Annotated in this window: 91 protein-coding genes, 3 tRNA genes, 1 other RNA gene and 1 riboswitch (1 of these 96 cut by a window edge); of the genes, 43 read left to right on the forward strand and 52 right to left on the reverse strand. The window is 35.1% G+C overall.

The window, feature by feature from the left end; genetic code table 11:
• Both ACFSRZ_RS08835 and ACFSRZ_RS08840 read right to left on the reverse strand, forming a co-directional pair.
• Positions 1-1,008 carry the 5' end (the start) of a TonB-dependent receptor family protein gene (locus ACFSRZ_RS08835; protein ID WP_379666188.1) on the reverse strand. It extends 1,227 nt beyond the left edge of the window, so 1,008 of the gene's 2,235 nt are visible here — the first part of the coding sequence; its start codon is at positions 1,006-1,008; its stop codon lies beyond the left edge, outside the window.
• A 139-nt stretch (positions 1,009-1,147) separates the two neighbouring features.
• Positions 1,148-2,413, reverse strand: a complete 1,266-nt coding sequence (locus tag ACFSRZ_RS08840) for a sterol desaturase family protein (RefSeq protein WP_379666189.1) — start codon at positions 2,411-2,413, stop codon at positions 1,148-1,150.
• Between the two features lie 75 nt (positions 2,414-2,488).
• Between ACFSRZ_RS08840 and guaB the strand changes: the two genes are divergently transcribed.
• Complete coding sequence (gene guaB / locus ACFSRZ_RS08845; RefSeq protein WP_379666190.1) at positions 2,489-3,964, forward strand: IMP dehydrogenase; 1,476 nt, start codon at positions 2,489-2,491, stop codon at positions 3,962-3,964.
• Between the two features lie 33 nt (positions 3,965-3,997).
• A complete protein-coding gene (locus tag ACFSRZ_RS08850; RefSeq protein WP_379666191.1) occupies positions 3,998-4,864 on the forward strand; it encodes a hypothetical protein in 867 nt (288 codons plus the stop codon).
• Here the strand turns inward: ACFSRZ_RS08850 and ACFSRZ_RS08855 are convergent.
• Genes ACFSRZ_RS08855 through ACFSRZ_RS08875 form a run of 5 tightly spaced genes read right to left on the reverse strand, consistent with a single transcriptional unit; the run spans position 4,861 to position 10,190 of the window.
• Positions 4,861-6,195, reverse strand: coding sequence for a DUF58 domain-containing protein (locus tag ACFSRZ_RS08855; protein WP_379666192.1), 1,335 nt, complete (start codon positions 6,193-6,195; stop codon positions 4,861-4,863). The genes ACFSRZ_RS08850 and ACFSRZ_RS08855 overlap by 4 nt on opposite strands.
• Positions 6,196-6,201: 6 nt before the next feature.
• Positions 6,202-7,236, reverse strand: coding sequence for an AAA family ATPase (locus tag ACFSRZ_RS08860; protein WP_379666193.1), 1,035 nt, complete (start codon positions 7,234-7,236; stop codon positions 6,202-6,204).
• 1 nt (position 7,237) lies between these two features.
• Positions 7,238-8,464 carry a hypothetical protein gene (locus ACFSRZ_RS08865; protein ID WP_379666194.1) on the reverse strand — a complete coding sequence of 409 codons (1,227 nt, stop codon included), beginning with the start codon at positions 8,462-8,464 and terminating at the stop codon, positions 7,238-7,240.
• Complete coding sequence (locus tag ACFSRZ_RS08870; protein WP_379666195.1) at positions 8,461-9,228, reverse strand: hypothetical protein; 768 nt, start codon at positions 9,226-9,228, stop codon at positions 8,461-8,463. Before ACFSRZ_RS08870 ends, ACFSRZ_RS08865 begins: the two co-directional genes overlap by 4 nt.
• Positions 9,225-10,190 carry a stage II sporulation protein M gene (locus ACFSRZ_RS08875; RefSeq protein ID WP_379666196.1) on the reverse strand — a complete coding sequence of 322 codons (966 nt, stop codon included), beginning with the start codon at positions 10,188-10,190 and terminating at the stop codon, positions 9,225-9,227. Before ACFSRZ_RS08875 ends, ACFSRZ_RS08870 begins: the two co-directional genes overlap by 4 nt.
• Before the next feature lie 21 nt (positions 10,191-10,211).
• Between ACFSRZ_RS08875 and ACFSRZ_RS08880 the strand changes: the two genes are divergently transcribed.
• Positions 10,212-11,021: an RDD family protein gene (locus tag ACFSRZ_RS08880; protein ID WP_379666197.1), complete on the forward strand. Its 810-nt coding sequence runs from the start codon at positions 10,212-10,214 to the stop codon at positions 11,019-11,021.
• 50 nt (positions 11,022-11,071) lie between these two features.
• Here the strand turns inward: ACFSRZ_RS08880 and ACFSRZ_RS08885 are convergent, their stop codons facing one another.
• From ACFSRZ_RS08885 to ACFSRZ_RS08945, 13 genes are all read right to left on the reverse strand, one after another.
• Complete coding sequence (locus ACFSRZ_RS08885) at positions 11,072-11,593, reverse strand: OmpH family outer membrane protein (RefSeq protein WP_379666198.1); 522 nt, start codon at positions 11,591-11,593, stop codon at positions 11,072-11,074.
• A 69-nt stretch (positions 11,594-11,662) separates the two neighbouring features.
• Positions 11,663-12,574, reverse strand: coding sequence for a tRNA (adenosine(37)-N6)-dimethylallyltransferase MiaA (gene miaA, locus ACFSRZ_RS08890; protein ID WP_379666199.1), 912 nt, complete (start codon positions 12,572-12,574; stop codon positions 11,663-11,665).
• Entirely contained in the window at positions 12,575-13,399 is an 825-nt protein-coding gene (locus ACFSRZ_RS08895) for an ion transporter (protein WP_379666200.1), read from the reverse strand.
• A gap of 32 nt (positions 13,400-13,431) precedes the next feature.
• Positions 13,432-17,478, reverse strand: coding sequence for a hypothetical protein (locus tag ACFSRZ_RS08900; protein ID WP_379666201.1), 4,047 nt, complete (start codon positions 17,476-17,478; stop codon positions 13,432-13,434).
• A gap of 7 nt (positions 17,479-17,485) precedes the next feature.
• A complete protein-coding gene (locus ACFSRZ_RS08905) occupies positions 17,486-18,979 on the reverse strand; it encodes a C1 family peptidase (protein ID WP_379666202.1) in 1,494 nt (497 codons plus the stop codon).
• A gap of 150 nt (positions 18,980-19,129) precedes the next feature.
• Positions 19,130-21,103 carry a hypothetical protein gene (locus ACFSRZ_RS08910; protein WP_379666203.1) on the reverse strand — a complete coding sequence of 658 codons (1,974 nt, stop codon included), beginning with the start codon at positions 21,101-21,103 and terminating at the stop codon, positions 19,130-19,132.
• Positions 21,104-21,120: 17 nt separating this feature from the next.
• Positions 21,121-22,935, reverse strand: a complete 1,815-nt coding sequence (locus ACFSRZ_RS08915; protein ID WP_379666204.1) for a DUF3857 domain-containing protein — start codon at positions 22,933-22,935, stop codon at positions 21,121-21,123.
• Between the two features lie 123 nt (positions 22,936-23,058).
• A complete protein-coding gene (locus ACFSRZ_RS08920) occupies positions 23,059-24,138 on the reverse strand; it encodes an exonuclease domain-containing protein (protein ID WP_379666205.1) in 1,080 nt (359 codons plus the stop codon).
• A gap of 11 nt (positions 24,139-24,149) precedes the next feature.
• Complete coding sequence (locus tag ACFSRZ_RS08925; protein ID WP_379666206.1) at positions 24,150-24,815, reverse strand: YggS family pyridoxal phosphate-dependent enzyme; 666 nt, start codon at positions 24,813-24,815, stop codon at positions 24,150-24,152.
• Between the two features lie 2 nt (positions 24,816-24,817).
• Complete coding sequence (locus ACFSRZ_RS08930; RefSeq protein WP_379666207.1) at positions 24,818-26,053, reverse strand: DUF1015 domain-containing protein; 1,236 nt, start codon at positions 26,051-26,053, stop codon at positions 24,818-24,820.
• Between the two features lie 3 nt (positions 26,054-26,056).
• Positions 26,057-27,007 carry a D-2-hydroxyacid dehydrogenase gene (locus ACFSRZ_RS08935; protein ID WP_379666208.1) on the reverse strand — a complete coding sequence of 317 codons (951 nt, stop codon included), beginning with the start codon at positions 27,005-27,007 and terminating at the stop codon, positions 26,057-26,059.
• A gap of 1 nt (position 27,008) precedes the next feature.
• Positions 27,009-28,073: a 3-phosphoserine/phosphohydroxythreonine transaminase gene (gene serC, locus ACFSRZ_RS08940; protein ID WP_379666209.1), complete on the reverse strand. Its 1,065-nt coding sequence runs from the start codon at positions 28,071-28,073 to the stop codon at positions 27,009-27,011.
• A 58-nt stretch (positions 28,074-28,131) separates the two neighbouring features.
• Entirely contained in the window at positions 28,132-29,193 is a 1,062-nt protein-coding gene (locus ACFSRZ_RS08945; protein ID WP_379666210.1) for an acyl-CoA reductase, read from the reverse strand.
• Between the two features lie 70 nt (positions 29,194-29,263).
• Between ACFSRZ_RS08945 and ACFSRZ_RS08950 the strand changes: the two genes are divergently transcribed.
• Positions 29,264-29,614, forward strand: coding sequence for a 4Fe-4S dicluster domain-containing protein (locus ACFSRZ_RS08950; RefSeq protein WP_379666211.1), 351 nt, complete (start codon positions 29,264-29,266; stop codon positions 29,612-29,614).
• Positions 29,615-29,707: 93 nt separating this feature from the next.
• On the opposite strand, the gene ACFSRZ_RS08955 is transcribed toward ACFSRZ_RS08950, so the two are convergent.
• Positions 29,708-32,851 carry a glycoside hydrolase family 2 TIM barrel-domain containing protein gene (locus ACFSRZ_RS08955; RefSeq protein ID WP_379666212.1) on the reverse strand — a complete coding sequence of 1,048 codons (3,144 nt, stop codon included), beginning with the start codon at positions 32,849-32,851 and terminating at the stop codon, positions 29,708-29,710.
• 162 nt (positions 32,852-33,013) lie between these two features.
• Between ACFSRZ_RS08955 and ychF the strand changes: the two genes are divergently transcribed.
• From ychF to ACFSRZ_RS08995, 8 genes are all read left to right on the forward strand, one after another.
• Positions 33,014-34,105, forward strand: coding sequence for a redox-regulated ATPase YchF (gene ychF, locus ACFSRZ_RS08960; protein ID WP_379666213.1), 1,092 nt, complete (start codon positions 33,014-33,016; stop codon positions 34,103-34,105).
• Positions 34,106-34,166: 61 nt separating this feature from the next.
• Complete coding sequence (locus ACFSRZ_RS08965) at positions 34,167-34,964, forward strand: DUF6597 domain-containing transcriptional factor (RefSeq protein WP_379666214.1); 798 nt, start codon at positions 34,167-34,169, stop codon at positions 34,962-34,964.
• 64 nt (positions 34,965-35,028) lie between these two features.
• Positions 35,029-35,481, forward strand: a complete 453-nt coding sequence (locus ACFSRZ_RS08970) for a DUF6265 family protein (RefSeq protein ID WP_379666215.1) — start codon at positions 35,029-35,031, stop codon at positions 35,479-35,481.
• Between the two features lie 54 nt (positions 35,482-35,535).
• Complete coding sequence (locus ACFSRZ_RS08975; RefSeq protein ID WP_379666216.1) at positions 35,536-35,994, forward strand: hypothetical protein; 459 nt, start codon at positions 35,536-35,538, stop codon at positions 35,992-35,994.
• Positions 35,995-36,758: 764 nt separating this feature from the next.
• A tRNA-Asn gene (locus tag ACFSRZ_RS08980) sits at positions 36,759-36,830 on the forward strand.
• 6 nt (positions 36,831-36,836) lie between these two features.
• A tRNA-Cys gene (locus tag ACFSRZ_RS08985) sits at positions 36,837-36,909 on the forward strand.
• A 412-nt stretch (positions 36,910-37,321) separates the two neighbouring features.
• A tRNA-Ser gene (locus tag ACFSRZ_RS08990) sits at positions 37,322-37,390 on the forward strand.
• A 476-nt stretch (positions 37,391-37,866) separates the two neighbouring features.
• A complete protein-coding gene (locus ACFSRZ_RS08995) occupies positions 37,867-38,967 on the forward strand; it encodes a slipin family protein (RefSeq protein ID WP_379666217.1) in 1,101 nt (366 codons plus the stop codon).
• Between the two features lie 36 nt (positions 38,968-39,003).
• On the opposite strand, the gene gcvT is transcribed toward ACFSRZ_RS08995, so the two are convergent.
• Positions 39,004-40,089 (reverse strand): glycine cleavage system aminomethyltransferase GcvT, encoded by a 1,086-nt coding sequence (gcvT, locus tag ACFSRZ_RS09000; protein ID WP_379666218.1) that lies wholly within the window; start codon positions 40,087-40,089, stop codon positions 39,004-39,006.
• Positions 40,090-40,231: 142 nt separating this feature from the next.
• On the opposite strand from gcvT, the gene ACFSRZ_RS09005 reads away from it, so the two are divergent.
• Positions 40,232-41,863 (forward strand): aminopeptidase P family protein, encoded by a 1,632-nt coding sequence (locus ACFSRZ_RS09005; RefSeq protein WP_379666219.1) that lies wholly within the window; start codon positions 40,232-40,234, stop codon positions 41,861-41,863.
• Here ACFSRZ_RS09005 and ACFSRZ_RS09010 read toward each other — a convergent pair.
• The 3 genes from ACFSRZ_RS09010 to lysA form a co-directional block, all read right to left on the reverse strand.
• Complete coding sequence (locus ACFSRZ_RS09010; RefSeq protein WP_379666220.1) at positions 41,860-44,169, reverse strand: type IA DNA topoisomerase; 2,310 nt, start codon at positions 44,167-44,169, stop codon at positions 41,860-41,862. The genes ACFSRZ_RS09005 and ACFSRZ_RS09010 overlap by 4 nt on opposite strands.
• Positions 44,170-44,264: 95 nt before the next feature.
• Positions 44,265-44,831, reverse strand: a complete 567-nt coding sequence (locus ACFSRZ_RS09015; RefSeq protein ID WP_379666221.1) for a PAS domain-containing protein — start codon at positions 44,829-44,831, stop codon at positions 44,265-44,267.
• Between the two features lie 170 nt (positions 44,832-45,001).
• On the reverse strand, positions 45,002-46,207 hold the full coding sequence (gene lysA, locus ACFSRZ_RS09020) for a diaminopimelate decarboxylase (protein ID WP_379666222.1): 1,206 nt from the start codon (positions 46,205-46,207) through the stop codon (positions 45,002-45,004).
• A gap of 201 nt (positions 46,208-46,408) precedes the next feature.
• Between lysA and ACFSRZ_RS09025 the strand changes: the two genes are divergently transcribed.
• Genes ACFSRZ_RS09025 through ACFSRZ_RS09035 form a run of 3 tightly spaced genes read left to right on the forward strand, consistent with a single transcriptional unit; the run spans position 46,409 to position 51,126 of the window.
• On the forward strand, positions 46,409-48,265 hold the full coding sequence (locus ACFSRZ_RS09025; protein WP_379666223.1) for a DNA topoisomerase IV subunit B: 1,857 nt from the start codon (positions 46,409-46,411) through the stop codon (positions 48,263-48,265).
• Positions 48,262-48,444: a hypothetical protein gene (locus ACFSRZ_RS09030; RefSeq protein WP_379666224.1), complete on the forward strand. Its 183-nt coding sequence runs from the start codon at positions 48,262-48,264 to the stop codon at positions 48,442-48,444. The genes ACFSRZ_RS09025 and ACFSRZ_RS09030 overlap by 4 nt, the downstream gene beginning before the upstream one ends.
• A 12-nt stretch (positions 48,445-48,456) precedes the next feature.
• Complete coding sequence (locus tag ACFSRZ_RS09035; RefSeq protein WP_379666225.1) at positions 48,457-51,126, forward strand: DNA gyrase/topoisomerase IV subunit A; 2,670 nt, start codon at positions 48,457-48,459, stop codon at positions 51,124-51,126.
• Between the two features lie 366 nt (positions 51,127-51,492).
• On the opposite strand, the gene ACFSRZ_RS09040 is transcribed toward ACFSRZ_RS09035, so the two are convergent.
• Together ACFSRZ_RS09040 and ACFSRZ_RS09045 are read right to left on the reverse strand one after the other, a co-directional pair.
• Positions 51,493-52,059: a hypothetical protein gene (locus tag ACFSRZ_RS09040; RefSeq protein WP_379666226.1), complete on the reverse strand. Its 567-nt coding sequence runs from the start codon at positions 52,057-52,059 to the stop codon at positions 51,493-51,495.
• Positions 52,056-53,174 (reverse strand): ABC transporter substrate-binding protein, encoded by a 1,119-nt coding sequence (locus tag ACFSRZ_RS09045; protein ID WP_379666227.1) that lies wholly within the window; start codon positions 53,172-53,174, stop codon positions 52,056-52,058. Before ACFSRZ_RS09045 ends, ACFSRZ_RS09040 begins: the two co-directional genes overlap by 4 nt.
• Before the next feature lie 196 nt (positions 53,175-53,370).
• Positions 53,371-53,564: riboswitch (cobalamin riboswitch) on the forward strand.
• 87 nt (positions 53,565-53,651) lie between these two features.
• On the opposite strand from ACFSRZ_RS09045, the gene ACFSRZ_RS09050 reads away from it, so the two are divergent.
• Positions 53,652-55,556, forward strand: coding sequence for a TonB-dependent receptor plug domain-containing protein (locus ACFSRZ_RS09050; RefSeq protein WP_379666228.1), 1,905 nt, complete (start codon positions 53,652-53,654; stop codon positions 55,554-55,556).
• 98 nt (positions 55,557-55,654) lie between these two features.
• On the opposite strand, the gene ACFSRZ_RS09055 is transcribed toward ACFSRZ_RS09050, so the two are convergent.
• A complete protein-coding gene (locus tag ACFSRZ_RS09055) occupies positions 55,655-56,167 on the reverse strand; it encodes a DUF7935 family protein (RefSeq protein WP_379666229.1) in 513 nt (170 codons plus the stop codon).
• 144 nt (positions 56,168-56,311) lie between these two features.
• Here ACFSRZ_RS09055 and ACFSRZ_RS09060 point away from each other — a divergent pair, with 144 nt between their 5' ends.
• Entirely contained in the window at positions 56,312-57,232 is a 921-nt protein-coding gene (locus ACFSRZ_RS09060) for an ABC transporter ATP-binding protein (protein WP_379666230.1), read from the forward strand.
• A 12-nt stretch (positions 57,233-57,244) separates the two neighbouring features.
• On the forward strand, positions 57,245-58,360 hold the full coding sequence (locus ACFSRZ_RS09065; protein WP_379666231.1) for an ABC transporter permease: 1,116 nt from the start codon (positions 57,245-57,247) through the stop codon (positions 58,358-58,360).
• Positions 58,361-58,397: 37 nt separating this feature from the next.
• Here ACFSRZ_RS09065 and ACFSRZ_RS09070 read toward each other — a convergent pair whose 3' ends face one another.
• Both ACFSRZ_RS09070 and ACFSRZ_RS09075 read right to left on the reverse strand, forming a co-directional pair.
• Complete coding sequence (locus ACFSRZ_RS09070; RefSeq protein ID WP_379666232.1) at positions 58,398-59,138, reverse strand: protein phosphatase 2C domain-containing protein; 741 nt, start codon at positions 59,136-59,138, stop codon at positions 58,398-58,400.
• A 62-nt stretch (positions 59,139-59,200) separates the two neighbouring features.
• Positions 59,201-59,611, reverse strand: a complete 411-nt coding sequence (locus ACFSRZ_RS09075) for a DUF1801 domain-containing protein (RefSeq protein ID WP_379666233.1) — start codon at positions 59,609-59,611, stop codon at positions 59,201-59,203.
• Between the two features lie 111 nt (positions 59,612-59,722).
• Between ACFSRZ_RS09075 and ACFSRZ_RS09080 the strand changes: the two genes are divergently transcribed.
• The gene (locus tag ACFSRZ_RS09080; protein WP_379666234.1) at positions 59,723-60,400 is read left to right on the forward strand and encodes a metal-dependent hydrolase; all 678 of its coding nucleotides are present in this window, start codon (positions 59,723-59,725) and stop codon (positions 60,398-60,400) included.
• 2 nt (positions 60,401-60,402) lie between these two features.
• Here the strand turns inward: ACFSRZ_RS09080 and ACFSRZ_RS09085 are convergent, their stop codons facing one another.
• The 3 genes from ACFSRZ_RS09085 to ACFSRZ_RS09095 form a co-directional block, all read right to left on the reverse strand.
• Positions 60,403-61,188, reverse strand: a complete 786-nt coding sequence (locus ACFSRZ_RS09085) for a biotin/lipoyl-containing protein (RefSeq protein ID WP_379666235.1) — start codon at positions 61,186-61,188, stop codon at positions 60,403-60,405.
• Between the two features lie 198 nt (positions 61,189-61,386).
• Positions 61,387-61,845 (reverse strand): hypothetical protein, encoded by a 459-nt coding sequence (locus ACFSRZ_RS09090; RefSeq protein ID WP_379666236.1) that lies wholly within the window; start codon positions 61,843-61,845, stop codon positions 61,387-61,389.
• Between the two features lie 337 nt (positions 61,846-62,182).
• Complete coding sequence (locus ACFSRZ_RS09095; RefSeq protein ID WP_379666237.1) at positions 62,183-62,728, reverse strand: hypothetical protein; 546 nt, start codon at positions 62,726-62,728, stop codon at positions 62,183-62,185.
• A 283-nt stretch (positions 62,729-63,011) separates the two neighbouring features.
• Between ACFSRZ_RS09095 and ACFSRZ_RS09100 the strand changes: the two genes are divergently transcribed.
• The 11 genes from ACFSRZ_RS09100 (at position 63,012) to ACFSRZ_RS09150 (ending at position 77,335) form a co-directional block, all read left to right on the forward strand.
• Positions 63,012-65,348: an ATP-dependent helicase gene (locus tag ACFSRZ_RS09100; protein WP_379666238.1), complete on the forward strand. Its 2,337-nt coding sequence runs from the start codon at positions 63,012-63,014 to the stop codon at positions 65,346-65,348.
• Between the two features lie 66 nt (positions 65,349-65,414).
• Positions 65,415-66,050: a DUF4290 domain-containing protein gene (locus ACFSRZ_RS09105; RefSeq protein WP_379666239.1), complete on the forward strand. Its 636-nt coding sequence runs from the start codon at positions 65,415-65,417 to the stop codon at positions 66,048-66,050.
• On the forward strand, positions 66,051-67,364 hold the full coding sequence (gene murA / locus ACFSRZ_RS09110; protein WP_379666240.1) for a UDP-N-acetylglucosamine 1-carboxyvinyltransferase: 1,314 nt from the start codon (positions 66,051-66,053) through the stop codon (positions 67,362-67,364).
• 102 nt (positions 67,365-67,466) lie between these two features.
• Positions 67,467-68,000: a nucleotide exchange factor GrpE gene (locus ACFSRZ_RS09115; RefSeq protein ID WP_379666241.1), complete on the forward strand. Its 534-nt coding sequence runs from the start codon at positions 67,467-67,469 to the stop codon at positions 67,998-68,000.
• A gap of 57 nt (positions 68,001-68,057) precedes the next feature.
• Positions 68,058-69,179, forward strand: coding sequence for a molecular chaperone DnaJ (dnaJ, locus tag ACFSRZ_RS09120; RefSeq protein WP_379666242.1), 1,122 nt, complete (start codon positions 68,058-68,060; stop codon positions 69,177-69,179).
• A 169-nt stretch (positions 69,180-69,348) separates the two neighbouring features.
• An RNA gene (rnpB, locus tag ACFSRZ_RS09125) (RNase P RNA component class A) lies at positions 69,349-69,650 on the forward strand.
• Positions 69,651-69,847: 197 nt separating this feature from the next.
• Entirely contained in the window at positions 69,848-72,625 is a 2,778-nt protein-coding gene (locus ACFSRZ_RS09130; RefSeq protein WP_379666243.1) for a bifunctional aconitate hydratase 2/2-methylisocitrate dehydratase, read from the forward strand.
• A 91-nt stretch (positions 72,626-72,716) separates the two neighbouring features.
• A complete protein-coding gene (locus tag ACFSRZ_RS09135; protein WP_379666244.1) occupies positions 72,717-74,984 on the forward strand; it encodes an aconitate hydratase in 2,268 nt (755 codons plus the stop codon).
• A 104-nt stretch (positions 74,985-75,088) separates the two neighbouring features.
• Entirely contained in the window at positions 75,089-75,775 is a 687-nt protein-coding gene (locus ACFSRZ_RS09140) for a Crp/Fnr family transcriptional regulator (protein WP_379666245.1), read from the forward strand.
• Between the two features lie 54 nt (positions 75,776-75,829).
• Positions 75,830-76,699 carry an anti-sigma factor gene (locus tag ACFSRZ_RS09145; RefSeq protein WP_379666246.1) on the forward strand — a complete coding sequence of 290 codons (870 nt, stop codon included), beginning with the start codon at positions 75,830-75,832 and terminating at the stop codon, positions 76,697-76,699.
• 72 nt (positions 76,700-76,771) lie between these two features.
• Positions 76,772-77,335: a TlpA family protein disulfide reductase gene (locus ACFSRZ_RS09150; RefSeq protein WP_379666247.1), complete on the forward strand. Its 564-nt coding sequence runs from the start codon at positions 76,772-76,774 to the stop codon at positions 77,333-77,335.
• A gap of 65 nt (positions 77,336-77,400) precedes the next feature.
• Here the strand turns inward: ACFSRZ_RS09150 and ACFSRZ_RS09155 are convergent, their stop codons facing one another.
• From ACFSRZ_RS09155 to ACFSRZ_RS09225, 15 genes are all read right to left on the reverse strand, one after another.
• On the reverse strand, positions 77,401-77,754 hold the full coding sequence (locus ACFSRZ_RS09155) for a hypothetical protein (protein WP_379666248.1): 354 nt from the start codon (positions 77,752-77,754) through the stop codon (positions 77,401-77,403).
• A gap of 113 nt (positions 77,755-77,867) precedes the next feature.
• Positions 77,868-78,443 (reverse strand): hypothetical protein, encoded by a 576-nt coding sequence (locus tag ACFSRZ_RS09160; RefSeq protein WP_379666249.1) that lies wholly within the window; start codon positions 78,441-78,443, stop codon positions 77,868-77,870.
• On the reverse strand, positions 78,440-79,618 hold the full coding sequence (locus ACFSRZ_RS09165) for an aspartate aminotransferase family protein (protein WP_379666250.1): 1,179 nt from the start codon (positions 79,616-79,618) through the stop codon (positions 78,440-78,442). Before ACFSRZ_RS09165 ends, ACFSRZ_RS09160 begins: the two co-directional genes overlap by 4 nt.
• An 11-nt stretch (positions 79,619-79,629) precedes the next feature.
• A complete protein-coding gene (locus ACFSRZ_RS09170; RefSeq protein ID WP_379666251.1) occupies positions 79,630-81,234 on the reverse strand; it encodes an OstA-like protein in 1,605 nt (534 codons plus the stop codon).
• A gap of 66 nt (positions 81,235-81,300) precedes the next feature.
• Positions 81,301-82,572 carry an adenylosuccinate synthase gene (locus ACFSRZ_RS09175; protein WP_379666252.1) on the reverse strand — a complete coding sequence of 424 codons (1,272 nt, stop codon included), beginning with the start codon at positions 82,570-82,572 and terminating at the stop codon, positions 81,301-81,303.
• 14 nt (positions 82,573-82,586) lie between these two features.
• Entirely contained in the window at positions 82,587-83,042 is a 456-nt protein-coding gene (locus ACFSRZ_RS09180) for a Fur family transcriptional regulator (protein WP_379666253.1), read from the reverse strand.
• A 74-nt stretch (positions 83,043-83,116) separates the two neighbouring features.
• Positions 83,117-85,333: a RelA/SpoT family protein gene (locus ACFSRZ_RS09185; RefSeq protein ID WP_379666254.1), complete on the reverse strand. Its 2,217-nt coding sequence runs from the start codon at positions 85,331-85,333 to the stop codon at positions 83,117-83,119.
• A gap of 108 nt (positions 85,334-85,441) precedes the next feature.
• Positions 85,442-86,674, reverse strand: a complete 1,233-nt coding sequence (locus tag ACFSRZ_RS09190) for a M48 family metallopeptidase (protein ID WP_379666255.1) — start codon at positions 86,672-86,674, stop codon at positions 85,442-85,444.
• Positions 86,674-87,666, reverse strand: a complete 993-nt coding sequence (locus ACFSRZ_RS09195) for a hypothetical protein (RefSeq protein WP_379666256.1) — start codon at positions 87,664-87,666, stop codon at positions 86,674-86,676. Before ACFSRZ_RS09195 ends, ACFSRZ_RS09190 begins: the two co-directional genes overlap by 1 nt.
• A 52-nt stretch (positions 87,667-87,718) precedes the next feature.
• On the reverse strand, positions 87,719-88,159 hold the full coding sequence (locus ACFSRZ_RS09200) for a nucleoside deaminase (protein ID WP_379666257.1): 441 nt from the start codon (positions 88,157-88,159) through the stop codon (positions 87,719-87,721).
• A gap of 3 nt (positions 88,160-88,162) precedes the next feature.
• Positions 88,163-88,948, reverse strand: a complete 786-nt coding sequence (locus ACFSRZ_RS09205) for a TrmH family RNA methyltransferase (protein WP_379666258.1) — start codon at positions 88,946-88,948, stop codon at positions 88,163-88,165.
• Between the two features lie 14 nt (positions 88,949-88,962).
• A complete protein-coding gene (locus tag ACFSRZ_RS09210) occupies positions 88,963-90,006 on the reverse strand; it encodes an acyltransferase family protein (protein WP_379666259.1) in 1,044 nt (347 codons plus the stop codon).
• A gap of 88 nt (positions 90,007-90,094) precedes the next feature.
• Positions 90,095-91,393 carry an amidohydrolase family protein gene (locus ACFSRZ_RS09215; RefSeq protein WP_379666260.1) on the reverse strand — a complete coding sequence of 433 codons (1,299 nt, stop codon included), beginning with the start codon at positions 91,391-91,393 and terminating at the stop codon, positions 90,095-90,097.
• A gap of 11 nt (positions 91,394-91,404) precedes the next feature.
• Entirely contained in the window at positions 91,405-94,353 is a 2,949-nt protein-coding gene (locus tag ACFSRZ_RS09220) for an amidohydrolase family protein (RefSeq protein WP_379666261.1), read from the reverse strand.
• A gap of 88 nt (positions 94,354-94,441) precedes the next feature.
• Positions 94,442-95,533 carry a DUF3810 domain-containing protein gene (locus ACFSRZ_RS09225; protein WP_379666262.1) on the reverse strand — a complete coding sequence of 364 codons (1,092 nt, stop codon included), beginning with the start codon at positions 95,531-95,533 and terminating at the stop codon, positions 94,442-94,444.
• Between the two features lie 140 nt (positions 95,534-95,673).
• Between ACFSRZ_RS09225 and dnaB the strand changes: the two genes are divergently transcribed.
• The gene (dnaB, locus tag ACFSRZ_RS09230) at positions 95,674-97,197 is read left to right on the forward strand and encodes a replicative DNA helicase (RefSeq protein WP_379666263.1); all 1,524 of its coding nucleotides are present in this window, start codon (positions 95,674-95,676) and stop codon (positions 97,195-97,197) included.
• A 170-nt stretch (positions 97,198-97,367) separates the two neighbouring features.
• Positions 97,368-98,627 (forward strand): asparagine synthetase B, encoded by a 1,260-nt coding sequence (locus ACFSRZ_RS09235; protein WP_379666264.1) that lies wholly within the window; start codon positions 97,368-97,370, stop codon positions 98,625-98,627.
• Between the two features lie 152 nt (positions 98,628-98,779).
• Here the strand turns inward: ACFSRZ_RS09235 and ACFSRZ_RS09240 are convergent, their stop codons facing one another.
• A complete protein-coding gene (locus ACFSRZ_RS09240) occupies positions 98,780-100,456 on the reverse strand; it encodes a helix-turn-helix domain-containing protein (RefSeq protein ID WP_379666265.1) in 1,677 nt (558 codons plus the stop codon).
• 414 nt (positions 100,457-100,870) lie between these two features.
• On the opposite strand from ACFSRZ_RS09240, the gene ACFSRZ_RS09245 reads away from it, so the two are divergent.
• The 3 genes from ACFSRZ_RS09245 (at position 100,871) to bshA (ending at position 103,431) form a co-directional block, all read left to right on the forward strand.
• Complete coding sequence (locus ACFSRZ_RS09245; protein WP_379666266.1) at positions 100,871-101,716, forward strand: transketolase; 846 nt, start codon at positions 100,871-100,873, stop codon at positions 101,714-101,716.
• 108 nt (positions 101,717-101,824) lie between these two features.
• Positions 101,825-102,133 carry a GIY-YIG nuclease family protein gene (locus tag ACFSRZ_RS09250; protein ID WP_379666267.1) on the forward strand — a complete coding sequence of 103 codons (309 nt, stop codon included), beginning with the start codon at positions 101,825-101,827 and terminating at the stop codon, positions 102,131-102,133.
• 164 nt (positions 102,134-102,297) lie between these two features.
• Entirely contained in the window at positions 102,298-103,431 is a 1,134-nt protein-coding gene (gene bshA, locus ACFSRZ_RS09255; protein ID WP_379666268.1) for an N-acetyl-alpha-D-glucosaminyl L-malate synthase BshA, read from the forward strand.
• Here the strand turns inward: bshA and aroB are convergent.
• Complete coding sequence (gene aroB / locus ACFSRZ_RS09260; protein ID WP_379666269.1) at positions 103,428-104,486, reverse strand: 3-dehydroquinate synthase; 1,059 nt, start codon at positions 104,484-104,486, stop codon at positions 103,428-103,430. The genes bshA and aroB overlap by 4 nt on opposite strands.
• Before the next feature lie 87 nt (positions 104,487-104,573).
• On the opposite strand from aroB, the gene ACFSRZ_RS09265 reads away from it, so the two are divergent.
• From ACFSRZ_RS09265 to typA, 3 genes are all read left to right on the forward strand, one after another.
• The gene (locus ACFSRZ_RS09265) at positions 104,574-105,737 is read left to right on the forward strand and encodes a proline dehydrogenase family protein (RefSeq protein ID WP_379666270.1); all 1,164 of its coding nucleotides are present in this window, start codon (positions 104,574-104,576) and stop codon (positions 105,735-105,737) included.
• Positions 105,734-106,027: an LETM1 domain-containing protein gene (locus ACFSRZ_RS09270; RefSeq protein WP_379666271.1), complete on the forward strand. Its 294-nt coding sequence runs from the start codon at positions 105,734-105,736 to the stop codon at positions 106,025-106,027. The genes ACFSRZ_RS09265 and ACFSRZ_RS09270 overlap by 4 nt, the downstream gene beginning before the upstream one ends.
• 178 nt (positions 106,028-106,205) lie before the next feature.
• Positions 106,206-107,975 carry a translational GTPase TypA gene (gene typA, locus ACFSRZ_RS09275; protein WP_379666272.1) on the forward strand — a complete coding sequence of 590 codons (1,770 nt, stop codon included), beginning with the start codon at positions 106,206-106,208 and terminating at the stop codon, positions 107,973-107,975.
• 52 nt (positions 107,976-108,027) lie between these two features.
• Here the strand turns inward: typA and ACFSRZ_RS09280 are convergent, their stop codons facing one another.
• Positions 108,028-108,552: a thioredoxin family protein gene (locus ACFSRZ_RS09280; protein ID WP_379666273.1), complete on the reverse strand. Its 525-nt coding sequence runs from the start codon at positions 108,550-108,552 to the stop codon at positions 108,028-108,030.
• Positions 108,553-108,611: 59 nt separating this feature from the next.
• Positions 108,612-110,477: an SUMF1/EgtB/PvdO family nonheme iron enzyme gene (locus tag ACFSRZ_RS09285; protein ID WP_379666274.1), complete on the reverse strand. Its 1,866-nt coding sequence runs from the start codon at positions 110,475-110,477 to the stop codon at positions 108,612-108,614.
• A gap of 380 nt (positions 110,478-110,857) precedes the next feature.
• Between ACFSRZ_RS09285 and hisG the strand changes: the two genes are divergently transcribed.
• The 4 genes from hisG (at position 110,858) to hisB (ending at position 115,267) form a co-directional block, all read left to right on the forward strand.
• Positions 110,858-111,715, forward strand: coding sequence for an ATP phosphoribosyltransferase (gene hisG / locus ACFSRZ_RS09290; protein WP_379666275.1), 858 nt, complete (start codon positions 110,858-110,860; stop codon positions 111,713-111,715).
• 1 nt (position 111,716) lies between these two features.
• Positions 111,717-113,003, forward strand: coding sequence for a histidinol dehydrogenase (gene hisD / locus ACFSRZ_RS09295; RefSeq protein ID WP_379666276.1), 1,287 nt, complete (start codon positions 111,717-111,719; stop codon positions 113,001-113,003).
• Positions 113,004-113,078: 75 nt separating this feature from the next.
• Positions 113,079-114,134 carry a histidinol-phosphate transaminase gene (gene hisC / locus ACFSRZ_RS09300; protein WP_379666277.1) on the forward strand — a complete coding sequence of 352 codons (1,056 nt, stop codon included), beginning with the start codon at positions 113,079-113,081 and terminating at the stop codon, positions 114,132-114,134.
• Positions 114,131-115,267 carry a bifunctional histidinol-phosphatase/imidazoleglycerol-phosphate dehydratase HisB gene (hisB, locus tag ACFSRZ_RS09305; RefSeq protein WP_379666278.1) on the forward strand — a complete coding sequence of 379 codons (1,137 nt, stop codon included), beginning with the start codon at positions 114,131-114,133 and terminating at the stop codon, positions 115,265-115,267. Before hisC ends, hisB begins: the two co-directional genes overlap by 4 nt.
• Positions 115,268-115,343: the final 76 nt, after the last annotated feature.

The raw sequence follows: 115,343 nt of genomic DNA on the forward strand, positions 1-115,343 counted from the left end.
AGATTCTCTAGTACCGTTAAAAGTAATATAATCTGCCTTGTACCAGTTTCTTGTAAAATAGTTGTTGTATAAATTCGTAGTGATTCTAAAATCTTTAGAAAAGTCTAATTGATGAGTTAGTACAATCTGTCTGTGAATATTTTTCATTAAGTCATTTGCAGAACCTGCATATCTACTAAATGGGTTTGCATCAAAATCTTGATCAGTCAAACCTAAATAAGTCTCGTTAGATTCTTCGTCAGAATACTGAAATTTAGCTTCTAAAGATTGCTTTACTCTTGCAGAAGGGAATAGGTTTACTCTAAATTTTGCAACAAAATCATTTTTGTCAAAACCAGTATCTTTTCCATTAAATAAATCCTTGAATCCGTCAGAGCCGTAGTTTAAGAACTCAATAGAATATCCAAAGTTGTTTTTGCTATCACCTAAGATTGCATGTAATTGAGAAGAATTGAAACTTCCGTAGCTGGCTCTTACATTACCGGAAAAGCTTTCTGGAATTTGATTAGAGATCATATTGATAGCACCTCCTGTTGTAAATGGACCATATTGTACTTGACTACTTCCTTTTAATACTTCTACTGCTTGCATTCTGGCGATAGTAGGAAAGTAATATGCTGATGAAGCACTATAAGGAGCAGGAGCAATTAAAATACCATCTTCCATTAAAGTGATCTTAGCACTTCTTTCAGGAGACGTTCCTCTTAAACTAATATTTGGTCTTAAACCAAAACCATCTTCTTCATAAATATTGACACCTGGTACTGATCTTAAAGCTCTATTGATGTCTGTAAAGTTGAATTTTTTCAATTCTTTCGGTGAAATATAGTAAGCAGAACCTGTTCTGTTTTGTGCTACATATTTGTTACCAAAAATTACATTTGTTTTAAGAATTACTTCATCTAATTTTTGAAGTGAATCAAGACTAGTATCCTCTTTCTTCTCATTATTTTGAGAAAACAGAGTCATTGTTATCATTAATGCTAGGAGTGTAAGACCTCTTCTCATTTTTATTTAGATTAATTTTAAATAGATTTTAATTTGACTGCAAAAGTACTAGCTAGAAATCAAATATCAAAGCTTATTTAGAATAAATAAAAATAAAAATTAACTATTCATTGATTATAAGGTTGTTAGGTAAATTAGTTTAAGCATAACTCTCTTTTATTTCTCGCTGTTCAAAGAACAAGAAGTAAAGAGTGCTGGCAAAGCTGATGATAAAATAAAGAGCAACCAAGTTACTTCCTTGGGAGAAGAATTCATTTACACCAAACCAATCTGAGGTGGTGTAGATAATATAAAGCCCCAAAAGTGTTCTGATGCTTTCAAAAACCCAACTGTATTTGGTTCCGTCCATCACAGAAGTATAAGAATAGATGCCTAAGAACATGATCAATCCGTAGATCAACAAGTTGTTAAAACCGATGTTCCCGTAATTGAAGAACATAAAAAGGATCAACAACAAAGTGATAACGAATTGAGCAATAGAAAAGCTTATCAATAGTTTGGATGGATTGGTATGATACTTTTCATAACCGTAAGGGTCTTCAATAATCTCTACAGGATATTTTTCTTTTACGTCCTGAGGTCTCCAACCTGTAGGCATAAACCAAATTCGGAATTTATCCCACCAATTGTTGGTACGCCATGCATCTACTATCAATCTCCATAAATGTTGAAAATTGATCAATACAGGGTTCCACGTTTTGGCAGGTTTCAATACACCATATACTGGAGGAACTTCATCCAGTTCTTCTTGAAAGGTTCCAAACATACGATCCCAAATACAAAAGATGGCAGCAAGATTCTTATCTAAATAAATATCGTTGATGGCGTGATGTACTCTATGCTGAGAAGGGGTAACAATAATGTATTCTAAGAAACCTAACTTACCAATATGCTTTGTATGATACCAAAACTGAGCAAACAGATGAATTGGTAATAAAAGGCCAATAACTTCCGAAGGAACACCTACCAATGCCGCAGGGATCAATAATAAGGCAACATAACCAAAGAAATTAGAAATTGATTGGCGCAAAGCGCAAGCTAAATTAAATTCTTCGCTACTGTGGTGTATTACATGTTGATTCCAAAAATAGTTGACGTGATGCGATAATCTGTGGTTCCAATAGCTGGCAAAATCAATGGCAATAAATGCAACGATATATACAACCCAAGTATTTTCGATGGTGAAAATGGAAATCTTACTTAATAAAAATGGGTAAGAAACAATCATAATTACAAGACCTAAAGAATCTTTGATGATGTTGGTAAGCCCAGAACTTAAGCTGGCTATGGTATCCAAAGCACGATAGGTTTGCTTCTTAACCAAGTGTCCGTACAAGATTTCAAAAAGCACTAGAAACGTAAAAAAAGGGATCGCATACAGCAGCGCATTTGCATAAGTTTCCATTGATAAAATTTTTCCTCAAAATACAAATAAATAATTGTAAATTTGCTTGCAATTAATTTTTAAGTTGATTGCACTATGATCGCTCACGATTCCAAATTTGTAGGAGAAGGTTTAACATACGACGATGTACTTTTAGTACCGGCCTTTTCTGAAGTCCTTCCAAGAGAAGTTAGTATTCAAACTAAGTTTACCAGAAACATTACTATCAACGTTCCTATTGTATCTGCTGCCATGGATACAGTAACCGAATCTGCTATGGCCATTGCCATTGCCAGAGAAGGAGGAATAGGTGTGTTGCATAAGAACATGACCATAGAGCAACAGGCTCAGGAAGTAAGAAAGGTAAAAAGAGCTGAAAGTGGAATGATCATAGATCCAATTACATTACCGCAAACAGCAATTGTTTTAGATGCTAAGAATGCAATGCGTGAGCATAAGATCGGAGGAATTCCAATTGTAGATACTAATGGAAAGTTGATTGGAATTGTAACCAACCGTGATCTTCGTTTCGAAAAGAACAACGAGCGTTCTATTACAGAAGTAATGACTTCTAAAAACTTGGTTACTGTATCAGAAGGAACTTCACTGGTTGATGCTGAAGTGATCTTGCAAGAAAATAAAATTGAAAAACTACCGGTGGTAAATTCAGATGATAAGTTGATTGGATTGATCACCTTTAGAGATATTACAAAATTAACACAGAAGCCTACCGCAAATAAAGACAGCTACGGACGTTTACGCGTTGCTGCTGCCTTAGGAGTTACTCACGATGCAGTAGAAAGAGCGGAAGCTCTAGTAAACGCCGGAGTAGATGCTGTGATTATTGATACGGCACACGGACATACCAAAGGAGTAGTAACTGTATTAAAAAATGTAAAGAAAGCCTTTCCTGAGTTGGAAGTTGTGGTTGGAAATATTGCTACACCTGAAGCTGCTAAATATTTGGTAGAAGCAGGAGCAGATGCTGTAAAAGTAGGAATAGGACCCGGATCTATTTGTACAACCAGAGTTGTAGCTGGAGTTGGATTTCCACAGTTCTCAGCAGTATTGGAAGTAGCAGCAGCGATCAAAGGATCGGGAGTTCCTGTAATTGCAGATGGAGGAATTCGATATACAGGAGATATTCCAAAAGCTATTGCAGCAGGAGCAGATTGCGTAATGTTAGGATCTTTACTGGCAGGAACCAAAGAATCTCCGGGAGAGACCATCATATACGAAGGAAGAAAGTTCAAATCGTATCGTGGAATGGGATCTGTAGAGGCGATGAAAAAAGGATCTAAAGATCGTTATTTCCAAGATGTAGAAGATGACATCAAAAAATTAGTTCCGGAAGGAATTGTAGGTAGAGTTCCTTACAAAGGAGAATTGGTAGAAAGCATTCACCAGTTTGTAGGAGGTTTACGTGCAGGTATGGGATATTGTGGAGCTAAGGATATTGAAACTTTAAAAGAAACAGGTAAATTTGTACGAATTACTGCATCAGGAATCAATGAGAGTCACCCACACGATGTAGCAATTACCAAAGAAGCACCAAACTATAGTAGAAGATAACTTCTAGAAGTATATATTTAAAAATTGCATTTTATGAACGAGAATTATATTGAATTTAGTAAAAAAAGAGATTTAGGAACCATAATTTCTGATACTTTAAAATTTTTACGAACAGAAGGGAGACCTTTCTTTACTTCTATTTTCAGAGCTTCTATAATCCCAATGATTGTATCTATTGCAGCAACACTGTATTATACCTATACAGCTACTGAATCTAGTTATTTAGGTTCTGTATTTGGAAGCGGAGAATACTTACTATCAATGCTAGCGTATTTTGGAACACTCATTGTCGTAAATGCAGCTATGTCAAATTCAGCATTGTCCTATATCAAATCCTATGCAAGCAATAGAGGCATAATAGATTATGAAGAGGTGCAAGAGACAACAAAAAGTAAGTTTAACTCAATTTTAGGCTTAAGTTTCCTTAATGCCATTGTTATGGCTGTTGGATTTATGTTATGTTTTCTGCCAGGGATTTATTTTGCTGTTGTTTTATCTGTTTCCGGATGTCTTATAATGTTTGACAATCTTGGAACTTTTGATGCTTTTGGAGACGCATTCAATTTTATTAAAGGTCATTGGTGGGATACTTTTGGAGTGCTGTTTGTAGTAGGATTGATTATTATCGTTTTAAGTATCATACTAAATCTTCCTGCAACGATTTATCAGTTTGGAAGTGATGGTTTCAGTTTATTCAATTTAGAAAATTCGGTAAGCGCTACGGAGTTATTTTCAGACCCAATATTCTTAATTCTTACAGTGATATCTTACTTGTTAAATTACTTCTTTCACATTGTGGGTGTAGTTGTAAGTGCTTTTATCTATTTTGATATCAAAGAACAGAAAGATCCATCAACACCACGAGATATTATAGATACAATAGGAACAGATGAAGCTTAAACAAGTCCTCTAGATTTTAACTCCAGGTATTTGTTAATGGTATCGTCCGTAAGATCTTGCGGACGTGTTAAAACAGATTGTATTCCGTATTTCTTAAGTTCACTTACAATTTGTTTTTTCTCGTACATGAATTTTTCGGCAATAATTCTGTCGTATACTTCTTGAATATTTCTTGGCGTTTCTTCCAATAGAGAGCTCAATTCCGTATTTTTAAAGAATACCACCAATAGCAAATGATTCTTTGCCAATGCTCGTAAATAGGGGAGTTGCCTGTTCAATCCGTCTATCGTATCAAAATTTGTGTACAAGATGATCAAACTTCGATTGGTAATCTTTCTTTTGATAGTATTGTATAGCTGACTGAAATCTGATTCAGAAAAATCTGTAGCAACATTATACAATGCCTCAGAAATCAAATTCATTTGAGTGTTTCGTTGTTCAGCAACAATTAAATCTTCTACCTTACCAGAAAAGGTGAGCATCCCGGCTCTGTCTTGTTTTTTCAATGCTGCATGACTAACAGCTAGAGTGGCATTTATTGAATAATCTAATAAAGACAAATCATCAAAATGCATTTGCATGGTTCTTCCTTTATCAATTACAGAATAGATAGGCTGAGATTTCTCTTCTACATATTGATTGACCATTAGTTGATTTCTCTTAGCTGTAGCTTTCCAATTCAATGTTCTTATGTCGTCTCCGGCAACATACTCTTTGATCTGCTCAAACTCTAATGAATGCCCAATTCTACGTACTTTTTTTGTTCCGTAAGTTTGAGAATCTGTGAATGCATTTACAGCAAAACTTTGCAGTTTTAAAAACGAAGGATAACATTTTAGTTCTTTTTCTTCGCCTAAAACATATTTTCTTGTTGCCAATCGTAGGGGAGAACTTACATATAAATTGATATGCCCAAAATGATAAACACCTCTAAGGGTTGGAGTGAGCTCGTATTCAATTCTATGTAGCTTTCTTTCTGGTTTGATGACAATTGGAAAGATGAAATCTCTTTTTTGAAACTGAAAAGGAAGTTCTTCAATCACAGAAATATGCGCTACAAACTTGTACTTGTTCTCAATAAGCAGTTGTACCTTGTTTTTATCTCCATTAGACAAACGTTCTGGTAAAGAACGCTCTACGGTTACACCTTTTTTTACAGAGTAAACAACGATAATATCTATAATAGTTAGTAGTGAAATAACCAACAAAGCAACCTTTGAAACCTCAAACATAAACGGTGCAAAAAAGCCTACTACAAAGGCACAAGCAATGATTCCGAGTACGAAAAATAAACGGTTGTTTAGGAATAAGGATTTGTATAGATTACTCATGAACAGTTATCTAGGAATTTCTACTGATTCAATAATTTGTTCGATGATCTGATGACTGGTCAAACCTTCCATCTCTCTTTCTGGAGTCACAATTACTCTGTGCTTTAAAACAGGAATTGCAGCATTTTTAATATCCTCAGGAGTTACAAAGTCTCTACCGGCAATAGCAGCAAATGCTTTGGAAGCATTTAAAATAGCGATACTGGCTCTAGGAGAAGCTCCTAAATACAAGAATGAATTGGTACGTGTATTCACTACGATGTCTGCAATATACTTTAATAAGTTAGCTTCAATCTGAATTTGATTTACCAAACTTCTATAGGTTTCAATATCTTCTCCGGAAATAACAGTTTCTATCTTTTGAATCTTCTGAGTATTCTCTAATTGTTGCTCTCTAGTAATAATTTCCAACTCTTCTTGAGCATCAGGATACTTTACATCAATTTTAAATAGAAAACGATCTAATTGTGCTTCCGGCAATCGATAAGTTCCTTCTTGTTCTATTGGGTTTTGAGTAGCCAATACAATAAAAGGTTTTCCCATCGGATAGGTAGTACCATCTATAGTTACTTGCTTTTCTTCCATTACCTCAAACAAAGCAGCCTGTGTTTTAGCTGGAGCTCTGTTGATCTCATCAATTAAGATCATATTAGAGAAAATAGGCCCTTTTTTAAATTCAAAATCAGAAGTTTTTACGTTAAAAACTGAGGTTCCTAATATATCTGAAGGCATTAAATCCGGTGTAAACTGAATTCTACTAAAACCTACTGATAGGGTCTTTGATAGAAGTTTTGCAGTAATTGTTTTTGCAACTCCCGGAACTCCTTCAATTAAAGCGTGACCATTTGCTAACATAGCTACCAAAAGCAGATCAACCATATCTTTTTGACCAACAATTACCTTACGTAACTGTTCTTTGATCTTAAAGACATTCTCCTGTAATTCGGTGAGGTCTATTCGATTCTGAAACTCAAGATTTTCATCTTTTTTGATCTCTTCTGATGTTTGCTCATTGGAGATGTTTTCTTGTTGTTCTTCCATTTTATTTTTGTTTCAAAAAATTGTCAATCATTTTATTTAAAGTCATTACATCTTCTTCTGTACACATTTCTTTTTTGTTTAATGCAATGATACTATTGATCAGGTATTTTGTTTTGCTTAATTCGTTACCTGATTTCATAGCTAATTTTTCTATGAATTCTTTATTTAAGTTGTGGGTGTCTATGAGATAGCGTGTTCTTACTTTCTCCAAGAAAAAAAGAATCTTTTTCTCAATAACATTTTTATGACTCTCATTCTTCAAATAAAGATTAGAGATGGTATGTGTAAACTCTAAAGTTGAATTCTTTGGTGGTTCTATTACAGGAATGGCTCTTTGTTTTCTTCGGGCATTAAATAGCATGAATAGGAGCAAACCAAAAAATCCTAAATAGAGAAACCATTTTAGTGATGGGTTGTTCCAGAAAAAGACAAATACAGATCCGGCATTACTGTCAGAATCAGAATTTTCAGAATCGTTGATCTTGCTCCAACGAATCTGAGGATCCCACAATACATCTTCGTCCGGTAAATAAGAGAGCACATTTTCTACATAAGTATGATTCTCATTAAGCATGTTATAGTTGGTAAAAACTATAGGTTGCGTATGTACGTATACAGCTCCTTTTCCGTGATAGATCTTTAAAAATGTAGGTTCTTCCTTTCCTTCTATATTTTGAGTACCTAAAACAATTGTATTGGTAGGGTTGTAGGATGAAAAATAGTTTCTACGTAGATTTCGATCGTATTGAAAGCTTTGTTGATGAAAATCAGGGTTGTTTAACTTTAGTTCTCCCTTTAAATTCTTCAAGTGAGAAGGGGAGTAAGAACGTGTATCCAGATTTGTAGTTTCTATTTGTAAAGCTTTTTCCAGTTTTGTACTGAAATCATTCAAGGAAAAGAAAGCATGACTTCCATCTTTTACATAATCAAGAATCAAATCAATACCATCTTGTGTAATTTTATTTGCGTTGTTTTTGATACAGATATAGTTGAACTTATAATCTTCTTCAAAATAGGTCCAGTTGAAGTAATCGTAGATGTTTTGCTCTAAATTCAAAACTTTAGCCGGTTCGAATAAATCGTTGGATTCTTCAAATATGATATATGCGCCAAAAGGACTCTTGGATTTCTCTCTGAAATTCTCACGCCAGTTGGTTCTATTACAACCTACCAATAATATGGACATGACCATCAAAAAAGATACTATGCTAAGGTTCTGTATTCTCATTTGATGGTTTTGATAAAAGATTGATATTTCTCTTCTATGGTAGCAAACTTTGCTTCATCAACAGTAAACTCGCCATACCAAACATAAGCATAGACATACGATAAGTAAGAGAAGGCTGATCTCATTTGCTTATCTTTTAACTCAAACATATATTCTGAGTTGGTCTTATCCTTGTGATATTCTATAAATTTTTTCTGAGATAGGTTTTTTAATAATGAAAGGTAGTAATAACGAGTAGCCAATCTGAAATCTCGGTTTCGTACGGCAAGCTGTAAAAGTTGCTCATAATCGTTTTCATCAATATTATCATCTTCACTAATGAGCTTTTTAACCTGTTCTTTCTTAACAATACTACTTTTCCAAAAACCGGGCTCAACATTAAAAAACACTTTCACAATAATTAGTACTACGGCAATTCCTAAAAGGATAGGGAAGATGGTAGACATAAAACTGGAGAAAGCAGCAGAGCCACCGGAACCTGAATTCACTGTAGTAGAACTCTTCCGTTCTTTTATGGGTTCTGGACTGGATTCTTTAATATTATCGTTATAATTAAAATCACTTCCAGAATACTTCTCATTCAATTCTTTATCAAATGAACGTTCTTTAGAATGTTCAAGTGTCTTTACATAATTTGTGTCTATAGTACTCATAGCGGCTTTTACTTCCGCAGATTCTTCTATAACATCAAACTCATAGCTAGTTTGAGCTTGAGCAAAGCCTATGATCAATAGACAGCATATGTAACAGATTTTTTTGATCATCGTAAGCCATGTTTTTGAGCTACCTTATAAGGTAACAAAAGATAATAATATGAAATTGTGATCAAACAGAATAAGATAATAGCGTAGCAAACAAATGTAGGCATGGTATTATAATATCTTGTTACATAACCTTCTAAGAACCCTGCTAAGAATGTAAAAGGAATGGTGCTAAGAAAAATGAAGAAAGCATGTCGCAAACCAACTTTAAAAGACTCGAAACGTTTTAATGTTCCCGGAAAGAGAATGCTTGCACCAATAATATAGCCGGCAGCAGATTCTATGATCATACCAAAGATCTCATAGGTTCCGTGAATCCAAATTCCTTTTACGCTATCCCAAAACGTGTTTTGCTGATAAAAGAAAGCTTGAAAAACAGCTACCATAATGGCATTGTATACAATATAAAGACCGGTTCCTATTCCAACAATCAAACCGGAAAGAAACATTCTAAGTCCTACCCAAAGGTTGTTTTGGAAAATTCCAATAAAACTTCCCCAGTTAGACCCACTTTTGTAAACAGCAAGCGTATCGCCACTTTCAATATTCTCTAAAGTCATATCAATATAGCGATCACCCAAAATTTGTCGGGCAAAGGCACCATCATTGAATGTAGAAAGTAATCCGATAAAGAAGAAAACAAAAAATACAGCGAACGCTAAGTAAATATATTTCCTGTATCGATAACACAACAAAGGAACTTCATCAAAGAAGAAGTACAAGATTGGATTCTTGTCTACTCTTTTGGTATGATATATTTTGGAATAACTGATTTTTGCCAACTTGTTTAAGTAAGGTACAACCTTGCTTTTGGGATAGAACGATTGAGCATAGGCCAAGTCGTTCATGATCTTTATATGTAAGTCAGCTAATTCGTCAGGATTTTTTTTCTCTTTATTTGAAATTACTCTCTCAAATTCTAGCCATTTTTCTTTATTTTGCTTAATAAAAGCGACCTCTCTCATTAAGGCTAAAATAATGAATGCATGAAAACACTCCAAATAAATACCACACAAAATGTAAATATCAATTTCACCTTAGCAAGTGAGGTACAGAGAGCTGGAGCGTTTTTAATAGATAATATTTTAAAATTTGCATATCTGTTCTTTATTTACTCTGTTTTTACAGAGGCAACCATAGAAGGATGGGCAGACGATACTTGGTCTGCAGTAGCCCTTAATGCTCTTATTACATTACCGGTTACATTCTATTCGCTGTATACAGAGATCTTAATGAACGGGCAAACTGTAGGGAAGAAGGCATTGAGTATTAAAGTGGTTAATATTGATGGATTTAAACCTTCAATTACAGATTATATTATCAGATGGTTTTTAAGAATCGTAGATTTTAATTTGTTCTTTATTTTGGTTGTATATGCCTATGCTCTAGGCTGGGATAGTTATGTAGGATTGATCCTGTTGCTTTTTTTGGTAGGAAAGTGTGTAGGTATTGTAAGTGTGGCTATTTCTAAAAAAAATCAAAGAATAGGGGATATGTCTGCAAATACTGTGGTGATCTATTTAAAAGATACTGCAAAATTTTCTCAAACTATTATGGAAGAGATCACAGACAATTATGTGCCAAAATATCCTAATGTGATCAAGTTGTCTGACAACGACGCAAGAATTATTAAAGATACCTTTACAGTAGCTTCTCGCACAAAAGATTATAAGACATTAATTAAGCTTAGAAAGAAGATAGAGGAAGTAGCTAATATCAAAGCAGAAGAGAAAAGCGATATAGAGTTTATAGACAAAGTTTTAAAAGATTATAATTACTACACTCAGAATATGTAATAAAAAAAGGGAAGCTGAAAAGCTTCCCTTTTTAATATCTTAAAATAGTTTTATTTCTTGTTTTCTTTAGGAATTTTTACTCCTAATTTATCCATTACCTTTTGGGTAAGGTCAAACTTCTCATCGATGTATGCAAATTCGTTTCCTGAAGTTGTTAATATTTGAGTGTATCCTTCAGCTTTAGCAATAACAGCAATAGCATCTGTTAATTTCTTATATAGAGGACGCATCAATTCATTTTTTTTCAGCTGTAGCAATTTACTACCATTTTGCTGTGTTAATTGTAGCTTTTTCTCCAAATCACCTAACTCATCAATCTTTATTTTCTTGAAGTTATCTGAGATCTCAGGTCCTAGTTTTTGAAAAGCATCAACTTTACCTTGGTATTCTTTTAGTTTTATTTGATAAGAAGAATCCAACCTTTTCGCATAGTCATTTAATAAAGACAATACCTTTTTAGCTTCGGGCATTAAACCAACGATATACTCTGAGTTGATAGATCCTACTTTTGTTTGCGCGGTTGCTAAAATTCCCATAAAGCAAAGCGCAAAAGTGATAATTCTTACTTTCATCTGCTTAAAATTTGCAGCAAAGATAAAAAAGGCAACGACTTACGAAAATTTAATGCTCTTTAAAAAGCGTTAAAGTTTTTCTTCTATAGTTTTAATGATCTCTTTGATATCTGATTGGAAATCAAACCAAATGGTTTCTTGGTCTCTACGGAACCAGGTAAGTTGCCGCTTTGCAAAACGACGTGTGTTCTTTTTGATTTCTTCAATAGCAAACTCTTTGGTAAAAGTACCATCGAAATAAGAGAAGAGTTCTCTATAACCTACAGTTTGTAAAGCATTTAGATTTCTGTGCTCATACAATTGTTTAGCTTCTTCTATAAGTCCGGCTTCAATCATAAGATCTACTCGTAAATTGATTCTGTCATAGATCTTTTCCCGATCTCCATTCAATCCCACTTTCAAAGAATGAAAGTTGCGTTTCTTTTTTGTTTTGTTCTTAAAGCTAGAGTAGGTTTTACCGGTTCCTATACAAACCTCTAAAGCTCTGGTAACTCTTTGAGGATTGTCTTTTGCAATACTTTTATAAGTATCCGGATCTAATTCTTTTAGTTTTTCTTGCAAATAGGGAAGACCTTTGGTGTGTAGTTCTTCTGTTAACTGAACTCTTATATTGGAATCTATCTTTGGAAAATCATCAAAACCTTTTAAAACAGCATCAACATACAAGCCACTACCTCCAACCATAATAACTACATCGTGTTTTTGAAAAAGTTTATCTAAGGTTTGTAAGGCATCTTTTTCATAATCACCTACGTTGTAATCTTCGAAAATACTTCTGTTTTGTATGAAGTGATGAGGGGCTGCACTAAGTTCATCAGGATCGGGAACTGCGGTTCCTATAGACATTTCCTTATAAAATTGTCTAGAGTCGCAAGAAATGATCTCAGTATTGAAATGATTGGCAAGTTTAATACTTAGTGATGTTTTCCCAATAGCAGTAGGGCCTACAACAGTAATTAAGGTCTTGTTTTGCGTGTTCATCTATTCGTTGAGTTCGTTACCGCAATGATAACAAAATTCAGCGCCATCTTTGTGGTCTTCTTTCAAACAATTTGGACAAGCTTGTGTATTTGTATGAACTTGAGTTTTTGTCATCTCAGCACTTACAATACCCGTAGGAATGGCAATGATGGAATAACCCAGAATCATAATAACACTAGCTATTAACTGACCTAAAGGTGTTCCGGGAGCAATATCTCCATATCCAACAGTAGTGAGGGTTACGATAGCCCAATAAACACTACGTGGAATACTGGTAAAACCATTTTCTGAACCTTCTATCATATACATAACGGTTCCTAAAATGATACAAAGAATCAAAACAAAGAATAAAAAGACAGCTACTTTGGCTCTACTGTTTCTTAGCGCTATTAATAAACGATTGGACTCACTAATGTAACGTGCAAGTTTTAAGATTCTGAATACTCTAAGAAGTCGTAAAGCTCTTAATGCAGCTAAGTTGTGCGTACCCACTAAGATTAATGAAAGATACTTTGGTATGGTAGATAAGAGGTCAATAATACCGTAGAAGCTAAAGACATAGTTCCAAGGTTTTTTTACCGAAACGATCCTTAAAATGTATTCGATCGAGAACAAAATAGTAATCACCCATTCAGCGACATTGAGAAACTCACCATACTTATCATTGATGCTTTGTACGCTTTCCAACATCACAAATAAGATACTGGCAAGAATAGCAATAAGCAATACTACATCAAAGAGTTTCCCTGATGGAGTATCGGCTTCATAAATAATTTCATGAAGCCGATGTCTAAAAGATGTATTTTTTTGTTTAGGTTCTTTCAAGTATTGTCAATTTGCACACAATATACTACAAATTAATTTTTTCTGATGAAGACAAAGTCACCTCCTTCGTCACCAACTTCTTGAATTGTTCCGTACTGAGGTACGTTTTTACTGTTGTTCATAACAGGTTCTTCAATACGATCAAAGATCTTTCTAGCTGTTAGATAAGCTTCTTGGTTATTTCTTAAACGATCTATCAGATATTTTAAGAATACACTCTTGTTAGGAACTGTTTTTAAAGTTCCACTGGTAATCGCTTTTCTACTAGGAAGCTCAAATTTACGTTTGATTGATTTTGGAGCTGCTTTGTAGGAACGTGTCTTAAAAATACTACCGCTAAAGCATGCATCTGAGATCAATAAAGTATGCTTTGAATTGATTCCTTTGATATAATCCTTGATTGTTGAATTACTGATCATATTTAAACCATATTCAGGATCGGCATCAGAAGGTAACCAGCTACCTGTTTCTGTAGCTTCATCATAAACTCCATGTCCGGCATAGAAGATCAATACATTGTCTTTGTTGGTTACTTTCTTTTTCAGTTTTACAAACTCTCTTAAAATTTGATTCTCAGTAGGGCTGTTGTTCAAAAGAACTACATGTTCTTCCTCAAAACTATATTGATTAACTAGAATATCTTTTAAGTCTTTTGCATCTTTGGTAGGAAGTCCTTCCAAGTCTGGCACATTGCTAGCATCGTTATAATCACTTACTCCAATTAACAAGGCATAGTATTTTCCAAATCCAACATCTATCTTATCAACAGGATCTACAACTACAACATCTGTTTTATCTACATCTGGTGATTTTCTTTTGATAGTGAATCTTTTTGTAGAAGAAGCTTGTTTGATGTCTGTGGCTTTTACCACCAACTCATTGCTTCCAATCTTTAAAGGAACACTTGCATAGAAAGTTCCATCTTCATTTACTGTAGCATCTACACCATTGATTAAAACTTCATAAATACCATCTTTATCTGTAGCTTTTCCTCGTACTTGAATTTTCTTTGTTTTTACAATTTTAAATCCACGCTTTAAATCTACATCAGGCTCGGTAATAACAACCACCGGAGGATTATTGTATGAGCTAGATTGGTATTTTATGTTCAAATAGTCTATAGAGATTTTTTGCTCATGATACGCTGTAAATCCTAGTTTGGTTCCAAAGAAACCTTGAAAAGGAGCCTCGTTCATGTATTGACCATTGATATAGAAGCGTAATAACTTTCCTGATTTAACAATTTTGATCTTATTGGCTTGACCAATTCCTGTTTTTACAGCATTGTTGGATGTGAAAGGAATGATTTTTCCATACTTGTCATTGTCGAACTTTCTGAACATGTAACTTCCATTCGTACTAATTAGGAAGGTAAACTCATTACTAGAGTTCTTACGTCCAAATGTCAACCCATATAAACCGGTAGCACCGGATTTTTGTCTACTGATGGATGTTTCAATAATGAAATCTTTGTTAGTATCAATATCAATGTCCTTACTAATAAAAATTCCACCTTCTTTCTTTCTGTGAATGTTTAGTTTTCCATTGCTGATACCAGAGGTATAGTTGTCTACATTATCAGTAGACCATCCGTTGGTATTGCTAGAAAAACTTTCATTCAAAGGAAGTTTAAGAGCTTTGTTATTAGTAACAACAGTATTGGTTGTTCCTAGGTATTTTACTCTCACATAATCAATAGCGATTTCTTGATTGTTATACACTACAAAACCTAAATCATCTCCGTAAAATGCTTCATAATCTGTTTGGTATACATAACTACCATTGATGTAAAACTTATAATAACCGTTTTGCTTTTTAACCTTTAGTGTATTGGATTTTAAGTTTCCGGTATTTACATAAGTTGTAGTTGTCCACTTTTGAATGACTTGCTCTGAATTATTAACCATTCTGGCAATTTTGTAATAGCCACTAGAAGAGATGTAAAAACGGAAATCGTTGTCGTCTTTTTTACCAAAAATCAACCCATATCCATAGTTGGTAACTCCACTTATTTTATCAATCTTAGTTTCTATTTCAAAATCTTTGCTGGTATCAATATACGTATCGTTGTATGTAGCCCAACCTTTTTCATTTCGCTTGTGTTTTAGATAGTATTTTCCATTTTTAACACTAAACTCTTTCTTTTCATCATTGGAAGTATACCACTTATTAGTGTTGCTACTATACTGATCACTAAAATGAAATCCTGAGTTGCTATACGTGTAATTACTTATGTTATCAGTGTTATTTGTATTGGTATTAACAACAGTTTTCTTTTTGTCTAAATATCCTACACTTAAATAAGCGATAGAAACCTTTTGTCTGTCGTATACAATATATCCTAAGCGATCACCAAAGAATTCAGGGCTGTAATCTGTATACACTTTCGTATTATTGATATAGTACTCAAGCTTGCTACCTATTTTTACTACTTTTAAGACATTATAAGCACCATTTCCTGTACGAATAGCAGAAGATTTTGTCCATTCTTTTAAGTAATTGTTTTGCCCATTCTTCATCTTGTTGATAGAGAAGGAGCCACCACCATTTACATAGAATAAGTTTTGGTTATTAGAATCCAATCGACCAAAGACAATTCCGTACCCGTTATTTTGAATTCCGCTTTCTTTCTTGATATCTGCCAGAATTTTAAAATCTCTTGAAGTATCAATATATTTCTTAGTGGTTGAAGACCATCCTCCAGAAGCTCTCTTATGATCGAAGTAATAGTTACCATTTCTAATGTCTAAATCAACATTTTCGTTCTTAGAAGTAGACCAATCATTTCTATTGTCTGTATAACCATCAAAAATGATCGTTTCTTTACTTACATGAGAAACAGTATTTGTGTTGGTATTCGTATTTGTATTCGGGTTTGTTTTATTATCCTCATACGCCATACTTAAATAACCAACTCGAATAGACTGTCTGTCATAAACGGTAAACCCTACACGGTCTCCATACATCTTTACAGAGTAACTGGTATGTACCAAATTACTGTTGATGTAGAACTTGTAAGCAGAACCAACTTTTTGAACTTTTAAATAGTTATAAACTCCATTTCCTTTTTTAATGTGACTAGAAGATGTCCAGTTCTTTACATAAGTTCTTGTACCGTTTTTATACTGTACGATCTTATAAGATCCATCACCGGAAATTAAGAAATGATTCTGATTGTCATTGTCTTCTTTTCCAAAGGTAACTCCGTAACCATTGTTTTGAATTCCGGTACTTTTTTTGATTTGTGCCGTGATTCTAAAATTTCTTGATGTGTTGATGTATTTTTTAATAGTAGTAGACCATCCTCCTGTTTCTCTCTTATGATCTACTATATAGTCTCCATTTTCAATAGAAAGCCTTACATCGGTAGTATTGGTTTCGGACCAATTGTTGTTCTTGTTATTGAACCCTTCAAAAAGAATGGTTTTAGAAGCAGTATTGGTATTTGTATTGGTTGTGGTACCACTGGTGTATTTTACTCTAAAATAATCAATGGCTACTTTTTGGTTTCTATACAAACGGAATCCCATTTTAGATCCTTTGAACTTTTTAAAGTCCATTCCATATACATAACTACCATTGACATAATAAGTAATTCTACTTCCTTTTTTCTTAATCTTTAGTTTATTGGTACTATAGTTCCCTTTTTTTACAAAGGAAGATGCTGTCCAAGATTTGATACTGTTATAAGAGCCATTTTTTGATTCGGCTACTCTATAATACCCCGAAGAAGTAATACCAAATTCAGTATAATCGTCAGCATCTTTATAATCATATAAGAAAGATATTCCGTAGTCTTGAACCCCCGAGATCTTTAGAATAGAAGTCTCTATTTCAAAATCTTTGGTAAAATCAATGAAGAAAGTTCTAGTAGTAAAATCTCTGCTACCTTCATTTTTCTTATGTTCAAAATAGTATTTACCATTTGAAACATATAGTTCTCTGATGTCGTTATTGCCTTTTGTCCATGAGCCTTGACTATCAAACTCTTCTTGGTATACGTAACTGCTTTGTGCCCAAAGACTCAAACTACCAACTAAAAAGAGGGATAAGCATAGTATGGCTGATTTAAGTTTCATAATTTTTTTATTGGTGATTTACTGATATAAATATAGGAACAACTTTTGAAGAAGAAGAGCTAGATGCAGCTTTAAATGCAATTTTATCGCTCTCAAAAGTAAGGTCGTCTCCCTTAAACATTTTGTATTGTAATGCCTTCTTTACATTGGCAACAAAATCTCCCGATCCATATCTGGCTTTGCTAATAATGCTATTAATGTCTAAACGCTCTTTGCTATACAATACACACAAGATGTCTTGGCCGGGTTTATTATCAAATTCGATATAGTATTCTTCATTAGGGATTGCAATTTCGCTATTGGTGTAATTGAAGAAAGGACTGAAATTCTCAAAAGGATAAAGCTTGTTTACAGATTTATCTGAACCTCCGTAACCAATCAAATACACATAGCCTCTTTGCTTACTTTTTAAATAAATTCTGAATTGTGTTCCAGAAGAGTATGCTTTGTCAATAGAATAGGTAGCCTTGATCTTTTTATTGTTACCTGCTTTTACAATATTAAAGTTTCTTTTTGCTTCACTTGATAATGTAGGAGACATGTCTCTTCCGTTACTCAAACGTAATGCGATCTCACCCGATATTCTATTGCGTTTTACAGTTGTAGTTGTAGTTGTAGTTGTAGTAACATTGGTGTTTGTATCTGGTGTAGATTTTGCATTATCTATCAAAACATAGGCAGTTTTGATGTAGGTTTTAAAGTCGTTATAGCGTACCCAAAAGAAACCTCCATTTCTAAAACGAGTTCCCCACGAGTTCATAATTTCAAAAGCGCCTCCGTATTTGCTATCGTCATATCCTACAACAACCATGGCATGTCCACCACCTGAAGGAACAGAAGGAGGAGTCCATAATTCGCCATAACCACTTAACTTTCCGTACTTGAACATTCCTACAACAACTGGGTTCTTATTAGCAATAGCCTTTTTTACTTTGCCCACTAAATTATAAGGATTGTCCCATCTTGCTAAACGCTCGAAGGTTAAGATTTTATTATTTCTTGCACGTTGCATAGAATAACTGCTAGGCTTTGCAGTACAACTGTTAGGGTTGTATAAAAACTCTGTTTTCTTTAAGATTCCAGAGTTGTTCATTAGCTTCATAGCATCTGCAATATAAGAACCTCTGGTACAGTTATTATCTCCGTAGGCTTTGATTTGGTTGTATACAAAGGAAGGAGAGAATGCATTTTGGTTAATTTTAATCTTATTATTTTTCCAGTTGTTTCTAATAGCATAGGCAATGGTTCTTGCACCATATCCGCTTGCCCACCCAACACAGGAAGGCTGTCTACCTTGATCTCCTGGAGTAGGAGCATAAGGTTTTAAGCTGAAACTTCTTGGTAAACTCGTATAACTCCTAGTTAAGATGGGAGCAGACATCGGAACAGATTCGTATTTCTCTTGACTGAAATCCAGTCCGGTTCCGCGATCTTCATCACCTTGAGCATGAAGCATAAAAGTAAAAAGGAGGAAGGCTAAAAGAAAGCTTACTTTTTTCATAATGAGAGTTTTAACTGGTTGATTTTCAAATATCCGATTAAAGATAAAAAAAATAAATACGTCAAATGACGTATTTATACAGGGGATTATGCCTGTTTATTGCTTTTTTAGTACTGTTGATGACTCTTTTCATAGTATTTTTTCGTAAACTTATTTTTTCTTCAGCTCTATTATTGAGCTATGTGCTTTGATCATTGTATTGTACAATTCTTTCAGATATTCGTATTCCTCACCCATATATGTGGTTCTGTTGATTTGTAATTGAGAGAGAATACTAATCTTTTGATCGTCTTTTTTTACACGTAATAAATAGTTTCCGCCTTTGTTAGGAAGATCATATTTAAGATCACTAGGATACTTGACAACCTCATATCCTTCAGGAATAATAAAATTGATAAAGAAAGCTTCAGAGCGTGCATATCCATAGTTAATTGGATACAATCTCTCTTTCATTTTAAAAGGGTTTGATTCGTACCTGTTTAATAAAAATGGATTTATTTTTATCGAAGAAGTTTCTTCTTCATCAATGAGAATACTAAAGTCAAACTTTTCTCGAAAAGCTTTGTCAACCCTATCAAGAAAAAAGGAAGTGTAATTTTTTATTTCTAAATCTATACTTTCTGATTCTATAGAACTAAGGTATTCCTCCTGAGAAGAACTTTTGATCTCTTCTTTTTTTAATGAACTGTAGTAGCCGCTTCTTTTTATATCTACATTTCCGAAAAACCCTTCATTTTCAGGAGAGAATTCTATTTTCGATTTTATGAGAACTTTATTATTGGAAATAGGTTTTACTTTTATCCAATAACTTTTGTTGCCATAAGGATTTTCATTAAAAAGGTCGAAAACTCTAACATCTTCGTTTAAGCATTCAAAGGGTAATTGTCCAAAGGAAATATTTTTCCTGGAAGCATCTAAAACATACTTTTTCCCTTCTATAGTAACAACAATGACCAAGTAGTTAAAACTGTTGGGAGAGGGGTGAAGCTTTGTAATTTTACCGTTACCTCTAGTAGATAACAATCCAATGTTTGCTTCAAACTGATAAGCCCTTAAAGCATTTAAGAGCGACATGTTTATGGTAGAGGCTGAGGCTGCTTTTTCTTTAAAAGATTTGTTATAGTTTACTTCTTCATATAGATCAACTCTCTCATTCCAAGTATAATGATTTTGAATAAACCTAAAAATCTCTTTAGCTACCTTAAGCTTTGTGCCATTATTTACTGTATTTGCAGGAATTCTTTTTTTGAAGAAGCCGGTCTTGTTTATACTGGACAAGTAAATAGACTTTAATCTTTTGTTTATAGCTTTCCAGCCTTTTAAAACACCTAGTTCTGAGTTTATAGAAAATTCATGAGTAAAAGTTAGTTTAGAGATAAAGTTCTCTCTACTGGTCATGTACTTTTCATTATGAAGCGCAGGAACAGAATCAAAAACATAATGAACGTAATAACATTCATGTTTCTTTTTGATACACTTCTTTTTCATTTTTAATTCCTTAAAACTAGGCTTAAGCATACCATTAAGTCTTACGTAAAACTCATAATCTGTAGCATTCAATAGCTCATATTCTGTTTTTACTTTGGGAATAGTCGTTTGGAATGGTTGATTTAAGATACTTGAAGAACGTGTTGTGTATGCATATTTAAATTCGATGATTGATCCCTCACTAACATTGGGAAGTATATAAGTAGTTTTATTGATGTAATCATTTATATTTTCTACTAAAGCTCCTTTAACATCCAATACAGTCTTTATGATCTCTCCATTATCTGATAGGTTATATGTAGTCCCTTCAACAAAATCAACACCGTCAACACCAACGTAAGCAGATCTTTTACTAGGAATGCCTGCTTGTATGATAAACGTAGCACGATCTAATTCTTCTTTATTAAAGAACTTGATTTTTACATAGTATTCTCTTGTAAAACTATAGTATTTTTTTGGGTTGGAATAGATATAGACTTTTTCATCTAGAATGACGGCTCCTGCAGTAGAATCTTTTTCATAATACTTCATTTGTAATTCCTCTAAAGAAACGTTTCCTAAAGAAATTTTGTTAATATCTTGAGAATAAGAGTAGAGACAAATAAATAAAAAAGAAAACAGTAAAGTCCTTTTCATAGTTTTTATTTTAGAAATTAAGATCCTTTTTGAAGTATTATAGGAGTATTTTGAATTTTGATCATTTGATCATAAAACTTCTTTAAATCTTTGTAATCATCTCCTAAGAAGACTATTTTGTCAATTTTAAATTTGATAAAAATGTTAAAAACTCCATCTTCATAAGTCTTTTTATAAGTATAAAAACCCGCGTCATTAGGTAAGAAAAAGCTTTTACTCTCGGGTATACCTTTTAAAACATAACCTTTAGGCGTTTTTATATTTATTCGATAGATAACCGTTTTGTTATATCCATAATCAATGGGATACACTCTTTGTTTCAATTGAAAAGGATTCTTTTTTATTGTATTTAATATTTTGGATAAATTAATATCAAACCCATCCATTGTAAGTTCATAGACTTCTTTTAATGGTTTCTCTATGCTATCCAAATTTTGTACATGATAATTTTGGATCTCTATTTCTTCATTTTCAGTTTCTAAATGCTTTACATAATTCTTTTCACCAATCTCAGAAATATTATTTCTTTTAAAAAGAGCTGGGTAGCCGCTACTTATGATACTCTTTTTTCCAAAAAAATTATCTTCTTCATCCAGTATTAGCGACATGGTGACCTTTGTAGTATTATTCTTATAGGGTTTCACCTCTTTCCAATGACTACCGTTCTCAGTATCAATGATCAAAGCTCTCCCGTTAAGACACTGAAAAGGGATGATTCCAAAAACACTGTATTTGTTTGTAGCATCTAAAAAATATTCTTTATGATCTATAACGATCCTCACCAAATAATAATTGAAATCCGAAATATTGAAATCGTTTTCATTTACAAAACCTTTCTCTCTAGTAGATAAAGTTACCAAGTTTACATTCTTTAGATTTACTGCTTTTAATGAAGCATATAATGCAGTATTAATAGTAAAGGCAGAAGCAATTTTTTCTTTATAAAGATCATCTACTTTCTTATTTAACCTGCCTAATTTATAATAGTCCCGAATATGATTAAACACCATCTTTGCTTTTTCCAAACTATCTTTTAAATGTAATATAGAATCTGAAAATTGACCCCGGAAATGAGTTCTGTACTTTTCTAATCCTTTTTCAAGGCCTCTATAGTAACGATCTATAATTCGCAATGTTTTGCCTCCTTTTCTTACGGTAATCCAGTCAAAATTTTCAGGTTGAAAATCTAATTTAGAAATGTAGTTATTCTTACTGGTTAGATATTCTTCTTCAATAAAAGATGGTACATCGGAAAACTCATACCATAGTTCTCTACAGGTGTCGTCAGAAAAACACTTTTTTAGTTTAGATGTTTGAAACTTGGGTTCTAAAAGTCCTTTTAATTTATAACTCAGAAAAATAGGAACTCCAGCTCCGTAGATTGCTTTTATTTTGGGAATATCAGATTGTATTTCCCAATCATAAACACCATAACTTCTTGTTCTGATTGTAAATTTATATTCTATAACTGAACCTTCTTTTACATTAGGTAACGCAAATGATTTGATTCTAACATCTTTATTAAACTTACTCTTAATGATTGACCTTCTATGAAGATCAGTTTTTTCTATTTCCCCATTTTCATTAAGGTTATATGTAGTTCCCTTAATGTCTTTTACATTTACTGTTTTGTAAAATGGAATTTGAATTGTAGCTAAATCATAAGCATCTTTTTTAAGAATCTTTACTCTTACATAGTAGTACCTTATGAACGAATTCTTTTTAGTAGAGTTAAAATAAACATAGGATTGCTCATGCAAAATAACAGCACTGGCATCAGGATCTTTTTCGTAGTTAGTCATCTTTAACTCTTGAAGAGTGACTTGCCCCATTTTTTGGGATTTCCATTTTTGAGAAAAAGAAAAATTACAGAGAAGAGAAAGAAATGTTATCAGTAAGATTCTTTTCATAGTTTTTCCGCTAAGATAAGCCAAACTATAAAAACTATTCAAAATTTAAAAGCGAATAATTTTCGAAACGGAGTTACTTTTTAGATAATTTTTAACAATGTTCTTGGCTAGCTCTTTATTTTCTGTAGGAGTCAATACAGATCGAAGAATATCTAAGTGTGATTCTTGAAAAGAGAGATTGGTAAACCCATAGCCTGTAACCTCATTGTTTTCTACCAAAATGATCGCATTTTCCTCAAGTTCTCTTCCTTTATGTTGAAGGATAAAATCGCTGTGAGCAAAGTCTTCTGTGATCTTTTTTCTTTTCTTGCTAAAATTGAACTTAGGTTGTAATGTGTCCAATTCTATGTTGTACCTAAGTCGAGTAAAAAGTTCATTACCGGTAAACTCATAGGTTACATTATGAACTCTTTCTTGAATCTTTTGAGCCCTTCTGCTTTGTTTTAGAAAGAGTTTGTTGACCTCAGACTTTAAATTCTTACCTCTTCCTATGTAAATAACCTTTCCATTGGTATTGTGTACATAGAAAACACCCATTTTTTCGGGAATGCTTTCTAAAATAGAATTCAAACGATCTTTTACGTCTCTGTTGTCAAAGTATTTGATAGACTCTTGAATGATCTCTTTATCCTTGTCTTTATCCAATAACAGTTTGAATAACTGTACTGTGGCCAATGCATCTCCTGAAGCTCTATGTCTGTTGCTCATAGGAATACCCAAGGATTTACACAATTTCCCTAAGCTGTAGGAATCTTCATCAGGAATCAATCTTCTGCTTAGATCAACAGTACATAAAGTATTCTTTTGATATTCAAATCCAAGTCTTTTAAACTCGGTGTTTAGTACTCTAAAATCAAATCCGGCATTGTGTGCTACAATAGTGCAATTGTCTGTAATTTCAACAATTCGTTTTGCTACTTCGTAGAATTTTGGAGCATTCTTAAGCATCTTATTGCTAATCCCGGTAAGCTTTACAACAAACTCTTGAATGGGTTTTTCAGGATTCACTAAGCTAATGAACTGATCTGTTACCTCATGACCATCAAAGCGATAGATGGCTACTTCTGTAATTCCTTCTTCATTATACTTACCGCCTGTAGTTTCTATATCTAAAACTGCGTACAACTTCTCTTTTTCTAGATTATATAATTTCTTGCACCAAATATAGAACTTCCTACTCGAATCATAGTGCTCCCATTTTCTATAGCAAGTTGATAGTCTCCGCTCATTCCCATAGAAAGAATAGTGAGTTCTGTATTTGTGTTTTTTTGTTGATCAAAGAATGTTTTTAAACTTGAAAATTCTTCTTGCAAAACTTCTTTATCGTGGGTGAAAGTTGCCATTCCCATAAAGCCAACAACTTTTACATTTTCTAACTGAGCCAATTCTTCTGAAGCTAGAATTTCTTCAATTTCATTAAAAGGTAGTCCAAATTTGGTTTCTTCTTTAGCAATTCTGGCTTGTAACAAACAACGAATTACTCTATTGTGTTTTTTCGCTTGTTTATCTATTTCTACCAAGGTCTTAAAACTGTCAACACCATGTATCAGATCAACGAAATGAGCCATGTATTTAACCTTATTTCGTTGCAAGTGCCCAATCATATGCCATTGAATGTCTTTTGGCAATTCATCGTACTTAGAAACCATTTCCTGAATCTTATTTTCACCAAAAACACGGTGCCCGGCATCATAAGCTTCCTGAATATCAGAAACCGGTTTGGTTTTAGAAACAGCAACAAGTGTTACATGCTCGGGTAGAGTAGTGTTGATCTTCGCTAAGTTGTTCTTGATAAAATCCATAGTTAAAATTCATACATAATAAGACCGCTTCTTAATTTAGGCTCAATATAACTGGTCTTTGGAGGCATTTTTAATTCGGCATCAGCAATCTCTTTCATTTCTTCTATAGAAATAGGAACTACTCCAAAGCCAACCTTATACGATCCGTTATCTACATTGTTTTTGATAGATAAGATATCTAGCTTGTTATGAGTATATCCAATACGATTGTTATGGTTCAAATCTTCAATTCCCAAGATAGGCTTCAATATGGTTCTGTACAAGACCTCTGTATCTAATCTACTTAATGCATCATCAAACTTATACAGGTTTTTTCTGAGGTACAATGAATAAAACTCGCCATCCAAATACATACTAAAATGATGTTTTTGAGAAGGTTTGTACAGGTTAGGGCCTTTGTTTTCTATTCTAAAATACGTGTCTAACTCAATTAAAAACTCTTCTGTAGACAAGCCATTTAAATCTTTTACAAGTCTGTTGAATTCTGCAATCTCTAAATGCGATTCAGGAATTAGATAGCTCATAAAAAAATTATAAGCTTCCTGACCGGTATGATTTGAGTTCTCTGATTCCAGATCGTCTGCCAAAAGGGAAGAAGATGCACTTCTATGATGACCGTCTGCAATATACAGGTCGTTTACACCATCAAAAAAGCTAATGATCTTTTCTACCCTTTCCGGATCTTGGATTAACCACAATCGATGTAGTTTTTTATCTGTTGTAGAGAATTCGTATTCAGGCCTCTCTTTTTTTACATTCTCTATAAATGTATTAAAATCCTGATCGTCTTTATAGGTCAAAAGAACAGGTTCTGCATTAAAACCTGTTGCTTTTAGGTAAGTTTCAAATAAGATCTCTCTTTTCTGTAAGGTCCCTTCATGTTTTTTGATGAGTCCTTTTTTATAATCTTCTACAGCAGTAGCGGCAATAATACCACAAAAATTGCTGTAAAAATCTGAGCTTTCATAGATATAAAAAGAAGGAAGATCGTCTTGTAAGAAAATCTCATTCTCTTTAAATTCTTCATATCTGTTGTGAACCATTTGAAATCGTTGATCACCTGAAATTTCCTGATGATACTTGTATCCAGGATTGATAATATGAAGAAAAGTAAAAGGATTAAAATCCAGCTTTGCACCCAATTCTGCAGGTGTGTAAGCCTCATAGGATTTTGAAGAAACCAAGGCTACTTTATCTCTGCTGGGTCTAACCCCTTTAAAAGGTTTTATGATGGCCATAAATTACTTTAGCAGTTTAGTAATTTGTGAAGCCAATTCAGTACCAATTCTATCTTGAGCTTCCATAGTAGCCGCTCCAATATGTGGAGTTAATGACAACTCTGGATTCATTAACAACTGAATTTCCGGTTTTGGTTCGTTTTCAAAAACATCCAATCCGGCAAACTTTACTTTTTTACTTTCAATGGCATTTACCAAAGCAACTTCATCAATTACACCACCACGAGCAGCATTTACAATACCAACTCCTGTTTTCATTTTCTCAATCTCTTTTTCTCCAATGATGTATTGCTCTTGAGCCGGAACGTGTAGTGTAATGAAATCACTTTCTTTCAAAAGCGTATCTAGATCAGAAGTTTCTATAGGAATAGTAATACTTTGTCCGTTAAAGAAATCAATCTTAATTGGAGCTCCTTCACTAAATGCATCATTTGCTACCACCGTCATACCCAAACCTAAAGCGATTTTAGCAACCTCTTGTCCGATACGACCAAAACCGATAATACCTATGGTCTTTCCACGTAACTCCATACCGGAAGCATACGCTTTCTTTAGTTCTTTAAAACGAGAATCTCCTTCTAATGGCATTTCTCTGTTGGATTGGTGTAAGAAACGTACCATTCCAAACAAGTGAGCAAAAACCAATTCAGCTACAGAGCTAGAAGAGGCAGCAGGTGTGTTAATTACGTGTAGTCCTTGATCTATGGCATATTGCACATCAATATTGTCCATTCCAACACCACCGCGACCGATTAATTTTAAACTTGGGCAAGCATCAATTAATTCTTGTCTTACTTGCGTTGCACTTCTTACTAAGATAGCATCAATTTGATACTCATTAATATAGCTTTCCAATTGTTCTTGTGCCACTTTAGTAGTGATCACTTCAAATCCTTCTTTTTGTAAGGCGTCAATTCCACTTTGTGAAATTCCGTCGTTTGCTAATATTTTCATTTTATGCTTTTCTTTCTAATTCTTGCATTACATCTACCAAAGCTTGAACGCTATATAGAGGTAGTGCATTGTACATACTCGCTCTATAACCACCAACACTTCTGTGACCATTTAGCCCATTAATTCTTGCTTCTTTCCGCATAGCATCAAAAGTATCTTTTAATGCTTCATCTGTAAGTGTAAATGTAGCATTCATAATACTTCTATCTTCCACTTCAACAACTCCTTGGAATAATGGATTTCTATCAATTTCATTGTATAGAAGAGTTGCTTTCTTCTCGTTTACTTTTTCAATAAACTCGATTCCTCCTAAGTTTTTAAGCCATTCTAAGGTTAACATAGAAACATATACCGGGAATACAGGCGGTGTGTTGAACATACTATCTTTTCCTAAATGTGTTTGATAGTTCAACATAGAAGGAATAGTTCGATCAACTTTTCCTAAAATATCTTCTTTAATAACAACCACAGTAGTTCCTGCAGGACCCATATTCTTTTGTGCTCCGGCATAGATCAAATCAAACTTAGAAAAGTCCATTTGACGCGAAAAGATATCAGAACTCATATCACATACCAAAGGAACATTTGTCTCTGGGAAATCTTTCATTTGAGTTCCAAAGATGGTATTGTTACTGGTACAGTGGAAGTAATCTGCATCATTTGGAATTTCATATCCTTTAGGGATATAAGTAAAATTCTTGTCTTTAGAAGAAGCTACTTCAACCAAATCACCAAATAATTTTGCTTCTTTGATTGCTTTTGTACTCCAAGTTCCGGTGTTTAAATAAGCTGCTTTTTTATTTAATAAATTATAAGCAGTCATTAGAAACTGTGAACTGGCTCCTCCTTGTAAGAATAATACGGAATATCCTTTATTTTCTAATCCCAATAATTCCAATACCAAAGCTCTGGCATTCTCCATTACATCTACAAAAGGTTTGCTTCTGTGAGAGATTTCTATTAATGATAGATCATCATTATTGAAGTTAACTACAGCCTCAGAAGCTTTTTGTAAAACTTCTTCCGGTAAGATACAAGGACCTGCACTAAAGTTGTGTTTTTTCATGTGTGTGTTGCGTTGTTTTAACAAGTGGCAAATTTCCTAATTTTTAATGGAGTAATAATCAAATTGTGGATAAAAATGACAAAGTGTTGATACCATCTGCATAATCCCATAATTTAGGGTGTTGTGTTTGTCCAAATTTCACTTCATTTTCCAGGAAGTTATTGGCAACAATGCATTGAATGTGATCTGCATCTTGATGCAGTTTTATTTTTAGATCTACAGGATCATCGTAGTATTCATAGAAAATACTGGCGATAGGAGAGGCGTAGCTTTCGTCCTCTTTGATCATTAAGAATCCGTTTTCTAAAATATCAAATTCACTCATCAAATAAACGGCCTTATTATAATCGTAATTGTTTGCGTATTTCTGATTGTGAATAATCTCATGTTGTTTGTACATTCCTTTAAAGAAAGGATCAAAATCAAACCCTCTTGGAACAAATAGTTTAGAAACACTTCTACAACCTAATCCAAAGTATCTGAAAACATCATCACTCAACATTTCAAAGTCAGATTCATTTTCATTTCCTTGAATAACAGCAACAGAGTTTCTATTCTTTCTGATAATGCTAGGCTTGTCTTTAAAATAATACTCAAAATATCGTGCAGTATTATTGCTTCCTGTAGCGATTACAGCATCATAACCTTCCAGTTTTTCTTCTGTAAAAGATATTTTTCCTTTAAAGGATTCATTGGCATATTCTAAATATTTGGCAATGAAAGGAAGTAAATGCTTATCGTTAGAAGATTGTTTTACTAAAACAGAATGTCCGGAGACTAAAACAGATAAAAAATCATGAAATCCTACCAAAGGGATGTTCCCAGCCATAACAACAGCTACTGTTCGATTACTGTGTTCATGTAAGGATTCTTCAGAGATCCATCTGTTAAGGTTCTCTTTCTGAAGGGCTTCTGACCAATTCTCTAAAGAAAATAAAATATTGTCTTTGGTAAACCAAGTATTGTTTTCTTGGGCTAATTTCATTTGATGTTTAAATCCATCAAAGAAAAGATCATTGTTTAAAACCTCAGAATCCTTGCGGGTTTCCTCTCTTGAAAACTGGTTTAAAAATTTACCTAATTCTGTAAATGTGTTAATTCTATTTTGAATACTACTCATTTCTTTTGGTTGCTACCTTTTTAGGGTTTATTTTTGCAGTGCAAAGTTACACAAACAAAAGAGAATAACGATGGCGATTATTATTACGGATGAGTGCATAAACTGCGGAGCCTGTGAACCTGAATGTCCAAACACGGCAATCTACGAAGGAGCTGATGATTGGAAGTATTCTGATGGAACAGATTTGAGTGGAAATATTGTTTTACCAAATGGAAATGAAGCAGATGCTGATGAAGAGCAAGAACCTATTTCTGATGAGATTTATTATATCGTAGTAGATAAATGTACCGAGTGTAAAGGGTTTCATGAAGAACCTCAATGTGCGGCTGTATGTCCTGTAGATTGTTGTGTTCCTGATGAAGACAATGTAGAAACAGAAGAAGAATTGTTAGCAAAACAACGCTTTATGCATAACGAATAGAACAAAAGTTTACATAAACCATAAAAAAACCGAGCAAATAGCTCGGTTTTTTTATGGTTTATGAAATTATAGAGTTGTACAACCTATCTTTTATTATTTACTAACGATAGGAACAATCCAATAAGAATATTTGTAAGACTTAAATGGCAATCTGTATTTTTTGAGAGGTAAAGCTCCCCAAGAATCAATGCTTCCAAGACCGGATTGCATTCCGTCAATATTTAGAAATACTTCTGGTCTGGCTGTAAGCTCACCTGCGTGTTTTTGCACTTTTTTATCTCCGGAATTAAGATCGTCTTCACTGTAATGTAAAGCAGATATGCTAAGTAACTTATCGCCATAAACTTGAATACCATAACCATTTTCCTGAGTTAGTTTAGCCCATCTTATATCTAGTTTATTTCCTGTTTCTTGCGGACGAATATATGGGTGATACTGTTCTTCTATAGTTTGATTATACACTCCAACTTTAGCTGCATGCTGACGATCTGGATATGCTTCAAATGGGCCTTTTCCATACCAAGAGAAACCTGTGTATTGTTTAGACAATTTTAGTTTGTTTCCAAACCTATAAAAATCAGTATGTTTTCCTTTAATTGCATTAAAATCATTTGTGATGTTTATTCTTCCTTCACCATCTATTAAATATGTTTGTGTGAATTGAGCATCGCCTTTGTGAATAGCTTTAGAGAATGTGATCTTTAGTTGTGTGTTGGAAATTTTTTCAACTAACATCGAAACCTTTTCTGTTTTCCCTGCCGTTTTCCATTCTTTATATTTTGTAGGAGTCCAAGCACCATAATCATTATCTACAGGAGCTCTCCAAAAGTTAACTTGGGCACCTTTGTCTATTAATTGGGTTCCTTTATAAATATAATTGGTAAAAGTTCCCAGTTCCTTATCAAACGTTACTTTAAAATGCTCTCCAGTTACTTCAACTGTATTTTCTGAAAGATTATAATGAATTTCACTGTCAGGTTTTGAAACCTCCTGCTCAACTGATTTCCCTTTTTGTACTAAGAATTGTTGGTAAGCTATTTTATACCCCTTGTTTAATAGAGGCTCCTTAGTTTTTAGAAAAGCTTCTACATTTAGGAAATATTCTTTACCTTCTTTAAAAGTGGTTTTATAAGGTATTTGTAGGGGCTCTTTTTGCTGAGGAAGAACATTTAAATTTTGGATGATTCCTTTTTGTATAGGTTTTCCATTCTCCAAAATTTCCCATTTCAATTCATAATTACTTAAATCTCTAAAGAAGTACCAATTCTTAACGCTAATTTTTCCTTTTGATAAGTCTTCTTCATAAAATTTGATGTTCTGTTGAATGTGCTTTACTTCATTAATATGAGGGTTAGGAGTTCTGTCTGGTTGAACCAACCCGTTATTCAGGAAGTTATTATCACTAGGTATGTCTTTTGGACCAAAATCACCACCATAAGCATAGATCTCTTTTCCGTTTTTTACTGTTTTCAGTCCTTGATCTACATAATCCCAAATAAATCCACCTTGTAACTTGTCATATTTTTCGAACAGATCCCAATACTCTTTGAATCCACCAAGGCTATTTCCCATGGCATGAGCATATTCGCAAAGCACCAATGATTTTTTGTAACTAGGATTCTTGGCATATTTTTCAATATCCCATGGTCTCGAATACATAGGAACATATAGATCTGAATTCCATTCCAACCATGCTCTTTCATATTGAACAGGACGTGTTGCATCTAATTCCTTTGCTAACAGATATGTTTCATAAAAGTTGTAACCATTTCCGGCTTCATTTCCCATAGACCAAATAACAATAGAAGGATGGTTTTTATCTCTTTCAACCATACGTTTCATACGCTCCTTATGAGCCTTCAAAAACCTACGATCGTTCCCCAAGGTTCTAGAAAGGTTGTATCCCATACCATGAGACTCTATATTGGCTTCGTCTATGACATAGATACCGTACTCATCACACAGTTCGTACCAATAAGGATCATTAGGATAATGACTAGTTCGTACGGCATTAATGTTATATTTCTTGAAGATTTGAATATCCTTCAACATACTTTCTTTACTTACAACATGACCTTTCTCAGCATCATGCTCGTGCCTGTTTACACCTTTAAATAAGATGGGTTTACCGTTTAATAGATACTGTCCATTTTTAACTTCAGAAGTACGGAATCCTATTTTTCTATTGATGACTTCTATAACCTTTCCTTTTTTGTCTTTTAACACGATTGTTAAGCGATAAAGATTAGGCGCTTCACCCGACCAAGGCTTTATTTTTGAGAAAACCTTTTTAAAATCTACAGAGGTTTCATTGCCTTTTTTAAGTTCAACCTTTTCTTCTTCAGAATATATTGTGCTGTTTTGAGAACTAAGCTGAACCTCTAGACTTCTTTTTTGAGTTTTACTCGTTGTATTTTTTATAAGAACTTCAAGATTAAAATCTCCATCAGAGTAATTATTAATCAATCCTGCTTTCACTGTAAAATCCTGAATGAATGTTTTGGGGCGTGCATAGAGATATACATCTCTCTCAATACCGGAAATTCTCCAAAAATCTTGTGCTTCTAAATAACTTCCATCGCTCCATCTATAAACTTCTAGAGCAATAGAGTTTTTACCTGGTTTTACATAATCAGTCAAGTCAAACTCAGCAGGAAGCTTTGACCCTTGACTATATCCTACTTTTACTCCATTTACCCAAATGTAAAAGGCAGACTTTACAGCACCAAAATGAATAAAGATTTCTTTTTCCTTCCAATTTGCAGGAAGTGTAAATTCTCTTTTGTAAGACCCTACAGGATTATAGCCATCAGGAATATCCGGTGGGCTCGGATTTTTTAGATTAAACGGATAAGTAGTATTTACATAAATAGGAATTCCAAACCCTTCAACTTCCCAATTAGAAGGCACGGGTATTGAACTCCAAGCAGAATCATCATAATTGTCTTTATAAAAATCTTTTGGTCTTTGTTCAGGATTTTTTGACCAGTGGAATTTCCATATACCATTTAAGGAATGATAATTATTAGCATTCTCAACATTTCCTTTTAAAGCCTTGTCTATACTATTGTAAGGAAAAAATGTTGCGCGAGCGGACAGTTTATTTATTTCAATTACTTCAGGGTTCTCAATAACCGGATCCAATGTTTGAGCTAAAACAGAGGAGCTCATGGTTATAAATGCAACTATACAGCTAAAGAACAGATAGTGTTTTTTTAAACGAGTGCTACTTTTCATTTAATTTAAGATGTCTTTGGAAATATTAGGCAATATTGTTTTTATAGGATTTTTATGATCCTCTAATTTTTTTGTTGCGTAAAGTTAAACAAACAAACGAGAATCTTTTTATCTGAAAATCTTTAATAAACGTTTATATTTGCACCCGCAAAATATCAAGAAATGAAAGCTGGAATTGTAGGATTACCCAACGTAGGAAAATCAACTTTATTTAACTGTTTATCCAATGCAAAAGCGCAAAGTGCAAACTTTCCGTTTTGTACCATTGAGCCTAACTTAGGAGTGGTAAACGTACCAGACCCACGTTTAGAGAAGTTAGAAGAGTTGGTAAACCCGGAAAAAGTGGTTCCTGCTACGGTAGAGATCGTAGATATTGCAGGATTGGTAAAAGGAGCAAGTAAAGGAGAAGGATTAGGAAATCAATTCTTAGCAAATATCCGTGAAACAGATGCTATTTTACACGTATTGCGTTGTTTTGAAAACGATAACATTGTGCATGTTGATGGCTCTGTAGATCCTATTAGAGATAAAGAAACGATTGATATTGAGTTACAATTAAAAGACCTTGAAACAGTTCAAAAACGTCTAGAGCGTGTAAAAAGAACAGCAAAAACAGGTCAGAAAGAAGCGCAAGCTGAATTAGAAGTGTTATTAAAGGTTGAAGAAACATTACTTGGAGGAACCTCAGTAAGAGCTTTAGAGTTTACAGAGAAGGAAGAAGAATTTGTAAAGCCTTTACAATTCATCACCTCTAAACCGGTATTGTATGTGTGTAATGTAGATGAAAGTGCTGCTGTATCTGGTAATGCACATGTAGATGCTGTAAAAGAAGCTGTAAAAGATGAAGGAGCAGAGATTATTGTTTTAGCAGTAGCTACAGAAGCAGATATTACAGAATTAGAAGATTATGAAGAGCGTCAAATGTTCTTAGAAGACATGGGATTAGAAGAGCCGGGAGTTTCTCGTTTAATTCGTTCTGCCTATAAATTATTAAACTTACAAACCTATTTTACAGCCGGAGTTAAAGAAGTAAGAGCTTGGACTGTTTTTGTAGGGGCAACGGCACCACAAGCAGCCGGAGTTATTCATACCGATTTTGAAAAAGGGTTTATTAGAGCAGAAGTAATTAGTTATAATGATTATGTAACTCATGGTACAGAAGCAAAAGTAAAAGAAGCAGGAAAGATGCGCGTTGAAGGAAAAGAGTACATTGTACAAGACGGTGATGTAATGCATTTCAGATTCAACGTATAAGATTCCTTAAGAAATAGAACAAGATCCTGCTTTTTAGCAGGATTTTTTGTTTCTTGTCATTATGATTTATCGCTTACAACCTTCAAAAAAAGAACTATCTCATATCATTAAAAGCTTTTGGATGATCGATAGTCAGGGAAGTGCAGAGATCAGAAAAGAAAAGATCATTCCTGATGGTTATCCCGAAATGATCTTTCATTATGGAGAGCCATATAGAATCAATATTTCTGGAGATTGGGAATTACAAGCAAAAGAACTAATTGGTGGACAAATACGGAACCATTTTTTTCTAGAGAATACAGGAACTTCTAAAATGTTTGCGATCAAATTTCAACCTTGGGCTCTCAAAGAATTGTTTGGGTTAGATATGTCTACTTTGGTAGACAATGTGATTGAAACGCCTATATCATTGCAAAAAGAATTTACTGAGGTAAAAACTATAGCTGTAGGAGATTTGCCTTTTGAAGAAAGAGTTTCTCAAATAGAAGAATGGTTTTTACATAAGAATTATGGCAATTTGAATGTAAAATACAAAGCAGTACAACAGATTCATGAGAAAAACGGACTCATTCAATTGAGTGATCTCATTTCTTCTACCCAAATTTCTGAACGAACATTGGAACGCTATTTTAAAACCTATATAGGATTATCGCCAAAGTTTTATAGTAGAATCATTCGTTTTTCATCTATATTTAAACTGATTCAGGAAGAACCTATTGATTGGCAAGATGTTATTTTTAAGGCAGGGTATTACGATCAATCTCACTTTATCAAAAACTTTCAAGAGTTTACAGGAGAAGATCCATCCCGTTATGGTTTTTCAAAACAAAACATGGCCAACTTGTTCTTAAAAAAGTAAACTGTCGGTTTCTTACAATTGTAATTGAGTTTCGACTTCTACTTTTAGATCAAAATCAAAACACATGAAGAACATCAATTTTTTAGTTATCGTATGTATTGTTTCGCTATCAATTTCTTGTGCGCAAACAAACCCTTTAAAGGATGTCGACTTTTTAGTAGGTACATGGAAAATGGAGGGAAGAGAGAACTATGAATCTTGGGAAAAAGCAGGAGAGAAGCTAAAAGGAGAATCCTACAAGATCAAAGACGGAAACAAAAAAGTTTCTGAGAGTTTGGAAATTACCTTTCAAAACAACCAAATTATATACACTGCAACCGTATTCAATCAGAATCAAGGAAAAGGAATTCCATTTACATTAAATACTAATGATAAGGAGTTTGTCTCTTTTGAAAACCCTAAACACGATTTTCCTAATAAAATTCAATACAAACCATTATCCGAAAAAGAAGTATTAGTGAAAGTATTGGGGAAAGATGGAAAAGGATTTTCGTATAAATTGATAAAGAAAGAATAAAGTGTTTGTAAGCATGATTTGTATTCCTACGACATAGGATAACAAATCTATACAATGAAAAAAACTATTTTCCTTTTTCTATTGGGGTTTTCGTTTTTGAGCTACGGTCAGAAAATGAACCCTATAAATACTAAAGTAACAAAGCTAATTACTGATGGTTGGCATCAATTTGAATTGAATGGAGCCACGTACGATGTTAAAGTGTTAAAACATCGATTTGTAAGAGGAAACATCAAATGGCTTGATGGAGCTACCTATTCCGGCGGATTAGGATCTTCTGGTATTCATGGTAAAGGAACTTACACTTGGCCAAATGGTATGCGTTACGAAGGTTCTATTAAAAACAATAAGAAACATGGTTGGGGAACATTATACTTAAATAACGGAACCAAATTCAACGGGAAATGGAAAGAAAACAGAAAACACGGAAAAGGAAAACTGTTTGATGCACAAGGAAATGTGATCAAAGAAGGAGTTTGGGAAGAAGGAAAATTAATTAAAGAAGTTAAATAAAAGTATATATTTGCACTGCAAATGACAGAAATAAGATTATATATAGCACCTAAATCACTGTTTAATCAGTGTATTGATCGTGGAATGAATGAAACATTCCATCGAAAAAGGAGGCTGTATGCGAATTTTTAAACGTTATTTTTAATGAAGTAGAAATAAAAACTAGAAATATTAGCAAGCGTCCAAGAAATTGGACGCTTTTTTTATAAAATTTTTTGAAAAAGATGAATACTAAATTTTAATACATAGAAACATAGGATTTGAGCAATAAACAATTGGGAGACAGACTATTGTAGTAGCATCAAGATATCTGCATAAAGCGGACAGGAATCTTATATTTAAAATTTAATATAACTTATTGATAATCAATGAATTAAATTGATTTTTTATTTGTTTTTTTGAAAAACTGTTTTCATATTTGCACCGCAATTCAATCAAAAACAAAAAGGATTGAAAAGTTAAAAGAAATGATACAAAACAAATTACATAGATGTTTTATCGGAGCCTCAGAGCTCTTACTGGATTGTAATAATCCAAGAGAAAAAATTGATGTCTTTTATCAAAAGAAGAAGTATGTGTTATAGATAATACAAACTTATATAAATAGTAAAGGCATCTTGAAAAAGATGCCTTTTTTCGTTCATTGACATATTGAAAACTAAACTGATTGACGTATAGTTAAACTGAATAACACTTGATTTAATCGAGGTAATGTAAGCCTGTTTAACAAGAAAAACAGATTCTATGCTTATGCGTCAACAAATGATATTGTAGCTCAACGGTAGAGCAGAGGTCTGTTAAGCCTAAGGTTGAAGGTTCGAATCCTTCCAATATCGCTTTTAGACAAGGTGGCTGAATGGTTAAGGCAGTAGTCTGCAAAACTAACTTTTGTGAGTTCGATTCTCACCCTTGTCTCTAATTAGTACTGCCTTTGGCAAGGATTCTTGACTGTCTCTCTTGAAAAGCGGGTTCGACTCCCGTCAGTACTGCAACACAGAACGCTTTTTAAAATATATAGGTTCTTCCGAAACTTCGGAACTGCCTATTTCAACTTATAGATGAAAGAGAAATAATTAGTGATGCCCAAAAAAGTTGCTATGTATAGCCTCGTTGTTTTACGAAATGACGAGGCTTTTTCACAAGCATTATTTTAATAATATCAAGCAAGTCTTGTTGTGTGTTTCTGTATAGCACCATTGTGCAATTTACTACTAAGATAGTATGGTTTTATTGTATACAACTTGACTTGAAGGTTTTTGCTGTTTTCCAAAAAATAGTAGCAATGAATTTTGCAGGTTCGAGTCCTGCTGCTCTTTCATGAGAGTATGGCGGAAAAGGTAAACGCACCAGATTAGAGGTCTGTAATTCAGTAAGAGTCGCCGGTTCGATTCCGGTCAAGTGCCTTGGCACTTGTAGCTCAGAGGTTAGAGCACTACACTCATAATGTAGGATATGGACTAAAAATCCATTCTTAAGCTGATCATCTTTTAAAACTGATCACCAGCCTGTTACGCTGTGAAATTTAACAAGACAGTGAATTGAGGATCGGTTTTTGATGACGAGTCATCAAAAACAATTCTCGATATATCTTGAAGTTCACATTTGCTATGATGAATACAAAAACTTTCCTTTTTCTAACATATAAGTTCATTTGTTAAAAATGAATTCTGTAGGAAAGAATTTGAAAACTTTTTGTTGCAATCTTAACTATGTCTGCTTCCATATAAACAGAATGATCTTTAATTCCCTGTTTTTAATGAAAAATCATCACAGGATTTGTGTTCTGTGATTCTAATGACAAGCCCTCCGTTACAGGATTGTCCATAGGTCTATAGTGGACCACTATAAATGTTTAACGTAATAACAAACAAAATGAAACAAGTAAGAATCAATGCAGGTTATGTAGGTTTAGTTTTCAAAAAAGGAGATTATCAAAAGCTAATTCTAGAAGGAAAACATTGGTTAGGGTTCAAGCAATATGTAAAGGTCTTTGATCTAACCAGAATGTTTACTGCACCCATAGCTCTAGAGCTCTTACTAAAAGATGAGCAATTGGCAAGCATGTTGGAAGTTGTAGATGTACGAGATAACGAGATCGTAATCGTCTATGAGAACAAGAACTTCAAAAATGTGTTGAATGCCGGGCGTTATGCATACTGGAAGGGCTTGATAGAGAGAAAGTTTGTGAAAGCAGATGTAAGCAAGATTGAAATTACAGAGCAAATTGACAAAGCTTTGTATAGCAAATATGAGCTAAATCAATATGTCCGAACGTTTGAAGTAGTAGCTTATGAAAAAGCAGTATTGTTAGTAGATGATGTGTATAGCAAAACATTAAGTGCAGGTACTTATCGCTACTGGAGAAACAACACTTCAATTAAAATTGCAAAAGTAGATTTACGTCAATTGCAATTGGAGATTGCAGGACAAGAATTGTTAACCAAAGACAAAGCAGCAATTCGTATCAACTTCTATACGCAGTATAAGGTTGTAAACATCGAAAAAGCATTGTTGGAAAACAAAGACTATGAAAAGCAATTATACATTGCAATGCAGTTGGTGTTGAGAGGATATGTAGGTCAGTATACTTTAGACGAGTTATTGGAGCGTAAAGAGAATATTGCAACAGCAGTATTTGAAGACGTAAAGAAGGTAGCTCAAAAGCTAGGTTTACAAGTTTTGAACTGCGGTATTCGTGATGTGATCTTGACAGGAGAAATGAAAGAGATCATGAATCAGGTATTGATAGCTCAAAAGAAAGCGCAAGCCAATACCATTACAAGACGTGAAGAAACAGCTTCTACTCGTAGCTTGCTAAATACAGCAAAATTGATGGAAGAGAATGAAATGTTGTACAAGCTAAAAGAGATGGAATATGTAGAAAAGATCGCCGAAAAAGTAGGTGAGATCACGGTAAATGGTAATGGAAACGTGATCAAACAGTTGAGAGAGATCTTTGCTGTGAAGAAGTAAAAGAAAACCCAGCGAATTCGCTGGGTTTTTTATTTATTATCCTTTATAAAAAGGGAGTTTTACAATAGTAGCAGGAATTTGTTTTTTACGAACCTGAATAAAGATCTCTGTACCCGATTTGGTATGAGGTCTGTTTACATATCCTAATCCAATTCCTTTTCCTAAAGAAGGGCTCATTGTTCCGGAAGTTACTTGACCAAGAGTATTTCCTTCTGCATCAACAATATCATATCCTTGTCTTGGAATTCCTCTTTCAGTCATTTCAAAAGCAACCAATCTTCTTGTAATACCAGCTTCTTTCTGAGCTTGTAAGTTATCAGAGTTTACAAAATCTTTGGTAAACTTAGTAATCCAACCTAATCCAGCCTCAATAGGAGAGGTGGTATCATTAATATCATTTCCGTACAAGCAATACCCCATTTCTAAACGTAGAGTATCACGAGCAGCTAACCCAATTGGTTTGATACCCCAGTCAGCACCTGCTTCAAAAACTTTGTTCCATACCTGTTCAGCTTGTTCATTTTTTACATAGATCTCAAATCCTCCAGATCCAGTATAACCGGTTGCAGAAATAATTGCATGCTCAACACCGGCAAAATCAGCAACTTTGAATTTGTAAAATGGAATTTCAGCTAGATCAACTGAAGTTAAAGATTGCATAGCTTCAATCGCTTTTGGCCCTTGGATGGCTAATAATGAATAATTATCAGAAACATCTTTCAATTCGGCACCAATGCCTTCATTGTGTTTGCTAATCCATGCCCAATCTTTATCAATATTAGAAGCGTTTACAACCAATAAATACGTTTCTTCTTTTATACGATAGCAGATCAAGTCATCTACAATTCCGTTTTGATCATTTGGGAAGCAGCTATATTGAGCATCACCAATGTTCAATTTAGAAGCATCGTTAGAGGTAACTCTTTGAATTAAAGTTAATGCATTAGGTCCTTCAACTAAGAATTCACCCATATGACTAACATCAAAAACACCTACGCCTTCACGTACAGTTTGATGTTCTACATTCACCCCTTCATATTGTACAGGCATATTGTAACCTGCAAACGGAACCATTTTAGCTCCCAAAGCCTCATGTACATGAGTTAACGCTGTGTTTTTCATTGTGGTTTTGATTTGTTTTTGCCTAGCAAATGTATAGAAAAATCATGGAAAGCGACACCGTTTTCGAAAGCAAAAATTATGTTAATTTTTTTAGCAAAGAAAGAATTAATAGTAGATTTGATTTTCTCAAAAAAATCAACTCATGAAGAAACTATTTTTTGCTCTGTTTGCACTAACTTTTCTAGCAATAGGAAACGCACAGGACGGAACACCAACAGACTATTTACCCAAAGAATTTCACAAAGGAAGAAGAGATGCTTTTCGTAGCAAAATGCCTCAGAATTCTGTAGCTGTTGTTTTTGCCAACCCAATACGAAACAGAGCCAATGATGTAGACTATGTATTTCATCAAGATCCTAATTTCTATTATTTAACCGGATACAGAGAGCCAAATGCTGTTTTGGTGATCTTTTCTGAAGACCAAACAGATGCTAATGGAAATACGTACAATGAAGCTATTTATGTACAAGAAAGAAATCCAACAGCAGAGATGTGGAACGGAAAAAGATTAGGAAAAGAAGGAGCTAAAACTCAATTAGGGTTTGTACATGCTTATAACGGAGCTGATTTCTTGAACTCAAAAATTGACTTTAAGAAGTTTGATAAAGTATTTATTGAAAAGTTCAAAGATGATTACAGAGACCTTGGAGGAAATGCAGATATTTTTGACTTGGTAAAGAGTTTTAAAAAGCAATCAGGCTACAATCCTGATTCTTATTTATCAAGAGCAAAAAAGTATGTATATGAAAACGTAGCATCTACACCAATTGAAAGTAGTGCCAATGTTGTACAGATCATCAATAGAGTAGAAGGAAGATTCCAAGACATTAAAGAAGATAAGCTGATCAAGCAATACAAAGAAGCCAAGACAGATGCTTTACGAAAAGAAGCAAAACAAAAGATCACTTTAGCTTTAAAGCCTCAAACCAATGTAGATATTGATTTCTTAACAGGAACTCTAGGTGGAATGAGAGAAGTAAAGACAGCTGAAGAATTAAAATTATTAACCAAGGCTATTCGAATTTCTGCTGTAGGTCAGATTGAAGTGATGAAGGCTATGAAACCTCATATGTCTGAAACAGAATTGCAAGGAATTCACGAATTCGTTTATAAAAAATACGGAGCAGAGTACGAAGGATATCCTTCTATTGTAGGAGCCGGAAATAACGGATGTATCTTACATTATATAGAAAACAACAGAACTAGAGTTGGACACGATTTGGTATTGATGGATCTTGGAGCAGAGTATCGTGGTTATACTGCAGATGTAACTAGAACAATTCCGGCTAGCGGTAAATTTACTAAAGAGCAAAAAGCGATCTATGATATCGTGTACAAAGCTCAAGAAGCAGGGATCAAGGCAAGTGTAGCAGGAGCAAGTTTTGGAGCACCGGGGCAAGCAGCAAGAGAAGAGATCAACAAAGGATTGTTAGCTTTAGGAATTATCAAATCTCTAGACGAAAGACATAATTATTTCCCACACGGTACATCGCACTACTTAGGGTTAGATGTACACGATCCGGGAACTTACCAGCCTTTAAGAGCAAATTCAGTAATTACTGTAGAACCTGGAATTTATATTCCGGACGGAAGCCCATGTGATAAGAAATGGTGGGGAATTGCAGTACGTATTGAAGATGATATTTTGATTACTGAAAAAGGACCTGTAAACCTTTCAAAAGAAGCGCCAAGAACATCATCAGCCATTGAGAAGATGATGGCTCAGAAAAGTGTTTTAGACGAATTTGTATTACCGGATTTAGATAAAGACTAAGAAGAAATAATTTCTAAAACTAATTCTTTCGTCAACGGTTTTCCGTTGGCGATCTTTTTTATGTCAGAAAAACTAAAGACAAAATCACAACCCGCTTTGTATTCAGAACAACCATAAGCTGTCTTGCCTTTTAAAACAGTTCCTTTCTTACATTTCGGACAAGGAATGGTTTCCTCATTACTAGGAGCTTGTGCTGATGCTTTAGGTTCTAACTTTATATTGAATTCTTCATCAAAACGTAACAACCCTTCTAAGGTTCCTGCATCAGTTTTAAACCCTTTTAGATTGGTAGTTGAGCCTTTGTCTAATAGACGAATGATCTGCGTTTCAGAAATCTTCTTTCCATGTATTTTAAAAGGAATTTTTAAAACACATCCCGATTTGTAGTTGGAACAACCGTAAGCAGAGTTTCCTTTTAGTAGTTGACCATTCTTACATTTAGGACATGCTTTTCCGGTAACCTCTTTTTTAGTTTTCTTTTTTTGAGGTTTCTCTTTTGTGCTTGTACTAACCGGAGTTGAAGCATGAGAAATACGAGTTCTAGTTTTGTTAGAACGTACTTCGTATACCAACTCATCAACCATCCTTTTCATGTTTTTGATAAAAGTTCCGGCATTAAATTCTCCTCGTTCAATTTCTTTCAATCGCTTTTCCCAACGTCCGGTTAACTCTGCCGACTTTAATAACTCATTGTCGATGATGTCAATTAGTTGAATTCCGGTTTGTGTAGGGAGAATCAGTTTTTTCTTACGCTCAATATATTTTCGTTTAAAAAGCGTTTCAATAATACTTGCTCGGGTAGATGGTCTTCCAATTCCGTTTTCTTTCATCAGTTCACGCATCTCATCATCATCAACTTGCTTTCCGGCAGTTTCCATGGCACGTAATAAACTAGCTTCTGTATAGTTTCTGGGAGGCTTGGTTTCTTTTTCTAAGAAAGAAGGCTCGTGAGGTCCTTTTTCACCTTCAGTAAAAGAAGGTAAGACCATTTGCTGTGTTACCGTCTTTTTTGTCTGACTCTCTTCCGTAGCAAAAACCACTCGCCATCCCTGAGTAAGAATTTCCTTTCCTGTAGTTTTAAAAGGAACATCAGCTGCTTTTCCTAGAACTGTAGTGTTAGAAACATCGCTATCTTCATAAAAAACAGCAATGAACCTACGTGTAATAATATCGTAAACTTTGTGTTGATCAGCCTGTAAATTCGCTTCTATTCCGGTAGGAATAATGGCATGGTGATCTGTTACTTTCTTATCGTCAAAGACTTTCTTAGATTTTCGAATCTTCTTGCCTAACAGGGGAGTTGTTAATTCTCCGTATTTGGAAAGCTTAGATAAAATACCCGGAACTTTAGGATATAGATCATTAGGTAAGAATGTAGTATCTACTCTAGGATAGGTAACAACTTTCATTTCATACAAACGTTGAACGATCTTCAAGGTTTCATCTGCAGAAAAACCAAATTTGTTATTACAATATACTTGCAAACCAGTTAGATCAAATAACTTTGGAGCATAATCCTTTCCTTTCTTCTTGGTAACCTTGGTAATCTCAAAATCGGCAGTTTTGATTTTCTCAGCTAAGGCTTCTCCTTCTTCTTTTTTGGTAAATCGACCCTCTTCATAAGCAAAAAGAGTATCTCTATAGGTTGTTTGTAATTCCCAGTAGGGAACAGGCTTGAAATTCTGAATTTCCTTGTATCTGTTCACTAGCATCGCCAGTGTAGGAGTTTGCACTCTACCAATAGATAAAACCTGTTTATATCCACCAAACTTTACCGTATATAAGCGAGTTGCATTCAATCCTAATAACCAATCACTAATAGCTCTCGAATATCCGGCATAGTATAAGTTGTCGTACTTTTCAGAAGAATACAAATTATCAAACCCTTCTTTAATGGCTTCTTCGGTTAGTGAAGAGATCCACAAACGTTTAACTTCTCCTTGATATCCTGCCTGATTGATCACCCAACGCTGAATCAGTTCTCCTTCTTGACCGGCATCCCCGCAGTTGATGATCACTTCTGCCTTTTCAAATAAAGACTTGATAATATTGAACTGCTTTTGTACCCCAGAATCATCAGAAACTTTTGTATTAAAGCGTTCGGGAAGCATAGGTAGATTGTTTAAATCCCAGCTTTTCCAATGAGGTTTGTAGTCTTTTGGCTCCAAGAGTGTACACAAATGACCAAAAGTGTAGGTAACAGCATATCCGTTTCCTTCAAAATAACCATCTCTTTTTGTGTTGGCTCCCAGAATACTAGCAATCTCTCTGGCAACACTTGGTTTCTCTGCAATACAAACTTTCATGTACTCAATTTGAATGGCGGAAATTAGTAAAATACTTTGAAAAAAGGGTAAAATAGTTTTACACCAAAAAAGAAATAGAACTAAAAAAAATGCATTTACACAACTTCTCTTTCTAAAGCTACAAAGTGTGTTGTTTTGTTATTATACAAAGGGAAAACACTGATTTCGCACTTGTAAGGAGTCTTGTCTTTTTTGTAGTTGATGATTACTTCTTTAAAAGGTTTGTTGGCGTTAATATGTTTTCTGATGCTCTCTTTGGTTTTATCAGAAGTCAATTTGCCTTGCAAAAAAGACGGATGTTTGTTGATGGCGTATTTCTTAGAATACCCTGTCATCTTAGTAAATCCATTATTCACCCATTGGATTTTCTGATAGCGATTGGTAATTACAATTGCATCAAAATCATGTTTAGAGAAGATAAGATCTAGATCATTTTTCCATTTGTGTTCTTTAGCAAAAGATTTAATGATGTCTATATCTGTTTTTCTTTCTATTGCCTCAAGCCTTTTTAGCTTGCTTTCTTCAAAAACATCCCAACTTATCAGAGGCATTATTTTCTCTTTATAGTCCTCTTCTTCTAAGTTGATGGCATCATACTCTTCTTTGGATAGTTTAGAAAGATACAAATCCAAACAAGCCATTTTTGATAAGCTATTCTTCATAGGGATTTTGTTAGGCAAATTATCGAAGTAAATATATGATTATCTTCCTACACATTTTGTTAAAACACATATTAAAACAAAAAGAGCACCATTTGGTGCTCTTTTACAGGCAATCAACCAAAATGTATCAATCGTTCTTGCTTACCCTAAATGCAAGAACCGACGATATTTTAAAATTCTACATGCTCCTGGTTGTTCAGGATATCTTTAAAAGTTTCTCTTTTACGTATTAAATAATCTTCTCCTTCATAGAACATAACTTCTGCTGGTCTGTATCTAGAATTGTAATTGGAAGACATTGAGAAGCAATAAGCTCCGGCATTTTTAAAGCATAAAATATCTCCTTCCGAAATCTCACTAATTCTACGATTAGACCCAAAGGTGTCTGTTTCGCAGATATATCCTACTACAGAGTAATAGCGATCTCTTCCAGTTGGATTAGAAATGTTTTCTATTTGATGATACGAATCATACATCATAGGTCTGATCAAATGATTGAACCCACTATCAATTCCGGCAAAAACCGTTGATGTGGTTTGTTTTACCACATTTACTTTGGCTAAGAAATATCCGGCTTCAGAAACCAAAAACTTCCCGGGCTCAAACATCAAAGTAACTTCTTTACCAACCTCACGGCAGAACTCATTAAATCGCTTTGAAAGCTGAACTCCCAATTGCTCAATATCTGTACAGATATCACCTTCTTTGTATGGAACTTTGAATCCACTTCCAAAATCAATGAACTCCAAATTATCAAACTGCTTGGCTACATCAAAAAGAATCTCTGTAGCTCGTAAAAAAGTATCGATATCTAAAATATCAGAACCCGTATGCATATGAATCCCGTTGATTCTCATTCCGGTATTTTCTACAACGCGTTTGATGTGTGGCACTTGGTGAATAGAAATGCCAAATTTAGAATCTATATGACCCACAGATATTTTACTGTTTCCTCCGGCCATGATATGCGGATTGATGCGTATACAAACCGGAATTTCAGGATGCTTTTGTCCAAACAATTCCAAAATGGAAAGATTGTCAATATTGATCTGAACTCCTTTTTCGGCTACATTTTCAATCTCTTCTAAAGAAACTCCGTTAGGAGTATAGATAATCTTAGAAGGGTCAAATCCAGCTTCCAAACCTAATTGCACTTCCTGAATAGATACAGTATCCAATCCGGAATTTAATTTCTTAAAATATTTCAGGATGTTGATGTTAGACAAAGCTTTTACCGCATAGTTTATTTGTAAACTATTTACTGTAGTAAAAGCTTCTGTAATTCTTGTGTATTGACTAGCAATTCTCTCTGTATCATATACATACAAAGGGCTGCCGTATTTCTCTGCCAATTGAAGTAAAATTCTAGAATCCATCCGTTCGTTTTTCAACGACAAAAATAGAGAATTCTAAACCAGCTTAACTAAATGTATAAAAATATAACATATTGTTATTTATTGTGAAAATATAACATTCCAACTATTGAAAATTCTGTTGATAACTAATGTTCTAGAGCATTTTGATTTTTGACGAGAAACCCTATTTTAGCAACTACTTCAAAACTGCAGTTAGATTTTATGGCTCAAGAAACTAAGTATACAGAGGACAATATACGATCACTCGATTGGAAAGAACATATCAGGATGCGACCCGGTATGTATATCGGAAAATTAGGTGATGGTTCTTCGGCTGATGATGGTATTTATATACTTCTAAAAGAAGTGTTAGATAACTCCATTGACGAATATGTAATGGGTGCCGGAAAAACCATTGAAATTTCTATTCAAGGAAACAAAGTAACCGTAAGAGATTATGGTAGAGGAATTCCTTTAGGAAAAGTGGTTGATGTGGTTTCCAAAATGAATACAGGAGGAAAGTACGATTCTCGAGCATTTAAGAAATCTGTAGGATTGAACGGAGTAGGAACCAAGGCAGTAAACGCACTTTCTACGTATTTCCGTGTAGAATCTAACAGAGACGGTAAATCGGCCTCAGCTGAATTTGAGCAAGGAAACCTAACCAACAAGGAAATGTTGGATGAAACTTCCAGAAGAAAAGGAACCAAAGTCTCTTTTATTCCAGATGAAAGCATCTTCAAGAACTACAAGTTCCGTCCGGAATATGTAGTGAAAATGTTGAAGAACTATGTGTATTTGAATCCGGGATTAACCATCATATTTAACGGAGAGAAATATCATTCAGAAAACGGACTGAAAGACCTGTTGGAAGACAACAACAATACAGATGATATGTTATATCCGATCATTCACTTGAAAGGAGATGACATAGAAGTAGCTATTACACACAGTAAAACACAATACTCAGAAGAATATCATTCTTTTGTAAACGGACAGCATACCACCCAAGGAGGTACGCATCAAGCTGCTTTTAGAGAAGCAGTCGTACGTACCGTACGAGAATTCTTTGGTAAGAATTTTGATGCCTCAGACGTTCGTAAATCCATTATTTCTGCGGTAAGTATCAAAGTAATGGAACCTGTCTTTGAAAGTCAGACTAAAACCAAATTAGGATCTACCGAGATGGGAGGCGGACTTCCAACGGTAAGAACGTATATCAACGATTTTGTAAAGACGCATTTAGACAACTATCTACATAAGAATACAGAAACGGCGGAGAAACTTCAGAAAAAGATCTTGCAAGCAGAAAAAGAACGTAAAGAACTTTCTGGAATTCGTAAGCTAGCTAGAGAGCGAGCTAAGAAAGCAAGCTTGCATAATAAGAAGCTACGTGACTGCCGTGTACATTTTGGAGACACCAAGAAAGAAGGCTATTTAGATACCACACTCTTTATTACGGAGGGAGATTCTGCATCAGGATCTATCACTAAATCTAGAAATGTAAACACTCAGGCTGTTTTTAGTTTGAAAGGTAAGCCTTTGAATTCCTATGGGTTGTCTAAGAAGATCGTTTATGAGAATGAGGAGTTCAACTTATTGCAAGCGGCATTAAACATAGAAGACGGATTAGAAGATTTGAGATATAACAACATTGTAATTGCTACCGATGCCGATGTAGACGGTATGCACATTCGATTGTTATTAATCACTTTCTTTTTACAGTTCTTCCCTGAATTGATCAAGGAAGGTCACTTGTATATTTTAGAAACACCGCTTTTTAGAGTTAGAAACAAGAAAGAAACTATTTATTGCTATTCAGAAGAAGAAAAGCAATCAGCTATAAATAAACTAAGAGGAAAGCCGGAGATCACACGATTTAAGGGATTGGGTGAGATCTCACCAAATGAGTTTGTTCATTTTATTGGTGAAGATATGCGTTTAGACCCTGTGATGTTAGACAAAGAGATGTCTATAGATCAAATGTTGCAGTTCTACATGGGTAAAAACACTCCGGACAGACAAAAATTCATTATAGAAAACTTAAAAGTAGAACTAGACATAGTAGAAGAGGCATGAATGTAAAGGTTATCAATGTGATTATTGTTTTAGCAGTGATCATCATTGCTTATTGGATATACACGATGGATTATCAAGACCTGTCCTTTAACAATAATAGATCATCCTATTTAGGAATCGCTTCTATGGGATTTTTGATCGTAGCTATGTTTATGGTAAAAAGACAGCAAAAAAAGTAAAGTTCATATTGAATGAGTGAGGAAATCAACGAACAAGAAGAGTTTGACGAAGAGTTAAATCAATCTGAGAATACAGAAGCAACAGAAACCATTACCAAAGTAACAGGAATGTACAAGGAGTGGTTTTTAGACTATGCTTCTTATGTAATTTTGGAAAGAGCCGTGCCTGCCATTAATGATGGTTTTAAGCCTGTGCAACGCCGTATCATGCATTCTATGAAAGATCTGGATGATGGGCGTTACAACAAGGTAGCTAATATTGTGGGGCATACCATGCAATATCACCCACACGGAGATGCTTCTATTGCTGATGCCATGGTACAAATGGGACAAAAGGAGCTGCTAATTGATATGCAAGGAAACTGGGGAAATATCCTTACAGGAGACAGAGCCGCAGCCTCTCGTTATATTGAAGCACGTTTGTCTAAGTTTGCTTTGGATGTTATTTTCAATCCAAAAACTACAGAATGGCAATCTTCTTACGATGGTAGAAAAAAAGAACCCATTCACCTTCCGGTAAAGTTTCCGTTACTGCTAGCGCAAGGAGCAGAAGGAATTGCGGTAGGGTTGTCTACAAAAATATTACCACACAATTTCAATGAATTAGTAGATGCTTCTATCAAGTACTTGAAAGGAAGAAGCTTTAAGATTTATCCGGATTTCCTTACCGGAGGAATTGCAGATTTTACCAATTATAACGACGGTAAAAGAGGAGGGAAAGTACGAGTTCGTGCTAAGATCTCACAGTTAGATAAGAAAACCCTAGTAATCACAGAAATTCCTTTTGGAACAACAACCTCTAGTGTTATTGATAGCGTTCTAAAGGCTAACGACAAAGGAAAGATCAAGATCAAGAGAATTGAAGACAATACTGCAGCCAATGTAGAGATCTTAGTTCATTTGCCACCTAATATTTCACCGGATAAAACTATAGACGCCTTATATGCTTTTACGTCATGTGAGAACTCTATATCACCGTTGTGCTGTATTATTGAAGACCACAAGCCTAAGTTTATTGGGGTTTCTGATATGCTCAAATCATCTACAGATTATACGGTAGAGTTGCTAAAGAGAGAATTAGAGATTCAGCTGAATGAACTGGAAGAACAATGGCACTTTGCTTCCTTAGAGCGAATCTTCATCGAAAATCGTATCTATCGAGATATAGAAGAAGAAGAAACCTGGGAAGGAGTAATTGCAGCAATAGATAAAGGATTGCAGCCTCATACCAAGCATTTGAAGAGAGCAGTTACTGAAGAAGACATTGTTAGATTAACTGAGATTAGAATCAAGAAGATCTCAAAGTTTGATATAGACAAAGCAAAACAACATATAGAGAGCTTAGAAGAGAAAATTGAGCAGGTGAAATTCCATTTAGCCAATTTGATCGACTATGCAATCGATTACTTTAAAGAGCTAAAAAGCAAGTATGGTAAAGGGAAAGAGCGCAAAACAGAAATCAGAACCTTTGACGATATTGTTGCTACCAAGGTAGTTATTAGAAATACCAAGCTCTATGTAAACAGAGAAGAAGGTTTTGTAGGAACATCACTAAGAAGAGATGAATATGTAGCCGACTGTGCAGATATTGATGATGTGATCATCTTTAGAAAAGATGGTAAGATGATGGTAACCAAAGTAGCTTCCAAGACATTTGTTGGAAAAGATATCATTCATATAGCTGTCTTTAAGAAAAAAGACAAGCGTACAGTGTACAATATGATGTATCGTGATGGAAGAAGCGGACCGAGTTACATGAAACGTTTTAATGTAACCGGAGTAACCAGAGATAAAGAATATGACTTAGCTAATGGTAATAAAGGCTCTGTGGTACATTATTTTACTGCAAACCCAAATGGAGAGGCAGAAGTAGTAACCATACATTTGAGAGCTGTAGGAAGCATTAAAAAGCTAAAATGGGATATTGATTTTGCTGACTTAGCAGTAAAGGGTAGAGGTGTGAGAGGAAATACTATTACCAAGTTTGCTATTAAGAAAGTAGAATTCAAAATGGCGGGAGTTTCTACCCTAAAGCCCCGCAAGATTTGGTTTGACGATGCTGTGCAACGTTTGAATGTTGATGATAGAGGGGAATTGTTAGGTGAATTTAGGGCTGAGGACAAAATCTTGATTGCAACACAATCAGGAAAGATCAAAGCAGTAACGCCGGATCTTCAGATGCATTTTGAAGATGATATGATCGTTTTAGAGAAATGGAAATCTAAAAAGCCAATTTCTGCAATCTATTTTGATGGAGAAAAAGAACGATACTTTGTAAAACGCTTTTTGATAGAAGCAACAGATAAAGAAGAACTGTTCATATCAGACCACCCAAATTCACAATTAGAGATCATAGCAACTGATTACAGACCTGTAGCTGAAGTTGTTTTTTCGAAGCGATCTATAGAAAATCGAGAAGTTAATTTTGAAGACTTCATCGCGATCAAAGGAATCAAGGCACAAGGAAATCAGTTGACAACCGATAAGATTAGGCAAGTAAATCTGTTAGAATCATTACCCTATGATGAGCCCGAAGAAGAGCCGATAGAAGAGGTAGAAGTTGTAGACGAAGAAGTGGTAGAAACATCTGGTGACGAAGCGTCAAAACCAAGCGCAAAAAAAGAAGCGTCCGAACCCAAATCTGAAAGCTCGGAAGACGATGGTCAGACTACACTTTTTTAAAGAGCAAAACTCTTGAAAAGAACGATTTTTTGTAGAAAAAACCATTATAAATTTATTCTATAATAAAAAGGTAAAAACTTGACTTTTAACCACTTAAAATAATGTATTTGAATAAACACTTCAATGTAAGTGTTTAGGAAGGTAAAAATACTTTTATGCTAGTTGATGCTACTTAGTATGCTAATTTTTGAAGTGTAAATGAAGATTTTTTGATAGAAAGAGAAGCAATTTTATCACGCCTTTTTAAAAGCAAATAAACTACATAACCCCTAGAAAAAAATATCAATTTTTCCTTCTAAAAACATCTTGTAAACTTAGATTTCCTCATCAAAAAATGATGACTTTTAAGACTAAGAAATATACCTATCAATAACTTTTACTCACAAAAGGTATTTCTTCTAGCCCGGTCACTTTATTAATTAAAACAGTTGCAGTAAAGAAATAGTTGCAGAGTACATTGGCAAACTTTGGTAAAACATCAGGAACCTCTTTAACTCCGGTATTATGAATTTTTACCATCAATCGAATGCTCTTTTTAGATTGAGAAGAACATCTATTTAAAATTCCAACAGGAGAAGTACCTCTTGGTAGTACAAAACCGGAAATTCTGTCTTTAACAACTTCCTTTAAAGATCTGTAAGATGATAATAGTTGACTATAATCCTCTTCTGTAATAGCCAATTTTCCGCGTATAGAGCCGTTTAAATGATAACACAAGGGCTGAATCCACAATAATTCTTCTTCTAGCTTCTCTAAAGTTACTTCACTAGGGTGTTGGGCTCTTAACTTCTGTAGCTCATCAATGGCCCAGCCTACCATTCTGGTTAATTCATCTGTTAGAATTTCATAATCGCACAAAAGAGAATCCTCATAAATAAAAGGATAACAAATTTCATCAACAGTCGATTTAGGCTTTAATCTTGGTTTTTTCATTGTACAGGGTCAAAGAAGGTAAGTGTATAATTGGGTAATAAATCAGGATTAGTGATCTTGATCATATCTTTCAAAACCAGATCAGGTCTCACCGGAGACAGCTCAAAATAGATCATACCGCCGGTTTCACCAGTCTTTAAGGAACTATTAAAGATCTTTCCGTTGTTGAAAGAAGTAAACTTATCGTAATTTTTATTTGCTGAAAGCATGTCTTTTTTAGAAGTAAACAAGCCACACCCAATCCAATAATCAGCGTTGATCCCTTTTTCTAAGATAGACTCAAAACTCAAAGAAAGACTTCCGGTGCCTTCTGTTTCAGACCATAGATAATTTAAGTTAGCATCCTTAAAAAAAGCTGCCTTAAAACTTTCACCGGCCGGCACGTACCAAACATCTCTATACATGCTTCCTGCTAAAACAGTAGGCTGTTTTTTTGATGTACTTGCTATTTTCTTTGCGTTAAGATATTCACTTTCTATATGACGAAAAATACTGTCTGCTTCCTTTTCTTTACCTAAAAGAACTCCAAAAAACTTGATCCACTCAGCTCTCCCTAGTGGAGTTTCTTCCAACCAATCGCCATTATAGATCATAGGAACTCCCAATTTTTCAATTCCGGAATACACCTTGTCATTACCACTCAAAGCAAAACCTACAACTAGATCGGGAGTAAGCTCTAATAAACTTTCTGTATTGATGTTTTGTTCCTGACCTATTTCTGTTATTTTTCCTTCATCAATCAACTTTCTGGTCTTCTTAGAAGAAATAAATTTTGTATTAGGAAAACCTACCAAACTGGCTTCCTTGTGCAATAACTCAAGCATAGGAATATGAGAAGTGCTTGAAACTACTATACGCTCTACAGGCACTTTTATCTCATGATCCTTTAGGTTGGTTTTGGTAGATAATATGTATTCTAAAGAACGCTCCGGATTCTGGTAAGGCTTATGTATAATTAGCTTTTTTACTCCTTGATCATCAACAATATCAAAGCCTTTGGCATAATGTACATTAGATTGAAAAGAAGAATCTTTTTTGTTTTCTTTTTGTTCTTTCTGACAGCCAATAGCTAAGAATAATAGACAAACAATATATATTCTTGATAGAGTTCTCATTGAGTATTTTGATTTTGAACTATGGGGAAGCAAAGATGATAAAAGATTTTTGAGAACTCAAATTTTGTAGAATTAGTTCTTGAGTGTTAGAGTAATCGCAAAATAACAATCACTAATCTTTAACCTTAAACCTCTAATTATGTTGCTGTTTCTTAATTTCTTTATAGAAACACACTTCAATTACTAGAAATCATATACATTTGCAGCGATTTTTGGTTTTGCTGCCAACATCATTGACAGCGAATTAAAAGGGAATTTGGTGAAAATCCAAAGCTGTTCCCGCAACTGTAAGCTATAAAGCTTGTCATTACAACTTTTACCACTGGAATATTCTGGGAAGGTGAATGACAAGACGCGAGCCAGGAGACCTGCCTTAGATCATGAGTAAAAACTTTCGGGATAAAAGTTTGTGTACTATACTAAACATGTTGTACCACAATTTTACCTGATTTATTTGTAAAAATTAAATCATTCAAAATGAACAAACAATGGATGCTTGCGGGAGTATGTGCCTTAGGTTTATTAGGCTCTGCATATGCGCAAGAGAAAAAAGAACAAGAAAAACGTGAAGAGTTAGACGAGATCGTAATTGATTCTCGTTTCAAGATCAAAAAAGAGAACTCAGGAAAAATCGTTCACAAGATCACGCCGGCAGTTATCGAGCAAAACAAAGGGAAAACTGTAGTTGACTTGATCAACCGTGTAGCAGGAATCGAGATCAATGGTAACACTAGTGTTTTCGGACAAAACTTCGGATATTTCGTTAGAGGAGGACGTTCTAACGAAGTTGTAATTTTAATTGACGGATTGCAAGTGGTAAACCCACTACAAAACAACTTCGATTTGCGTTTTATCGACTTAGAGCAAGTTGAATCTATCGAGATCAGTAAAGGAGCTTCCAGTACATTATACGGATCAGGAGCTGCTACTGCAGTGATCGATATTCGTATGAAAAAAGCAAAGGAAGGAACTTTCAATGCTTCTGTTGGAGCATTCTTAGGAACCAATCAAACACAAGATTCAGACGAGATTGGTAGTTTAATTCAAACAAACTTTGGAATTAACGGAACTTCAGGAGACTTTAACTACTTGGTTACTTTTTCATCTATTGAAGCAGACGGAATGTCGGCAGCAAGAGACGAAACCATCAATCAAACATTTAACGACGATCCGTTTAGAAGAAACAACTTTGACATTCGTTTAGGATACAAATTCTCAGATAAGTTCAATGTAAAAGCTACCTATACGATCAATAACTTCAACAATAGCTTTGATTCAGATTCATTTACTGATGGAAACAACCGTTCTAGAGAAACAAACTATCGTTTTAGCTTAATGCCAGAATACCGTTACGAAAAAGGAACTGTAAATGTAAACTTTGCACATAGTAAGTTTGATGTAGACCGTGTAAACACTTCTTTCCCGGCAACGAGTAATGGAAATAACTATATGATCGATGCTTTTGTAAAGCACAACTTTGGAAAGATTAAATTGATTGCAGGGATCAACTTCCAAAACAATGAGATTCAAACATTCTCTATTCCATTTGGAGCAACTGAATTAACAGAAACGCAATTTGCACAAGACCCAAAAACTACAATTACAGACCCTTATGCAAACATCGTTTATATCTCAGAAAACGGATTTAATGTAAACGCTGGTGTTCGTATGAACAACCATAATATTTACGGAAATCACGTTGTATATAACTTTAATCCATCATACAGATTTACAAACGATAACGGATATACTCGTGTTTTCGGGTCATATAGCACAGCCTTTATTGCGCCGTCTATCCAAGATCTATTCTCGTCTTTCGGAAACCCGGAATTATTACCGCAAGAAAGTTCTACTATTGAATTTGGAGCGGAGTACAAGCGAAATTCATTTACATTGAATGCTGTATTCTTTAGTAGAGATGTAGAAAATATCATCATTTTCAATAGTACTTTAGGTAAATTGGTTAATGGAGGAGATACTAAGATTAACGGTATCGAAGTAAACTCTTCGTATGACATTTTAGAGAACTTAGCAGTAAACGCTAATTATACTTACACAAAGAATGACGACGCTGCGATTCGTATTCCAAAGAACAAGTTCAATGCAGGAGTAAGCTATGGATTGTCAGAAAAAACAAACTTTGCTTTAGATTACCAGTACGTGAGTGATCGTGACGATTCTGACTTTAGAAATTTCTTAAATGTACAGAATGTAACGTTGGATGCTTATTCGTTATTAGATTTTAGTGCAACACATGAGTTGATGAAAGGTGTAACACTTTTTGGAAATGTAACAAATATTTTGAACGAAGACTACCAAGAGATCTTTGGATTCTCAACAAGAGGAAGAAACTACAAACTAGGATTTAGATTCCAGTTCTAAGATTTTTTGCTTAGGTAAAATTCCCCAATCTTTGCTTTCATTGTAGCAAAGAAAAGCGCCGATAATTATCGGCGCTTTTTCTTTTTATATGTTTAAACTTATAACAGTTTTCTTACGTCGTTCTTTAAAAACGCAATAGCAGTATCTGTTTGCGGTACTTTTTTTGAATATTCCAACAGAACATTCTCTCTAAAGTCGCTGGCAGATTCAGAAGTATTCGCAATTTGCTTTAACGTATTAATTACTGCCGATTTTGATGCAATGATCACATTCCAACATTCATCACCAATATAGAGTTGTTGCACCAAATTATGATCAAACTCCTGATCGATGTTAGCTAAAAGCAATTGTAGATAAGCATCTGTATTGTCTCCAATAGGCTTTACACGTAACAGTAGCTTTACTGGGTTGATGCGTTCGCAGAACAGCAACATACGCTCGTATGCTTGCAATTTAACAGGCAAGGATTCTTTTTTCTTTTCAGCCAAAAGCTCTAATTTCTTTTCGCTGTTTTCTTGTTTTAAAAATCCGCTAAAAATAAAATAAGCAACACCACCGGTGACCAAAGCGGGGAGGGCATAGGCTAAACCTTCGATAATTTTGTCTTCCATATCCCAAAAATATCTTTTTAAATGATTCTGTCAAACAGAAAAAAAGAAAAGCCTACAGTTCATCCTTAAAAAATTACATTTCGGTGACTTGCTTTTTCTTAGAACCTCTTGTTTTTTGAGATTTGAACTGTAATTCAAAAACAAATGATACACGTAACCAACCTTTCCAAATCATACTCAGGAGTCAAAGCAGTAAACAATGTAAGCTTTGAGATTGCCAAAGGCGAGATCTTCGGATTATTAGGACCTAACGGTGCAGGAAAATCAACCATCTTGAATATGATGAGTACTGTTTTGCCTACTGATGAAGGAATCATAAAAGTAGATGACCTACAATTAAATGGTAATGCTAAAAAATTTAAGCAATTGATCGGAGTAGTACCTCAAGAGATCTCTTTGTATGAAGAACTTTCTGCCTATGACAATTTAGTGTTTTGGGGTAATCTCTATGGAATCCCTTCCAAAGAGCTAAAAGAGAGAATTCACACGATTTTAGAAATGATCGGTTTACTAGATCGAAAGAAAGACCTGGTAAAAACCTATTCAGGAGGGATGAAGCGCCGTATCAATATAGCAGCTGCCTTACTACACAACCCAAAAGTATTGTTGATGGATGAACCCACAGTTGGAATTGATCCGCAAAGTAGAAATCACATTTTTGAAGTGATCGAGGCATTGAACAAGCAAGGACTGACTATTATTTACACAACGCATTATATGGAAGAAGTAGAACGCTTGTGTAACCGTATTGCCATTATAGATTCAGGAAAGATCATTGCACAAGGAACTCAAGAAGAGCTAAAACAGCTTGTACCTACACAAGAAAGCATTCAATTAGAATTTGCGCTGCTTTCTGAGAATCAAGTAACTCAATTAGGAGAAAAACTAAACCTTAGAATGATTCAAAGAGAAAATACATTAACTATAGAAAGCTCAGTAAAAGAACTATCACAGATCATTATAGCTTGTAACGAATTGAATTTAGCGATCAAAGACATTCAATTGCAAAAGATCAATCTAGAAACCATCTTCTTAAGCCTTACAGGAAAACAACTACGCGATTAAAACCAACCAACCATGATACTAACGATATTAAAAAAAGACTTAAAGATCTATTTCTCAGATAAAAGAGGAGTGTTGTTAACCTTCTTATTACCGGTTATTCTTATTTCGCTGTTTGCCTTCTCGTTTGGAGGCGTAGGAAGAAAGAAAAGTGCACCAAGACCAACAACACTGCTTGTGGTAGATAAAGACAGTACAAAGACATCGATGGATTTTGTAGCTTCTTTAAATAGCTTACCAACACTAAAAACTCAAGCCATTACTGAAGAGGAAGGAATAGACCGTGTAAAAAAAGGGAAGAACTCCTCGGTATTGATCTTAGGAGAAGGATTTGAAGCAGCAGCAAAAGCAGAACAAAAACTACCTGTAGAATTTCAATATGACGCAGCACGTCAAGTACAAACAGGAATGATCTTAGCGGTAGTAAGAGGAGGCTTGGCACGTAGCTTTGGGAAAGCAGAAATGCGAAACTATGTGAATATTCAAATGACCTCTGTAATTCAGGAAAGTAGTAATAAGCCCAATCCGGGATTGGTTCAGGCGGTAGCCGGAACTGCAATTATGATGCTACTATTTACCATTGCAGCCATTGGTGGAGGATTACTAGAAGAAAAAGAAGCAGGAACGCTCAAACGCTTGTTAAGCTCACCTATTAAACCTATGGATATCTTGTTAGGAAAAATGGGAGCTGCTATGATCTTATCTGTATTGCAATTGGTTGCAATGTTTGTATTTGCTTGGCTAGCCTTTGGACTACCCATCTTTATGGATACTGTTTCTTTAATCTTACTCATCTTAACAATCTCCTTTGCAGTATCAGGATTCGGAGTCCTGTTGGTATCAACAGTAAGAACTCGCCAACAATTGCAAGGTATGAGTACCATCATTATTATTTTGATGTCGGCCATCGGAGGAAGTATGATTCCAATTTCTATGATGCCTGCCTTTTTGCAAAAGATCGCTGTGGTAAGCGTAAACTACTGGGGAATACAAGGAATGTTTGATATCTTCTGGAGGCAATTATCTTTAATAGAAATCTTACCAAAAATGGGAGTATTACTGGGAATTGGCGTATTTATGACCTTGATCTCAACACAATTATTCAAACGAAATATTCTAAAATTAGAGTAGAATAAAACCAAGTGCCCGGACGAGAGTTCGGGCTTTTTTATGCTTCTTTTTTAATTCTGATGATAGCCAAATCATCTGTCACCACATGTCGCCACTTATCCTTAAGTATTTTGATCTTTCTATCTAGAAAATTATCAAACTCAGAACCTTGAGCATCATTCAGAAGAAAATCAATAATCTCCGTTTCTTCTTTTTGTTTTGAGGAGTCTTCCAAATTCCGAAAAGTAAAAATACCGTCTGTACAAACAGAAAGATCTTGAAAAGATGAAACAGAAATTGTTTGTTTCTGAGCGTCATACCAAGTATTAAAATCTTCAGAAAGATGATAACCTAGATAATCAGGTTTATCGTCCTGTTCATATTCGGTCAATTTACCATCAATACTAATTAATCCATCTCCAATAGCTAGAATCTCTGCACTGGTACTTGTAATGTCAATTATCCCAATAATTAAAGTGGATAAGAGTTCGTTAACCTCTAATCCTAAATGGTTTTTTATAATCCGAATTTCATAGATCAATTGTCTTACAACCTCTTTGAGTTCGGTTTTTAGATTTGGGTTATTTTTATTGATAAACTCAGCGTAATACTTCTTTTTTGCTATGTTTCGTAAGATTTTTCCATATAGAATCGAGGCAAATACGGATTCTGTACCCATAGTACAACCATCTAATACGGCAATCAATTTTTTATGAGTGCCTATAGGTTCGTTGATAAAAAAGTCTTCGCAATGATTAGTGTGAAAATCTCCGATATGGAGCGTAGTATATATTTTCATGCGAGATCAAAGTAACAGAACTTTGGTCAACTTTGAAAGTATAAGATAAAATTTAACAAGAGTTATACTCTCCAGTCTTTACTTTTAAGAATCAGTTTTTTGAGTACTTCCAAATCCACTTGTTCCAGTTTTTTGATATACAAACAGCCTCTTCCGTGTTTATGTGGTCCTAAATAATCTAAGAGTTCTTGTTCCTTTTCAAGATCATACATAACATATACAGAAGTATGAGCTTTGGTAGGAGAGAAGCCTACTGTAAACCATTCAAACTCATCTCCGTTTTTACGCTGATAGCTATATTTTCCAAACCCTACAATACTTTTACCCCAAATCTTAGGCTCTTTGCCTGTAAGTTCTTGCATAAGCTGTAAAAGAAGCTTGCTATCCTCTTTGCGTACAGGATTCGGAATAGCTTCTATAAACTCAGCTACACTTTTGTTGGTTTCTGAATTAACTAAAGTTTTTTTCGCCATGATGGTTGTGTTAGAAAAATGACTCCTTCTAAGTTAATAAAAATTGTGATTCAAGAGAACTTGTTTTATTTTTAGCTCTCCAAAATTAAGAACCACTAAAACTCCAAAATCATGAAAATTCAATATCTAGGTCATGCCTGTTTGCATATAGAAGTAGCAGGAAAGAATATAATTGTAGATCCTTTTATTACCGGAAACGAATTAGCTTCTCATATTGATGTTAATAGTTTGAAAGCCGATTATATTTTGGTTACTCATGCACATCAAGACCATATTTTGGATGTAGAAACCATTGCAAAGAATACGGGAGCAACTATTGTTTCTAGCTATGAAATTGTGATGCATTACGGAGCTAAAGACTTGCAAGGACACCCAATGAATCACGGAGGGAGCTGGCAATTTGATTTTGGAAGACTTACCTACACAAATGCCATTCATACCAGTTCTTTTCCAGACGGAAGCTATGGAGGACAACCCGGTGGATTCATCATCGAATCAGAAGAAGGAAATGTATATATCGCAGGAGATACAGCTTTGACCTTTGATATGAAGTTGATCCCAATGCAATGTAAGTTAGATATGGCTGTATTACCTATAGGAGATAACTTTACTATGGGTATTGATAGTGCTGTAATTGCTGCCGATTTTGTAGAATGTAATGCTATTTTAGGTTATCATTACGACACTTTTGGGTATATCAAGATCGATCACGCTAAAGCCAAAGAAGCCTTTTCAAAAGCAGGAAAAACCTTACACTTATTAGAAATAGGAGGGAGCTTAGAGGTATAAAACTAGGCTATCTCTATTCGTTTTTCTCTATTGTCAGTATTGTAGATCAAAAACAATTTGCCATGTTCATTTTCTTCTATAGACCAGAAGAATGACGGAATTCCCTTTTTGATCGTGGTCAATTCCTTTGTTTCAGTGTTTAGGAATAACAGATCATTGTTTGCTTTAGTGTGCACTCCCTCTTTGATAGGGTTGGAGTTCCATAATTGTAGATAAATACCTTGTTGGGTTTTGTAAAACCAATCTCCAAAAAATTGATTTCCGAATACATTGATGGGTTCCGATTTTAAATGAAGAAATGCTGGTCCAAACCGAATTTCTCCAGCATGCTTGCTACGTATTCGTGTTCCTTGATGATAGACCATGATAGCCCAAGGTTTGGAATTATCATAAGATTTTAAATGTGTACTTTTAGTTTGAATTCCAGTTAAAGTAGCTAAAGTTTCTCCGGGACTAACAGTTCCTTTTTTCTGATTGATAAAGGAAATTTGCCCACCTATAGCAACTTCAAACTCCATAGTGACTTTTTCAGTTTCAATAGTACATAATACATCTCCTTCTTCTATTATATCCCCAACATTGTAAAACCATTTCTTTATTTGATAGGGGCCTCCTGTATCAATGGAGTTTTTAGAAGAAAAAGTACTTTCCATACCAACAGAATTTAAATTGGGGAAAATAATTTCTTGTTGCTTGCCTTCAGGAAGAAAAGTACCTTTATAGCTTAACTTTTTAGGAGAAGTCTTAGGTGGAAAAAATAGCTTATGAAGCAATTTTAAAAAGCTCATTGTAATAATTTCTTTTTGATAAAATGAATACCTTAGCTATTCCTTTAAATAGACCCATGATCAAGGTTTCAAACAGGAATTCTATAAAAATCTTACCAAGAAATTCAAGAATAATCATAGCATGTGATTTCTACCAAAGATAGCAAAACCAAAAAAGAATTAAAAAACTCGATTTGTATATAACTTCACAAGTTTCCTTTAACTCAATAAATCTCTCAAATTAGGAATATACGATTCAAACAAATTGATCAATCTGCTTAAAGTACGTTCCTTACTGGCAGCATATTCGGTTAGTACATCAATAGGACGATGACCTTCTACATTCTTTAAAAAAGGATCAGCACCATTGTCTAATAAAATTTGTAACATCCTCAGAGCTTCAGGATACGGTTCAATGCGTTCTGCCTGAATCATGCCATCAATGCAGTAATCCAAAATTTCCAGAAGCGGAGTACCTTCATCAATATTAACATCAGCACCGTTGTCTACAACAAACTGAAGCACATTTGGATCATCACTATGAATGGCTGCATAAATAGGACGAAAACCAAGTATTCCGGCATTAATGTCAGTTCCTTGAGATAAGAGTTCTTGAGCTTCATCTATAAGTCCATACTGTAAAAGCTCTAAAAGTTTTGAGGGGTAATTTTTAGTCATGTCCAATGATCAATGAGGGGTTTAATTAGTTTGGGACACTTTTATTATGCTATTTAATCTTTTCTATTTCACGACATGAAAATTATTGTCTACAAAAATCAGGAAAAGATTTGACTTAAGAGTATAAATATTATAAAAGACAAGAATTTATTTCTGAAAGGCACTAGAATTATGTATTCTACAATTTTTTTGCTTTCAATAAACTTATCACTGTACTTCTTATTCTGTTTTTATATCTAATGAATTGATCTCTTTAGCAATTTCTTTAATAAAAAAGTTTTTAAGAAGCGGAAATCCGTAAAACTCTTTAACCATAGTTAAAAAGAAGCATAAAATTTTACAACAAAATCACTTTAAAAAACTGATCAGTTAAGATCAAGACAGAAGTAAAAACCATCACGATAAAAATGGTGATCAAATGAAACCTGTTAGTCAATCGATGTTTCTTAGAAACTCTATACACCCAGTAGAACAAAAGAGCACTTACCAATGCAGGAATCGTGTAAGTTCCTAAACTTAAAAACTCACTAATTCTACCCTCATCATTTGGAGTAATTACATTCATTAATCCCGCCATCAAACGCATATAAAAAGCGATAAACAAGAATAAATACAAAGTTTTACTCCAGAATCGTTTCAAAAGAAAATACGCTAAAAAGCCTTGTAAAATAGTAATCAAAGGACCCGCAGCAGAAATATAGATATGATGCGTTTTATCAACTTCCTCTGGATTTAACGCAGAAGAAGAATTTAAAGACATTGTAGAGCTATAACCAAACAATTCGCTGGTAGCCCAATGTGCAAACTCGTGCAAAAGCCATGTGACTAAAACAACAATAAAAGCGGTTACTATGTATCGAGAAGTAATACTAAGATTTCTCATGATTAGATAGTTGTGTTCCACTTAAGACTGTTTTTAAAACAAAATGTTACGAAAGAAAGGAGAAATAAAGAGTAAGGGGAATCTTTACGGTGATTTTGATAAAGCTTGCTTCTCAAGCTAGCACACCTGTAATTATATTCGATAAACTTATAAATGTATAAACACAAAAGAACCCTCAAAACTCAACACTTTTACCTCATTATAAATATGTTAAAAACTCTCTATAAAATTTGTTGTCGACTCAAATTGTGAATGGTATTTTTACCTCTTTAATTCGAATCACTTGGCAAATTATATAGATACCTTAAACCCGGCCCAAAAAGCAGCAGTTTTGCAAAAGGACGGACCTATGATCATCATAGCCGGTGCGGGTTCCGGGAAAACACGAGTACTAACATTTCGTATCGCGCATTTGATGCAAGGAGGAGTAGATGCCTTTAATATTTTGGCATTAACTTTTACCAATAAAGCGGCACGCGAAATGAAAGAGCGTATTGCCTCGGTAGTAGGAGCCAGTGAAGCCAAGAATTTATGGATGGGAACCTTTCACTCTGTATTTGCCCGTATTTTACGATCAGAAGCAGACAAACTAGGATTTCCCTCTAATTTTACCATTTACGATACCCAAGACTCAGTTCGATTGATCACAAGTATCATCAAAGAAATGGGTTTGGACAAAGACCGATACAAACCCAAACAAATTCTTAGCCGCATATCTTCCTTTAAAAACAGTTTGATCACTGTACGAGCTTACTTTAACAATTCAGACCTGCAAGAAGCAGATTTGATGGCTAGCAGACCTAAAGTAGGAGATATTTACAAAGAATATGTAGACCGTTGTTTTAAATCCGGAGCCATGGATTTTGACGATCTTCTGCTGCGTACTAACGAACTGTTGGCACGCCACCCAGATGTATTGGCAAAATACCAAGACCGATTCCGTTATATTTTGGTAGATGAGTACCAAGATACCAACCACTCGCAATACTTGATCGTGCGTGCCTTGGCAGATCGCTTTCAGAATATATGTGTGGTAGGAGACGACTCGCAAAGTATCTATGCATTTCGTGGAGCCAATATTCAGAACATCCTGAACTTTCAAAAGGACTACCCCGATGTAAAAACCTTTAAACTAGAACAAAACTATCGTTCTACACAAAACATCGTAAATGCAGCCAATTCGGTAATAGAAAAGAACAAAACCAAACTAGACAAGCAAGTATGGACGCAAAATGATGCCGGAGAACCTATCAAGGTAATGCGTACCATTTCCGATGGAGAAGAAGGACGATATGTAGCACAATCCATCTTTGAGAATAAGATGAACAATCAATTGCATAACGATCAGTTTGCCATCTTATACCGTACCAATGCACAATCTAGAGCTATGGAAGACGCTTTACGTAAAAAAGATATTCCCTATAAGATCTACGGAGGAATTTCTTTCTATCAACGTAAAGAGATCAAAGACCTTTTGTCATACCTACGTATGCTCATCAACCCACAAGATGAAGAAGCATTAAAACGTATCATTAATTACCCTGCAAGAGGAATTGGAGCCACAACTATAGATAAGTTGACTATTGCAGCCAATCACTATAAAAAATCCATTTTTGAGGTCATTCAGCATATCGATAAGATCGATTTAAAGATCAATACAGGAACCAAGACCAAGCTTCAGAACTTCTTGAATATGATTCTGAGGTTTCAGATCGATGCACAAAAGTTAAATGCTTTTGAAGTTGCAGACTTGGTAGTAAAGCAAACCCAGCTGATCAAAGACCTGGAAAAAGACGGAACACCCGAAGCTATTAGCAAGGTAGAGAACGTACAAGAATTGCTAAATGGTATCAAAGATTTTATTACCGATAGAATTGAAACCGGAGAAGATGCATCCTTAACAGCTTTCTTAGAAGATGTAGCACTGGCAACAGACTTTGATTCCGATAAAAAAGACGATAAACCACGAGTTTCTTTGATGACCATTCACTTGGCAAAAGGATTGGAGTTTCCTTATGTGTACATCGTAGGACTAGAAGAGAATCTATTCCCTTCTGCAATGAGTATGAATACCCGTGCCGAATTGGAAGAAGAAAGACGTTTGTTTTATGTGGCCTTAACCCGTGCAGAAAAACAAGCCTATCTAACCTATGCACAAACACGTTACCGTTGGGGGAAACTAACAGATGGAGAACCCAGTCGTTTTCTAGAAGAAATTGACGAACACTTCTTAGAATATCTGACACCAAAAACACCGGAACCTTCAGTAAACAGATTTGTAGACCAGAGCCTTTTTGGCGATGCACCTAAAAAGATCCGTTTTCAAAAGCCCATTCAGAAACAACGTCAAGAACGAATGGAAAGAAATCAGCCGAAAAAAACCGAAGAATTTAAATCGGCAAGAAGCTTGAGAAAAGTTTCACAAACAAATACCGGAAACAGTAATTTGTTTGATAACAATATCACGGTAGGAAACATCGTTGAACATAATAGGTTTGGAAAAGGAGAAGTCTTGAGCTTAGAAGGAAACGGAGCCAATAAAAAGGCAGAGATCAAGTTTGGAACTGTTGGGAAAAAGAAACTATTATTACAATATGCAAAGCTGAAAATTATTGGATAAAATCGATGCGATCGAACCAAATAATATGTATTTTGCAATACAATTAATCTTCATACAGAACGATACATGACATTTGATTTAGAATACAATTCAGAAAGAACAACTATGATCATACCTGAGTATGGTAGACATATACAAAAACTGGTAGATCACTGTGTACAATTAGAATCCAAAGAAGAGCGCAATAAGATGGCGCAAGCCATTGTAGATGTGATGGGAAACCTACAACCGCATTTACGTGATGTTCCTGATTTTAAACACAAACTTTGGGATCAATTGCACATTATGTCTGATTTTAAATTAGATGTAGAATCACCTTATGAAAAACCTTCAAAAGAAGAGTTGCAAGAAAAACCGGAGCGATTGAATTATCCGAAATCGGCGTCTAAATATCGATTCTACGGAAACAATATTCAGATCATGATCGATACAGCTTTAACTTGGGATGATGGTGAAATGAAAGATGCATTGGTATACACGATTGCAAATCATATGAAGAAATGTTTCTTAAGCTGGAATAAAGATACTGTAGATGATGAGATCATATTTGATCATTTGTATGAGTTATCTGGAACTAAGCTAGACTTAAGAAATTCAGAAGAGCCTTTATCTGAAGTAAAAGACCTGCTAAGAAGTAGAAAAGGTCAAGGAAATAAAGGACAAACAAACAAAGGCGGAAAGAACAAAAACAGAAAGAGATAGATGGCTTCTTTTAAGATAGAAGGTGGTCACAGACTAAGTGGCTCAATTACTCCGCAAGGAGCAAAAAATGAAGCATTACAGATTTTATGTGCTGTATTGCTAACTCCGGAAAAAGTAAAAATAGATAACATTCCGGATATCATAGACGTTAACAAACTTATTTTTATTTTAGGTGAGCTTGGCGTAAAGATCGAAAAACATTCACCAAACAGTTATACATTCCAATCAGATGAGATCAATCTTAACTACTTAGAATCTGCTGAGTTTAAGAGAGACGGAAGTTCTTTAAGAGGATCTATCATGATCGTAGGACCCTTATTAGCTCGTTTTGGGAAAGGATACATTCCGAGACCGGGAGGAGATAAGATCGGGCGCCGTCGTTTGGATACGCACTTTGAAGGATTTATCCGATTAGGAGCTAAATTCAGATACAACAGAGAAGAATACTTTTACGGAGTAGAAGCAGAAGACGGATTAACAGGAACAGATATGTTGCTGGACGAAGCTTCTGTAACCGGAACAGCCAATATTATCATGGCTGCTGTATTAGCCAAAGGAACAACAACAATCTACAACGCAGCTTGCGAACCTTATATCCAACAATTGTCTAAGATGCTAAACAGCATGGGAGCTAAAATTAGTGGGGTAGGCTCTAACTTATTAACGATTGAAGGAGTAACATCATTAGGAGGTTGTACACACCGTGTATTACCGGATATGATTGAAATAGGAAGCTGGATAGGAATGGCTGCTATGACACAGTCAGAACTAACCATTAAAGATGTAAGTTGGAAAGATTTAGGGCAAATCCCTAATGTGTTTAGAAAACTGGGAATTCAGTTAGAAAAGAGAGGAGATGATATTTACATTCCTCAACAAGACACTTATGAGATTCAAACCTATATAGATGGTTCTGTACTTACAGTTGCTGATGCACCTTGGCCTGGATTCACACCAGACCTGTTAAGTATCGTATTAGTAGTAGCTACTCAAGCAAAAGGAACTGTTTTAATTCATCAGAAGATGTTTGAAAGCCGCTTGTTCTTTGTAGATAAGTTAATAGACATGGGAGCAAAAGTGATTTTATCAGATCCGCACAGAGCTGTTGTAATTGGTCACAACAGACAATCGCAACTGAAAGCTACCAAGATGACGTCGCCGGATATTAGAGCCGGAATATCATTGTTAATTGCAGCATTATCAGCAAAAGGAACCAGTATCATAAATAATATTGAGCAGATCGATCGCGGGTATGAAGATATCGAGAATCGTTTACGTTCTTTAGGAGCTAAGATTGAAAGAATAGAAGGATAATTCCTTTTAAAAATAGAAAACTAAATAGTGTCACTTTGACACTATTTTTTTATTGGCAATATTATTGACAGTAAAATGTAAACATTTTAATCATTACCAAAAATGAGTAAAGAAGAAAAGATACAAGAAGAAGAGATCAAAAATAATGCGCAAGAAGCTCAAGTTGAAGAAAATCAAGAGGTTGAGAAGGAAGAGCCAAGTGCAGAAGAATTAGTACAACAAGAAAAAGACAAATATTTGCGTTTGTTTGCAGAGTTTGAAAACTATAAAAAGCGTACAACCAGAGAAAGGATTGAACTTTTTAAAACGGCAAGTCAGGAATTAATGACAGCTTTGCTGCCAATTATGGATGACTTTGACAGAGGTTTGGCAGAGATCAAAAAAGCTAAAGACAAAGAGTTGTTAAAAGGAATGCAGTTGATTAGTGACAAACTGAAAAGCACCCTAACTCAAAAAGGACTTTCTGAGATCGTGGTAAAGCAAGGAGACAATTTTGATGCAGAAGTACACGATGCAATTACTCAGATTCCGGCACCAAATGCAAAGCTGAAAGGAAAGATCATCGATGCAGTTGAAAAAGGATACAAACTGGGAGATAGAATTATCAGACACCCAAAAGTGGTTGTAGGACAATAAAACAATTAACAATTTACAATTATCATTGTTTCATTGATAATTGCTCATTGAAAAACTATGGCAAAACAAGATTACTACGAAGTATTAGGAATTTCTAAATCGGCATCGGCAGCTGAGATCAAAAAAGCATACCGAAAGATGGCTATCAAATACCATCCCGATAAGAACCCTGATAATAAAGAAGCCGAAGAAAAGTTCAAACAAGCTGCTGAAGCTTATGAAATATTGAGTGATGAGAATAAAAAAGCTCGTTACGATCAGTATGGTCATGCCGCCTTTGAAGGTGGTCAAGGCGGATTCGGCGGAGGCGGAATGAACATGGAAGATATTTTCAGTCAGTTTGGAGATATCTTTGGAGGAGCTTTCGGAGGGGGATTCGGTGGATTTGGCGGAGGTAGAGGCCAAGCCAGAGTAAAAGGAGGAAACCTAAGAATTCGAGTAAAACTTACCTTAGAAGAGATAGCAAAAGGAGTAGAGAAAAAGGTAAAAGTACGCCGTAAAGTTCAGGGAGATGGTGTTTCTTACAAAACCTGTAGTGTATGTAATGGTACCGGTCAGCAAATGCGTGTTACCAACACTATTTTAGGAAGAATGCAAACAGCAACTACCTGTGGAACCTGTCAAGGAACAGGAGAAGTTATCAGTAGCAAACCTAATGGTTCTGATGCACAAGGATTGGTTGTAAAAGAAGAAACCGTTTCTATTCAAATTCCTGCCGGAGTAACAGAAGGAGTTCAGTTAAAAGTAGGAGGAAAAGGAAACGAAGCTCCGGGGAAAAATTCCTTATCAGGAGACCTATTAGTGTTAATCGAAGAGATTCCGCATGAAACACTAAAAAGAGAAGGAACCAATGTTCATTATGATCTGTATGTCAATATTTCTGAAGCTATTTTAGGAACAAGCAAAGAGATCGAAACGGTAACCGGAAAAGTAAAAATCAAAATTGACTCAGGAACACAATCCGGGAAGATTTTACGCCTAAAAGGAAAGGGCTTACCGAGTATTGAACGTTATGGATCAGGAGATTTTTTAATTCACATCAATGTTTGGACACCACAAGAATTAACCAAAGAACAACGCCAGTTTTTTGAGAAAATGATTGACGATGAGAATTTTACGCCTTCACCTAAGAAATCAGACAAATCATTTTTTGAAAAAGTAAAAGATATGTTCTCTTAAGAAGAAGATTTTTTTAAGAAAATGTTTTTTAATTATAAAGAAAATATTAAATTTGTACCGTTGTTGTGAAAGCAACAACAACTTTTTCTTTTTCATAGCAATTTTTCCCACTCAATCTTTGAGTGGGTTTTTTTATGGATAAAGGTTGTATTTTAGCCTTTTAATAATATAAGCAGGCCTATCTTATCGCTCCTGCCTTGCAGGAGAGGAAAGTCCGGACACCACAGAGTAGCATAGCGGATAACATCCGTCCGGTGTAAATCGAGGACAAGTGCAACAGAAAGCAAGTACAGTTCGGCTGTAGTGAAATCAGGTAAACTCTATGCGGTGCAATGTCACGTATATTGGAGCTCGAGGGTAACTCGCCCGATTCCAAGGGGTAGGCAGATCGATTCTAAGAGTAATCTTAGAACTAGATAAATGATAAGACTCTTTTGAGTACAGAATCCGGCTTATTGGCCTGCTTTTTTCTTCTCTATTGTATTTTTAAAATTACGAATTTGATAATTTTAAGTCATTTTTAAGTGTTTAAAATATTGAAATGTTATTTTAATTAATTTTAATTAAAATATATTTATTAATTAAGCTGATTTGATGTATATTTTTCAAATGTCGTATGAAAACACTAATTTTGTGCGACCAAAAACACTATTAACAAAAATCTTTTTATGAACACTTACAAAGACTACATAAAGGAGATTGAAGAACGAAAAAGTCAAGGACTTCACCCGAAGCCTATTGATAGCGATGAATTATTAAGTGAGATCATTGAGCAAATTAAAGACCTTACTAATGAACACCGTAAAGATTCTGTAAACTTCTTTATTTATAATACTTTACCAGGTACTACAAGTGCTGCAGGAGTTAAAGCAAAATTTTTAAAAGAAATTATTCTGGGAGAAGCCTTAGTAGAGGAGATCACACCAGCTTTTGCTTTTGAACAATTGTCGCATATGAAAGGTGGACCTTCAATTAAAGTATTGTTGGATTTGGCTTTAGGAAGTGATGCTGCAATAGCAGAAGAAGCAGCTAAAGTTTTAAAAACTCAGGTTTTCCTTTATGAGGCAGATACAGAGCGTTTAGAAGAAGCTTTCAAAAGCGGAAATGAAATTGCTAAAGAGATTATTGAAAGTTACGCTCAGGCAGAGTTCTTCACGAAACTACCAGAGATTGATGAAGAAATTCAAATTGTAACCTATATAGCAGGAGTAGGAGATATTTCTACAGATCTACTTTCTCCGGGAGCAGATGCACACTCAAGATCTGACCGTGAATTACACGGGCAATCTATTTTTGAGCATAACAAAGACATGCAAAAAGAAGTGTTGGCATTAAAAGAACAACATCCGGATAAACGAGTGATGCTAGTTGCAGAAAAAGGAACGATGGGAGTAGGATCATCCAGAATGTCGGGAGTAAATAACGTAGCATTATGGACAGGTATTTCATCAAGTCCGTATGTACCATTTATCAATATCGCACCGGTTATTGCCGGAACCAACGGTATTGCACCAATCTTCTTAACCACAGTAGGTGTAACTGGAGGTATTGGAATAGATCTTAAAAACTGGGTAAAGAAAAAAGATGCAGAAGGAAATACAGTATATGATGCAGATGGAGAACCAATTTTAGAGCAAGTATATTCTGTAGAAACAGGAACTGTTTTAACGATCAATACAAAAGAAAAGAAGCTATACAAAGGCGATAAAGAATTAAAAGATATCTCAGCTGCATTGACACCACAAAAGATGGAATTCATCAAAGCAGGAGGGTCGTATGCAGTAGTTTTCGGTAAGAAACTACAAACATTTGCTTGCAAAACTTTAGGTATCGATGTACCACAAGTATACGCAGCGTCAAAAGAGATTTCTCATGAAGGTCAAGGACTTACTGCAGTAGAAAAGATTTTCAATAAAAATGCAGTAGGAACTACACCTGGAAAAACATTACATGCAGGTTCTAATGTTCGTGTAGAAGTAAATATTGTTGGGTCTCAAGATACAACAGGATTAATGACTTCTCAAGAATTGGAGATGATGGCTGCTACAGTAGTATCTCCTATTGTAGATGCAAGTTACCAATCAGGATGTCATACAGCCTCTGTTTGGGATGATAAGTCGAAAGCAAATATTCCTAGACTGATGAAGTTTATGAATGACTTCGGATTAATTACAGGACGTGACCCTAAAGGGAAATACCATGCAATGACGGATGTAATTCATAAAGTATTAAATGACATTACAGTTGACGATTGGGATATCATCATTGGAGGAGATTCGCACACGCGTATGTCTAAAGGTGTTGCCTTTGGAGCAGACTCTGGAACTGTAGCTTTAGCATTAGCAACAGGAGAAGCATCAATGCCTATACCGGAATCTGTAAAAGTAACTTTCAAAGGAGATATGAGAAGTTTTATGGACTTCCGTGATGTAGTACATGCTACACAGCAACAAATGCTGAAGCAATTTGGAGGAGAAAACGTATTCCAAGGAAGAATTATAGAAGTACATATTGGAACTTTAACATCAGATCAAGCCTTTACATTTACTGATTGGACTGCAGAGATGAAAGCAAAAGCTTCTATCTGTATTTCTGAAGATGAAACATTAATTGAATCATTAGAAATTGCTAGAGATCGTATCCAAATCATGATTGATAAAGGAATGGATAACGAGAAGAAAGTACTACAAGGTTTAGTTGATAAAGCAAATAAAAGGATTCAAGAGATCAAATCTGGAGAGAAACCAGCATTGAAACCGGATGCACATGCGAAGTACTATGCAGAAGTTGTGATCGATTTAGATGAGATAGCTGAGCCAATGATTGCAGATCCTGATGTAAATAACGAAGATGTTTCTAAACGATATACACACGATACAATCAGACCTTTATCATACTATGGAGGAACAAAACAAGTAGACCTTGGATTTGTTGGTTCTTGTATGGTACACAAAGGAGATATGAAGATCTTAGCTCAAATGCTAAAGAATATTGAAGAGCAACAAGGAAAAGTTGAATTCAATGCTCCTTTAGTTGTTGCACCACCAACCTACAACATTGTAGATGAGTTAAAAGAAGAAGGAGACTGGGATGTTTTAGAAAAATACTCAGGATTTGTATTTAACGATGATGCGCCAAAAGGAGCAGCACGTACAAAATATGAGAACATGCTGTACTTAGAACGCCCGGGATGTAACTTATGTATGGGGAATCAAGAGAAAGCAGAACCGGGAGATACTGTAATGGCTACTTCAACTCGTTTGTTCCAAGGAAGAGTTGTAAAAGATTCAGGAGAGAAAAAAGGAGAATCTTTATTATCATCAACTCCGGTAGTAGTATTATCTACAATTTTAGGAAGAACTCCAACCATGGAAGAATATGAAGATGCTGTTGATGGTATTGTACTAACAAAGTTCAAGCCTTCTCAAAAGCAATTAGTAATTTAATGATACTATCATAAATTAAGAATATAGAGCCCGGGTTTTACTCGGGCTTTTTTTTGTTAAATTCGTAGGTGGAACAAAAAACTAAACAAATATGGCGTTTGATATTAATATGATCAAAGAGGTATACAGTACAATAGCAGAACGAGTAGATGCTGCGAGAAAAGTTACTGGAAAGCCGCTTACTTTAGCAGAAAAGATATTGTATTCTCACTTGTGGGACGGAAACCCTGAAAAAGCATTTGTAAGAGGAAAGGATTATGTAGACTTCGCTCCGGATCGAATTGCTTGTCAAGATGCAACAGCACAGATGGCTTTATTGCAATTTATGCAAGCCGGAAAAAATAAAGTAGCTGTACCTACTACAGTACACTGTGATCATTTGATACAAGCGAAAGTTGGAGCCGATAAAGATTTACAAGCTGCCTTAAACAATAGCAATGAAGTGTTTAATTTCTTAGAATCTGTATCTAACAAATACGGAATTGGTTTTTGGAAACCTGGTGCAGGAATTATTCACCAGGTAGTATTAGAAAACTATGCGTTTCCCGGAGGAATGATGATAGGTACAGACTCTCATACGGTAAATGCCGGTGGATTAGGAATGGTTGCCATTGGAGTAGGTGGTGCAGATGCAGTAGATGTAATGGCAGGGATGCCTTGGGAATTGAAATTTCCTAAATTGATTGGTGTAAGATTAACCGGAAAATTATCAGGTTGGACAGCTCCTAAGGATGTTATTTTAAAAGTAGCCGAAATTTTAACAGTAAAAGGAGGAACAGGAGCTATAGTAGAATATTTTGGCCCCGGAGCTACAGCTATGTCATGTACAGGGAAAGGAACCATTTGTAACATGGGAGCAGAAATAGGAGCAACAACTTCTACGTTTGGTTATGACGAAACTATGGAGCGTTACCTAAGAGCTACAGAAAGAGCAGACGTTGCAGATGCAGCCAATGCGGTAAAAGAATACTTAACAGCCGATTCTGAGGTATATGAAAACCCAGAGCAATATTTCGATCAGGTGATTGATATTAATTTATCAGAATTAACACCTTTACTAAATGGGCCTTTTACTCCGGATCTTTCAACCAAGGTTGGAAAAGATATGACAGCAAAAGCTAGTGAAAATGATTGGCCATTGCAGGTAGAATGGGGATTGATAGGTTCTTGTACCAATTCATCTTACGAAGATCTATCCAGAGCCTCTTCAATAGCACAACAAGCTTTAGACAAAGGATTGGTTACCAAAGCAGAGTTTGGAATCAACCCGGGATCAGAGCAGGTTCGCTATACTGCTGAAAGAGATGGAATCTTAGAAATTTTTGAAAAATTAGATGCAACTATCTTTACCAATGCTTGCGGGCCTTGTATTGGACAATGGGCACGTTATGAAGACCCTAAGAATGCACCAAAGAACAGTATCGTTCACTCATTCAACAGAAACTTTGCAAAGAGAGCAGACGGGAATCCAAACACTCATGCTTTTGTGGCTTCACCGGAGTTGGTTGCAGCAATTGCTATTTCTGGAAGACTGGATTTTAACCCACTAACAGATACTTTGATCAATAAGAATGGAGAAGAAGTAATGCTGGATGAACCTACAGGATGGGAATTGCCACCGAAAGGTTTTGAAGTAAAAGACAATGGATACTTAGCACCGGAAGAAGACGGAAGCCATATAAAAGTAGTGGTAGACCCAAATTCTGAACGCTTAGAACTGTTAACTCCATTTACTCCAATTGGAGACGAGATCAAAGGAGCCAAACTATTGATCAAAGCTCACGGAAAATGTACAACAGATCATATCTCTATGGCGGGACCTTGGTTGCGTTACAGAGGACATTTAGATAATATTTCTAACAACTGTTTGATCGGAGCTGTAAATGCTTACAATATGCAAACGAACTTTGTGAAGAGTCAGATCGATGGTGAGTATGATGCAGTACCAAAAACACAAAGAGCCTACAAAGCAGCAGGAATTCCATCAATTGTAGTTGGAGATCATAACTACGGAGAAGGCTCTTCTAGAGAGCATGCAGCTATGGAACCACGTCACCTAGGAGTTGTTGCTGTATTGGTAAAATCATTTGCTAGAATTCACGAAACTAACTTGAAAAAACAAGGAATGCTAGGATTAACATTTGCAAATGAAAATGATTACGATCTGATTCAAGAAGATGATACATTCAACTTCTTAGATTTGAATGAATTTGCTCCGGGAAAACCATTAGCAATTGAAGTAGTACATGCAGATGGTAGTAAAGACACGATTCTGGCAAATCATACCTACAATGCAGGTCAGATTGAATGGTTCAAAGAAGGATCGGCCTTAAACTTAATAAAAAAGCAGAATGCTTAGTTATTGATAAATTTCCTACAAAACTCCTGAGCTTCAGGAGTTTTTTATTTCCTCTAATTTGTAAGGTAATTTCTTTTTTGGGGACAAAAAGCTAAACGCTTTTTATGAAACCCTCTATTTGGTATTTTGACGACGTCAATCTTTTCAAAATTCTATGCCCTCATAAATATCCGGCTTATAAGAAAGATCATAGCTTAGATATCTACAAGAAGAGTGATTATATCTACTTTGAAGAGGATCAAGCAAACAAGATCTATTTGATAGATTCCGGTAAAGTAAAGATCGGTTACTATACAGAGGAAGGAGATGAGATTGTAAAGGCTATTTTGACCAAAGGTGAAATATTTGGTGAAAAAGCCATTCTCGGAGTCGAGAAGCGAAGCGAATTTGCACAATCCATAGACAACAACACTTCTATTTGCAAAGTCTCTAAAGACACTATGTATGGACTCATGAGAGACAATGTTTCTGTGAGCTTTAAGATCTATAAGTTCATTGGTCTTCGTATGAAGAAACTGGAAAGGAGATTGCAACTATTGCTTTTTAAAGATGTTAAAACACGTTTGTTAGAGTTCTTAAATGAATTGTGTGAAGAGTACGGGCATGATTGTGAACATACAGGAGATAAAGTAATCGTTCACCCTTATACTCAAAAAGATATTGCTAGTCTTATAGGCACTTCCAGACCTACGTTAAGTACAGTGATGAATGAATTAAAGGAGGCAAAGGAGATTAGTTTTAGTAGAAAAGAAATACGTTTTTTGAATAAAAATTCGCTAAGTGTCAGCTAGCTGACATTTTAAAACATAACGGCATCCTAATTTTGACTCAGTTTAATATTAAATATGGTTAAAATGAAAAAAATTTTAGGATTGCTATTAGTGGCATCACTATTTGTCGCTTGTAATGATAATGATGATGACGCACTAGCAACATCAGGACTAACACTTAACTTAACCGGATTAGAAGCCTTAGGAAACGATTATGTTTACGAAGGTTGGGTAATCGTTAATGGTAGCCCGGTATCTACAGGGAGATTTTCAAGTGTAACATTTCCGCAAACTTTTCAAGTAAATACAAGCGATTTAAATAACGCAACAGCTTTTGTGTTGACTATTGAGCCAACGGTTGATCCAGATCCGGCTCCAGCTGACACAAAAATGTTAAGAGGAACTTTCTCAGGGAATTCTGCAGCAGTTTCAACTGAAATTGTGGGGGATTTCAGCAATGCTTCAGGTACTTTCTTTTTGAGAACACCAACTGACGAGACAGGAACAAACAATGGAAACGATGAATATGGAGTGTGGTTTGGAATTCCTGGAATGCCACCAACAGCAGGTTTAACATTACCAACCTTACCAGCCGGATGGGCTTACGAAGGATGGGTGGTAGGAGAAGCAGGGCCTATTACTACAGGAGTTTTTACAGAATTTAATACAATGGATAGCGGAAACCCATTTAGTGGAACTCAAAACAATGCAGGGCCACCAATTCCGGGAGAAGATTTCTTTTTAAATGCACCAGCAGGAGAAACATTTCCTTTAGATATTAGAGGAAGAACTATTGTAATTACTGTAGAGCCTGTACCGGATAACTCACCAGCACCTTTTACTTTAAAACCGTTAATTGGAACAGCTGGTCAAGCAACAGCACCATCAACTCACTCATTAGGAGCGAACTTAGGTTCTTTACCTAGTGGAACAGTTAGCAGATAAAAGCAATAATTATTTTATTTTGTTAGTAATATAGCGTAGTTTCGACTTAGAAAGTACGCTATATGTTTTTATATGAAAATCAAAAAGTCACAAGTCTATAACATACTAACCTTAGTGGTTATAGCACTGATCATCATTCCGCAAACGAGAAAACCAATTCAGGTTTCAGTTCATAAAATATTTGCCTTATTTAGCCCATCTATCGAAAGTGAAGGTAATCGTGCCGAACTAAGCACATACAATTGGGCTTTGTTGGACAAAGAAGGGAAAGCACACAATCTTACCACAGCAAAAGATAAGGTAGTCTTTGTTAATTTATGGGCAACATGGTGTCCGCCTTGTGTTGCAGAGTTGCCAAGTATGCAAAAGCTATACAATGATTATGGAGATAAGGTTACTTTCTTATTTGTGAGTAATGAAAAAATGGAAAGAGTGACAGCTTTTTTAGATAAGAAAGAGATGAGCATTCCTGTATTTCAACCGACCAGTGCAATCCCGGAAGAGTTGTATAGCAAATCAATTCCTGCTACTTATATCATTGGAAAGGATGGGCAAATTCATGTAGATAAAAAGGGAGCTGCCAATTGGAACAGCAGTTCGGTGAGAAGTCTTTTGGATAAGCTGATTAACGAATAAAAAAATGCCCGAAGCAACAGAACGTCGCATTCAGGCACCCAACTAACCAACCGTTGTAATTATAATTACGATTGTTTTATGGTTAAAGGAACTTGGTATACTTGACCTTTCTTTAGTCCTTTAACATCAATTTTTTTATAGTTCAACTTACTCTTTACATAAGTGTCTACAGAAGCATCTTTAGAATTTGTTGAAACAACAATGATTTCGTTGTTGTTATTTACCATCAAAGTTAAGCTGGCTTTTAAAGCTTTTCCGTCTGTAAGTTGTACTGGAATTTCAGATCCTAATAAGGATACAATTTTGCTGCGAAATGCATTGTTCTTTTCTTTCGCCGTAGGCTCGTTGTCGTTTGCAAAAGCAGTCATTGTGGCAAAACACAAAGCAATTGCAGTGATTGTTAATTTAAGTTTTTTCATGATGAGTTTTTTAGATTAAACGTACAACCATAAGACTAACGGAAAACAAAAATGTTTCAGTAAAAGGCTCAGTTTAATAAAAACTTAACGTGTTTTAACAATTTTTTTGAAAATCACTTCACCTCAAAAAATGAGTCGAAGACCTTTTGGAAAGTAGCTTTGTACCTGTTTTTCCTACTGTTAAGCGTCCAACAGATGATCATGTAGATAGTTTCTTTACCTTCTATAAAAGAGAAAGAATACGCAATTTTATGTCCGTCAACCTCGCCAACTCCTTCTTGAGTAAGGGAACTTAAGCCATGGACTTTCAATTTTTTAACTTCAGAAATAGTAAAGTCTTTGATAGATTCTAAGAAACTCCCAATTTGTACCTCTTGATAATTTTGAACAACAGAAACAGAATCGTCGTACTCATCAATTCTTTTAAAGGTATCTATAAACTCTTGTGTAGGTTCATCTATAATAATACAATAGGTTTCTTTAAGCGTATTCATGTATTGTAGAGAAGCATCATCATTCAGCTCTTTGGTTTTTCTCATATAGGATGGCAGTTTAACCCCATATCTTTTTTCTACAATAACATCTTGAAACTCTACATTCTTTTCCGGTGTGTTCGAATTTCCTCCTAAACCATCTAAACAGGAGGTAAGTAGCAAGGAACAAAATGCAAGCAATATTAATTTTTTCATGACTTTTCTCTTTCTAATGTTGTTACAATAATCTGACAACCTTTGATAATTTCTTCATCAGATATATTCAAAGGAGGAGTTATTCGTAAGGCTCTCCCTTCAAACAATAGAAAGAATAAGATCAAACCTCGTTCCAAACATGCATGAACTACTTTAGCAGCCAATTCCGGTGTTTCCAAAATAGCTGCAAGCATCAATCCTTTTCCTCTAATTTCTTTGATTAAAGGATGCTGTAAATGCTCTCTGATCAATTGTTCTTTTCGTAACGTTTCTTCTATAAGACTAGAATCTTCCAGTGTTTGCATAGTAGCTACACCTGCTGCAGCAATTACGGGATGTCCTCCAAAGGTTGTGATATGACCTAAGGTAGGATTCTCTTTTAAAAGATTCATTACTGAAGACTTGGCTATAAATGCACCAATAGGCATTCCGCCACCCAATCCTTTTCCTGTAATAATAATATCGGGAGTGACTCCATAATTTTCAAAGCCCCAGAATTTTCCGGTTCTACCAATACCGGTTTGAATTTCATCAAGGATCAATAAAGCACCCACTTCATTACAACGTTGCTGTACTTTTTCTAGATAATCGTTTTTGGGAACTATAAAACCTGCACCTCCTTGAATGGTTTCTAAGATAACCGCAGCCGTTTTATGAGTGATCTTAGACAGATCTGCTTCATTATTAAAAGCAATAAAACGAGTTCCGGGAACCAATGGGCGAAAAGCTCTATTCTGTTGTTCTGCTCCGGAAACACTCATAGACCCTTGTGTATTGCCATGATAAGAGTTACGAGCAGCAATGATCTCACTTCTTTTTGTGTGTCTTTTAGCTAACTTTAAAGCTCCTTCACAAGCTTCGGTACCAGAGTTTGTAAGATATACACTAAAATCTCCCGGCAATGTGTTGGCTAATAATTTGCAAAGTTCTAATTGTGGTTTTTGAATAAACTCACCATAGACCATTACATGAGTATACAGATCTAACTGTTTCTTGATAGCTTCAGTAACTGTAGGGTGTTGATGTCCTAAAGTATTAGCTGATACTCCTGCAACAAAATCTAGGTAGGCTTTTCCGTCTGTATCATAAATATAACTTCCTTTGGCTTCTTTTACAGCTAAGGCTAGCGGATACGGACTGGTTTGTGCTTGATATTTTAAGAAATCAGATTTCATGAAGTCCAAAGTTACGGATTGGATTTTTCTTTTTTCTTTACTGACTTCTTTCCTTTTTTAGTTGCTGGTGGATTTCCTTTAAAAAGAGGTTTTCGTGCGGGTTTTCCGTCTTTGATAAAAATATCTTCTTTTGTCTTAGGCTGTTCATCTTCTCGCCAGAGGAACCCTTTCAATTTCCGATCTGCTTCAGGAAACTTAGAAGGAGGGAAGGTGGTTCCGTCTGTTTGCTTCATACATTTGATCTGATCGATCTCATTGTTCTCTAAAACAAATTCAATATTGCTACAAAACTGTTTGCTGATGGTTTCTAGTACTCCGTTATCATTTCTGTTGTAGTTAACAGCTTCACCGTTTCCTTTTACCAGCAGTGTACGTAGTTTATTTTCTATAAACTTCCCATACATATTCTTCCCTTTGATCTGATTGAAATTCTTAGGGTCTAAAGAATCTTGCTGTATGATGAATGAATTTCCTAGGATCTTTAAAGAGTCTAACTTGTCTGTTTTTTTGTCTGAAAGAAGTTTGATACTATCACCGGTGATCTGACTTTTTTCTGACCAAAGGATAGGACTGAAGTACATTTTTGTAACTCCGGTTGCTTGATCTGTATGTAGCGAATCACATTTTCCTTGTAAATCACTTTTAAAGATCTTTACATTGTTAAAGGTGCGAATGATTCTCTTTTCTTTCTTTCCTGTAACCAATAAAGTATCACCATGAACAAACATAGAATCTTTCTCCATCACAGAGATCGCTACAGCTTTTTTGATCATAAAGATCGAATCTAGTTTTTCAAAATACTCAGCATAGTTTCCTTTGGCAATAAAGTTCTGAGCGGTATCAATAACTCGAATGTTGTTTGTGGCAGAGGCAAACCCTCTGTTTTTATCATAATAGAGACTGTCACCTTCAATGGTTCTGTCATCTAAATAGAGTTTGGCATTTTTTACAAAATGAGAAATATCTGTTTTTGTATTGTAAAAACCTCTTTCTGAATAGATCTTGTTACCATCTTCTTTATTTATGATCGTAGATGGGCCATATAAATATGCGTGTCCTGAACTTGTATAGTAATCCAAATGTTGGGATTCTATGATATTATCAGGATTGGTAATGGTAACTTGAGTTGTAGCAGTAAATTTCTTGGTTTCTAAGTAATAATTACCATTCTTACTTTTTAGGATATTTGTTTCATCTTGTATGGTAGCATGGTCTTTATAGAATAACTTTTGATTCAATCTATCAAAGTAAAGAGTATCCGTTTTTAGCGTCATCTTAGGATCCTTTAATACTACATTACCCCAAGAAACCGCTTTTTTGCTAGTAAGATCATAATCTACATAGTCGCTGTTTTGATGAATGGTATCACCTTGGTTGATGATCACATTTCCAATAGCTTTCAGAAAATTCTCTTTCTTGTAATAAAAAGCTCTTCTACAAGTAAGAATAGCACCTTCATGTGCAATTTTTACTTTACCATCTAAAATAATTGCACCCGGGAACTTTTCTTCATTTGCATAGTTGTGTTCAGCCCATAAGATCTTGATCTTTTTTTGTTGAGCATAGCCGGCAAAAGCCATGAAGAGAACACATAATGTTAACAGTATCTTTTTCAAATATGTTATGGATTTTGAGCTAAAATACTGAAAAGAGTATGCCAAATTCTTAAATTTTAGATAAAACTAACGAAGGATCGTTTGCTTTCTATCCGGACCAACAGATACGATCTTGATAGGAACTTCTGTTTCCTTTTCTATGAAAGCGATGTAATCTAATAAGTTCTGTGGTAATTGACCTTCTTCTGTTAAGCTAGTTAGATCTTTTTGCCATCCTTTGAATTCTGTATAGATAGGAGTTACATTTTCTGGCTCGATGTTGTACGGTAAATGAGAGATCTCTTCTCCTTTATAATTGTAAGATGTACAAACTTTAAGTGTATCGAAACCAGATAATACATCACCTTTCATCATCATCAATTGTGTAACACCATTTACTTGGATAGCGTATTTTAAAGCAACTAGATCTAACCATCCACAACGTCTTGGTCTTCCGGTAGTAGCACCAAACTCATGACCAACTTTTGCCATGGTAGCACCATCTTCATCAAACAATTCAGTAGGGAAGGGACCAGAACCTACACGAGTAGTATATGCCTTAAAGATCCCAAAAACATCTCCAATTCTGTTAGGAGCTACTCCTAAACCTGTACAAGCACCAGCTGCTGTTGTGTTAGATGATGTTACAAAAGGATACGTTCCAAAATCAATATCTAATAAAGAACCTTGAGCTCCTTCTGCCAAGATAGATTTGTTTTCTCTGATAGCATTGTTTAAAAATTCTTCGCTATCAATAAATTGTAGGGTTCTTAATTTTTCAACTCCTCTACAAAATTCTTGTTCTAGTTCTTCTAGATCATATTGAATGTCTACATCAAAGAAATTCAACATTTTAATATGCTTTTGCGTAAGAGCTTTGTATTTCTCTTTCCAACTATCTAACTCTAAGTCGCCCACACGCATACCATTTCTACCGGTCTTGTCCATATAAGTTGGACCAATTCCTTTTAAAGTAGAACCGATCTTTGCTTTTCCTTTAGATGTTTCTGAAGCAGCATCTAATAATCTATGTGTAGGAAGGATCAAATGAGCCTTTCTAGAGATCAATAGTTTTTCTGTATAAGCGATATCGTGCTTATCTAGGTTTTCTAATTCTTTTTTAAAGATCACAGGGTCGATCACAACACCGTTTCCAACAACATTCAATGCAGAATCGTGAAAGATTCCGGAAGGAATGGTGTGTAGTACGTGTTTGTGTCCGTCAAAAATTAATGTGTGCCCTGCATTAGGTCCTCCTTGAAAACGCGCTATGATATCATAGTTTTTCGTTAGAACATCTACAATTTTCCCTTTTCCTTCATCTCCCCATTGTAGTCCTAATAATAAATCTACCGCCATGTATATAAGTTAGTTTAGTTGTCTGTTGTTGTTTGTTTTGTTGTTCCGTAAAAATAGAGTGAGTGGTTGTGGATGTCTATATTGAAGACTTCCTCAATTGTTTTTTTGATAATCTGAATTCTAGGATCACAAAATTCTTTTACTTCACCGGTATCAGTTAAGATCACGTGGTCGTGCTGTTTGTCGAAATAACTCTTTTCATATCGAGCCATAGTATGTCCGTCAAACTGATGCTTTCTCACAAGTCCACAATCTAAAAGAAGATCAATTGTGTTGTACAAGGTAGCTCTACTTACTCGGTAGTTCTTGTTTTTCATTTTGATGTAAAGCGACTCAATATCAAAGTGTTCGTCTACATCATAAATTTCTTGTAAGATCGCATATCGCTCGGGAGTCTTGCGATGTTTGTTCTCTTCTAAAAAGCTTGTAAAAACCTTTTTTACAATTTCTTGGTTTTCATTCGAGCCCATAATAAAATTCCTTTTATCAAATGACAAATTTAAGGTTATTATTCGGAAAAATCAGTGTTTTTGTAGAAGGTTATCTACATTGTATTAACACGTTCTACCTTTTGTACTCCATCTACTTTCTTGATACTCTCTATCAACTTCGTTAGCTGGGTTTTATTTTTAACACTAATGGATAGTTTTCCTTCGAAAACTCCTTCGTTTCCTGCTATATTAATACTGTGTATAAACACACTCATATTGTTAGATATGATACGTGTTAGATTGTTTACAATACCTCTATTATCAACACCGCTTACATGCAGAATCGCTTTGAATTCCTGATTCGTAGAATCGATCCATTTGGCTTTGATAATACGATATGCATAATTGGATTGCAAAGAAATGGCATTCGGACAATCTTTCTTATGAACCTTGATCCCTTCATTAATGGTAATAAATCCAAAAACATCATCACCCGGAATAGGGTTACAGCATTTCGATAATTTATAATCTAGTTTCTCTTCGTCGTTTCCAAAAACAAGGTCATCATATTTCTTGGTAACTTCTTCCTTTTCAAGAACATCTTTAGAAGGCGCTCTTTTTAAGCGATTTTTAAAGAAGCTCATGAATCGGTTGTTACGTTGACTCACAAATGCTTTTAGCTGTGTATTGTCTATAGCGCCGTTTCCAATTCTGAAGAAAAGATCAAAGCTGGTTTTTAACTTGAAATAATTAACAAGCTCATTCACGGTCTTTTCATCAAAACTGATCTTTAAATGCCTCAGCTTACGACTCAAGATGGCCTTTCCTTCTTCAGCTATTTTCTTCTGTTCGTCCTTTAAGGCAGTTTTAATCTTAGAGCGAGCTCTGGCAGTAATTACAAAATCTAACCAACGAGCATTGGGTTTGTTGTTGGCAGAAGTCAATACTTCGATCTGATCACCACTGCTTAACTCATGACTCAATGGCATTAGTTTACCATTTACTTTGGCTCCTCTGCATTTCAATCCAACATCGGTATGAATAGAGAAGGCAAAGTCTAGCGCAGAAGCTCCTTTAGGCAATGATTTTAAATCTCCTTTAGGAGTAAATACATAAATCTCTTTAGCATAAAGATTCAGTTTAAAATCTTCTACAAAGTCAACCGCATTGATATTTTCGTTTTCCAGTGTTTCTTTCAAACGATTCAACCATCCTTCTAGACCATTTTCTTGCTGTGCTCCTTGCTTGTATTTGAAATGTGCTGCATATCCTTTTTCTGCAATCTCATCCATACGTTCAGAACGTATTTGAACTTCTACCCATTTGGCTTGTGGACCAATTACAGTAATATGCAAAGCCTCATAACCTGTAGTTTTTGGCTGCGAGATCCAATCTCTTAAACGAGAAGGATTGGGTTTGAAATAGTCTGTTACAATAGAGTATACCTTCCAGGCATCAAACTTTTCATCTTTTGAAACCGGCTGGAAAATAATACGAATGGCAAACTTGTCATAGACTTCTTCAAAAGAAACATTTTGCTTACGCATCTTTCTTCTGATAGAGAAGATGGATTTAAATCGTCCTTTTATTACATAAGAGAAATCCTCTTTGTCTAATCCGTTTTTTAAAATGTCAGCAAAAGCTTTGATATAAGCTTCTTGTTCTTCTTTGCTTTCTTTGATCTTACTGGCTATATCGTTATACACCTCAGGTTCTGTGTATTTCAACCCTAGGTCTTCCAGTTCTGTTTTAATGTTGTACAAGCCCAATCGGTGTGCCAACGGAGCATAAATGTACAAGGTTTCAGAAGCGATTTTCACCTGCTTGTGAGGTGGCATAGAATCCATGGTTTGCATATTGTGCAAACGATCGGCTACCTTGATTAGAATTACACGAACATCATCATTCAATGTCAACAACATCTTCCTGAAATTCTCTGCCTGAATAGAATAGTCTTTGTCTTTCTTTAAGTTAGAGATTTTTGTCAAACCACTTACAATTCGTGCAATGGTTTCTCCAAAAAGACGTTCGATATCATCAATGGTGTACTCTGTATCTTCAACAACATCATGCAATAGGGCAGCGGCAATAGAAGTTGCTCCCAGTCCAATCTCATTGGCAACAATCTTAGCAACAGCTATAGGATGAAAGATGTAAGGTTCTCCTGATTTCCTACGCTGCTCTGAATGTGCTTCTACAGAAATATTAAAAGCCTTACGAATCAATAATTTGTCTGAATGAGACAAAGTTTGATACGTACCCTTTAAGAGATCTTTATACCTTTTTGCAATCTCTTTATTTTCCTCCTCTACAGTTGCAGTATACTCCATTTCCAGTAATCAATTATTGGTTTCAATTCTCAATGATCAATATTCAATCATCATTATAAAAGTGAAGTTAGAATAAAAAAAAAGTTTTAGCAAGTTTTTTAAAACAGTTTATCTCCCTAAATTCTCAACTCTTTGTAACAGAGTAGGATGGGAATAATGCATAAACACGTAAGCCGGGTGTGGTGTTAGGTTACTAAGGTTGTTTTTTGATAATTTCTTGAGAGAAGTTACAAGCGGTTTCCCGTCATACGTTTCTTTTGCATAATTATCGGCTTGGTATTCAAACCTTCTCGAAATGTAGTTCATAACCAACCCTGTAACTTCTGAAATGGGCGAATACAAGATTCCAAAAGCAATCAAACCTATATGAAAACTTGAATTGACAACTCCTAAGGCTTCTGATAATACGGGTGAGTTGATGAATAGTGAAAGAATGAACAAGGTTAATCCTGTAAGTAGGATAGAACTGAATAAATTAAATATGATGTGTTTTCTTTTGTAATGGCCTACTTCATGAGCCAAAACAGCTACAATTTCTTCAGTTTCCAAATCATTGATCAGAGTATCGTATAAAGTGATTCTTTTCTGACTTCCAAACCCTGAGAAATAAGCATTGGCTTTGGTAGATCGTTTAGAACCATCTATAACAAATATTTTATCTAAAGTAAACCCAACTTTTTGCGCATACTCGGTAATAGCATCTTTCAATTCACCTTCTTCTAAAGGAGTTTGTTTGTTGAATAGAGGAACGATGAGTTTCGAGTAGAACATATTCATAAAAATGGAGAAAAGTGCTACCAGTCCCCAAGCATAGAGCCAAAAGTGCTTTCCTGTAAACTCATAGAACCAAATGATCAATGCTAAAATACCACCTCCTAAAATGGCAGACATCAACCAGCCTTTGATCTTATCCAAGAAAAAAGTTTTGCGTGTGGTTTTGTTGAAACCAAATCTTTCTTCAATTACAAAAACACGATAGTAGGAGAAAGGCATTGTTAAGATATCACTAGCCATCATAATGATTCCAAAAAAGATCAAAGCAATCAGAATGGAATTATCGGTATAAGAACGTGCAATATTGTCTACAAACTCAAATCCATCTAAAAAGAAAAATCCTAAGGTTAGCGCAATAGAAAAGAAAGAAGTGAGATTTCCAAAGCGATGATTGGTCTTTTTGTAGGCTTGTGATTTTTTATACTCTTCTTCGTCGTATACGTCGTTGAGCTGTTGTGGAATTTCATCATCAAAGTGCTTTGCATTCAAAGAATCTAAGACTTTATCAATGATAAAATTGATTACTAAGATGCCGATAAGTATATAAAAGAGACTTGTAGGATTCACTAATTTTTAGGATAAAACTTTTCAATATCAAATTTATCCAATAAATATTGATCTTTCCAATTTGGGTTGACTTTATTTATCAAAAGTGCTTCTCCCAAGCCAATATCATAAAAACACACACGCTTTTGTTGATCTAATTTTAAGGCTGTGATGTTGTTTATATGTTTGGTAAGAAATGAGTCTTTATAGTTGCTGAACGCTTTAAAATCCTGAATTGTTTGAACTTCTATTGTGGGTGTATACTTTTTTAGAGTTTCCAAGAATGCATATTCTGTATATCTGGCCATTCCTTCCTGATACAATTGAAAAGAAAAGTATTTGTAATCATCAGGTTGCAGAACTTCTTTGAATTCTTTTCTGGCTTTTAAGAACAGCTTATAGTACTCTTTAAATTGTGGAGTATTTAATTCTTTAACAGCTTTTTGTAATGCATTGGTGTAGGCTTTATATTTCTCAATTACAGCCTTGTCTTCATAGGGAAATGGATAGTTTAGCTGCCACATTCCGGTTTGATCTCCATTGGAAATTCCTAAATCCATGGTGTCTTGATAGTAATTCTTAGATGTGTATTGGTACTGATGAAAACGTTCGTGAAGTAGCGTGATGATCCAGCTTGTACTGGTCTGATTTGTGTTTTCAGGAATGCCAATAACAATACAATTGAAACCATTTACAGCAGGAAATGTAGCTAGAAAGTGCTTGTTGAAGGTTCGTTTTCGATAATAAACATCAACACCTAAGAAGGAATCATTTTCTAGAAAGATAAAATCATCTGTAGGCTTTGGGTGATTGATTAAAAACTCGTAGTCATCGTAGACCAATACAATAGGGAAGGGAGGAAGTGTAAATCCTTTCCATACTTTTTCGCCGAATTGCTGCTCAATTAAAAAAGCTTCTTTAATTCGGATTTTGTCTTCGTATCTGATGGATGGTTTTGATGGTATGCTTAGAGAAAAGAGAAATATAAACAAGAAGATACTGAGCGCTTTCATGGTTGGTCTTTATTTTTAGTAAGACGTAAGAAAGCAAAAAGTGTCTCAGTTTTTATTCTTCACCAATATCCTCATTCCAGAGCTCAGGCTTTTCTTTGATAAAGGTTTCCATGAGTTCAATACAACGCTCGTTATTGACTACTTCTACTTGTACACCTCTGCTTTTTAAGAGTTCTTCTTCACCCATAAAAGTTTTGTTCTCACCAATAATTACCTTAGGAATCCCGTACAACAAAATAGTACCGGAACACATTGGGCAAGGAGAAAGCGTGGTATACAACACAGAGTTTTTATACACACTGGCAGGTTGACGTCCGGCATTTTCCAAAGCATCCATTTCTCCATGTAGAATAGCGCTTCCTTTTTGTACACGCCTGTTATGGCCACGACCAATGATCTTTCCTTCGTGTACAATAACACTTCCAATAGGAATACCTCCTTCGTTATAACCTTTTTCCGCCTCTTTAATGGCTTCTTGTAAGAATGTATCCATACGTTAGTTTTTACGTTGTCTTTTGGCTTCAAATAGTAAGATAGCGGCAGCAACAGAAACATTCATAGAGTCGATCTCTCCTTCCATAGGAATGTTGATGTTCTGCGTGGCTTGGTCTCTCCAGACTTGAGTTAGTCCGGTAGCTTCAGTACCTACAACCAAAGCGGTGGCTCCTTTGTAATCTTCTTCGGTATATTCATTTGAATTTTGGAGCGTAGCACTATAAATAGCAATTCCTTTTTCTTGCAAGAAGTTGATTACTTCTTCAGAACTTCCAATGGCAATTTGATTGGTAAATACACAACCCACACTAGAGCGCACCACATTCGGATTGTATAGGTCTGCTTTAGGATTTGCAATAATCACAGCATCTAAGTTGGCGGCATCAGCAGTTCGTAAGAGTGCTCCAATATTACCTGGTTTCTCAATAGATTCAGCAACCAAGATCAGAGGGTTGTTATTAGAAAACTCTAAATTACTTAATTGATGATCTTTGATCTCTACCAAAGCGATAACTCCTTCTGTAGATTCTCTGTAAGCGATCTTTTGATAGATTTCTTGCGTGATTTCTATTAGTTCAGAACTATCAAATTGATCCAAGTATTCATCTTGTATCATAGAATTGACAAATAGGAGAGAAGCTATCTTATAACTTCCTTTTCTTGCCAATTCGATCTCACGTTTTCCTTCCACTACAAACAAACCTTGCTTTTTACGTTCGCGAGATTTCTCCTGTAATTTCAAGATGTTTTTGATCAAAGAATTTTGAAGGCTTTCAATTCGCTTCATATAAAGAAAATGCTTTAGGAGGCTAATTTAATGCTTTTGATTTTCTTTCGTAATGGAGTCTCAATGAATTTATACGTGATGGAAGAAAATAGGATAAGCACTATAAAGCAAATGTAAAAAATGCTTGCTTTATTGGTAATCCCTAGGTAGATCAAGAGCCGTCGGGTAATACTAAATACTGGAATTTGCAAAATATAAACTCCATAACTGATCTCGCCTAAGTGAATCAGTGATTTTGACCTGGAGATTCTTGAAATCCAACTGTGATCATAAGATATCAAAAGAATCATCGGGGCAAATATAACAGCTAGTATACCATTGTGATAATCAATGGCGTTGCCATAGGCTAAAATCAGAGCACAAACAATAATCAAACTGATAATCAAAAATGCGTTGTTACGAGTTTTGTAGTCTCTTTGAATAAAATAAAGACCTAATAGGTTTCCGACTAAAAACTCATTCAAATGTATCACAGGAAAATAAAACAGAAGGTCATGACTTACTGTATTTGGACCCTGATAATATTCTGAATAAAAGAAATAGAAAAACACGAGTTGACTCACTCCAAAAAAGAGCAAAATAGGAAGTGCTAATTTTTTATAATCTAATCTGTTATAGAAATAGTTGAAGAGAATTGGGAAGGTAATATAGAAAAAGAGCTCTACACTTAAAGACCATCCCGGAAAATTTAAAGTTAGTACTCTCTGAGGCATCCAACTTTGGATCATAAACAGATTTGCGAAAAGATCTATAAGGTCAATACTTACATTGGTAGATAATAAGTAGTAACTGACTAAAATCAATGTAGCTAACAGATAAAGAGGATAGATTCTGGCAAATCTGTTTCTGAGATAATCAAAAATAGAGATTTTTTGTTTTTTATGATAGGCTACAATCATTACAAAACCTGACAGAACAAAGAAGTAACTAACTCCAATATTAGCACCTAAAAAGACAGTTTTTTGAAGGCTAAAAGGAAAAATATCAACTCCGTAATGGAAAATAACAATTAAAGACGCCGCAATAAAACGGGTAAAGGTGAGCTGTTCAATTCTCATAGCTTAGGGGAAATTTTGACAAATATATTTAATAAAATAAAGCACCGCTTATAAAAACGGTGCCTTATTTATTCTTGCGAGAAATCTGTTATTTCCCGTTGATCTTTTTATTGTATCGCTTCCATAGTGTGGTATGGTGCGATTCTAAACTGATCTTTCTTCCTTGGATAAAAGCATCCAATATAACATTGGTTCGCATGTCTAAAGCATCACCTTTTGAAATGAATAAAGTAGCATCTTTACCTACTTCTAAAGTTCCTGTGATGTCTTCTACACCAAGAATCTTAGCAGCATTTCCTGTGATCATCTGTACAGCTTTTTCTTTATCAACTCCATAGGCAGCATATGTTCCGGCATAGAATGGTAAGTTACGTGTATTCATACGTTCCATTTGCCCTTGCATACCAATGGCTACAGTGATTCCTGCATCTAATAAGATTTTAGCGTTTCTGAATGGAAGATCATAATCATCATCTTCATTATCAGGAATTCTGTGCGCTCTGTCTACAACAACAGGAATGTTATTTTTTACCAATAGATCGGCAACTTTCTCGGCTCCGTCACCACTAACAAGTACTACATTGTTAATTCCAAGAGCTTTTGTAGTTGCAACAACATCAGTAATTTCTCTTTGCCCGTTTACGTGTACGTACAGTTTTTGTGAACCATCAAACAAACCTTTAGTAGCTTCAAAAGCTAAGTCTTTCTGATCTTTACTACCTGCCAAATATCTTTTTGCATTGGCAAAATAGTTTTTGATGCTTTGCACGTTTTTAGGATAGTTCTTATCTGGCTTTAAACCTGGATCTTCACCTAACCACCAACGTCCGCTTGTAAAGCTACCCGGCCAGTTGATGTGAATTCCGTGATCTGCCTTAATAGCAGCATCTTCCCAGTTCCAAGCATCCAATTGCATTACAGAAGCTGTTCCAGAAATGGTTCCACCTCTAGGAGTTACTTCGGCTATTAAAACACCATTAGGACGCATAGATTCAATTACTCTACTTTCTGCATTATAGGCAATTAAACTTCTGATATGAGGTAACATAGAACCGGTTTCATCAAAATCTCTGGTTGCTCTTACAGCATCAACTTCTGCCAATCCTAAAGAAGCATTTACAGCAATAAATCCAGGGTAAATGTGCTTTCCTTTTGCATTAACCACAGTTCCTTGTCTGGCAATCTTATTGTTGGCACTTCCTACAAAAGTGATCTTACCATTGTTGAACATGATTAGCGAGTTCTCTATAACTTGTCCGTTTCCTAAATGAGCAGTCGCTCCTTCAATAGAGTAAGCCTGTGTTTGCTTAGGTGCGGGAGTTTGTTGTGCGATGATAGTTCCTGCAAAGAAGAAAGCTATCAAACTATATATAATATATTTTTTCATGATTCTAATTTTTATTCGGTGTCACAAGTAAAATTCTTCAAGACTTTTTTTCTAGGTGCTTGTACTTTTCCACCATTTAGTTTTTCACTAAGCATCATGTTAATTAGCTTGCTCTTCTCTTTTTTGATCGCAGCACGCTTTTTCATGTCTTCTTCAATATCAAAATATACCTTACCATCTATAATGGTCTTTTCAGCTTTAGCATATACTGATAATGGGTGATGACTCCATAAAACAATATCTGCATCTTTTCCTACTTTGATACTTCCCGTACGGTTGTCTATATGTAATAATTTTGCCGGATTGATAGTTACCATATTCCAAGCATCAATTTCATTCACACCTCCGTATTTCACTGTTTTAGCAGCTTCTTGATTTAATCTTCTAGACATTTCTCTGTCATCAGAATTGATAGCTACAGTAACTCCTGCATCGTGCATGATTGCTGCGTTGTAAGGAATTGCATCGTTTACCTCGTATTTATAAGCCCACCAATCTGAGAAGGTAGAACCACCAACACCGTGCTCTTTCATCTTATCAGCTACTTTGTACCCTTCTAAGATGTGTGTAAATGTGTTGATGTTGAAATTGAATTGCTCAGCAACTTTCATCAACATATTGATCTCACTTTGCACATAAGAGTGACAAGAAATAAATCTTTCTTTATTGATGATCTCAGCCAATGTCTCTAACTCGATATCTTTTCTATAAGGCTTACCGCTTTTCTTTAAAGCATCATATTCTTTAGCTCTTTGGAAATAGTCAACAAATACTTGTTCTGTTCCCATACGTGTTTGAGGGAAACGAACGGTTTGATTATCTCCCCAATTAGATTGCTTTACGTTTTCACCCAAAGCAAACTTGATGAACTTAGGTGTGTTGTTATAGATCATATTGTCTGCATTCTCACCCCATTTTAGTTTGATAATGGCAGAGCGCCCTCCAATTGGATTGGCAGATCCATGTAAGATTTGAATAGAAGTAACACCTCCAGCTAAGTTTCTATAGATGTTAATGTCGTTAGGATTCACTACATCTTCAATAGTAACCTCGGCAGTAGAGTTATGACCTGCTTCGTTGATCGCTGAAGCAGCAATATGTGAATGCTCGTCAATAATTCCGGCAGTTAAGTGTTTTCCTGTACCATCAATAACTTTTGCTCTTCTAGCTTTTAAATTCTTTCCTACCTGAGCAATCTTACCATCTTTTAATAAGACATCTGTATTTTCAAGAATTCCATCTGCTTCACTAGTCCAAACAGTAACATTTTTGATTAAAATAGTTTCTTGTTTAGGTTGAGAGAAATTCCCCATACCTATGTTAGGATAGCTAACCGGCATTACAGTAGGAGCAGAGTTCTTTTTCTTTTTGCCTTTCTTCTTATCACTCTTTTTGCTGCTAGCTTTTTTAGTTGCAGACCAAGCAGATTCGTTTCCGTTAATATCATAGGCAGTTCCAGACATTCCATTTTGCGTAGGCTGCGCTACAATTCGCGTAAAATAACCCCCATCATTGATGGTAAGGTGAATCCATCCGTCAGAGAAACTGAATTTAGATTTTATCTTAGCTTCTCCGGACTTTAAACTTCCGCTTTGTTTTGCATCTTTCCCGGATACTGTTAGGTCAAACGACTTGCCATCCACAGAAAAAGCATAAGTTCCGGTAATGTCTTGAACATTCATATCATTTACTACATTACGTTCTCCTTGCACCCAGTTTTCATAGATGGTTGTTCCTTTATCTAAAACATCTCCGTTAGTAATTAAGAAGTTTGCATAACTACCGGATCTTAGGTTTCCAATATCTGTTTTTCCTAGAATCTGAGCCGGAACAGTAGTTAAAGCTTCCAAAGCTTTGGTTTTATCAAATCCGTATTTGATTGCTTTCTGTAAGTTCTTATGGAATAATGAAGCTGATTTTAGATCGTGTGTAGTTAAAGCAAAACGAACACCGTTTTTATCCAATACAGCCAAGTTTGTAGGCTCTTGATTCCATCTTCTCATATCTCCCAAAGAAATCTGACTTGCTAACAAAGGATTGCTAACGTCATAAGCATTTCTAAAGTTGATAGGGATGATGAAAGTAGCAGCTGTTGCTTTGACATCATTAATTCTTTCAAATTCATCTCCACCACCTACAATGGTATATTGAATTCCAAATTCGTCACCTACTTTATCAGCTCTAAGTACATCCAATTGATTTCCTGCGTCAAAGATCTGTACCAAGCTTTTGTTTGAATTTAAAGCTTCTAAGGCAGCATCTTTGTTTTTTGCATTTCCTCCGGCATACCAATCAGCATCTAAATACATCTGACGTAACAAAGCCATGGCTCCCATACGAGAAGTAGGGTAGGATTGTCTTGATTGTACACTTTTACTGAATGATAAGTACTGAGCAGATCTTTTGTCTAAAACTCTGTATGCATCAGAAGAATTTGCATTCAACGCAACTAAGACTCCGTTTCCACGAACAATTCCGTCGTGCATGTGAGTATTTACAACTCCAAATCCTGCTTTAACAAGGTCTTTGGCTTTTCTTCCGTCAAAAGCAAAGCTGTTAGAAGCATCGGTTTCAGGACGAATGTGATCATTCCAGTAATATCCTTTTCTAGCGGCATCGTATTGTGGACGCTGACCACCACCTCTTGGTCTTTGAGGTTTTTTTACACCAAAATCAGAATAGATATCGATGAAAGAAGGATAAATACTTTTTCCTGAAAGATCCACTGTTTTGGCTCCTTTAGGAATATTAATTGATTTCCCGACACCGATCACTTTACCATCTTTAACCAGTAAAGTTCCTTTTTTGATGACCTGAGTGGGAGTTACATAAATTTTTGCATTGGTAAATGCTACGGTTGTGTTTTTGGTAGATTTCACACCCGTATTGGTTGGAAAGTACTCTTGTGCTTGCAGTAGAGATACAGAAAGCAGCATGAGCAACAACAATAGTTTTCTCATGTGTTAATTATTTGAATAGTCTATAAATTTATTGAGAAGGAGTGGCTTGGCTTACAAACGTTAGCGTTTTAACAAAATTTTAAGAATTTTAACGATCACTTGCCTCAGCAGAAATCTCTTTTGAATAGTAGTTGATAAACAAGTCTACCACATAATTATAAGAGTCTACACCTTTAGCTTGATTGTTAGATTTTAAATAGGCATTGTACCCTTTCTTGAGTAAAGGTTCAAAAGGGTTCTCAAATGATCTCCAAAACTCAGCAGAAACTCTAAAATCTTTGATGATTCCTTTGTTCATGCGTTCGTAGATAGCCTTATATTGCTCAGGATCTCGCTTGTACAGTTCAAAAATAGCATAACGAGTGGCCATGCGATAGGCAGCATATTTAAAGTAAATGTCTTTGTTGTGTAAGGCTGCTAAAAAACCAACAAAATTAGCCTCATTTTCTGCAGCAAATCCTATTTGGTGAGCCATTTCATGACAGGTAGTTGTTGGGAAACTGGTTTTAGGAATCCGACTGTTTACCTGAGCTTCTCCGGTTAATGGATTCAAATATCCGGAAGTACCATTATAACTCTGTACCAAACTCATCAAAGAACTCTTTGCCGTTCCGAATTTGTATTCGAACTGAGGAAGCTTCGTAGCTAAGCTATCATATCCTTTTCTTGCCAACTTGTACATCTTACGTTGCGAATAAGGATTCTCAACCTTCAATGTGTCTGATCCGGTAATTTCTACTTGAGTTGTATTTAACTGATCGATTAGATATTCAGACAAACGAATTAGCTCTTCTGTACTGTATTTTGTTTGTTCGTAACCTAAATTTTTAGATAGGGGCTCTCTATAATAGTTTAAACCCCAAAAGAGGTAGAAACAGAAATAGATCACCGAACAAAAGGCGACAACACCTAATACTTTATTGACGAAATTTTTAAATCTAGTTTTGAATAAGCGATAGATAAATCGCAATGCATAGAAGATAAAATAAAAGATCAACAAATCGCCTACAGAAAAAGGAATCCATCCTAATAGAATTCTAAATAAAGAGCTGATGTAGGGGTAGATGCCGTTGGAATAATAACTTTCAACAGCTGCCGGATAATGAACAACCCAGCGCATCAATAAGATCTGAATTCCTAGAAAAATAGTGAGATATAGGTTTCTTTTTTGTATCTTCATTAGGGCTTAAAAATAAGCAAGTTTTTGACAACTTTGCTTGTTGTTAACATGATAATAACAATTTGGTCAACAAAAGTTGTGCACAAATAAATTTCAGATTTCTTCTTAGATATAAGGAGTAAAAAATTACATTTGTCCTCATGGAAAAAATGCAACCTCTTCCCGGTCAGAAAGTAGATAAATCACGACTCATAAGTTTAGAGAAAGGAAAAATACCTCCTCAAGCCGTTGATTTAGAGGAAGCTGTGTTGGGTGCTATGATGATCGATAAAAAAGGAATTGACGATGTAATTGACATATTACACCCCGATGCTTTTTATGAAATGAAGCACCAAGAAATCTACCGTGTCATCTATGCATTGTTCCAAGAATCACAACCAATAGACCTCTTAACGGTGTCTAATGCTCTGAAAAAGACAGGAAAATTAGATTTGGTTGGAGGTGATTTCCATTTGATTCGTTTGACGCAAAAAGTAGCTTCTTCTGCCCATATTGAATTTCACGCGAGAATCATTCTTCAAAAATACATTCAACGTCGTTTGATCTCTATTTCAAGTGATATTATTGAAAGTGCTTATGATGAAACAGCAGATGTATTTGATTTGCTAGATGAAGCAGAAGGGAAGTTGTTTGAAGTAACCCAAGGGAACTTAAAAAAGAGTTCTGAAGGAGCTAGCGATCTTGTAAAACAAGCCTTAAAGAAGATCCAAGATATTTCCAACAAAGAAGGAATGAGTGGGCTGGCAACCGGATTTACAAAACTGGATGCATTGACATCTGGATGGCAACCTTCGGATTTGATTATTATTGCAGCACGTCCGGGTATGGGAAAAACGGCATTTGTAATCTCCATGGCAAAAAACATGGCTATTGATTTTAATAATGCTGTAGCTGTTTTCTCACTGGAGATGTCATCCGTACAGTTGATTACCCGTATGATCTCTTCTGAAACGGGATTAACCTCAGAAAAGCTGCGTAAAGGAAACTTAGAACCGCATGAATGGGAGCAATTAAACGTAAAAGTAAAACGTTTGTCTGACGCTCCTATTTTTATTGATGATACACCATCTCTATCTATTTTCGACCTTCGTGCAAAAGCAAGACGTTTGGTATCGCAACACAATGTACGAATCCTGATTATTGACTATTTACAGTTAATGACAGCAGGATCTACAGCCAAAGGAGGAGGAAACCGTGAACAAGAGATCTCTACCATTTCGAGGAACTTAAAAGCATTGGCAAAGGAATTAGATGTACCGGTAATTGCCCTATCTCAGTTATCACGTGCTGTGGAAACTCGTGGAGGAAGCAAACGTCCGTTACTATCTGACTTACGTGAATCTGGAGCGATTGAGCAGGATGCCGATATTGTATCCTTTATCTACCGTCCTGAATATTATGGGATGACAGAATGGGATGACGATGATCATTCGCCATGTGAAGGACAAGGAGAATTTATTGTAGCGAAGCACAGGAATGGTGGATTGGATAATATTCGTTTGAAGTTTACAGGACACCTGGCAAAATTCTCGGATTTAGAAGAAGGATTCAGTAGCGAGTTCCAATCTAGTATGAATTCAGGTTTTGCAGATGATGTATTCCCAGATACACGTATTGAACCGAAAGATGCTTTTGGTTCTGAAGATGACGATGTACCGTTTTAAAAACTAAAAAATGACCAAGAACAACAACCAAGAAACTATTGACGTAAACGAAATTGAAGTATCCTACACATTAATACAGAGCAATCTGATTATAGAGATAGGTTAAACAATTCCTAAAATATTTGAAATACACAATTGCTTTCGAGTAATTGTGTATTTTAGTTTCCAAGATGAAGAAACTCTTATTCATACTCGCTTTCCTGTTGATGTCAAACTCCATTTGGGCTTCGTTTATTTACATTCCTATGAGTCATGACAATCAAAAGAATCATTTAAAAGCTTATGGTATTGTTTACTTTGCTTTGCAAAATGGTTTGAAAGCAAAATGGCTACTAAATTATGATGGTGGAGCTTTTTTGATAGAGAACAATCCTATCATTGAAAATGAATCCAAGATCCGTGGTGTTTCCTATCAGATCATTTCAGATGCCAAATCACAATTGATCTTACAAGAAATTTCATCACCTTCTAAGAATCAAGAAGCAGTTACTCTGGAGAAAGCTCCTAAAATTGCAGTTTATTCACCTAAAGACAAAATGCCTTGGGATGATGCAGTAACGATGGTGTTGACGTATGCCGAGATTCCTTTTGATGTAATTTATGATGATGAAGTGTTAAATGACAAATTGTTATTATACGAATGGTTGCATTTGCATCACGAAGATTTTACCGGGCAATACGGACGTTTCTATGGTGCTTTTAGAACAGCTCCTTGGTATATAGAAGGAAAGAAATTAGCAGAAAAACAAGCCAAAGAACTAGGTTATAGTAAAGTATCGCAATTAAAATTAGATGTTTCTAAAAAGATTCGTGATTATGTAATTGGAGGCGGTTTTATGTTTGCCATGTGTTCTGCTACGGATAGTTTTGATATTGCCTTGGCAGCAGAAGGTGTAGATATTGCAGAATCTATGTTTGATGGAGATCCTGCTGAATCGAATTATCAATCAAAAATAGACTTTTCCAAAACCTTTGCTTTTAGAAATTTCGACCTGATTCGTAATCCGGTCGTATATGAATTTTCGTCAATTGATATGACTCGTAAGCGTAGAATCCCAAAGACATCTGATTATTTCTCACTAATTGAATTCTCGGCTAAATGGGATCCGGTTCCTACCATGTTAACACAGAATCATACACAATTAGTAAAAGGGTTTATGGGACAAACAACTTCTTTTGACAGAAGAAATATAAAACCCAATGTATTGGTGATGGGAGAAAACAAAACCAATAGAGAAGCTCGTTATATTCATGGTACCAAAGGAAAAGGCTTCTTTACATTCTACGGAGGGCACGATCCGGAAGATTATACACATAGAGTAGGCGACCCAAAAACCGAATTAGATTTACACCCAACATCTCCGGGATACAGATTGATCTTGAACAACGTATTATTCCCTTCAGCCAAGAAGAAGAAACAGAAGACGTGATTATTAGTGCTTAGTATTAGATTCTTAATTGTTTAGGAGTTGATAAGTGCATTAGTTCTATTGCTGTTACTTAATTGACTTTTAACTACTCTTTACTAAGGAAGGAATAAAAAACATGCCCCCTTGAGGGGACAATAGGAGTGTAAATATATTTACGAGCTTGACTTTTCTAATTGTTTTATATAGTAAGAAGGTTTCAATCCTGTTTTTCTATGAAAAGCATTCGAAAAGGACTCAGCATTTTTGTAACCAACCTCTTCAGCAATTCCCTTAATTGAATATTTTCTAATCTTTACATCAGTATTTAATAATTCTAGCGTATGATTTATTCTTAATTCGTTTAAGTATTGAGAAAAGTTTAATCCTTTTTCATAATTGATTACTTTGGATAAATAGTTAGAATTGGTTCCAATTTTATCTGCTAAAACTGAAAGTTTCATTTCAGAATCTATAAAATGTTCCTTGTTCTCAAAATCTTGTAACCCATTTATGATTCTTTCAAAAACCTCTTCGGGAATGTCAGGTCTTTCGTTACTTTTTTTTGTGTTGCTTTTTAGACTTACTTCTCTTTCTTTTGAAATTTCTTCAAATCGTTTGCGTAATTCTTTCCTTCTTCTGTATTGATATAAGAATAGTAATAGTATAATTCCAGAGCTACTTAAGGCACTATACTTTATAATATTAGAATTAGATAGTTCCTCTTCTAATTCTTTTACTATACGATCTCTTTCTGCAATGAGTTTAGGCTTGTCATATTTTTCATATAAATTGATTTTCACCTTATTAGTTCTGTTGTTTAAAATACTGTCAATATTTATCAGCTTTTCCAGATAGAAAAGTTGTTTTTTTAAGTTCTTTTTGCTCTTGTAATATTCAATTAAATATTGGTAAGTAGCTTTTTGCGATTCATGAACTATACTATGTTTTGAGACTAATGAATCTAGCTTTAAAAACATTTTAACAGCTTTATTTTTATTACCTAACCTTTTATAACTATTTGCAGTATATGACATAGCAACTGAAGCTGATTGATAACTTGTGTCTTTTATAAGTGAATCAGTAGATGATTCTAAATAGTCTATGGCAAGTGAAAAATTGTTCTTTTTATATTCAATCTGCCCTTGTCTGTAAAGAGAATAATAAATCATTCTATGATTTTTAACTTTTTTAGCTAACAAAAGAGCTTTTTTATTGTAAAAACTTGCTGAATCAATGATTTCTCTTTTTAGATAGTTAATTGACAAGTTTAATAGAACTGAAAAAAATAATCTTTCATTTGCTATATCCTCATTATTATTGTAGTAATTATATACATCTAGATAATACTTTATTGCTTCTTTATTATTACCTAATCTATTCCTAATCATACCAATTCTTAGCTTTGCTTCGTATATATAATCGATATTGTTGTAAAGCTTACCATACTTTAGCATTAAAAGATAATTTTCCAAAGATTTATCTATTTCTTCTTTTAATAGGTAGAAACCTGCTTTCTTAGCGTAGGCAAATGCAGGGAAAATTTTGTTAGGGTTTTGTTTGCTTACATAGATAATGCTATCAATAAAGCTTATATAGTCGGCTTTTACTCCAATAAAATCTGTAACGTAATCTTTTCCAAGAATTAGTTCCTTAATATTTTCTTCTTTCTTAGCTTTTTCAAAATATTTTTCTGCAAAAAAAAGCGATTGTAAAGTGTCTAAAGGCTTTAAGTGATAGTATTTTTTAAATATATAATTATATGAAGAGTCTAATAAACTCTTTTGATTTTGAGCGTGTGATAAATAGTTGGAAAATAATACTATGAGTAAAATGAATTTAAAAAACTTCATTAAAAGCAAATTTATTTGAGTTTCAAAAATACCCAAAAATGACTCGAAATTCATGAAAACCGACTTCCTTTTCTTGTGTGCTACTGGCTTTGATACTACTTTCGACCATGAAAGAGTAATGCTTAACAATTATCCAGAGAAGCTAATTGGGAAATATCTATGAAAAAGAAACAAATGCATACTCTTAATACACCTCCCTTAATCCCTCCTCAAGGAGGGGATTAATAACTTGTCCCCTTGAGGGGACAATAGGGGTGTAAATATATTTACGAACAGCAATCACCAATCTTCATTCAACATTCTTAATTCATAATTCGTCATTTTCACTCCGTTAATAACCTGTTGATTTTACATGCAAAAATTTGTTGTTGATTGCATACGAATAAAGTACATTTGCTCAACAAATAAAAGCTCATGGCAACAACACAACAACTACAAGATTTCACGCAACAAGTACGCAGAGATATTTTAAGAATGGTACACGCAGTAAACTCTGGTCATCCAGGAGGTTCATTAGGGTGTGCAGAGTTCTTTACAGTATTATATCAGGAGGTAATGGATTATTCTACAGACTTTACCATGGATGGTAAAGATGAGGATGTGTTCTTTTTATCAAACGGTCATATTTCTCCGGTATACTATAGTGTGTTAGCAAGAAGTGGTTTCTTTCCTGTAGAAGAATTGGCTTCATTTAGAAAGTTAGACACTCGCTTACAAGGACACCCAACAACTCACGAAAAATTACCGGGAATACGAATTGCATCCGGATCTTTAGGACAAGGAATGAGTGTAGCTATTGGAACAGCTTTAACCAAAAAGCTAAACGGAGAAGATAAACTTGTTTACTCATTACACGGTGATGGAGAATTACAAGAAGGTCAGATTTGGGAAGCAGCTATGTTTGCATCTGCAAAAAAGGTAGATAACTTGATTGCAACAGTAGATTTGAACGGAAAGCAAATTGATGGATCTACAGATGATGTATTGCCAATGGGAAGCATCAAAGGGAAATTTGAAGCATTCGGTTGGGATGTATTAGAAGTAAAAGAAGGAAATGATGTAGAAGCAATCCAAGCTGGAATTGCAGAAGCAAAATCTAGAACAGGAAAAGGAAAACCAGTTTGTATTTTATTACATACAGAAATGGGGAACGGAGTAGATTTTATGATGTATACACATGCTTGGCACGGTAAAGCTCCTAACGATGAGCAACTTGCATCAGCATTAGAGCAAAACCCAGAAACTTTAGGCGATTATTAATCGAAATTAGATAGACGGAATATAAATCCTGCAATTTTGCAGGATTTTTTGTTTATACTTACTCATGTCATTCCGACCGAAGTGGAGGAATCTTTAAAGATTTAAGCTATGAAAAAGACGTTAGGGACACATAATTACTATGTGTATATATTGACTAATAAGAATAAAACTGTTTTATACATAGGAGTTACTAATGATCTGAAAGCAAGATTATATTATCACAATAATCCAGAAGCTAATTCAAAACATTTCACCCATAAATATAAATGTGGATATTTGTTGTATTACGAACACTTCTATGTCATAGAAATAGCAACTCAAAGAGAAAAGCAGTTAAAAAAATGGAGGCGTGAAAAGAAAGAAGAATTGATTAATCAGTCAAATCCAAACTGGAACTTCTTAAATGATACTATTTAGTTTTCTCCTGTCATTCCGACCAAAGTGGAGGAATCTTTTAAGGTTCAGTTTATTAGATTTCTCGACTTCATTTCATTACGCTCGAAATGACATTTTTATGCTTTTCTTCACATTACCCTGTAAGTAAAGAAGTATCTTTACGTCAATAAATTCAAAACTTTTATATGAGAATAGGTATCGTTTGTTATCCAACGTTTGGAGGAAGTGGAGTGCTGGCAACAGAGCTAGGAATGGCTTTGGCAGACCAAGGACATGAAATCCATTTTATTACCTACAATCAACCGGTACGTTTAGACTTTATCTCGCACAAACTCCATTTTCATGAAGTTTTGATGGAAGAATATCCTTTATTTCAATACCAACCTTATGAATTAGCTTTGTCTAGTAAGCTTGTAGAAGTAGTAAAAAAATACAATCTAGATATTCTTCATGTACACTACGCGATACCTCATGCGTATGCTGCATATATGGCTAAGATGATGCTGAAAGAAAAAGGAATCGATATCAAAGTAGTAACAACATTACATGGTACAGATATTACCTTAGTGGGAAGTCACCCAACCTATAAAACAGCAGTAGAGTTTAGTATCAATAATTCAGATGTGGTAACTGCCGTATCTCATAGCTTAAAGCAAGATACTTTACGACTTTTCAATATTGAAAAAGAGATCAAAGTAGTTCACAATTTTATAGACACAAATAAATACGATAAAGAGCATCAAAAAGAATGCAAGCGTATAGCTCTAGCAGAACCTACAGAAAGAATTCTGACACATGTTTCTAATTTCCGTCCTGTAAAGAGAACAGAAGATGTAGTAAAAGTCTTTGATATTGTGCAAAAAGAAATTCCTGCCAAGCTACTAATGGTAGGAGATGGACCGGATAAAGCCAATGCTGAAAAATTGGTAAAAGACTTAGGAATTAAAGACAAAGTGATCTTCTTAGGAAATAGTAATGAAGTAGCTAAGATCTTGTGCTATTCAGATGTTTTTGTATTGCCTTCCGTAAGTGAGAGCTTTGGATTGGCTGCTTTAGAAGCAATGGCCGCAGATACACCAGTAATCTCTACCAACACAGGAGGATTGCCAGAAGTAAATATTCACGGTAAAACAGGGTTTTTAAGTGATGTAGGAGATGTAAAAGACATGGCCAACAACGCACTAAACATCTTGGAGAGTGAAGAGAACTTAGCGCAATTCAAGAGAAATGCAAAAGAGCATACTCAAAAGTTCTCTTTATCTAATATTTTACCAATCTACGAGGAGATTTATAATTCAGTACTGGAAAAAGCAATCTAAGAATTGTAATAATCGATACTTTCTATCATCAATTCTTCAGGAACGATACAATCTAGCTTGAAATCTTCAAAATCATTCAACAACACAAAGTTAACCTGTCCGTTAACATTCTTTTTATCGTGTATTAATAAAGAAAGAATTGGTTGAATGTCTTCTTTTTCAATTATTACTTTATCATAGAAAGAATGAATGAGCTCTTTTACTTCATCTGCTTTATCAGAAGATAACGAAAGTAATTTTGAAGAGATGTAAGCTTCACAAACCATTCCTATAGCAATAGCCTCACCGTGTTTTAATGATTCTTTGTGCTCAGATTCTAAAAAATAAGACTCAACAGCATGACCTAAAGTATGTCCAAAATTCAATACTTTACGAACCCCATTTTCTCTAGGATCCTCTAAAACAACATTATTTTTAATCTCTATTGATTTATGGATTAATTCATTGTTTTTTAAGTGATTAAAGTATTTTATTTGATCTAAAAGTTTAATATCTTTTGTTAATGCGTATTTAATTACTTCAGCCATTCCGGAACGCAATTCACGATCGTTTAAAGTATCTAAATAATCGGCATCTACGATGACCATTTGTGGATTTACAAACAGTCCGATTTGGTTCTTTAAAACACCTAGATCAACACCGGTTTTTCCTCCCACAGAAGCATCAACCATACTTAATAAGGTAGTAGGAATATTAACAAAATCAATTCCTCTTTTATAGGCAGAAGCTACAAATCCACCTAAATCTGTAATCACACCACCACCTAAAGTAATCATCAAGCTTTTTCTATCGGCACCTAATTCAGTCATGGCTTGCCATACACCTGTACAAGTCTCCAGATTTTTGTGAATTTCACCGGATTCTATTTCGATAACTTCGATAGGAGAAGAGGCTTCTAAACCTGTAATAAACCTTGGATAACAGAAATCCATCGAGTTTTCATCAACCAAAATAAAAATACTAGAGTAATTTTTTTCAGCGATCAATTTATTTAACTCGCTGTATCCCTTCTCTTTAAAGTGTACAAAATAGGTGCTAGCTTTTATAGACTCCATGCTTCTAAAATAAAGGTGCAAATTAAGAACAAAATATTGAATAATTTCACCTTGCTGATTATCTTTGTCTGACCAAACGAAATACACATGAAAATCTTCGACAATACTGAGATTGCCTTCTCTTTAAAATCAGATTCACAATTAGAACGTGCTTACTTTTTATTTAAGTTGATCCAAAGTCAACCAATGGTACGAATTGGAACAGCAGTTACCAATTTTGCCTTAAAAGCACATTTACCAGTAGAAGGATTAATTAGATCGACGGTGTTTGATCATTTCTGTGGAGGAGTTACAGAAGAAGACTGTATGCCTAACATAGAAAGAATGCACGAGTTTGGTGTGTATTCTGTATTGGATTATTCTGTAGAAGGAAAAGAAACCGAAGAGCAGTTTGACTTTGCTATGGAAAAGACTTTAAAGAGTCTTGATTTTGCAAAAGAAAAACAATCAATTCCTTTTGTTGTATTCAAACCCACAGGAGTAGGGCGTTTTGCTTTGTATCAAAAGCTTACAGAAAAAGAACCGTTAACAGATGAAGAGAAGAGCGAGTGGATTCGTGTTGTCAATCGCTTTTATACTATCTGTGAAAAAGCAAAGAAATATGATGTGCCTATCTTGATTGATGCTGAAGAAAGCTGGATGCAAGATGCCGCAGATAATTTGGTAGAAGAGTTGATGGAAAAATTCAACAAAGAAAAAGCCATTGTGTTCAATACGCTACAGATGTACCGCCATGATCGTATGGAGTACCTGAAAGAACTGCATCAAAGAGCGCATCAAAAAGATTTCCATATTGGATTGAAGGTTGTACGTGGAGCTTATATGGAGAAGGAGAGAGAAAGAGCTAAAGAAAAAGGATATCCTTCACCTATATGTGTAGACAAGCAAGCTACAGACGATAATTATAATGAAGCCATTATTTATATGATGGAACACAAGAAAATGGCTTTGTTTGCCGGAACACACAATGAAGAAAGCTCTTATAAGTTAATGGAACTAGCGAAAGAACATAAGGTTGAACCGGGAGACAAGCGTATGTGGTTTGGGCAGTTATATGGAATGAGTGATCATATCAGCTTTAACTTAGCTAAAGAAGGTTACAATACAGCAAAATATGTTCCTTTTGGACCCGTTAGAGATGTAATGCCTTACTTGATTAGAAGAGCAGAAGAAAACACCTCTGTTGCCGGACAAACGAGTAGAGAACTAAACCTGATCAAAGAAGAGCGTAAAAGAAGAAAGCTAGAATGAGCACTGTTGAAGAAATAAAAGAATTACTTCAAAAGAACAAACAACGATTGAACAAAGAGCTAGAGCAGAGTAAAGAAGCGATGGCTTTGATCAAAAAATCTACCTATACAACACTTACAGACGAAGAAAAGGAAAAAGTAAAAGTTCAATTATTGGATATTTGTAAGGCAATTCCGGCTTTTGCAGTATTTATGCTTCCCGGCGGAGCTTTGTTACTACCACTATTGATCAAACTGATTCCGGATATATTACCCAGCGCTTTTAGAGAAGATGAAGAAGCGAGTTCTTAGGTTTTAGTGTTTAGTTCTTAGTGTTGAATTTTTAATGATAATGGTTCGTATGTGGAATCAAAACATAAAATTCAACATTCAAAACTCAATATATCTTCTTTTTTTACAAATTCATCATTTATAATTCGTAATTAATCACTTAGAAAAGACTACTTTTGCAACTTCAAAATTCAGAAGTATGCAATCTATTAGAAATATTGCCATTATTGCTCACGTAGACCACGGAAAAACAACCTTGGTAGATAAGATCATCGATCAAGCAAAGATCTTAGACGATCGTAAAGAACGTACAGATTTATTGCTGGATAACAATGATTTAGAAAGAGAAAGAGGAATTACCATTCTTTCTAAGAACGTATCTGTAAACTATAAAGACGTTAAGATCAATGTAATTGACACTCCTGGTCACGCCGATTTTGGAGGAGAAGTAGAGCGTGTGTTAAAAATGGCAGATGGTGTATTATTGTTAGTTGATGCTTTTGAAGGGCCAATGCCACAAACTCGTTTTGTGTTAGGAAAAGCTTTAGAATTAGGATTAACACCAATCGTAGTAGTAAACAAGGTAGATAAAGAAAACTGTACACCTGATTTGGTACATGAAAAAGTATTTGATTTGATGTTTGCTTTAGATGCAACTGAAGATCAGCTAGACTTTACTACCATTTATGGTTCTGCAAAGAATGGGTGGATGAGTACAGATTGGCAAGAGCCTACACAAGATATTATTCCTTTATTGGATGCAGTAATTGAAACCATTCCTGAAGCTCCTTATAGAGAAGGAACACCTCAAATGCAAATTACTTCATTAGATTTCTCTTCTTTTACAGGAAGAATTGCAATTGGACGTGTGTTTAGAGGAGATCTAGAAGAGAACAAAGATTACATGTTGTGTAAGGCAGACGGAACTACAAAGAAAGTTCGTATCAAAGAATTGCATGTTTTTGAAGGAATGGGAAAAGCAAAAGTTTCTAAAGTAAGAAGTGGAGATATTTGTGCGATTACCGGAATAGAAGGATTTGAAATTGGTGATACAATTGCAGATCTAGAGAACCCTGAAGCATTGCCAAGAATTGAAGTAGACAAACCTACCATGAGTATGTTGTTTACCATTAATAACTCACCATTCTTCGGAAAAGAAGGAAAGTTTGTTACCTCTCGTCACTTAAGAGATCGCTTGTTCAAAGAAATGGAAAAGAACTTAGCTTTACGTGTAGATGAGACAGACACAGAAGATAAGTTCAATGTATTTGGACGTGGAATTCTTCACTTATCTGTTTTGATCGAAACCATGCGTAGAGAAGGGTATGAGCTACAAGTAGGAAGACCTAAGGTGATCTTAAAAGAAATTGACGGAAAGAAATGTGAGCCGTATGAAACTTTAGTGATCGACGTACCGGAAGAATTAGCAAGTAAAGCCATTAACTTGGTAACTATGCGTAAAGGAGACTTGTTGGTAATGGAGCCAAAAGGTGATTTACAACACTTAGAATTTGATATTCCTTCCAGAGGATTGATCGGTTTACGTAATAAATTATTGACAGCTACTCAAGGAGAAGCAATCATCAACCACAGACTACGTGGGTACGATGTATTTAAAGGAGAGTTTAGTGATGTGGTAAACGGAGCTATTGTATCGTCTGAATCAGGAAAAGCAACTGCTTATGCTATTGATCGTTTACAAGACAGAGGAAAGTTCTTTATTGATCCAAACCAAGAGATCTACAAAGGGCAAGTAGTAGGAGAGAACGCAAAGCAAGATGATCTAGCTGTAAACTTGATCAAAGGAAAGAAACTGACCAATGTACGTGCATCCGGATCTGATGATGGTGTAAAGATTGCACCAAAGATCGATTTTTCTCTAGAAGAATGTATGGAGTACATCAAAGATGATGAATACTTAGAAGTAACACCAGAGAGCTTACGAATGCGTAAGATCAATTTTAGATAATAAAAAAAAGCTCCTGAAAAGGAGCTTTTTTTATTTTAAAGAGATCAATTTACTAATCCTTGATAGTAAATTGCTTCAAGATCATTTTTTCATCTTTTTTACTGAAGCTAGCTACAGTTTTCTTGAGTTTCTTTACAAACTCTTTTACTTCTTGCTTGCTGGCAGGGCATCCTAAATTTTGCCCACTAGGATCAAAAGAATCAGTGATCAAATTTAGATCGCTGTCTAAAATCACCCAAAAAGGCAATCCCGCTTTTTCTCCTTTGTATTTTTTAACCAAATCTTCAGACCCCGGGTTTTCTAAGTTTTTATTTTTTTGTGACTCGAAGACTACAACAGGAACTGACACAAAATTGTCTTGAAAGAACTTTTTAGTACTCTCAGCTTTCATATTCTTGGTCATACGATGACACCATCCACACCAAGAAGCTTCAAATTTTACAAAAATTGCTTTGTTTTCCTTTTTCGCTTTTGCTTGAGCTTTCTCTAATAAAGCAGTGGTGCTTTCTTGTGCCTCGATCTGAGTATTTGCAGCAAACAATGCAACAACGAAAAGAGCTAATACCTTTATTTTCATAGTAAGAGTTTTTGAATTCCTTCAAATGTAAACATAATCAAACAGAAGAACTGTTAAAATTACTCAAAGAAATACTCGGCAACCACATTTTGAAAGCTAGAAACATCCACTTTGTTTGTATTTGCTAAAACAATAATTGTAATATCTTCATCAATAAAATGACTTAGTAATGTGTTGATTCCATGAATACGACCAAACCTTTGAGCAACTTTAGAAACAGTCTTGTTATATGTTTGGTAACGAACCCACAATCCGTAACCGTAATCTCTAGACTCAAGATAGCTGCGAAGCAATAACTCCAGTTTTTGACTATCTATCAATTTCCCTTGGTATAGCGCATTGTTAAACTTTAATAAATCTTCAGAATTGGAATACATGGCTCCAGAGGCATGGTAGTTCTGATAGAGTATATCAGGGTTTTTAACATAAGTTTTCTTCTCTCTTAGCCATTTGTAAGGCTTAGATAAATTTTTGAGATCTTCTTTTTTAGCAATCACTCCGGTATTCTTCATCTCAAAAGGAATTAATATCCTTTCTTCTAAAACTTTTGAAAAAGGCTTCTTCGTAATAGTCTCAATGATCTTTCCAAGAAGTATGTATTCTCCATTGTTATAATTAAAAGCTGTACCTACTTCGTTGACAAATGGACCACTACAGTATTTTTGAATGATGGCCTCAACGTTATCATGAACTGAGTAAACATCAGGAAGATTACTCTTGTCATTTCTTTTCTCTTCACAATTTTGAATCCCACTGGTATGAGTTAGCAAATGATGAATGGTTACTTTCTGACCAATCTCTTCATCGTAATCTTTCAAGTAATAAGAAATACTTTTATTCAGATCCAGTTTGTTTTCAGCAACCAATTGTAAGATAAGGGTAGAAGTGAAAAGCTTTGTGATAGAAGCAATAGCGTATTTTGTGTTATTCGTATTTGCTTGAAGTGAATTTCTGTTAGCATAACCAAAACTCTTATGAAAGATGATCTGACCTTCTTTCTGTACTAAGACTGTTCCACTAAAACCGTTCTTAGCACTAAGTTGATTTAGTTGCTCCTTTAATTTCAAGTACTCCTTTTCTCGAACAATTCGAAATCCTTTGTTGACAGAAAATCGACTAACCAAACTACTGAAATTTCTAGCAGACACTCTGGCGCTCTCCATACCGTTATCCCAACTCCCGCCGCGCAAAACCTTTTTAGAACCATATTTAGCCCCCTTTGGATTTCTTCCTTTTATAAGTTTGTTTTGGTAGAGATCAAAACACCACTCACTCAAGTTACCACTCATATCATGTATTCCCAATTCATTAGCTTGTTTCAAACCAACAGGATGTATTCCTTTGTCTTTTTTAAAGTTCCATCCGGTTTTTGAGTTTGCCGCATACTCATTTGACCAAGCTACCTCTTCAGCATTGTTACTTCCACTATATACATAGCCTTTGCTAAATTGCCCACCACGAGCTGCATATTCCCATTCAGACTCTGTAGGCAATCGATAACTTTTGCCTGTTTTCTTAGATAACCATTTGCAATAAGCATTTGCTCCATACCACGATACATTAGCAACAGGGTAGCTTTCATAACCCGGCTTAGACACGAAAGATTGATCACTTGCCTTTTGAATCAAAGCATATTTGTTCAAAGCATACCAATGAGAACCTCCTTCAATTTGATTTCCTTTTTCAGATAAAAACTCAGCGTACTCAGCATTTGTTATTTCATACTTTCCGATCCAAAAATCATTTAATTCAACATTTACTACAGGAAGTTCATCACTAAAACTGAATACGACCTGCTCTTTTGTTCCCCCCATTTTAAAATTACCTCCTTTTACAAAAACCATTTCAGGAAGGTTAGATTTCTCATTATAAGGAGTGAAAAGTGTTATATAAAGCAGGAGAGAGGTGAGTAAATAGTTTTTCATAAGTAGTTAGTTTTCTTGTATTTAAAGACAAACAACTTTTTTGACTGTTACAGTGGGAATAAGCAGTTGAAAATTTCAAACAAATTTTAGAAAAATGATAAAAATTAATATTTAAAGTATTTTTTACATGGAAGTCTTGCATAATTAAAATTTTATTCGCAAAATTTGTCCAGAGAAAAAAACGAAATGACTTTTATTCAAAACCATCATCATCATTTTCATACTTGCACTCAAGCGAGCTGAAAATGTATTGAATAAAATCAAGATATTTAAGAACCCGTTTGAGTAGATCAAGCGGGTTTTTTCTTTTCTGGCCAAACAGAAATTTCCCAAGGTGATTTGCTCAAACAAAAATGAACCCGGTAAGACGGACACTAACAATGAGTAAATTAAAAATAGCGATTCAAAAATCAGGGAGATTAAATGAAGACTCCCTAAGAATCATTAAAGATTGTGGTATCTCAATCGATAATGGAAAAGATCAGTTAAAAGCGGCTGCCAGAAACTTCCCTTTAGAAGTATTCTATTTACGTAACGGCGACATTCCTCAGTATTTAAGAGATGGAGTGGTAGATGTAGCCATTATTGGAGAGAACGTATTAGTAGAGAAAGGCGAAGACATAAGTTTTGTTGAGCGTCTTGGATTTTCTAAATGTAAAGTCTCTCTAGCAGTTCCAAAAGGACAAGAGTATAAAGGAATGGAGTTTTTTGACGGAAAGAAAATTGCGACATCCTATCCAAACACAGTTAAAAAGTACTTGACAAAGAGAGGCGTGAATACAGACATTCACTTGATCAATGGTTCTGTAGAAATAGCACCAAACATAGGCTTAGCAGATGGAATTTGCGATATTGTTTCTTCCGGAAGCACACTGTTTAAAAACAATTTAAAAGAAGTTGAAGTACTCTTAACCTCTGAAGCTGTACTGGCTGTTTCTTCAAGGATTTCTGATGAAGCACAAGCAATCCTGAACAAATTACAATTCCGTATCAAATCAGTTTTAAAAGGTAGAAACTCAAAGTATGTCTTGTTAAATGCTCCTGATGAAAAACTAGATGAAATTATAAGCGTATTACCGGGAATGAGAAGCCCAACAGTATTGCCATTGGCAGAAAAAGGGTGGAGTTCAGTACACTCTGTGATCAGTAAGAATGAATTCTGGGAAATCATCGATGAATTAAAAGAAAAAGGAGCCGAAGGGATTCTTGTATGTCCAATTGAAAAAATGGTTGTGTAACATGAAAGTTGTAAAGTATCCAAGTAAAGAAGAATGGTCTACTATTTTAAAAAGACCTACACAAACTGTTAACGACATTGAAACTACCGTAAACCAGATCTTTGATGATATACAAAGAAACGGAGACACAGCAGTTCTTAAATACACTTCACTTTTTGACGGTGTTAATTTAACTGAGATCGAAGTAAGTGAAGAAGAGATCGAACTTGCTTCAACAGTAATCTCAGAAGATTTAAAAGAGGCAATTCAATTAGCAAAATCAAATATAGAGCGATTTCACTCAGCTCAAAAAACAGCAACTGTTTACCAGGAGACCATGCCGGGTGTTGAGTGCTGGCAAGAGAAAAGAGCTATTGAAAAGATTGGTCTGTATATTCCCGGAGGAACAGCCCCATTGTTCTCAACAGTTTTGATGCTAACTGTTCCTGCTCAAATTGTAGGATGTAAAGAGATCGTTTTGTGTACACCTCCTAATTCAGAAGGAAAAGTAGCCAATGAGATCTTATACACTGCAAAGTTATGCGGAGTAACCAAGATTTGTAAAGTAGGAGGAATTCAAGCTATTGCCGGATTGACTTTTGGAACAGATTCTATTCCATCTGTCTATAAGATATTTGGTCCAGGAAATCAATTTGTAACTGTAGCAAAACAATTAGCTACCAAATACGGAGTAGCTATTGATATGCCCGCTGGTCCAAGTGAACTGTTGGTTGTAGCAGATGATTCGGCAGTTCCATCTTATGTTGCTTCAGACTTGTTAAGTCAGGCAGAACACGGAACAGACAGTCAAGTTATTTTGGTGTCTACCTCTACTAAATTGGTAGAAGCCGTTTCAGAAGAGATCAACAATCAGTTAAAAGAACTGCCCAGAGTAGAGATTGCTTCCAAAGCAATTGAAAATTCCAGATCGATCTTGGTAAAAGACAATGAAGAAGCATTGGAGTTGATCAATGAATATGGCCCTGAGCACTTTATTATTTGTACAAAAAGTGATGAATTCTTTGTAGAGAACATTGTCAACGCAGGTTCAGTCTTCATTGGAAACTATACTCCAGAAAGCGCAGGAGATTATGCATCAGGAACCAACCATACTTTGCCGACCAATGGATTTTCTAAAGCCTACTCAGGAGTAAACTTAGATAGCTATACCAAGAGTATTACGTTTCAGAAAATTTCAAAACAAGGGATCAAAAATATAGGAAGATCAATTGAGTTGATGGCTGAAGCAGAAGGCTTGCAAGCGCACAAAAATGCAGTATCACTTCGATTGAAAGATATAAACAACTAACTGTCATTCCAACCAACGTGGAGGAATCTTAACAATGATGGTTTCTCCGATGGAAATGACAAACAAACAAGAATAATGACAGACTTTAGTATAAATTATTTGGTAAGAGAAAACATCAAAAAGATGATGCCCTATTCATCAGCAAGAGATGAATTTAAAGAAGCTTCTCTAGATATGATCTTTATTGATGCCAATGAAAACCCTTTTGATAACGGATTGAATCGTTACCCAGATCCTCAGCAAAATAAGGTAAAACAAACACTATCTGAGATCAAAGGAGTGAAACCCGATCAGATGTTATTAGGTAATGGAAGTGATGAAGTATTGGATTTGATCTTTCGTGTGTTCTGTGAACCTAAAAAAGATGCAGTGATTGCTTTGCCACCTACTTATGGGATGTACAAGGTTTTGGCAAGCACTAATGATGTAGAGTTGATCAATATTCCTTTGCAAGAAGACTTTCAGCCTAATGTAGAAGAGATATTAGAGTATCAGAACAAAAAAACAAAACTCTTGTTCTTATGCTCGCCAAACAACCCTACTGCCAATAGTTTCAATAGTAAAAAGGTAGAACAATTGATCAAAGGCTTTGAAGGAATTGTGGTAATTGATGAAGCCTATATTGATTTTTCTAAAGAAGAGAGTTGGTTGAGTAGGTTGAACGAATTTCCCAATCTAATTGTTACCCAAACCTTATCCAAAGCCTATGGATTGGCAGGAATACGCTTAGGAATCTGCTATGCATCTCAAGAGATCATTGCTGTATTGAACAAGATCAAACCTCCTTATAACGTAAATCAATTAACACAAGAAGCTGCATTAAAAGCACTGAAAGACCAAGAGAGACTTAAAAAAGAGGTGATGACTATTATTGGAGACAGAGAGCAATTGGCATCAGAATTAAGAGATATTTCTTTTGTAGAGAAAGTATACCCTTCAGATGCAAATTTCTTATTGATAAAAGTAGATGATGCAGATAAAAGGTACCAGCAATTGATAGAAGAAGGAATTGTTGTAAGAAACAGGAGCAAACAGTTTTTGTGCGAGAATTGTTTACGCATAACAGTAGGAGATTACTTAGAAAGCGAAGAATTAATATTGACTTTACTAAAATTACAATCAAACAGATGAAAAAGGTATTATTCATAGATAGAGACGGAACATTAGTAATAGAACCGCCGGTAGACTATCAGTTAGATAGTTTTGAAAAACTGGAGTTTTACCCCAATGTATTTCAATACTTAAGCAAAATAGCTAAGGAATTGGATTATGAATTGGTAATGGTAACCAATCAAGATGGTTTGGGAACCAACAGTTTCCCGGAAAACACTTTCTGGCCGGTACACAATTTTGTGATGAAATCCTTTGAGTTGGAAGGAATCACTTTCCAAGAACAATTCATAGATAGAACTTTTGCAAAAGAGAATGCGCCTACCAGAAAACCTAATACAGGTTTGTTAACTCAGTATTTTTCTGAAGAATATGATCTGGAAAATTCTTTTGTGATCGGTGATCGTTTGACAGACATTGAATTGGCAAAGAACTTAGGAGCTAAAGGAATCTTTATTAGCGACCACCCTGAAGTTGGAGCTGATGAGATCAGTGTAAAAAGAGAAGAACTGAATGATTTTATTGCCTTAGAAACCAATGCCTGGTCTGAGATCTATCAGTTTTTAAAAGTACAAGACAGAACAGGAAGCATAGAAAGAAATACCAACGAAACGCAAATTCAGATCGATTTGAATTTAGACGGAACAGGAAAGAGCCAGATTGATACCGGAATCGCTTTTTTTGATCACATGTTAGATCAAATTGCTCGTCACGGACAATTAGACTTAAACATTAAGGTAAAAGGAGATTTGGAGGTTGATGAACACCACACAATAGAAGACACAGCCATTGCCTTAGGAGATCTATTTGCACAAACTTTAGGAAACAAATTAGGAATAGAACGTTATGGTTTCTGTTTGCCTATGGATGATTGTTTAGCTCAGGTAGCCATTGACTTTGGAGGACGTAATTGGTTGGTTTGGGAAGCAGATTTTAAACGAGAAATGATAGGGAAGATGCCTACAGAAATGTTCATGCACTTTTTTAAATCTTTTACAGATGGAGCCAAATGTAATTTAAACATCAAAGCAGAAGGAACAAATGAACATCACAAGATCGAAGCAATTTTTAAAGCCTTTGCAAAAGCAATTAAGATGGCTGTAAAAAGAGATGTTGAGAAGATGATCTTACCTTCAACAAAAGGAGTATTGTAATAAAACTGTCATTCCGGCCAACGTGGTGGAATCTTAACAATGAAGATTTCTCGCCTCTCGACTCCGCTCGAGAAGA

The organism is Pseudotenacibaculum haliotis (genome assembly GCF_042684245.1).
GTDB lineage: Bacteria > Bacteroidota > Bacteroidia > Flavobacteriales > Flavobacteriaceae > Polaribacter > Polaribacter haliotis_A.

Coding starts and splice junctions, on each gene's coding strand:
- ACFSRZ_RS08840 (WP_379666189.1), bottom strand. CDS start 2,413: ATGGAAACTTATGCAAATGCGCTGCTGTATGCGATCCCTTTTTTTACG.
- guaB (WP_379666190.1), top strand. CDS start 2,489: ATGATCGCTCACGATTCCAAATTTGTAGGAGAAGGTTTAACATACGAC.
- ACFSRZ_RS08850 (WP_379666191.1), top strand. CDS start 3,998: ATGAACGAGAATTATATTGAATTTAGTAAAAAAAGAGATTTAGGAACC.
- ACFSRZ_RS08855 (WP_379666192.1), bottom strand. CDS start 6,195: ATGAGTAATCTATACAAATCCTTATTCCTAAACAACCGTTTATTTTTC.
- ACFSRZ_RS08860 (WP_379666193.1), bottom strand. CDS start 7,236: ATGGAAGAACAACAAGAAAACATCTCCAATGAGCAAACATCAGAAGAG.
- ACFSRZ_RS08865 (WP_379666194.1), bottom strand. CDS start 8,464: ATGAGAATACAGAACCTTAGCATAGTATCTTTTTTGATGGTCATGTCC.
- ACFSRZ_RS08870 (WP_379666195.1), bottom strand. CDS start 9,228: ATGATCAAAAAAATCTGTTACATATGCTGTCTATTGATCATAGGCTTT.
- ACFSRZ_RS08875 (WP_379666196.1), bottom strand. CDS start 10,190: ATGAGAGAGGTCGCTTTTATTAAGCAAAATAAAGAAAAATGGCTAGAA.
- ACFSRZ_RS08880 (WP_379666197.1), top strand. CDS start 10,212: ATGAAAACACTCCAAATAAATACCACACAAAATGTAAATATCAATTTC.
- ACFSRZ_RS08885 (WP_379666198.1), bottom strand. CDS start 11,593: ATGAAAGTAAGAATTATCACTTTTGCGCTTTGCTTTATGGGAATTTTA.
- miaA (WP_379666199.1), bottom strand. CDS start 12,574: ATGAACACGCAAAACAAGACCTTAATTACTGTTGTAGGCCCTACTGCT.
- ACFSRZ_RS08900 (WP_379666201.1), bottom strand. CDS start 17,478: ATGAAACTTAAATCAGCCATACTATGCTTATCCCTCTTTTTAGTTGGT.
- ACFSRZ_RS08905 (WP_379666202.1), bottom strand. CDS start 18,979: ATGAAAAAAGTAAGCTTTCTTTTAGCCTTCCTCCTTTTTACTTTTATG.
- ACFSRZ_RS08910 (WP_379666203.1), bottom strand. CDS start 21,103: ATGAAAAGGACTTTACTGTTTTCTTTTTTATTTATTTGTCTCTACTCT.
- ACFSRZ_RS08915 (WP_379666204.1), bottom strand. CDS start 22,935: ATGGGGCAAGTCACTCTTCAAGAGTTAAAGATGACTAACTACGAAAAA.
- ACFSRZ_RS08925 (WP_379666206.1), bottom strand. CDS start 24,815: ATGGATTTTATCAAGAACAACTTAGCGAAGATCAACACTACTCTACCC.
- ACFSRZ_RS08930 (WP_379666207.1), bottom strand. CDS start 26,053: ATGGCCATCATAAAACCTTTTAAAGGGGTTAGACCCAGCAGAGATAAA.
- ACFSRZ_RS08935 (WP_379666208.1), bottom strand. CDS start 27,007: ATGAAAATATTAGCAAACGACGGAATTTCACAAAGTGGAATTGACGCC.
- serC (WP_379666209.1), bottom strand. CDS start 28,073: ATGAAAAAACACAACTTTAGTGCAGGTCCTTGTATCTTACCGGAAGAA.
- ACFSRZ_RS08945 (WP_379666210.1), bottom strand. CDS start 29,193: ATGAGTAGTATTCAAAATAGAATTAACACATTTACAGAATTAGGTAAA.
- ACFSRZ_RS08950 (WP_379666211.1), top strand. CDS start 29,264: ATGGCGATTATTATTACGGATGAGTGCATAAACTGCGGAGCCTGTGAA.
- ACFSRZ_RS08955 (WP_379666212.1), bottom strand. CDS start 32,851: ATGAAAAGTAGCACTCGTTTAAAAAAACACTATCTGTTCTTTAGCTGT.
- ychF (WP_379666213.1), top strand. CDS start 33,014: ATGAAAGCTGGAATTGTAGGATTACCCAACGTAGGAAAATCAACTTTA.
- ACFSRZ_RS08965 (WP_379666214.1), top strand. CDS start 34,167: ATGATTTATCGCTTACAACCTTCAAAAAAAGAACTATCTCATATCATT.
- ACFSRZ_RS08970 (WP_379666215.1), top strand. CDS start 35,029: ATGAAGAACATCAATTTTTTAGTTATCGTATGTATTGTTTCGCTATCA.
- ACFSRZ_RS08975 (WP_379666216.1), top strand. CDS start 35,536: ATGAAAAAAACTATTTTCCTTTTTCTATTGGGGTTTTCGTTTTTGAGC.
- ACFSRZ_RS08995 (WP_379666217.1), top strand. CDS start 37,867: ATGAAACAAGTAAGAATCAATGCAGGTTATGTAGGTTTAGTTTTCAAA.
- gcvT (WP_379666218.1), bottom strand. CDS start 40,089: ATGAAAAACACAGCGTTAACTCATGTACATGAGGCTTTGGGAGCTAAA.
- ACFSRZ_RS09005 (WP_379666219.1), top strand. CDS start 40,232: ATGAAGAAACTATTTTTTGCTCTGTTTGCACTAACTTTTCTAGCAATA.
- ACFSRZ_RS09010 (WP_379666220.1), bottom strand. CDS start 44,169: ATGAAAGTTTGTATTGCAGAGAAACCAAGTGTTGCCAGAGAGATTGCT.
- ACFSRZ_RS09015 (WP_379666221.1), bottom strand. CDS start 44,831: ATGAAGAATAGCTTATCAAAAATGGCTTGTTTGGATTTGTATCTTTCT.
- lysA (WP_379666222.1), bottom strand. CDS start 46,207: ATGGATTCTAGAATTTTACTTCAATTGGCAGAGAAATACGGCAGCCCT.
- ACFSRZ_RS09025 (WP_379666223.1), top strand. CDS start 46,409: ATGGCTCAAGAAACTAAGTATACAGAGGACAATATACGATCACTCGAT.
- ACFSRZ_RS09030 (WP_379666224.1), top strand. CDS start 48,262: ATGAATGTAAAGGTTATCAATGTGATTATTGTTTTAGCAGTGATCATC.
- ACFSRZ_RS09035 (WP_379666225.1), top strand. CDS start 48,457: ATGAGTGAGGAAATCAACGAACAAGAAGAGTTTGACGAAGAGTTAAAT.
- ACFSRZ_RS09040 (WP_379666226.1), bottom strand. CDS start 52,059: ATGAAAAAACCAAGATTAAAGCCTAAATCGACTGTTGATGAAATTTGT.
- ACFSRZ_RS09045 (WP_379666227.1), bottom strand. CDS start 53,174: ATGAGAACTCTATCAAGAATATATATTGTTTGTCTATTATTCTTAGCT.
- ACFSRZ_RS09050 (WP_379666228.1), top strand. CDS start 53,652: ATGAACAAACAATGGATGCTTGCGGGAGTATGTGCCTTAGGTTTATTA.
- ACFSRZ_RS09055 (WP_379666229.1), bottom strand. CDS start 56,167: ATGGAAGACAAAATTATCGAAGGTTTAGCCTATGCCCTCCCCGCTTTG.
- ACFSRZ_RS09060 (WP_379666230.1), top strand. CDS start 56,312: ATGATACACGTAACCAACCTTTCCAAATCATACTCAGGAGTCAAAGCA.
- ACFSRZ_RS09065 (WP_379666231.1), top strand. CDS start 57,245: ATGATACTAACGATATTAAAAAAAGACTTAAAGATCTATTTCTCAGAT.
- ACFSRZ_RS09070 (WP_379666232.1), bottom strand. CDS start 59,138: ATGAAAATATATACTACGCTCCATATCGGAGATTTTCACACTAATCAT.
- ACFSRZ_RS09075 (WP_379666233.1), bottom strand. CDS start 59,611: ATGGCGAAAAAAACTTTAGTTAATTCAGAAACCAACAAAAGTGTAGCT.
- ACFSRZ_RS09080 (WP_379666234.1), top strand. CDS start 59,723: ATGAAAATTCAATATCTAGGTCATGCCTGTTTGCATATAGAAGTAGCA.
- ACFSRZ_RS09085 (WP_379666235.1), bottom strand. CDS start 61,188: ATGAGCTTTTTAAAATTGCTTCATAAGCTATTTTTTCCACCTAAGACT.
- ACFSRZ_RS09090 (WP_379666236.1), bottom strand. CDS start 61,845: ATGACTAAAAATTACCCCTCAAAACTTTTAGAGCTTTTACAGTATGGA.
- ACFSRZ_RS09095 (WP_379666237.1), bottom strand. CDS start 62,728: ATGAGAAATCTTAGTATTACTTCTCGATACATAGTAACCGCTTTTATT.
- ACFSRZ_RS09105 (WP_379666239.1), top strand. CDS start 65,415: ATGACATTTGATTTAGAATACAATTCAGAAAGAACAACTATGATCATA.
- murA (WP_379666240.1), top strand. CDS start 66,051: ATGGCTTCTTTTAAGATAGAAGGTGGTCACAGACTAAGTGGCTCAATT.
- ACFSRZ_RS09115 (WP_379666241.1), top strand. CDS start 67,467: ATGAGTAAAGAAGAAAAGATACAAGAAGAAGAGATCAAAAATAATGCG.
- dnaJ (WP_379666242.1), top strand. CDS start 68,058: ATGGCAAAACAAGATTACTACGAAGTATTAGGAATTTCTAAATCGGCA.
- ACFSRZ_RS09130 (WP_379666243.1), top strand. CDS start 69,848: ATGAACACTTACAAAGACTACATAAAGGAGATTGAAGAACGAAAAAGT.
- ACFSRZ_RS09135 (WP_379666244.1), top strand. CDS start 72,717: ATGGCGTTTGATATTAATATGATCAAAGAGGTATACAGTACAATAGCA.
- ACFSRZ_RS09140 (WP_379666245.1), top strand. CDS start 75,089: ATGAAACCCTCTATTTGGTATTTTGACGACGTCAATCTTTTCAAAATT.
- ACFSRZ_RS09145 (WP_379666246.1), top strand. CDS start 75,830: ATGGTTAAAATGAAAAAAATTTTAGGATTGCTATTAGTGGCATCACTA.
- ACFSRZ_RS09150 (WP_379666247.1), top strand. CDS start 76,772: ATGAAAATCAAAAAGTCACAAGTCTATAACATACTAACCTTAGTGGTT.
- ACFSRZ_RS09155 (WP_379666248.1), bottom strand. CDS start 77,754: ATGAAAAAACTTAAATTAACAATCACTGCAATTGCTTTGTGTTTTGCC.
- ACFSRZ_RS09160 (WP_379666249.1), bottom strand. CDS start 78,443: ATGAAAAAATTAATATTGCTTGCATTTTGTTCCTTGCTACTTACCTCC.
- ACFSRZ_RS09165 (WP_379666250.1), bottom strand. CDS start 79,618: ATGAAATCTGATTTCTTAAAATATCAAGCACAAACCAGTCCGTATCCG.
- ACFSRZ_RS09175 (WP_379666252.1), bottom strand. CDS start 82,572: ATGGCGGTAGATTTATTATTAGGACTACAATGGGGAGATGAAGGAAAA.
- ACFSRZ_RS09180 (WP_379666253.1), bottom strand. CDS start 83,042: ATGGGCTCGAATGAAAACCAAGAAATTGTAAAAAAGGTTTTTACAAGC.
- ACFSRZ_RS09185 (WP_379666254.1), bottom strand. CDS start 85,333: ATGGAGTATACTGCAACTGTAGAGGAGGAAAATAAAGAGATTGCAAAA.
- ACFSRZ_RS09195 (WP_379666256.1), bottom strand. CDS start 87,666: ATGAAAGCGCTCAGTATCTTCTTGTTTATATTTCTCTTTTCTCTAAGC.
- ACFSRZ_RS09200 (WP_379666257.1), bottom strand. CDS start 88,159: ATGGATACATTCTTACAAGAAGCCATTAAAGAGGCGGAAAAAGGTTAT.
- ACFSRZ_RS09205 (WP_379666258.1), bottom strand. CDS start 88,948: ATGAAGCGAATTGAAAGCCTTCAAAATTCTTTGATCAAAAACATCTTG.
- ACFSRZ_RS09210 (WP_379666259.1), bottom strand. CDS start 90,006: ATGAGAATTGAACAGCTCACCTTTACCCGTTTTATTGCGGCGTCTTTA.
- ACFSRZ_RS09215 (WP_379666260.1), bottom strand. CDS start 91,393: ATGAAAAAATATATTATATATAGTTTGATAGCTTTCTTCTTTGCAGGA.
- ACFSRZ_RS09220 (WP_379666261.1), bottom strand. CDS start 94,353: ATGAGAAAACTATTGTTGTTGCTCATGCTGCTTTCTGTATCTCTACTG.
- ACFSRZ_RS09225 (WP_379666262.1), bottom strand. CDS start 95,533: ATGAAGATACAAAAAAGAAACCTATATCTCACTATTTTTCTAGGAATT.
- dnaB (WP_379666263.1), top strand. CDS start 95,674: ATGGAAAAAATGCAACCTCTTCCCGGTCAGAAAGTAGATAAATCACGA.
- ACFSRZ_RS09235 (WP_379666264.1), top strand. CDS start 97,368: ATGAAGAAACTCTTATTCATACTCGCTTTCCTGTTGATGTCAAACTCC.
- ACFSRZ_RS09240 (WP_379666265.1), bottom strand. CDS start 100,456: ATGAAGTTTTTTAAATTCATTTTACTCATAGTATTATTTTCCAACTAT.
- ACFSRZ_RS09245 (WP_379666266.1), top strand. CDS start 100,871: ATGGCAACAACACAACAACTACAAGATTTCACGCAACAAGTACGCAGA.
- ACFSRZ_RS09250 (WP_379666267.1), top strand. CDS start 101,825: ATGAAAAAGACGTTAGGGACACATAATTACTATGTGTATATATTGACT.
- bshA (WP_379666268.1), top strand. CDS start 102,298: ATGAGAATAGGTATCGTTTGTTATCCAACGTTTGGAGGAAGTGGAGTG.
- aroB (WP_379666269.1), bottom strand. CDS start 104,486: ATGGAGTCTATAAAAGCTAGCACCTATTTTGTACACTTTAAAGAGAAG.
- ACFSRZ_RS09265 (WP_379666270.1), top strand. CDS start 104,574: ATGAAAATCTTCGACAATACTGAGATTGCCTTCTCTTTAAAATCAGAT.
- ACFSRZ_RS09270 (WP_379666271.1), top strand. CDS start 105,734: ATGAGCACTGTTGAAGAAATAAAAGAATTACTTCAAAAGAACAAACAA.
- typA (WP_379666272.1), top strand. CDS start 106,206: ATGCAATCTATTAGAAATATTGCCATTATTGCTCACGTAGACCACGGA.
- ACFSRZ_RS09280 (WP_379666273.1), bottom strand. CDS start 108,552: ATGAAAATAAAGGTATTAGCTCTTTTCGTTGTTGCATTGTTTGCTGCA.
- ACFSRZ_RS09285 (WP_379666274.1), bottom strand. CDS start 110,477: ATGAAAAACTATTTACTCACCTCTCTCCTGCTTTATATAACACTTTTC.
- hisG (WP_379666275.1), top strand. CDS start 110,858: ATGAGTAAATTAAAAATAGCGATTCAAAAATCAGGGAGATTAAATGAA.
- hisD (WP_379666276.1), top strand. CDS start 111,717: ATGAAAGTTGTAAAGTATCCAAGTAAAGAAGAATGGTCTACTATTTTA.
- hisC (WP_379666277.1), top strand. CDS start 113,079: ATGACAGACTTTAGTATAAATTATTTGGTAAGAGAAAACATCAAAAAG.
- hisB (WP_379666278.1), top strand. CDS start 114,131: ATGAAAAAGGTATTATTCATAGATAGAGACGGAACATTAGTAATAGAA.